The organism is Streptomyces sp. NPDC033165 (genome assembly GCF_055577965.1).
On record NZ_JBVIPK010000003.1, the window covers coordinates 56,199 to 169,252 of the forward strand.

Annotated in this window: 100 protein-coding genes, 1 tRNA gene and 1 pseudogene (2 of these 102 cut by a window edge); 36 read left to right on the forward strand and 66 right to left on the reverse strand. The window is 71.9% G+C overall.

The window, feature by feature from the left end:
• The 4 genes from ACZ5WC_RS08005 to ACZ5WC_RS08020 all read left to right on the forward strand — a co-directional run.
• Nucleotides 1–187: the 3' portion of a nuclear transport factor 2 family protein gene (locus ACZ5WC_RS08005; protein WP_468540017.1), read on the forward strand. 287 nt of this gene lie to the left of the window's left edge; the window shows 187 of its 474 coding nt (coding positions 288–474); its start codon lies beyond the left edge, outside the window; it ends in the stop codon at nucleotides 185–187.
• Nucleotides 188–372: 185 nt separating this feature from the next.
• Entirely contained in the window at nucleotides 373–732 is a 360-nt protein-coding gene (gene folB / locus ACZ5WC_RS08010) for a dihydroneopterin aldolase (RefSeq protein WP_010063731.1), read from the forward strand.
• Nucleotides 729–1,340 carry a 2-amino-4-hydroxy-6-hydroxymethyldihydropteridine diphosphokinase gene (gene folK / locus ACZ5WC_RS08015; protein WP_096631266.1) on the forward strand — a complete coding sequence of 204 codons (612 nt, stop codon included), beginning with the start codon at nucleotides 729–731 and terminating at the stop codon, nucleotides 1,338–1,340. Before folB ends, folK begins: the two co-directional genes overlap by 4 nt.
• A gap of 74 nt (nucleotides 1,341–1,414) precedes the next feature.
• The gene (locus ACZ5WC_RS08020; RefSeq protein ID WP_468540018.1) at nucleotides 1,415–1,906 is read left to right on the forward strand and encodes a DUF3180 domain-containing protein; all 492 of its coding nucleotides are present in this window, start codon (nucleotides 1,415–1,417) and stop codon (nucleotides 1,904–1,906) included.
• 98 nt (nucleotides 1,907–2,004) lie between these two features.
• On the opposite strand, the gene folE is transcribed toward ACZ5WC_RS08020, so the two are convergent.
• The 6 genes from folE to dacB all read right to left on the reverse strand — a co-directional run bounded on the left by folE (nucleotide 2,005) and on the right by dacB (nucleotide 9,655).
• Nucleotides 2,005–2,610: a GTP cyclohydrolase I FolE gene (gene folE / locus ACZ5WC_RS08025; RefSeq protein WP_096631269.1), complete on the reverse strand. Its 606-nt coding sequence runs from the start codon at nucleotides 2,608–2,610 to the stop codon at nucleotides 2,005–2,007.
• 167 nt (nucleotides 2,611–2,777) lie between these two features.
• Nucleotides 2,778–4,829: an ATP-dependent zinc metalloprotease FtsH gene (gene ftsH / locus ACZ5WC_RS08030; RefSeq protein ID WP_468540019.1), complete on the reverse strand. Its 2,052-nt coding sequence runs from the start codon at nucleotides 4,827–4,829 to the stop codon at nucleotides 2,778–2,780.
• Between the two features lie 194 nt (nucleotides 4,830–5,023).
• Nucleotides 5,024–5,563, reverse strand: a complete 540-nt coding sequence (gene hpt, locus ACZ5WC_RS08035; RefSeq protein ID WP_003968263.1) for a hypoxanthine phosphoribosyltransferase — start codon at nucleotides 5,561–5,563, stop codon at nucleotides 5,024–5,026.
• Between the two features lie 97 nt (nucleotides 5,564–5,660).
• Nucleotides 5,661–6,785, reverse strand: a complete 1,125-nt coding sequence (tilS, locus tag ACZ5WC_RS08040; RefSeq protein WP_468540020.1) for a tRNA lysidine(34) synthetase TilS — start codon at nucleotides 6,783–6,785, stop codon at nucleotides 5,661–5,663.
• A gap of 187 nt (nucleotides 6,786–6,972) precedes the next feature.
• Nucleotides 6,973–8,109 carry a zinc-dependent metalloprotease gene (locus ACZ5WC_RS08045; protein ID WP_468540021.1) on the reverse strand — a complete coding sequence of 379 codons (1,137 nt, stop codon included), beginning with the start codon at nucleotides 8,107–8,109 and terminating at the stop codon, nucleotides 6,973–6,975.
• A 70-nt stretch (nucleotides 8,110–8,179) separates the two neighbouring features.
• Nucleotides 8,180–9,655 (reverse strand): D-alanyl-D-alanine carboxypeptidase/D-alanyl-D-alanine endopeptidase, encoded by a 1,476-nt coding sequence (gene dacB / locus ACZ5WC_RS08050; protein WP_468540022.1) that lies wholly within the window; start codon nucleotides 9,653–9,655, stop codon nucleotides 8,180–8,182.
• Nucleotides 9,656–9,741: 86 nt separating this feature from the next.
• On the opposite strand from dacB, the gene ACZ5WC_RS08055 reads away from it, so the two are divergent.
• From ACZ5WC_RS08055 to ACZ5WC_RS08065, 3 genes are all read left to right on the forward strand, one after another.
• Nucleotides 9,742–10,236, forward strand: coding sequence for an inorganic diphosphatase (locus tag ACZ5WC_RS08055; RefSeq protein WP_003968257.1), 495 nt, complete (start codon nucleotides 9,742–9,744; stop codon nucleotides 10,234–10,236).
• Between the two features lie 176 nt (nucleotides 10,237–10,412).
• Nucleotides 10,413–12,116 (forward strand): threonine/serine exporter family protein, encoded by a 1,704-nt coding sequence (locus tag ACZ5WC_RS08060; protein ID WP_468540023.1) that lies wholly within the window; start codon nucleotides 10,413–10,415, stop codon nucleotides 12,114–12,116.
• Nucleotides 12,117–12,309: 193 nt separating this feature from the next.
• Nucleotides 12,310–13,275: a DUF368 domain-containing protein gene (locus tag ACZ5WC_RS08065; RefSeq protein ID WP_468540024.1), complete on the forward strand. Its 966-nt coding sequence runs from the start codon at nucleotides 12,310–12,312 to the stop codon at nucleotides 13,273–13,275.
• Between the two features lie 11 nt (nucleotides 13,276–13,286).
• Here the strand turns inward: ACZ5WC_RS08065 and ACZ5WC_RS08070 are convergent, their stop codons facing one another.
• A complete protein-coding gene (locus ACZ5WC_RS08070) occupies nucleotides 13,287–14,009 on the reverse strand; it encodes a DedA family protein (protein WP_468540025.1) in 723 nt (240 codons plus the stop codon).
• Nucleotides 14,010–14,160: 151 nt separating this feature from the next.
• Here ACZ5WC_RS08070 and ACZ5WC_RS08075 point away from each other — a divergent pair, with 151 nt between their 5' ends.
• From ACZ5WC_RS08075 to ACZ5WC_RS08085, 3 genes are all read left to right on the forward strand, one after another.
• Nucleotides 14,161–14,526, forward strand: coding sequence for a YbjQ family protein (locus ACZ5WC_RS08075; RefSeq protein ID WP_019762066.1), 366 nt, complete (start codon nucleotides 14,161–14,163; stop codon nucleotides 14,524–14,526).
• Between the two features lie 61 nt (nucleotides 14,527–14,587).
• Nucleotides 14,588–15,886: an ion channel protein gene (locus ACZ5WC_RS08080; protein ID WP_468540026.1), complete on the forward strand. Its 1,299-nt coding sequence runs from the start codon at nucleotides 14,588–14,590 to the stop codon at nucleotides 15,884–15,886.
• A gap of 245 nt (nucleotides 15,887–16,131) precedes the next feature.
• Nucleotides 16,132–17,559 (forward strand): glutamate decarboxylase, encoded by a 1,428-nt coding sequence (locus tag ACZ5WC_RS08085; RefSeq protein WP_468540027.1) that lies wholly within the window; start codon nucleotides 16,132–16,134, stop codon nucleotides 17,557–17,559.
• A gap of 53 nt (nucleotides 17,560–17,612) precedes the next feature.
• On the opposite strand, the gene ACZ5WC_RS08090 is transcribed toward ACZ5WC_RS08085, so the two are convergent.
• From ACZ5WC_RS08090 to ACZ5WC_RS08110, 5 genes are all read right to left on the reverse strand, one after another.
• Nucleotides 17,613–18,440: an ABC transporter permease gene (locus ACZ5WC_RS08090; protein WP_468540028.1), complete on the reverse strand. Its 828-nt coding sequence runs from the start codon at nucleotides 18,438–18,440 to the stop codon at nucleotides 17,613–17,615.
• A complete protein-coding gene (locus ACZ5WC_RS08095; RefSeq protein ID WP_468540029.1) occupies nucleotides 18,437–19,402 on the reverse strand; it encodes an ATP-binding cassette domain-containing protein in 966 nt (321 codons plus the stop codon). The genes ACZ5WC_RS08090 and ACZ5WC_RS08095 overlap by 4 nt, the downstream gene beginning before the upstream one ends.
• 86 nt (nucleotides 19,403–19,488) lie before the next feature.
• Nucleotides 19,489–20,130, reverse strand: a complete 642-nt coding sequence (locus ACZ5WC_RS08100) for a PadR family transcriptional regulator (protein WP_468540030.1) — start codon at nucleotides 20,128–20,130, stop codon at nucleotides 19,489–19,491.
• Between the two features lie 100 nt (nucleotides 20,131–20,230).
• On the reverse strand, nucleotides 20,231–21,688 hold the full coding sequence (locus ACZ5WC_RS08105) for an aldehyde dehydrogenase family protein (RefSeq protein ID WP_468540031.1): 1,458 nt from the start codon (nucleotides 21,686–21,688) through the stop codon (nucleotides 20,231–20,233).
• Between the two features lie 59 nt (nucleotides 21,689–21,747).
• Nucleotides 21,748–22,611 carry a helix-turn-helix domain-containing protein gene (locus ACZ5WC_RS08110; RefSeq protein WP_468540032.1) on the reverse strand — a complete coding sequence of 288 codons (864 nt, stop codon included), beginning with the start codon at nucleotides 22,609–22,611 and terminating at the stop codon, nucleotides 21,748–21,750.
• 356 nt (nucleotides 22,612–22,967) lie between these two features.
• On the opposite strand from ACZ5WC_RS08110, the gene ACZ5WC_RS08115 reads away from it, so the two are divergent.
• Complete coding sequence (locus ACZ5WC_RS08115) at nucleotides 22,968–23,474, forward strand: ATP-binding protein (protein WP_468540033.1); 507 nt, start codon at nucleotides 22,968–22,970, stop codon at nucleotides 23,472–23,474.
• A 127-nt stretch (nucleotides 23,475–23,601) separates the two neighbouring features.
• Here ACZ5WC_RS08115 and ACZ5WC_RS08120 read toward each other — a convergent pair whose 3' ends face one another.
• Entirely contained in the window at nucleotides 23,602–23,844 is a 243-nt protein-coding gene (locus ACZ5WC_RS08120) for a DUF397 domain-containing protein (RefSeq protein WP_056793446.1), read from the reverse strand.
• A 252-nt stretch (nucleotides 23,845–24,096) separates the two neighbouring features.
• Here ACZ5WC_RS08120 and ACZ5WC_RS08125 point away from each other — a divergent pair, with 252 nt between their 5' ends.
• A complete protein-coding gene (locus tag ACZ5WC_RS08125) occupies nucleotides 24,097–24,606 on the forward strand; it encodes a hypothetical protein (RefSeq protein ID WP_468540034.1) in 510 nt (169 codons plus the stop codon).
• Nucleotides 24,607–24,676: 70 nt separating this feature from the next.
• Here the strand turns inward: ACZ5WC_RS08125 and ACZ5WC_RS08130 are convergent, their stop codons facing one another.
• Complete coding sequence (locus tag ACZ5WC_RS08130; protein WP_468540035.1) at nucleotides 24,677–26,797, reverse strand: FUSC family protein; 2,121 nt, start codon at nucleotides 26,795–26,797, stop codon at nucleotides 24,677–24,679.
• A gap of 65 nt (nucleotides 26,798–26,862) precedes the next feature.
• Nucleotides 26,863–28,104: a DUF2786 domain-containing protein gene (locus tag ACZ5WC_RS08135; protein ID WP_468540036.1), complete on the reverse strand. Its 1,242-nt coding sequence runs from the start codon at nucleotides 28,102–28,104 to the stop codon at nucleotides 26,863–26,865.
• Between the two features lie 96 nt (nucleotides 28,105–28,200).
• On the opposite strand from ACZ5WC_RS08135, the gene ACZ5WC_RS08140 reads away from it, so the two are divergent.
• On the forward strand, nucleotides 28,201–29,910 hold the full coding sequence (locus tag ACZ5WC_RS08140; protein WP_468540037.1) for a bifunctional 3'-5' exonuclease/DNA polymerase: 1,710 nt from the start codon (nucleotides 28,201–28,203) through the stop codon (nucleotides 29,908–29,910).
• A gap of 44 nt (nucleotides 29,911–29,954) precedes the next feature.
• Here ACZ5WC_RS08140 and ACZ5WC_RS08145 read toward each other — a convergent pair whose 3' ends face one another.
• The 4 genes from ACZ5WC_RS08145 to ACZ5WC_RS08160 form a co-directional block, all read right to left on the reverse strand.
• On the reverse strand, nucleotides 29,955–30,830 hold the full coding sequence (locus tag ACZ5WC_RS08145) for a hypothetical protein (RefSeq protein ID WP_468540038.1): 876 nt from the start codon (nucleotides 30,828–30,830) through the stop codon (nucleotides 29,955–29,957).
• 100 nt (nucleotides 30,831–30,930) lie between these two features.
• Nucleotides 30,931–31,440, reverse strand: a complete 510-nt coding sequence (locus tag ACZ5WC_RS08150) for a SigE family RNA polymerase sigma factor (RefSeq protein ID WP_468540039.1) — start codon at nucleotides 31,438–31,440, stop codon at nucleotides 30,931–30,933.
• Between the two features lie 196 nt (nucleotides 31,441–31,636).
• Nucleotides 31,637–32,494, reverse strand: coding sequence for a dioxygenase family protein (locus ACZ5WC_RS08155; RefSeq protein ID WP_468540040.1), 858 nt, complete (start codon nucleotides 32,492–32,494; stop codon nucleotides 31,637–31,639).
• 87 nt (nucleotides 32,495–32,581) lie between these two features.
• Complete coding sequence (locus ACZ5WC_RS08160; RefSeq protein WP_468540041.1) at nucleotides 32,582–33,961, reverse strand: carbohydrate-binding protein; 1,380 nt, start codon at nucleotides 33,959–33,961, stop codon at nucleotides 32,582–32,584.
• Between the two features lie 266 nt (nucleotides 33,962–34,227).
• Here ACZ5WC_RS08160 and ACZ5WC_RS08165 point away from each other — a divergent pair.
• The 4 genes and pseudogenes from ACZ5WC_RS08165 to ACZ5WC_RS08180 form a co-directional block, all read left to right on the forward strand.
• A pseudogene (locus tag ACZ5WC_RS08165) lies at nucleotides 34,228–34,652 on the forward strand (phosphotransferase); the annotation flags it as partial.
• A 148-nt stretch (nucleotides 34,653–34,800) separates the two neighbouring features.
• The gene (locus tag ACZ5WC_RS08170; protein WP_468540042.1) at nucleotides 34,801–35,772 is read left to right on the forward strand and encodes an ABC transporter ATP-binding protein; all 972 of its coding nucleotides are present in this window, start codon (nucleotides 34,801–34,803) and stop codon (nucleotides 35,770–35,772) included.
• Nucleotides 35,769–36,749, forward strand: coding sequence for an ABC transporter permease (locus ACZ5WC_RS08175; protein ID WP_468540043.1), 981 nt, complete (start codon nucleotides 35,769–35,771; stop codon nucleotides 36,747–36,749). The genes ACZ5WC_RS08170 and ACZ5WC_RS08175 overlap by 4 nt, the downstream gene beginning before the upstream one ends.
• Before the next feature lie 61 nt (nucleotides 36,750–36,810).
• On the forward strand, nucleotides 36,811–37,215 hold the full coding sequence (locus tag ACZ5WC_RS08180) for a GntR family transcriptional regulator (protein ID WP_468540531.1): 405 nt from the start codon (nucleotides 36,811–36,813) through the stop codon (nucleotides 37,213–37,215).
• Between the two features lie 44 nt (nucleotides 37,216–37,259).
• Here the strand turns inward: ACZ5WC_RS08180 and ACZ5WC_RS08185 are convergent, their stop codons facing one another.
• Nucleotides 37,260–39,521, reverse strand: a complete 2,262-nt coding sequence (locus tag ACZ5WC_RS08185; protein WP_468540044.1) for a serine/threonine-protein kinase — start codon at nucleotides 39,519–39,521, stop codon at nucleotides 37,260–37,262.
• 472 nt (nucleotides 39,522–39,993) lie between these two features.
• Here ACZ5WC_RS08185 and ACZ5WC_RS08190 point away from each other — a divergent pair, with 472 nt between their 5' ends.
• From ACZ5WC_RS08190 to ACZ5WC_RS08200, 3 genes are read left to right on the forward strand one after another with little or no spacing between them, the layout of a single operon-like run.
• Nucleotides 39,994–40,188, forward strand: coding sequence for a hypothetical protein (locus tag ACZ5WC_RS08190; protein WP_468540045.1), 195 nt, complete (start codon nucleotides 39,994–39,996; stop codon nucleotides 40,186–40,188).
• Entirely contained in the window at nucleotides 40,185–41,408 is a 1,224-nt protein-coding gene (locus ACZ5WC_RS08195) for an MFS transporter (protein WP_468540046.1), read from the forward strand. Before ACZ5WC_RS08190 ends, ACZ5WC_RS08195 begins: the two co-directional genes overlap by 4 nt.
• Before the next feature lie 37 nt (nucleotides 41,409–41,445).
• Complete coding sequence (locus tag ACZ5WC_RS08200) at nucleotides 41,446–42,366, forward strand: LysR family transcriptional regulator (protein WP_468540047.1); 921 nt, start codon at nucleotides 41,446–41,448, stop codon at nucleotides 42,364–42,366.
• Between the two features lie 27 nt (nucleotides 42,367–42,393).
• Here ACZ5WC_RS08200 and ACZ5WC_RS08205 read toward each other — a convergent pair whose 3' ends face one another.
• Nucleotides 42,394–43,191, reverse strand: a complete 798-nt coding sequence (locus tag ACZ5WC_RS08205) for a helix-turn-helix transcriptional regulator (protein WP_468540048.1) — start codon at nucleotides 43,189–43,191, stop codon at nucleotides 42,394–42,396.
• 302 nt (nucleotides 43,192–43,493) lie between these two features.
• Here ACZ5WC_RS08205 and ACZ5WC_RS08210 point away from each other — a divergent pair, with 302 nt between their 5' ends.
• On the forward strand, nucleotides 43,494–44,402 hold the full coding sequence (locus ACZ5WC_RS08210; RefSeq protein WP_468540049.1) for an NADP-dependent oxidoreductase: 909 nt from the start codon (nucleotides 43,494–43,496) through the stop codon (nucleotides 44,400–44,402).
• Nucleotides 44,403–44,682: 280 nt separating this feature from the next.
• Nucleotides 44,683–46,569, forward strand: a complete 1,887-nt coding sequence (locus ACZ5WC_RS08215; protein WP_468540050.1) for an AMP-dependent synthetase/ligase — start codon at nucleotides 44,683–44,685, stop codon at nucleotides 46,567–46,569.
• Nucleotides 46,570–46,690: 121 nt separating this feature from the next.
• Here ACZ5WC_RS08215 and ACZ5WC_RS08220 read toward each other — a convergent pair whose 3' ends face one another.
• The 3 genes from ACZ5WC_RS08220 to ACZ5WC_RS08230 are packed head-to-tail and all read right to left on the reverse strand — an operon-like array spanning nucleotide 46,691 to nucleotide 50,390.
• Complete coding sequence (locus ACZ5WC_RS08220) at nucleotides 46,691–48,499, reverse strand: IucA/IucC family protein (protein ID WP_468540051.1); 1,809 nt, start codon at nucleotides 48,497–48,499, stop codon at nucleotides 46,691–46,693.
• On the reverse strand, nucleotides 48,496–49,077 hold the full coding sequence (locus ACZ5WC_RS08225) for a GNAT family N-acetyltransferase (RefSeq protein ID WP_468540052.1): 582 nt from the start codon (nucleotides 49,075–49,077) through the stop codon (nucleotides 48,496–48,498). Before ACZ5WC_RS08225 ends, ACZ5WC_RS08220 begins: the two co-directional genes overlap by 4 nt.
• The gene (locus ACZ5WC_RS08230; protein WP_468540053.1) at nucleotides 49,074–50,390 is read right to left on the reverse strand and encodes a lysine N(6)-hydroxylase/L-ornithine N(5)-oxygenase family protein; all 1,317 of its coding nucleotides are present in this window, start codon (nucleotides 50,388–50,390) and stop codon (nucleotides 49,074–49,076) included. The genes ACZ5WC_RS08225 and ACZ5WC_RS08230 overlap by 4 nt, the downstream gene beginning before the upstream one ends.
• 432 nt (nucleotides 50,391–50,822) lie before the next feature.
• Between ACZ5WC_RS08230 and ACZ5WC_RS08235 the strand changes: the two genes are divergently transcribed.
• Entirely contained in the window at nucleotides 50,823–53,546 is a 2,724-nt protein-coding gene (locus tag ACZ5WC_RS08235) for a GNAT family N-acetyltransferase (RefSeq protein ID WP_468540054.1), read from the forward strand.
• Between the two features lie 130 nt (nucleotides 53,547–53,676).
• Nucleotides 53,677–55,146: a class I adenylate-forming enzyme family protein gene (locus ACZ5WC_RS08240; RefSeq protein ID WP_468540055.1), complete on the forward strand. Its 1,470-nt coding sequence runs from the start codon at nucleotides 53,677–53,679 to the stop codon at nucleotides 55,144–55,146.
• On the opposite strand, the gene ACZ5WC_RS08245 is transcribed toward ACZ5WC_RS08240, so the two are convergent.
• From ACZ5WC_RS08245 to ACZ5WC_RS08275, 7 genes are all read right to left on the reverse strand, one after another.
• Nucleotides 55,135–56,082, reverse strand: a complete 948-nt coding sequence (locus ACZ5WC_RS08245) for an ABC transporter ATP-binding protein (protein ID WP_096628718.1) — start codon at nucleotides 56,080–56,082, stop codon at nucleotides 55,135–55,137. The genes ACZ5WC_RS08240 and ACZ5WC_RS08245 overlap by 12 nt on opposite strands.
• Nucleotides 56,083–56,084: 2 nt before the next feature.
• On the reverse strand, nucleotides 56,085–56,888 hold the full coding sequence (locus tag ACZ5WC_RS08250; protein WP_468540056.1) for an ABC transporter permease: 804 nt from the start codon (nucleotides 56,886–56,888) through the stop codon (nucleotides 56,085–56,087).
• Nucleotides 56,881–57,672, reverse strand: coding sequence for an ABC transporter permease (locus tag ACZ5WC_RS08255; RefSeq protein WP_468540057.1), 792 nt, complete (start codon nucleotides 57,670–57,672; stop codon nucleotides 56,881–56,883). Before ACZ5WC_RS08255 ends, ACZ5WC_RS08250 begins: the two co-directional genes overlap by 8 nt.
• A 203-nt stretch (nucleotides 57,673–57,875) precedes the next feature.
• Nucleotides 57,876–59,105 carry an acyl-CoA dehydrogenase family protein gene (locus ACZ5WC_RS08260; protein ID WP_468540058.1) on the reverse strand — a complete coding sequence of 410 codons (1,230 nt, stop codon included), beginning with the start codon at nucleotides 59,103–59,105 and terminating at the stop codon, nucleotides 57,876–57,878.
• Nucleotides 59,102–60,433, reverse strand: a complete 1,332-nt coding sequence (locus ACZ5WC_RS08265) for an alanine racemase (protein ID WP_468540059.1) — start codon at nucleotides 60,431–60,433, stop codon at nucleotides 59,102–59,104. The genes ACZ5WC_RS08260 and ACZ5WC_RS08265 overlap by 4 nt, the downstream gene beginning before the upstream one ends.
• The gene (locus ACZ5WC_RS08270; protein WP_468540060.1) at nucleotides 60,430–60,717 is read right to left on the reverse strand and encodes a phosphopantetheine-binding protein; all 288 of its coding nucleotides are present in this window, start codon (nucleotides 60,715–60,717) and stop codon (nucleotides 60,430–60,432) included. Before ACZ5WC_RS08270 ends, ACZ5WC_RS08265 begins: the two co-directional genes overlap by 4 nt.
• On the reverse strand, nucleotides 60,714–62,309 hold the full coding sequence (locus tag ACZ5WC_RS08275) for a class I adenylate-forming enzyme family protein (protein ID WP_468540061.1): 1,596 nt from the start codon (nucleotides 62,307–62,309) through the stop codon (nucleotides 60,714–60,716). Before ACZ5WC_RS08275 ends, ACZ5WC_RS08270 begins: the two co-directional genes overlap by 4 nt.
• A 261-nt stretch (nucleotides 62,310–62,570) precedes the next feature.
• On the opposite strand from ACZ5WC_RS08275, the gene ACZ5WC_RS08280 reads away from it, so the two are divergent.
• From ACZ5WC_RS08280 to surE, 3 genes are read left to right on the forward strand one after another with little or no spacing between them, the layout of a single operon-like run.
• Nucleotides 62,571–63,494, forward strand: coding sequence for a hypothetical protein (locus ACZ5WC_RS08280; protein ID WP_468540062.1), 924 nt, complete (start codon nucleotides 62,571–62,573; stop codon nucleotides 63,492–63,494).
• Nucleotides 63,495–63,550: 56 nt separating this feature from the next.
• Nucleotides 63,551–63,823 (forward strand): acyl carrier protein, encoded by a 273-nt coding sequence (locus ACZ5WC_RS08285; RefSeq protein WP_468540063.1) that lies wholly within the window; start codon nucleotides 63,551–63,553, stop codon nucleotides 63,821–63,823.
• A gap of 8 nt (nucleotides 63,824–63,831) precedes the next feature.
• A complete protein-coding gene (gene surE / locus ACZ5WC_RS08290) occupies nucleotides 63,832–64,596 on the forward strand; it encodes a 5'/3'-nucleotidase SurE (RefSeq protein WP_468540064.1) in 765 nt (254 codons plus the stop codon).
• A gap of 38 nt (nucleotides 64,597–64,634) precedes the next feature.
• Here the strand turns inward: surE and ACZ5WC_RS08295 are convergent, their stop codons facing one another.
• The gene (locus ACZ5WC_RS08295; RefSeq protein WP_468540065.1) at nucleotides 64,635–66,020 is read right to left on the reverse strand and encodes a hypothetical protein; all 1,386 of its coding nucleotides are present in this window, start codon (nucleotides 66,018–66,020) and stop codon (nucleotides 64,635–64,637) included.
• A gap of 172 nt (nucleotides 66,021–66,192) precedes the next feature.
• On the opposite strand from ACZ5WC_RS08295, the gene ACZ5WC_RS08300 reads away from it, so the two are divergent.
• Nucleotides 66,193–67,230, forward strand: a complete 1,038-nt coding sequence (locus ACZ5WC_RS08300) for an aminotransferase class I/II-fold pyridoxal phosphate-dependent enzyme (RefSeq protein WP_468540532.1) — start codon at nucleotides 66,193–66,195, stop codon at nucleotides 67,228–67,230.
• Nucleotides 67,227–68,450 carry an ATP-grasp domain-containing protein gene (locus tag ACZ5WC_RS08305; protein WP_468540066.1) on the forward strand — a complete coding sequence of 408 codons (1,224 nt, stop codon included), beginning with the start codon at nucleotides 67,227–67,229 and terminating at the stop codon, nucleotides 68,448–68,450. The genes ACZ5WC_RS08300 and ACZ5WC_RS08305 overlap by 4 nt, the downstream gene beginning before the upstream one ends.
• Nucleotides 68,451–68,480: 30 nt before the next feature.
• Here the strand turns inward: ACZ5WC_RS08305 and ACZ5WC_RS08310 are convergent, their stop codons facing one another.
• The 3 genes from ACZ5WC_RS08310 to ACZ5WC_RS08320 all read right to left on the reverse strand — a co-directional run bounded on the left by ACZ5WC_RS08310 (nucleotide 68,481) and on the right by ACZ5WC_RS08320 (nucleotide 70,963).
• Entirely contained in the window at nucleotides 68,481–69,146 is a 666-nt protein-coding gene (locus ACZ5WC_RS08310; protein WP_468540067.1) for a tyrosine-protein phosphatase, read from the reverse strand.
• 68 nt (nucleotides 69,147–69,214) lie between these two features.
• Nucleotides 69,215–69,958 carry an AAA family ATPase gene (locus ACZ5WC_RS08315; protein ID WP_468540068.1) on the reverse strand — a complete coding sequence of 248 codons (744 nt, stop codon included), beginning with the start codon at nucleotides 69,956–69,958 and terminating at the stop codon, nucleotides 69,215–69,217.
• Nucleotides 69,959–70,024: 66 nt separating this feature from the next.
• Nucleotides 70,025–70,963 (reverse strand): aldo/keto reductase, encoded by a 939-nt coding sequence (locus ACZ5WC_RS08320; protein ID WP_468540069.1) that lies wholly within the window; start codon nucleotides 70,961–70,963, stop codon nucleotides 70,025–70,027.
• A 231-nt stretch (nucleotides 70,964–71,194) separates the two neighbouring features.
• Between ACZ5WC_RS08320 and ACZ5WC_RS08325 the strand changes: the two genes are divergently transcribed.
• Nucleotides 71,195–72,556 carry a condensation domain-containing protein gene (locus ACZ5WC_RS08325; RefSeq protein WP_468540070.1) on the forward strand — a complete coding sequence of 454 codons (1,362 nt, stop codon included), beginning with the start codon at nucleotides 71,195–71,197 and terminating at the stop codon, nucleotides 72,554–72,556.
• Between the two features lie 112 nt (nucleotides 72,557–72,668).
• Here the strand turns inward: ACZ5WC_RS08325 and ACZ5WC_RS08330 are convergent, their stop codons facing one another.
• The 9 genes from ACZ5WC_RS08330 to ACZ5WC_RS08370 form a co-directional block, all read right to left on the reverse strand.
• Entirely contained in the window at nucleotides 72,669–72,929 is a 261-nt protein-coding gene (locus ACZ5WC_RS08330) for an acyl carrier protein (RefSeq protein WP_468540071.1), read from the reverse strand.
• Between the two features lie 53 nt (nucleotides 72,930–72,982).
• The gene (locus tag ACZ5WC_RS08335; RefSeq protein ID WP_468540072.1) at nucleotides 72,983–74,134 is read right to left on the reverse strand and encodes an acyl-CoA dehydrogenase family protein; all 1,152 of its coding nucleotides are present in this window, start codon (nucleotides 74,132–74,134) and stop codon (nucleotides 72,983–72,985) included.
• Between the two features lie 93 nt (nucleotides 74,135–74,227).
• The gene (locus ACZ5WC_RS08340) at nucleotides 74,228–75,568 is read right to left on the reverse strand and encodes a B12-binding domain-containing radical SAM protein (RefSeq protein ID WP_468540073.1); all 1,341 of its coding nucleotides are present in this window, start codon (nucleotides 75,566–75,568) and stop codon (nucleotides 74,228–74,230) included.
• A gap of 72 nt (nucleotides 75,569–75,640) precedes the next feature.
• Nucleotides 75,641–76,276 carry a 2OG-Fe(II) oxygenase family protein gene (locus ACZ5WC_RS08345; RefSeq protein ID WP_468540074.1) on the reverse strand — a complete coding sequence of 212 codons (636 nt, stop codon included), beginning with the start codon at nucleotides 76,274–76,276 and terminating at the stop codon, nucleotides 75,641–75,643.
• Nucleotides 76,273–77,019, reverse strand: a complete 747-nt coding sequence (locus ACZ5WC_RS08350) for an alpha/beta hydrolase (RefSeq protein WP_468540075.1) — start codon at nucleotides 77,017–77,019, stop codon at nucleotides 76,273–76,275. Before ACZ5WC_RS08350 ends, ACZ5WC_RS08345 begins: the two co-directional genes overlap by 4 nt.
• Complete coding sequence (locus ACZ5WC_RS08355) at nucleotides 76,938–77,867, reverse strand: alpha/beta hydrolase family protein (protein ID WP_468540076.1); 930 nt, start codon at nucleotides 77,865–77,867, stop codon at nucleotides 76,938–76,940. The genes ACZ5WC_RS08350 and ACZ5WC_RS08355 overlap by 82 nt, the downstream gene beginning before the upstream one ends.
• The gene (locus ACZ5WC_RS08360) at nucleotides 77,867–79,831 is read right to left on the reverse strand and encodes a hypothetical protein (RefSeq protein ID WP_468540077.1); all 1,965 of its coding nucleotides are present in this window, start codon (nucleotides 79,829–79,831) and stop codon (nucleotides 77,867–77,869) included. Before ACZ5WC_RS08360 ends, ACZ5WC_RS08355 begins: the two co-directional genes overlap by 1 nt.
• Nucleotides 79,828–80,493 (reverse strand): 2OG-Fe(II) oxygenase, encoded by a 666-nt coding sequence (locus tag ACZ5WC_RS08365; protein WP_468540078.1) that lies wholly within the window; start codon nucleotides 80,491–80,493, stop codon nucleotides 79,828–79,830. The genes ACZ5WC_RS08360 and ACZ5WC_RS08365 overlap by 4 nt, the downstream gene beginning before the upstream one ends.
• A gap of 37 nt (nucleotides 80,494–80,530) precedes the next feature.
• Nucleotides 80,531–80,740, reverse strand: coding sequence for a hypothetical protein (locus ACZ5WC_RS08370; RefSeq protein ID WP_096628750.1), 210 nt, complete (start codon nucleotides 80,738–80,740; stop codon nucleotides 80,531–80,533).
• 342 nt (nucleotides 80,741–81,082) lie between these two features.
• On the opposite strand from ACZ5WC_RS08370, the gene truD reads away from it, so the two are divergent.
• The 4 genes from truD (at nucleotide 81,083) to ACZ5WC_RS08390 (ending at nucleotide 86,079) form a co-directional block, all read left to right on the forward strand.
• Entirely contained in the window at nucleotides 81,083–82,168 is a 1,086-nt protein-coding gene (gene truD / locus ACZ5WC_RS08375; protein WP_468540079.1) for a tRNA pseudouridine(13) synthase TruD, read from the forward strand.
• Nucleotides 82,169–82,217: 49 nt separating this feature from the next.
• Nucleotides 82,218–82,958 carry a 2OG-Fe(II) oxygenase gene (locus tag ACZ5WC_RS08380; RefSeq protein ID WP_468540080.1) on the forward strand — a complete coding sequence of 247 codons (741 nt, stop codon included), beginning with the start codon at nucleotides 82,218–82,220 and terminating at the stop codon, nucleotides 82,956–82,958.
• Nucleotides 82,951–84,396 (forward strand): NAD(P)/FAD-dependent oxidoreductase, encoded by a 1,446-nt coding sequence (locus tag ACZ5WC_RS08385; RefSeq protein ID WP_096628755.1) that lies wholly within the window; start codon nucleotides 82,951–82,953, stop codon nucleotides 84,394–84,396. Before ACZ5WC_RS08380 ends, ACZ5WC_RS08385 begins: the two co-directional genes overlap by 8 nt.
• Before the next feature lie 111 nt (nucleotides 84,397–84,507).
• The gene (locus ACZ5WC_RS08390; RefSeq protein WP_468540081.1) at nucleotides 84,508–86,079 is read left to right on the forward strand and encodes an amino acid adenylation domain-containing protein; all 1,572 of its coding nucleotides are present in this window, start codon (nucleotides 84,508–84,510) and stop codon (nucleotides 86,077–86,079) included.
• Nucleotides 86,080–86,086: 7 nt separating this feature from the next.
• On the opposite strand, the gene ACZ5WC_RS08395 is transcribed toward ACZ5WC_RS08390, so the two are convergent.
• From ACZ5WC_RS08395 to ACZ5WC_RS08405, 3 genes are all read right to left on the reverse strand, one after another.
• On the reverse strand, nucleotides 86,087–86,698 hold the full coding sequence (locus tag ACZ5WC_RS08395; protein WP_468540082.1) for a methyltransferase domain-containing protein: 612 nt from the start codon (nucleotides 86,696–86,698) through the stop codon (nucleotides 86,087–86,089).
• The gene (locus tag ACZ5WC_RS08400) at nucleotides 86,695–87,975 is read right to left on the reverse strand and encodes an acyl-CoA dehydrogenase family protein (protein WP_468540083.1); all 1,281 of its coding nucleotides are present in this window, start codon (nucleotides 87,973–87,975) and stop codon (nucleotides 86,695–86,697) included. Before ACZ5WC_RS08400 ends, ACZ5WC_RS08395 begins: the two co-directional genes overlap by 4 nt.
• A 94-nt stretch (nucleotides 87,976–88,069) precedes the next feature.
• Nucleotides 88,070–89,164, reverse strand: a complete 1,095-nt coding sequence (locus ACZ5WC_RS08405) for a P-loop NTPase family protein (protein ID WP_468540084.1) — start codon at nucleotides 89,162–89,164, stop codon at nucleotides 88,070–88,072.
• Between the two features lie 143 nt (nucleotides 89,165–89,307).
• On the opposite strand from ACZ5WC_RS08405, the gene pdxR (ACZ5WC_RS08410) reads away from it, so the two are divergent.
• A complete protein-coding gene (gene pdxR / locus ACZ5WC_RS08410) occupies nucleotides 89,308–90,843 on the forward strand; it encodes a MocR-like pyridoxine biosynthesis transcription factor PdxR (RefSeq protein ID WP_468540085.1) in 1,536 nt (511 codons plus the stop codon).
• Here pdxR (ACZ5WC_RS08410) and ACZ5WC_RS08415 read toward each other — a convergent pair.
• The 16 genes from ACZ5WC_RS08415 to ACZ5WC_RS08490 form a co-directional block, all read right to left on the reverse strand.
• On the reverse strand, nucleotides 90,806–92,254 hold the full coding sequence (locus ACZ5WC_RS08415; protein ID WP_468540086.1) for a UbiD family decarboxylase: 1,449 nt from the start codon (nucleotides 92,252–92,254) through the stop codon (nucleotides 90,806–90,808). The two genes, pdxR (ACZ5WC_RS08410) and ACZ5WC_RS08415, sit on opposite strands and share 38 nt — an antisense overlap.
• The gene (locus tag ACZ5WC_RS08420; protein ID WP_468540087.1) at nucleotides 92,251–92,586 is read right to left on the reverse strand and encodes a chorismate mutase; all 336 of its coding nucleotides are present in this window, start codon (nucleotides 92,584–92,586) and stop codon (nucleotides 92,251–92,253) included. The genes ACZ5WC_RS08415 and ACZ5WC_RS08420 overlap by 4 nt, the downstream gene beginning before the upstream one ends.
• Nucleotides 92,583–92,930 (reverse strand): cupin domain-containing protein, encoded by a 348-nt coding sequence (locus tag ACZ5WC_RS08425; protein WP_468540088.1) that lies wholly within the window; start codon nucleotides 92,928–92,930, stop codon nucleotides 92,583–92,585. The genes ACZ5WC_RS08420 and ACZ5WC_RS08425 overlap by 4 nt, the downstream gene beginning before the upstream one ends.
• Before the next feature lie 65 nt (nucleotides 92,931–92,995).
• Nucleotides 92,996–93,667 (reverse strand): flavodoxin family protein, encoded by a 672-nt coding sequence (locus ACZ5WC_RS08430; RefSeq protein ID WP_468540089.1) that lies wholly within the window; start codon nucleotides 93,665–93,667, stop codon nucleotides 92,996–92,998.
• Between the two features lie 67 nt (nucleotides 93,668–93,734).
• Nucleotides 93,735–95,039: a TrpB-like pyridoxal phosphate-dependent enzyme gene (locus ACZ5WC_RS08435; RefSeq protein WP_468540090.1), complete on the reverse strand. Its 1,305-nt coding sequence runs from the start codon at nucleotides 95,037–95,039 to the stop codon at nucleotides 93,735–93,737.
• Between the two features lie 69 nt (nucleotides 95,040–95,108).
• Nucleotides 95,109–96,389: an MFS transporter gene (locus ACZ5WC_RS08440; protein ID WP_468540091.1), complete on the reverse strand. Its 1,281-nt coding sequence runs from the start codon at nucleotides 96,387–96,389 to the stop codon at nucleotides 95,109–95,111.
• Between the two features lie 4 nt (nucleotides 96,390–96,393).
• Nucleotides 96,394–97,614, reverse strand: coding sequence for an ATP-grasp domain-containing protein (locus ACZ5WC_RS08445; protein WP_468540092.1), 1,221 nt, complete (start codon nucleotides 97,612–97,614; stop codon nucleotides 96,394–96,396).
• A gap of 37 nt (nucleotides 97,615–97,651) precedes the next feature.
• Nucleotides 97,652–98,422: a B3/B4 domain-containing protein gene (locus ACZ5WC_RS08450; RefSeq protein ID WP_468540093.1), complete on the reverse strand. Its 771-nt coding sequence runs from the start codon at nucleotides 98,420–98,422 to the stop codon at nucleotides 97,652–97,654.
• A gap of 204 nt (nucleotides 98,423–98,626) precedes the next feature.
• Entirely contained in the window at nucleotides 98,627–99,874 is a 1,248-nt protein-coding gene (locus ACZ5WC_RS08455) for an MFS transporter (protein WP_468540094.1), read from the reverse strand.
• A complete protein-coding gene (locus tag ACZ5WC_RS08460) occupies nucleotides 99,874–101,163 on the reverse strand; it encodes an amidohydrolase family protein (protein ID WP_468540095.1) in 1,290 nt (429 codons plus the stop codon). Before ACZ5WC_RS08460 ends, ACZ5WC_RS08455 begins: the two co-directional genes overlap by 1 nt.
• Before the next feature lie 81 nt (nucleotides 101,164–101,244).
• The gene (locus ACZ5WC_RS08465) at nucleotides 101,245–102,462 is read right to left on the reverse strand and encodes an IS110 family RNA-guided transposase (protein ID WP_468540096.1); all 1,218 of its coding nucleotides are present in this window, start codon (nucleotides 102,460–102,462) and stop codon (nucleotides 101,245–101,247) included.
• A 237-nt stretch (nucleotides 102,463–102,699) separates the two neighbouring features.
• On the reverse strand, nucleotides 102,700–103,356 hold the full coding sequence (locus ACZ5WC_RS08470; protein ID WP_096632249.1) for a type 2 periplasmic-binding domain-containing protein: 657 nt from the start codon (nucleotides 103,354–103,356) through the stop codon (nucleotides 102,700–102,702).
• Nucleotides 103,346–104,767, reverse strand: coding sequence for a phenylacetate--CoA ligase family protein (locus ACZ5WC_RS08475; protein ID WP_468540097.1), 1,422 nt, complete (start codon nucleotides 104,765–104,767; stop codon nucleotides 103,346–103,348). The genes ACZ5WC_RS08470 and ACZ5WC_RS08475 overlap by 11 nt, the downstream gene beginning before the upstream one ends.
• A gap of 204 nt (nucleotides 104,768–104,971) precedes the next feature.
• The gene (locus ACZ5WC_RS08480) at nucleotides 104,972–105,682 is read right to left on the reverse strand and encodes an SDR family NAD(P)-dependent oxidoreductase (RefSeq protein ID WP_468540098.1); all 711 of its coding nucleotides are present in this window, start codon (nucleotides 105,680–105,682) and stop codon (nucleotides 104,972–104,974) included.
• 53 nt (nucleotides 105,683–105,735) lie between these two features.
• Nucleotides 105,736–106,338 carry an anthranilate synthase component II gene (locus ACZ5WC_RS08485; RefSeq protein ID WP_468540099.1) on the reverse strand — a complete coding sequence of 201 codons (603 nt, stop codon included), beginning with the start codon at nucleotides 106,336–106,338 and terminating at the stop codon, nucleotides 105,736–105,738.
• Nucleotides 106,335–107,885, reverse strand: coding sequence for an anthranilate synthase component I family protein (locus tag ACZ5WC_RS08490; RefSeq protein ID WP_468540533.1), 1,551 nt, complete (start codon nucleotides 107,883–107,885; stop codon nucleotides 106,335–106,337). Before ACZ5WC_RS08490 ends, ACZ5WC_RS08485 begins: the two co-directional genes overlap by 4 nt.
• Before the next feature lie 261 nt (nucleotides 107,886–108,146).
• On the opposite strand from ACZ5WC_RS08490, the gene pdxR (ACZ5WC_RS08495) reads away from it, so the two are divergent.
• Nucleotides 108,147–109,550 carry a MocR-like pyridoxine biosynthesis transcription factor PdxR gene (gene pdxR, locus ACZ5WC_RS08495; protein WP_468540100.1) on the forward strand — a complete coding sequence of 468 codons (1,404 nt, stop codon included), beginning with the start codon at nucleotides 108,147–108,149 and terminating at the stop codon, nucleotides 109,548–109,550.
• A 654-nt stretch (nucleotides 109,551–110,204) separates the two neighbouring features.
• Here the strand turns inward: pdxR (ACZ5WC_RS08495) and ACZ5WC_RS08500 are convergent.
• From ACZ5WC_RS08500 to ACZ5WC_RS08510, 3 genes are all read right to left on the reverse strand, one after another.
• Nucleotides 110,205–110,278, reverse strand: a tRNA-Thr gene (locus tag ACZ5WC_RS08500).
• Nucleotides 110,279–110,419: 141 nt separating this feature from the next.
• Nucleotides 110,420–111,949, reverse strand: coding sequence for an alpha/beta hydrolase (locus tag ACZ5WC_RS08505; RefSeq protein WP_468540101.1), 1,530 nt, complete (start codon nucleotides 111,947–111,949; stop codon nucleotides 110,420–110,422).
• An 81-nt stretch (nucleotides 111,950–112,030) separates the two neighbouring features.
• On the reverse strand, nucleotides 112,031–113,054 hold the 3' portion of the coding sequence (locus tag ACZ5WC_RS08510) for a DNA polymerase III subunit delta' (protein WP_468540102.1). 182 nt of this gene lie beyond the right edge of the window; only the last 1,024 of its 1,206 coding nucleotides appear in the window; its start codon lies off the right edge, out of view — the gene reads right to left on this strand; its stop codon occupies nucleotides 112,031–112,033.

Sequence of the window (113,054 nt, forward strand, 5' to 3'; positions counted from 1 at the left end):
CACCGAGAACATCCTCAGCGGCGGGCCCGCCGAGGACGGCAACGCGCTGGGCCCCCTCGTCGGCCAGCTGGTCGTCGCCACGAACGTGTTCCGGCGCACCCCGGGCGGCTGGAAACTCTGGTCCCACCACGGTTCACCCGTACTGACGGAAACCGACGAGGACGACGACGGGGAAACACCCTCCTGAGTGGGTACGGGACGGATAGGGGTTGGCATCCGGAACCCCGGGTAGGGCGGCTACCAGCCCCGTGGGCGCTCCCTGGGCCCCACGGGCGAGCACTGTCGGTGCCCGCAGGTAGATTCACAGGACGGCACCTCGCCGCCCGCACGCGGCCGGGTGCCCCTCGACCAACGACAGCAGGAGTGATTCGCGTGGATCGTGTCGCGCTGCGCGGCCTCAAGGCCCGTGGGCACCACGGCGTCTTCCCCCGGGAACGGGAAGAGGGCCAGACCTTCATCGTCGACCTGGTGCTCGGCCTCGACACCCGCCCCGCGGCCGCCGCCGACGACCTGGCCCGCACCGTGCACTACGGCGTGGTCGCCGAGGAGGTCGTCGACGTGGTGACCGGCGAACCGGTCGATCTGATCGAGACGCTCGCCGAGCGCATCGCCCAGCAGTGCCTGAAGCACGAGGGCGTCCAGGAGGTGGAGGTCGTCGTGCACAAGCCGGACGCGCCGATCACCGTCCCCTTCGACGACGTGACCATCACCATCACCCGGAGCCGAGCATGACTGCATTTTCCACCGAAGGGCAGAGCGACCCGACCGTACAGCCGGTCCCGACCGCCGTCGTCCGGCAGGTGGACGCCGCGGACGTCACGCTCTCCAACCCCAAAATGGCCGTGATCTCCCTCGGCTCGAACCTGGGCAACCGGCTGGAGACCCTCCAGGGCGCCATCGACGCCCTGGAGGACACCCCCGGTCTGCGGGTCAAGGCCGTGTCCCCGGTGTACGAGACGGAGCCCTGGGGCGTCGAGGCGGGCTCCCAGCCCGCCTACTTCAACGCGGTGATCGTCGTGAAGACGACGCTGCCCCCGGCCTCCCTGCTGGAGCGCGGCCAGGCCATCGAGGAGGCCTTCGACCGGGTCCGCGAGGAGCGCTGGGGCCCGCGCACCATCGACGTCGACATCGTGTCGTACGCGGACGTCCTCTCCGACGACCCGGTGCTCACGCTCCCCCACCCGCGCGCGCACGAGCGGGCCTTCGTCCTCGCCCCCTGGCACGACGTGGACCCCGAGGCCCAGCTGCCCGGCGCGGGCCCGGTCGCCGAGCTGCTCGCCGACGTCGGCCGCGACAGCGTCCTGCCCCGCGCCGACCTGGAACTGCGCCTGCCGGAGTAATCGTTAGGCTCGACGGACGACGGTCCGGCGCACGGCCGGGCCGGGCACAAGCGGCGCGAAGGGCGGCTCACTCGGTGAAGCAACTACGGCTCGGGGTACTGGCGGGCCTCTTCGCCGCCGCCGGTGTCCTCTCCTGGGGCGGGGCCCGCCTCTGGGACTCCCTCGGCACCCTGCCGAGCGTCCCGCTGGCCGCGTCGATCGTGCTCGCCGCGATCGCCGCGATCCTCCTGGCGACCGCCCTCTCCACCCGCGCCCGCCTCCGCGCCCAACGCGAACGCCGTCCCGGCGCCAAGGGCGTCGACCCGCTGTTCGCGGCCCGCGCGGTCGTCTTCGGCCAGGCGAGCGCCCTGGTCACCGCCCTGGTGGCCGGGATGTACGGCGGCGTCGGCGTCTTCCTCCTGGGCTACCTCGACATCCCGCCCCGCCGCGACCAGGCCATCTACGCGGCGGCCGCCGTGGTGGCCGGCATCGCGGTCATCGCCGCCGCCTTCTTCCTGGAACGCGTCTGCCGCCTCCCGGAGGACAGCGACGACGACCGCGACGGCACGGGCGCGGCGGCGGCGTAGCAGGGCGGGCCGGCCAGCGGTCAACCACGGTCGGATGCGACGCCGGTCCCCTTCCTCGCGGAAGGGGACCGGGCGGCCGAGGACTGTCCCGCCGTCCTTCAGCGCGCCAGTATCAGGCTCATGGCCTCAGCACGGGTGGAGGCGTCGCGCAGCTGCCCGCGGACAGCCGACGTCGTGGTCTTCGCGCCGGGCTTGCGGATGCCCCGGACCGACATGCACATGTGCTCGGCCTCGATCACCACGATCGCGCCCCGCGCTTCCAGGATGCGCATCAGGGAGTCCGCCACCTGCGTGGTGAGGCGCTCCTGCACCTGTGGCCTGCGGGCGAAGACGTCGACCAGCCGGGCCAGCTTCGACAGGCCGGTGATCTTGCCCGTGTCGGCCGGGATGTAGCCGACGTGCGCGACACCGTGGAAGGGCAGGAGGTGGTGCTCGCACAGGGACATGATCTCGATGTCCTTCACCAGCACCATTTCGTCGTGACCGAGGTCGAACGTCGTGGTGAGCACGTCCTCCGGCTCCTGGCGCAGGCCCGCAAGGATCTCCTTGTACGCCCGCGCCACCCTCCCCGGTGTCTCCCGCAGGCCCTCACGGTCCGGGTCCTCGCCGACGGCGATGAGCAGTTCGCGTACGGCCGCCTCGGCCCGCTTCTCGTCGAATTCGCCGATCGAACCCTGGCCGTACAGCGTCACCGGGTCGGTCATCTGTGCCTCGTTCCTCTGTGCTGTCCTGTGCGCGGGTTCGCGCTCAGACATCGCAGGCATACGGAAAAGCCGCGCCCCCACAGGCTAAAACCTGGGGGGCGCGGCATCCATTCCGGGCCCGGTCCGGCCCCTGTGACAGGGGTCTCACCGGATGTCGGGGTGGCGGTCTAGCTGTCCGGACGCTCCTCGGGGATCGCCTCGGTGGACGGGGCGATGTCCTTCGTCAGGTCCGTCGGGGCGATCTCCGGCGGAGTGGCCGAACCGTTGGCGGTGCCGTTGGTGAGAGCCAGCTCCTTGGGCGAGAGCACCGGGGGGCGCGTCGACGGGGTACGTCGGGCGGACCCGGTCCAGGCCGGGCGGGCGGGACGCTTCACGATCGGGGCGAAGATCTCCGCGATCTCGTCCTTGCCCAGCGTCTCCTTCTCCAGGAGTTCGAGCACGAGGGTGTCGAGGATGTCGCGGTTCTCGACGAGGATCTCCCACGCGTCGTTGTGGGCGGTCTCGATGAGCTTCTTGACCTCCTCGTCGACCAGTGCCGCGACCTCTTCGGAGTAGTCGCGCTGGTGGCCCATCTCGCGGCCCAGGAAGGGCTCCGAGTTGTCGCCGCCGAACTTGATCGCGCCGAGCCGCTCCGTCATGCCGTACTGCGTGACCATCGCGCGGGCCGTTGCCGTGGCCTTCTCGATGTCGTTGGCAGCGCCGGTGGTCGGGTCGTGGAAGACCAGCTCCTCGGCCGCACGCCCGCCCAGCATGTACGCCAGCTGGTCGAGCATCTCGTTGCGGGTCGTGGAGTACTTGTCCTCCTCCGGGAGCACCATCGTGTAACCGAGGGCGCGGCCGCGGGAGAGGATCGTGATCTTGTGGACCGGGTCCGACTGGGGGGAGGCCGCCGCGACCAGGGCGTGTCCGCCCTCGTGGTACGCGGTGATCTTCTTTTCCTTCTCGGACATGATCCGGGTCCGCTTCTGCGGGCCCGCCACGACACGGTCGATCGCCTCGTCGAGGCTCTCGTTGTCGATGAGCTTCTTGTCGCTGCGCGCCGTCAGGAGCGCGGCCTCGTTCAGCACGTTCGACAGGTCGGCACCGGTGAAGCCGGGCGTGCGGCGGGCGACGGCGCCGAGGTCGACGCCCTCCGCCACGGGCTTGCCCTTCTGGTGCACCTTGAGGATCTCCAGGCGGCCCTGCATGTCGGGGCGGTCGACCGCGATCTGCCGGTCGAAGCGTCCCGGGCGCAGCAGCGCCGGGTCGAGGATGTCCGGGCGGTTCGTGGCGGCGATCAGGATGACGCCGCCCTTCACGTCGAACCCGTCCATCTCGACGAGCAGCTGGTTGAGCGTCTGCTCGCGCTCGTCGTGACCGCCGCCCATGCCGGCGCCGCGGTGGCGGCCGACGGCGTCGATCTCGTCGACGAAGACGATCGCCGGGGCGTTCGCCTTGGCCTGCTCGAAGAGGTCACGGACCCGGGAGGCACCGACACCGACGAACATCTCGACGAAGTCGGAACCGGAGATCGAGTAGAACGGCACGCCCGCTTCGCCGGCGACGGCGCGCGCGAGCAGTGTCTTGCCCGTACCGGGCGGCCCGTAGAGCAGGACGCCCTTGGGGATCTTGGCGCCGACGGCCTGGAACTTCGCCGGCTCCTGGAGGAACTCCTTGATCTCGTGGAGCTCTTCGACCGCCTCGTCGGACCCCGCCACATCGGCGAAGGTCGTCTTGGGGGTGTCCTTGGTGATCAGTTTGGCCTTGGACTTGCCGAACTGCATGACCTTGGAGCCGCCGCCCTGCATCTGGTTCATCAGAAACAGGAAGACGACCACGATGAGGACGAAGGGCAGCAGCGAGAGGAGGATCGAGACGAACGGGGACTGCTTCGACGGCGAGACGGTGTAACCCTTCTCGATGTCACCGTTCTCGAACTTCTCCTGGAGCGTGTTGGCGAGCTCGACGCCCTGATTGCCGATGTAGCTCGCCTGGAACTTGCTCCCTGACTCACCTTCGAGCTTCTGGCCGTCCTTCAGCTCGATCTTGAGGATTTGTTCGTCACCGGTGGTCAGCTTGGCCTGCTCCACCTGGTCCTTGCTGATCGCCTGGATCACCTTGGCGGTGTCCACCGTCTTGTAGCCGCCCGACGAGCCGACGACCTGCATCAACACGACCACGGCGAGGACGGCCAGCACGATCCACATGACCGGCCCACGGAAGTATCGCTTCACGTCCATCCATACGGAGCGAAGACGCCCCGTCCCTCCTGCCCGTAGGTAAATGCTGCTGTGAGAAAAGACTGTTCTTCGGACGGTACCCCAGCATCGTCACCGACGACTGCCGGGTACGGCGGAGAATCCTGCTTTCGAAGCTTCAACGGTCCGGAGGCGGTGAGGGTTCCCCGCCGGGCCGGACTCGGGTCTGCCGCGGGTCAGCCGCCGTAGACGTGCGGCGCGAGCGTGCCGACGAAGGGCAGGTTGCGGTACTTCTCCGCGTAGTCGAGCCCGTAGCCGACGACGAACTCGTTGGGGATGTCGAAGCCGATCCACTTCACGTCGATCGCGACCTTCGCGGCGTCCGGCTTGCGCAGCAGGGTGCAGACCTCCAGGGAGGCCGGTTCCCGGGAGCCCAGGTTGGACAGCAGCCAGGACAGCGTCAGACCGGAGTCGATGATGTCCTCGACGATCAGGACGTGCTTGCCCTTGATGTCCGTGTCCAGGTCCTTGAGGATCCGGACCACACCGGAGGACTGGGTGCCCGCGCCGTACGAGGAGACGGCCATCCAGTCCATCGTGACGGGGGTGGACAGCGCGCGCGCCAGGTCCGCCATGACCATCACCGCGCCCTTGAGCACGCCGACGATCAGCAGGTCCTTGCCCGCGTACTCCGCGTCGATCTTCGCGGCCAGCTCGACGAGCTTCGCGTCGATCTCTTCCTTGGTGAGGAGCACCGACTGAAGGTCGGTACCCATGTCCTTCTCGTTCACCCACGTCTCTTTCTCTGCCTGCCGGTCCGGGGCGCGCCCCGGACCGGGCCGGCTGTTCGCCTGCACTTCAGCCGCTTGCGCGTCAGCTCTGCCGAATGACCAGTCTGCCACCCTGCCGCAGGGCCTCGACGCGGCCGGGCAGGTTGATGGCCCGCTGGCCGCGCCAGCCGGTGATCAGCCGGTCGACTTCTTCGAGGTGGCGGGCGAAGAGGGAACCGGCGGGCGCCCCGGCCTCGATCACGGCCCGGCGCAGCACCCGGCGGCGTACCGCGGGCGGCAGGGCGTAGAGCTTGGCGCACTCCAGGCGGCCGGTCTCGTCGCGCACGGACAGCTCGGCCTCGGCGGCCCAGGTGTCCAGGGCGTCGGCGTCGTCGCGGGAGAGCTGGGCGGTCCGGGCGAGGGCTTCGACGACGCCTTTGCCGAGCGCCTTCTCCAGGGCGGGCAGGCCTTCGTGGCGGAGCCGGGAGCGGGTGTAGGCGGGATCGATGTTGTGCGGGTCGTCCCAGACGGGGATCGACTGGACGAGGCAGGCCTTGCGGGCGGTCTGGCGGTCGAGCTGGAGGAAGGGGCGGCGGTAGCGGCCCGCCGGTCCGGAGGCGGCGGCCATGCCGGAGAGCGAGCGGATGCCGGAGCCGCGGGCGAGGCCGAGGAGGACGGTCTCGGCCTGGTCGTCACGGGTGTGGCCGAGCAGGACGGCGGCGGCGCCGTGGCGCTCGGCGGCGGCGTCCAGCGCGGCGTAGCGAGCGTCACGGGCCGCGGCTTCGGGGCCGCCCTCGCGCCCGACGTGCACGGCGACGGCCTCGACGGGGTCGAGGTCCATGGCGGTGAGCCGGGCGACGACCTCGGCGGCGCGGAGGTCGGATCCCGGCTGGAGGTTGTGGTCGACGGTGATGCCACCGGCCCGGACGGCGAGCTTGCGGGCCTCGAACGCGAGGGCGGAGGCGAGCGCCATGGAGTCGGCGCCGCCCGAACAGGCGACGAGGACGAGCGGGGTGTCGGGCCGTTCGGGGAGGGCGGGCCGCTCGGGGAGAGCCTGCCTGCCCGAGGCGCCGGCCTCGGCGTAGTGGGAACGGGCGGCGTGCGCGGGGCGCCGGGCCGCTTCGGCGGGCCGGCCGTGGCCGTCGTGCCGGTGGAATTCGGTGAGGACGTCGTGGAGTACGCGGCGGACCGCCAGGCGTATCGCCGCGACCGCAGGATGGGGACCCATGTCCGGTGCCCTTCGTGGAGTTTCGGGAGGAGCGTCGAGCGCCGGAACGCGTGAGTCCCGTCACTCAGAGTGCGTCGATGGTGACAGAGGCAAGCTGTTCATCGAGCATTGCACGCCTTCCCGTGCCCCTATGGTCCCTCGGATGGGTGATTGGAGGGCAGTTTCCCGGTCCCGGGCCGGAAAAGGGTCACGATTCCGCCTTGCGGTGCACCCGTGCGACCCAGTCGGCGGGCTTGGCGATCTCGGCCTTGGTCGGGAGGGTGTTGGGTGAGGTCCAGACGCGGTTGAAGCCGTCCATGCCGACCTCGTCGACGACCGATCGTACGAACTTCTCGCCGTCCTTGTACTGCCGGAGCTTGGCGTCCAGGCCGAGGAGCTTGCGCAGGGCCTGGTCGAGGCGGCCTGCGCCCCGGGCCCTGCGCTGCTGGAACTTCTCCCGGATCTCGGCGACGGAGCCGACGACCTCGGGGCCGACGCCGTCCATCACGTAGTCCGCGTGTCCTTCCAGGAGGGACATGACGGCGGTGAGCCGGCCGAGCACCTCGCGCTGGGCGGGGGTCTGGACGATGTCGACGAGGCTGCGGCCGCCGTCCTCGCCCTGTTCGCCCTCGGGGCGTCCGGCGCCGGAGAGGGACTGGGCGGCTTCGCGGAGCCGTTCCAGGAAGGTCATCGGGTCGACGTCGGTCTCGTCCAGAAACGTCTGGATCTCGCCCTGGAGGTGGTCGCGGAGCCAGGGCACGCCGGTGAACTGGGTGCGGTGGGTCTCCTCGTGGAGGGCGACCCAGAGCCGGAAGTCGTGCGGGGCGACATCCAGCTCGCGTTCGACGTGGACGATGTTGGGGGCGACCAGGAGCAGCCGTCCGCCGCCGTTCGCGGAGGCGGGGAGGTCGCGGGTGGCGGGGGCGAACGTCTCGTACTGGCCGAGCACCCGGGAGGCGAGGAACGAGAGCAGCATGCCCAGCTCGACGCCGGTCACCTTGCCGCCGACCGCACCGAGGACGGCGCCGCCCGGTCCGCCGGGGCGGCGGCTCTCCATCTTGGCGAGCAGGGGGCGCAGCAGCTCCCGGAAGCCCGCGACATTGGCCCTGATCCAGCCGGCCCGGTCGACGACGAGGACAGGGGTGTCCTCCGGTTCGGTCCCCTCGGGGATCATCCGGGTGAAGTGGCGGACGTGTTCCTCGGAGGCCCTGGCGTGCCGCCGGAGCTCCGCGACGACGGCGCGGGCCTCCTCGCGGCTGATCTCGGGCCCCGGCCGTACGAGTCGGGTCGCGGTCGCCACCGCGAGATTCCAGTCGACCATCTCGGCACCACCGATGCTCGTCATGCGTCAACCGTACGGGAGCGGATCGCCCGGTGGTGGGGTGTTGCACCGCTCTTCGGGTGCCGGGTGCGGCTCAGCGGGCCGGTCCGGCGACGGCCTCGGCCAGGGCGTCGAGGGCGGCTTCGGCCTCGGGGGCCGAGGCGGTGCCGGAGGCGAGGAAGGCGAAGGCGAGGAGGCGGCCCCGGTCGTCGACGACGGTTCCGGCGAGGGCGTTGACGCCCCGGAGGGTGCCGGTCTTGGCGCGGATCAGGCCGGTGGCGCCGGGGGCGTCCTGGTAGCGGGTGCTGAGGGTGCCGCTGAATCCGGCGACGGGGAGGCCGGTGAGGACGTGGCGCAGTCCGGGGCGGTCCGGGTCGGCGGCGCGGGCGAGGAGGGCGGTGAGGAGGGCGGTGGTGACCCGGTCGGCGCGGTCGAGCCCGCTGCCGTCGGCGAGGTGCGCGCCCGCCACCGGGACCTGGAGCTTCTTCAGTTCGTTGGTGACGGCGCGGCGGGCTCCGGCGAAGTCGGCGCTCTCGCCCTTGGCGATGGCGGTCTGCCGGGCGAGGGCCTCGGCGATGTCGTTGTCGCTGTTGGTGAGGGTGCGTTCGACGAGGGCGGACAGCGGCGCGGAGTGGTGGGTGGCGACCGTGCGGGCCTCGGCGGCCGCGCGGGCCTCGCGGGGTGTGCCGGTGACCTCGACGCCCGCCTTCTTCAGCTGGGCGGCGAAGGCGCGGGCCGCGTCGCCCGCGGGGTCCTCGCTGCGGGGGGCGGGGCCGCGGTCCGTGTCGTCGAGCCGGCCCTCGTCGACCATCAGCGCGGTGACGGGGGCGATGTTGGTGTTGGGGCTGATCGGGTGGAGCACGGGGCCGGTGTAGCGGGAGGTGTCGTAGGCGAGCCGTACGGAGTCCTTGCCGTCCTCGCGCAGGGCGTCGGCGGCCTCGGTGGCCATCGAACGCAGGGCGGCCCTGCTCAGGGTGGGGTCGCCGCCGCCGACGAGGGTGAGGGTGCGGGCGTCCTCGGAGAGCCGGGCGGTGGTGGCGATGCGGTGGTCGGGGCCGAGGGCGGAGAGCGCGGCGAGGGTGGTGGCGACCTTGATCGTGGAGGCCGGGGTCATCGGGGTGGTGGCGCCGTGCCCGTACAGCTGCTTGCCGGTGGCGGTGTCGATGACGGAGGCGGCGACCCGGGTGCCGAGTTCGGGCACGCCGATGAGCGGGGCCAGGGTGTCGCGGAGGCCCGCGGGGTCCTGGGGGGTGTCGCGGGTGACGGTCCCGAGGGCGGGAAGGACGGGCGGGGCGCTGGGGGCCGCCGGGGGCGTGTCGGGCGTGGGGCGGCCGTGATGTGCGCCACCTGTGGGGTCCGCGGCGGCTGCCACCTCCCGCTCGGCCTTACGCTGACCGTTGTCCCAGGGGCCGGCGGCGAGGACGGCGCCGGCAGCGACGACCAGGCCGAGCGTGGCGGAGCCTGCGATGACCTGCCAGGTGTGCGAGCCGTTGCGCCGATGCGTCAGGCTCTTCAGCCTGCCCCACGGGTCCGACGGACGGTTCGACGGTCTTTCCACCGGCTCGGCCACCGTTGACCAGCCCCTTTCGCGAGCACTCTTCTGCGTGGGGGACACTTAATCACCAGTCGTATGTGTTGATCATGGAGGAGCCACCCGTGGAGTTCGACGTCACCATCGAGATCCCGAAGGGTTCGCGGAACAAGTACGAGGTGGACCACGAGACCGGTCGGATCCGCCTGGACCGTCGACTCTTCACCTCGACCAGCTACCCGGCCGACTACGGCTTCGTCGAGAACACCCTCGGCGAGGACGGCGACCCGCTGGACGCGCTGGTCATCCTGGACGAGCCGACCTTCCCCGGTTGCCTCATCAAGTGCCGTGCCATCGGCATGTTCCGGATGACCGACGAGGCGGGCGGCGACGACAAGCTGCTCTGCGTCCCGGCGTCCGACCCGCGGGTGGAGCACCTGCGCGACATCCACCACGTGTCGGAGTTCGACCGCCTGGAGATCCAGCACTTCTTCGAGGTCTACAAGGACCTGGAGCCGGGCAAGTCCGTCGAGGGCGCCGACTGGGTCGGCCGCGCCGAGGCGGAGGCCGAGATCGAGGCCTCGTACAAGCGCCTTGAGGCGCAGGGCGGCGCGCACTGACGTCCCTCTCCCGGTTCCGTTTGTGAGCCGGACGGCCGTACGGGAACGGGCGGTACACCTTCGCGGGTGTGCCGCCCGTTTCGCTGTCCGCACTCCTGCGTGTGCGGGGCCCATGCCGGTGGCCATACTGGGCAGACGAGTGCCCGGGACATGCAGCCAAGGAGGAACGAGGTCGAGTGGTGGCGGAATCGGGCGGTCCAGAGGACCAGAAGCCCCAGTCCGACGAGGCACGGAGTGCTTTCGCTCCGCCTCCGGGGACAAGTCATCCGGCCTCACCGCCCGAGGAGGACCATCCGACGTCGGAGTTCGCGCTGCCGAGCGGGGTGCACCAGGACCCGGGCGGCCCGGCGTCCTCGGGCGGTGGCCCCGGAGGCGCTTCGCACTCCGACACGCTGAGTTCCGCTTTCACCCCGCCGAGCACGTACAAGGCTCAGCAGTCGCCGCCCGCGTTCACTCCGGCGCAGGGCATTCCGATGGTCAGGATGACCAAGGAGGCGCCCTGGCAGGACCGGATGCGCACGATGCTGCGGATGCCGGTGACCGAGCGGCCGGCCGCGGAGACCATTCAGCGCACCGACGACGAGACCGGCCCCGCCGTGCCGCGCGTGCTCGACCTGACGCTGCGTATCGGGGAGCTGCTGCTCGCGGGCGGTGAGGGCGCCGAGGACGTCGAGGCGGCGATGTTCGCGGTGACCCGCTCGTACGGTCTCGACCGCAGCGAGCCGACGGTCACGTTCACGCTGCTGTCCATCTCGCACCAGCCGTCGCTGGTCGACGATCCGGTCACGGCGAGCCGTACCGTACGCCGCCGGGGCACCGACTACACCCGGCTGGCGGCGGTCTTCCGGCTGGTGGACGACATCACCAGCGAGGACACCGACGTCTCCCTGGAGGAGGCCTACCGGCGGCTCGCGGAGATCCGCAGGAACCGGCACCCGTACCCGGGCTGGGTGCTGACGGCGGCCGCCGGGCTGCTGGCGGGCTCGGCCTCCGTGCTGGTCGGCGGTGGGGTGCTGGTGTTCATCGTGGCGGCGACGGGCGCGATGCTCGGCGACCGTCTCGCGTGGCTGTGCGCCGGGCGCGGACTGCCGGAGTTCTACCAGTTCACGGTGGCCGCGATGCCGCCCGCCGCGATGGGGGTGGCGCTGACGCTGACCCATTCCACGGACGTCCGCCCGTCCGCGGTGATCACCGGTGGGCTGTTCGCCCTGCTGCCGGGGCGGGCGCTGGTGGCGGGGGTGCAGGACGGCCTCACCGGCTACTACATCACCGCCTCGGCCCGGCTGCTGGAGGTCATGTACTTCTTCATCGGGATCGTGGCGGGCGTGCTGATCATCCTGTATCTCGGGGTGCAGCTGGGGGCGCAGCTCAATCCCGAGGCGCAGTTCGTGCCCAACGACCGGCCGGTGCTCCAGATCCTGGCGTCGATGGCGCTGAGTCTGGCCTTCGCGGTCCTGCTCCAGCAGGAGCGGTCGACCGTGCTGGCGGTCACCCTGAACGGCGGTGTCGCCTGGATCGTCTTCGGGGCGATGGCCCGCACCGGGGACATCTCGCCGGTCGCGGCGACGGCGGCGGCGGCCGGTCTGGTGGGCTTGTTCGGGCAGCTGTTCTCGCGCTACCGGTACACGTCCTCGCTGCCGTACATCACGGCGGCGATCGGGCCGCTGCTGCCCGGTTCGGCGACGTACTTCGGTCTGCTGGGCGTGGCCCAGAACGACGTGACCCAAGGGCTGACCTCGCTGTCGACGGCGGTCGCGACGGCGCTGGCCATCGCGATCGGGGTGAACCTGGGGAGCGAGATCTCCCGGCTGTTCATGGGGGTGCCGGGGGCGGTCGGCGGGGCGAGCCGCCGGGCGGCGAAGCGGACCCGAGGGTTCTGAGGGAGCGGCGGTCCCGTCCGTTCCGCCTGCCGACCCCTCCTCGTACGGCCACTGCGGCGCGGCGCCCGAGGGCTGTCCCGCAATCCTCGTGCGCCCGCCAGGGGTTACGGGACAGCCCGTAGGATGGTCGCCTGCTCCCCTCAAGGCCGAGAGCCGAACCATGGCCGAGAGCCGACAGTCGAAACAGGAGATCATGGCGAAGCCATCCGGCCACCACGTCTTCAACGCCTTCCGCGGCGCTCTCATCGGCACCGCGGAGGCCGTCCCCGGCGTCAGCGGCGGCACCGTCGCACTGATCACCGGCGTGTACGAGAAGCTGATCGACGGCGCCGGTCATATCACCAGCGCGCTGCGCATGGGCGCGTCCGACCTGCCCCGCGGCCGCGGGACCGCGCGCGCCAGGGCCGAGCTGCGGAACGTCGACTGGACGGTCCTGCTCCCGCTCCTGGCGGGCATGGCGGTGGCCCTGGTGCTCGCGGCCAAGCTGATCGCGCCCCTGGTCGAGGAGCACCCCCAGTCCGCCTACGCCCTGTTCTTCGGTCTGGTGCTGGCCTCCCTGTGGGTGCCGTACTCAGGCTCGGGAAAGCGCTGGACCGTCGGGAACTACGCGCTCTGCGTGGTCGTCGCGTTGGGCGCCTTCACTCTGACGGGGCTGCCGCCCGGCGACATGCCGACCCACCCCGTGGTGGTCGCGCTGGCCGGCTCGATCGCGATCTGCGCGCTGGTCCTTCCCGGTATCTCCGGCTCGTTCCTGCTGCTGACCATGGGCCTGTACGAGCCGACGATCGAAGCCGTCAACGAGCGTGACTTCGGCTATCTCGCAGCCTTCGCGCTGGGCTGTGCGGTGGGGCTCGCGCTCTTCGTCAAGCTGCTGAAGTGGCTGCTGGCGAACTACCACCACATGACGCTGGTCGTGATGACCGGTCTGATGGCTGGTTCACTGCGCGCGCTGTGGCCCTGGCAGGACGATGACCGCGGGCTGCTCGCCCCCAGCGGCTCGGTCGGCCTGAGCTGCGCCCTGTTCGCGCTCGGCGCCGCCGTGGTGATCGCTGTTCTGGTGGTGGAGCACCGGGCTCAGGGCAAGAAGGCGGAGCCGTCGGCCGCCGCACCGAAGCGCGGTCGGCACGCGCGCGTCAACTCGGGCTCCGGGCGGGACTGAGCCCGGTCACCTCAGGCTCCCGGCGGGGCTGAGCCCGGCCCGACGAGCCCCTGGGGCAGGGCACCCGCCGACGGGCCGTCGCCGCCCGCCGCCGCCTCCGCGGCAGCGGCCTTCTTGCCCTGGCTGCGGGCCCTGAGGACCTCGATCACGATCGGCACCACGGAGATGAGCACGATCAGGACGAGGATCTTCTCGATGTGCTCGTGCACGAAGTCGATCTTGCCGAGCATGGCGCCGAGCACGGTGACGCCGACGCCCCACAGGAGCGCGCCGACGACGTTGTAGATGACGAACAGACGGTAGTTCATCCGGCTGACGCCCGCGATGATCGGCGTGAACGTGCGGACGATGGGCACGAAGCGCGCCAGGACCAGGGACTTCGGGCCGTGCTTCTCGAAGAACTCGTGGGCCTTCTCCACGTTCTCCTGCTTGAAGAGACGGGAGTCCGGGCGCTTGAAGAGGGCCGGGCCGACCTTGCGGCCGAAGAGATAGCCCACCTGGTCGCCGAGGATCGCGGCGATGGCGATCAGGGTGCAGACGAGCCACAGCGGATACTTCAGCTGCCCCGTGGTCACCAGCAGCCCCGTGGTGAACAGCAGGGAGTCGCCGGGCAGGAAGAAGCCGATCAGGAGTCCGGACTCGGCGAACACGATGAGGAGGAGGCCGGGGAGGCCGAACGTGTTGAGCAGATAGTCCGGGTCCAGCCAGCTCGGGCCGAGGGCAAGCGTATTCAAGGGTCCAGGCTCCAGAGTGACGTGTGTGATGGGGGCCGCGCGGCAACCGAAGCTACCGACGCCCGGTGAACGCCCTTGGTTCCGGTGGCGCACAGCGGGAATGCGCATCCTGCGGAGTAGAACGAAGCTGATCGCAGGAGGTGCCACGAACATGGGCATTGAGGAATTCGGCGGCGGGCAGACCGCCCAGGCGGACGTGCTGGTCGTCACCACAAACGACGTACCGGGGTATCAGGTGACGCAGGTCATCGGTGAGGTCTTCGGGCTGACCGTGCGGTCGCGCCACCTCGGGAGCCAGATCGGCGCCGGGCTGAAGTCGATGATCGGCGGCGAGCTGAAAGGGCTGACCAAGACGCTGGTCGAGACCCGCAACCAGGCGATGGAGCGGCTGGTGGAGCAGGCGCGGGCCAGGGGCGCCAACGCGGTCCTGATGATGCGCTTCGACGTCACCGAGGCGGCGGACGTGGGGACGGAGGTCTGCGCGTACGGGACGGCGGCGGTGATCAGCAAGGTGTGACGCGGCACCACCGGATGGACGATGGGGCTTTTGGTCCGTTTTCTGACTCTATGGTGAACCGGTGGCCGCCTCCGAACCCCCCGCGCCCCCGTCGCCCGCTCCCCCGCGTCCCCCGGCCGCCCCGGCCCGGCGGCTGCTGGCGCTCGTCCTGCCCGCGATCGTCGTCGGGGTGGCCTGCGCGCTGATCCTGCTCGGGGTGAGCCTGCTGGCGGAACGGCTCCAGGACGTGCTGTGGGAGACCCTGCCCGACGCGCTCGGCGTGGGCCGGTTCTCCTCACTGTGGATGATCACGATGCTCACCGCGACCGGCCTCGCGGTGGGCCTGGTCCTGCGGGCGGTGCCCGGTCACGGCGGACCCGACCCCGCCACCACCGGACTGGTCGACGCCCCCATGCGGCCCGGCATCGTCCCCGGGCTGCTCCTGGTGACCGCGCTGGCGCTGGCGGGCGGGGTGAGCCTCGGGCCGGAGAACCCGATCACCGCCGCCAACATCGCGCTCGCCTTCTGGTTCGGCCGCCGCGTCGCGCCCGGCGCACCGGCCGGGCTGTGGGTGTCGCTCGCCGCGGCCGGGACGATCGGGGCCCTGTTCGGCACGCCGATCGCGGCCGCGCTGATCCTCTCCGAGACGCTGGCCTCGCAGCCGGGCCCCGGGGCGTTCTGGGACCGGCTGTTCGCCCCGCTCGCGGCCGGGACGGCGGGGGCGCTGACCATGTCGCTGATCGCGCACCCGAGCTTCGACCTGTCCCTCCCCGCGTACTCCGGACCGCACTGGGGCGACCTGCTCTCCGCCCTCGTGATCGCCTCGGCGGGCGCACTCCTCGGCATGCTCGCGGTGTACGTGTTCCCGGTCGCGCACCGGGCCTTCCGCGCACTGCGGTATCCGGTACTCGCCCTGACACTCGGTGGGCTGGCGCTGGGGCTGCTCGGGGCGCTGGGCGGCCATCTGACCCTCTTCAAGGGGCTGGAGGAGGTGAAGGGGATCGCAGGGGACCCGGACGGCTGGTCCGCCGGGGAGTTCGCCGTCATGGCGGTGGTGAAGATGGCCGCCCTCGTGACCGCGGCGACCTGCGGCTTCCGGGGCGGGCGGATCTTCCCGGCCGTCTTCGCGGGGGCGGCGCTCGGACTGTGCGCGCACGCCCTGGTCGACGCGGTCCCGGCCGCGCTCGCCGTGTCCTGCGCGGTGCTGGGCGTACTGCTCGCCGTCACCCGGCAGGGCTGGGTGAGCCTGTTCACGGCGGCGGTGCTGGTCGGCGACGCGTCGGTGCTGCCGCTGCTGTGCGCGGCGGTGCTGCCCGCGTGGCTGCTGGTCACCGGGCGGGCCCAGATGCAGCTGGACGGGGACGGCAAGTCGCTGCGGTGAGGGGTACGGGGGCGGGGAGCGTACGGGAGCGGGGCATACAGGGACGGGGGGCTACGGGGACGGGGGGTGGCCACGGGGGCGGGGACGGCTCGACCTGGCGCGCGGAGACGGCTCAACCCGGCGCGCCGGACACCGCAAGCATCCGTATCGTCGGCTTCATACGCTCACGTAACGCTTCATTCTGCTGCATACCGATTTGAAACGATACTGCCCCGACCGCGTCGGCCGAGAGAAGGGCTTCCCCCATGCCGCTGCACCGCGGTGCCCACCCGGAACAGGACGAACCCTCCGCGGAGCGGCGCAGGCTCGCCCTCAACCCCTTCTACGGCGAGGCCGATCCGACGGCCGCGATGACCGCCGCGCCGCCCCGGCACCGGCTGCCGGACGGCCCGCTGCCGCCGATGACGGCGTACCGGCTGGTCCATGACGAGCTGATGCTCGACGGCAACTCCCGGCTCAACCTGGCCACCTTCGTCACCACCTGGATGGAGCCGCAGGCCGGGGTGCTGATGGGTGAGTGCCGGGACAAGAACATGATCGACAAGGACGAGTACCCGCGCACCGCCGAACTGGAGCGGCGCTGCGTGGCGATGCTCGCCGACCTGTGGAACGCCCCCGATCCGGCGACCGCCGTGGGGTGTTCGACGACCGGGTCGAGCGAGGCGTGCATGCTGGCCGGGCTCGCCCTGAAGCGGCGCTGGGCGAAGCGGAACGCGGACCGTTATCCGGCGAGCGCCCGGCCCAATCTGGTGATGGGCGTCAATGTGCAGGTCTGCTGGGAGAAGTTCTGCACCTTCTGGGAGGTGGAGGCCCGGCAGGTCCCGATGGAGGGCGGCCGCTTCCACCTGGACCCGGAGGCAGCCGCCGAGCTCTGCGACGAGAACACCATCGGGGTCGTCGGCGTCCTCGGCTCCACCTTCGACGGGTCCTACGAGCCGATCGCCGAGCTGTGCGCGGCCCTGGACGCCCTCCAGGAACGCACCGGCCTCGACATCCCGGTCCACGTCGACGGGGCGTCCGGCGCGATGGTCGCGCCCTTCCTCGACCCGGACGTGGAGTGGGACTTCCGGCTGCCGCGGGTGGCCTCGATCAACACCTCCGGCCACAAGTACGGGCTGGTCTACCCGGGGGTCGGCTGGGCGCTGTGGCGCTCGTCCGACGAACTGCCGGAGGAACTGGTCTTCCGGGTCAACTACCTGGGCGGCGACATGCCGACCTTCGCGCTGAACTTCTCCCGGCCCGGGGCGCAGGTGGTCGCGCAGTACTACACGTTCCTGCGCCTCGGGCACGACGGCTACCGGGCGGTCCAGCAGGCCTCCCGGGACGTGGCCTGCTCACTGGCCCGCGCGGTGGCGGAGCTGGGCGACTTCCGGCTGCTCACCCGGGGCGACGAGCTGCCGGTGTTCGCCTTCACGACGAACAGCGACGTCCACGCGTACGACGTGTTCGACGTCTCGCGCCGGCTGCGGGAGCACGGCTGGCTGGTGCCCGCGTACACCTTCCCCGCCAACCGGCAGGACCTGTCGGTGCTGCGGGTGGTGTGCCGCAACGGGTTCTCCTCGGACCTGGCGGAGCTGCTGGTGGAGGACCTGAAGCTGTTGCTGCCCGAACTACGCTCGCAGAAGCACCCGTTGAGCCATGACCGGCCGACGCCGACGGCCTTCCACCACTAACCAGCTGCCCTGTGATCCCTGGCGGGCGCACAGGACCGATCCGCCGGCGTCCGCTACCGGCTCAGCCTCGCGAACTTCCTCACCGCCAGCGGGAAGAACACCGCGATGATCACCACTGGCCAGAGCACCGCCAGGAGTTGGGCGTGCTCGGCGGCCCAGGAGCCGGTCGCGCCCCCCGGGTTTCCGAACAGCTGCCGTACGGCGGTGGCCGTCGCGGACATGGGGTTCCACTCGACCACGGCCCCCAGCCAGCCGGGCATGGACGCGGGGGCGGCGAACACGTTGGAGAGGAAGCCGACCGGCCAGACCAGGATCTGGACGGCGGAGACCAGCTCGGGCCGCCCCGCCACCATGGCGAGCTGGATGCCCACCCAGAGCATCGCGAACCGCAGGAGAAGCAGCAGCCCCACCGCCCCCAGCGCGGCGGCGGCCCCGTTGTGCCAGCGCCAGCCGACCGCGCAGCCGACCCCGGTCATCACCCCGAGCGCGGCCACCGACTGGAGCATGTCCGCGGCGCTTCGGCCCACCAGCACCGCGCCCGGGACCATCGGCATCGAACGGAAGCGGTCGATGACACCCTTGCCGAGGTCCCGGGTGACCGCGAGCATCGTGCTCTCCAGGCCGAAGGCCATGGTCAGCGCGAGCATGCCGGGAACCAGGAACGCGGTCGGGTCGCCCTCCACGCCCCGGCCGCCGCCCACCAGATAGGTGAACATCACGAGCAGCATCACCGGGAAGGCCAGGTTGACGAGGACCGCGACCGGCTGCCGGGCCCAGTGCGCCAGTTCGCGGCGGGTCATCGTCCAGGAGTCGGCCAGCGCCCAGCCGAACCGGGAGCCGCCCCCCTGCTCGGGGACCACCGTCGTCGTCACCGCGCTCATGCCGCCGCCTCCGCCTTCTCCGTACGCTGCTCACCCGCGGGCTGTCCGGTCAGGGACAGGAACACCTCGTCCAGGGTCGGGCGGCGCACCGCGATGTCCTCCGCCTCGATGCCCGCCTCCTCCAGCGCCCGTACGGTCCGGGTCAGGGCCGCCATCCGGTCCGGGGCGGGCGCGCCGATCAGCCGCCGGTCGTGGTCGAGCGTCAGATCCGCGCCGCCGAGCAGCGCGGCCGCCTCCACCAGCCGGGACGCGTCGCGCAGCACCACGTCGATCCGGTCGCCGCCGACGCGGGCCTTCAGCTCCTCGGGGGTGCCCTCGGCGACGGCCCGGCCGCCGTCGATCAGCGAGATCCGGTCGGCCAGCTGGTCCGCCTCGTCCAGATACTGCGTGGTCAGCAGCACCGTGGTGCCGCCGCCGACCAAGGAGCGCACCGCTTCCCAGACCTCGGCCCGGCCGCGGGGGTCGAGCCCGGTCGTCGGCTCGTCCAGGAAGAGCACGTCCGGATCGGTGATCAGCGAGGCGGCCAGGTCGAGCCGCCTGCGCATCCCGCCGCTGTACTGCTTGACGGCCTTGCGGCCGGTGTCCGCGAGGCCGAACCGCTCCAGCAGTTCGTCGGCCCGGCTGCCCGCCCGGCGTGCGCCCAGGTGGTACAGCCGCCCGAACATCTCCAGGTTCTGCCGCCCGCCGAGCTGCTCGTCCACCGCCGCGTGCTGCCCGAGCAGCCCGATCCTGCGGCGCACCTCGCCCGCCCGCTCGCGGACGTCGAGCCCGGCCACGGAGACCCGGCCCGCGTCGTGGCGCAGCAGCGTCGACATGATCCGTACGGCGGTGGTCTTGCCCGCCCCGTTGGGGCCGAGCACCCCGTGCACGGTGCCGCCGCCGACGACCAGGTCCAGCCCGTCCAGGACGCGCTTCTCCCCGTACCTCTTGTGCACGCCGTCCATGACGATCGCTTCGGTCACGTTCACCGCCACCCTTCCAACCCCTTGTAGTCAAACTTGACTAGCGGCTCGACGGTAAACCCCGATCCAGCATTCGTCAAACTTGATTAGTCGTGGTCCCCGGGATCAGGGACACCGGTGGCGTACGGGTTCTCCTCGCCCTCGGCCAGCACCCCGACGAACGGGTCGCCCTCGCCCGCGAAGGTGTACGCACCGCCCTCGATGCGCTCGATCAGGCCCCGCGTCCACTCCGCGCCGGAGTCGGCCGAGTGCACCCACAGGTTCATGATCTCGCCGATATGGCCGAGGGATTCGGGACCGTCCTCGGGGGTGTAGTAGTCGGTGACCGCGTCCCGCCATTCCTTCATGCCCTCGATCCGCTCCTTGAGCAGCGCGACGGCCTCCTCGCGGGGCAGGTCGACGATGAACCCGATGGCCGCCGAGAGGACGTCCAGGTTCTGGTCGTAGGAGCGGATGGCGTTCCGCAGCAGGGTGCGGTACTCCTCCAGCCCCTGCTCCGTGACCTCGTACTCCGTGCGCGGCGGGCCGCCGACGGTGGAGGGCGCGGTCTCGTGCGCGAGCAGCAGCCCCTGCTTCGCCATCTGCTTCAGGGCGTGGTAAATCGACCCGGGCTTGGCGTTGGACCACTCGTGCGCGCCCCAGTACTCCAGGTCGTTGCGGACCTGATAGCCGTGTGCGCGGCCGTGCATGCGCACGGCACCGAGGACCAGCAGCCGGATCGCGGACATGACACCCATCCCTTCCCGGGGTTTCGCACGGGGTCCTATTCAACTTTGACTAGGGTATCCCGTGCGACCGGGGCGGCCCGCACCACGCCGTACGCGCCTGTCAGAACGGGAACACCGTGCGGCCGTGCTGGATCGACATCCACTTCTGCGTGGTGAACGCCTCCACCACGGCCTCGCCGTTCAGCCGCCCCACCCCGGACGTCTTCTCGCCACCGAACGCGACCAGCGGATCGTCCTGCACGGTGGAGTCGTTGACGTGGAACATCCCGCTGACGATCCGCTGCGCGAACCGCACCCCGCGCTCGGCGTCCCGCGTGTGGACGGCGCCGCTGAGTCCGTAGGGGCTGTCGTTGACGATCCGTACGGCCTCCTCCTCGCCGTCGAACGTCATCAGCAGGGCCACCGGGCCGAGGATCTCCTGTGTCAGCAGCGGGGAGTCCTCCGCGAGGCCGGTGAGGACGGTCGGCCCGACCACGTTGCCGACGGTCCGTCCGCGTACGAGCGCCCGCGCGCCGTCCGCGACCGCGCGGTCGACCAGGGCGCCGAGGGCGTCGGCCTGGAAGGCGTTGATGACCGGGCCGATCCGGGTCTCCGGATCCCTCGGGTCACCGGTCCTGAGAGCGGCCACCTCGGCGGTGAACCTCTCGGTGAACTCCGCCGCCACCGACCGGTCCACCAGAATCCGGTTGGCCGCCATGCTGACCTGCCCCTGATACAGGAAGCGGCTGAAGACGGCCGCCTGGACCGCGTAGTCGATGTCGGCGTCCGCCAGCACCACCAGGGCGCTGTTGCCGCTCAGTTCGAGGATGGTCCGCTTGAAGGCCCCGGCGGCGGTGGCGGCGATGTGCCGGCCGACCCGGTCGGAGCCGGTGAACGAGATCACCCTGGGCACGGGGTGCGCGATGAACGCGTCGCCTATCTCCGCGCTGTCGGTGATCACGACATTGAGCAGTCCGGCGGGCAGACCGGCGTCCTCGAATATCTTCGCGATCAGTCCGCCGCCCACGACGGGCGCATTCTGATGGGGCTTCACGACGACCGCGTTGCCGAGCGCCAGCGCGGGCGCGACCGACTTCATCGTCACGAGGAAGGGGAAGTTGAAGGCGCTGATCACGCCGACGACACCGACGGGCAGCCGGTAGAGCCGGTTCTCCCGGCCGTCCCCCACGGCGGGCAGCAGCCTGCCCGTGGGCCGCAGCGCCTGGCGGATCGCCTCGCGCAGGAACTCCGTCGCGCCGCGCACCTCGTACGCCGCGCGCAGCCGGGTGCCGCCCAGCTCGTCGGTGATCGCCTCGGCGATCTCCTCGGCGCGCTCCTCGGTGATGCGCAGGGCGCGTTCGAGGACGGCCCGCCGCTCGTACGGGTTGGTGGCGGCCCACTCCTGCTGGGCGCGTTCGGCGGCCCGGTAGGCCCGGTCGACCTCCGCCGCGGTGGCCACGGTGACGGCGGCGAGTTTCTCACCGTTGTAGGGATTGAAATCGATGATGTCCCACGAGCCGCTGCCGGTCAGCCACTCGCCGTCGATGTACTGGTGGGCCAGTTCATGGAAGAAGGACATGCAATCCCTTACTTGCAGGCGTTCGCAGACTCCTGATCTGACGTCATCGTACTGAGAAATCAGGTCAGTTGGAGTAGTCCACGCAGAAGATCCCGGCTCTCTTCCGGTGCCGGGCTGTCCTGGGCGAGGCCCGCCATGGCCTTTTCGTACTGCGCGACTTCTTCGGGCTTGTCCAGATAGAGCGCACTTGTCAGCTGCTCCAAATAGACAATGTCCGACAGATCGGATTCCGGGAAACGCAGCATCGTGAATGAGCCGCTCTCACCGGCATGACCGCCATGACTGAAGGGCATCACCTGAAGCGTGACGTTCGGCTGCTCCGACATGTCGATCAGATGCCGCAACTGAGCCCGCATGACCTCGCGGTCGCCGTACGGGCGACGCAGCGCCGCCTCGTCGAGGACGGCGTGGAACGTCGGGGCCCGCTCGGAGACGAGGGCCTTCTGGCGCTCCAGGCGCAGGGCCACCCTGCGGTCGATCTCGGCGGGCGAGGCCCCGCGCATGCCGCGCGAGACGACGGCGTGGGCGTACGCCTCGGTCTGCAACAGACCGTGCACGAACTGGACTTCATAGATACGGATGAGGGAGGCCGCACCCTCCAGGCCGATATACGTCTGGAACCAGCCGGGCAGCACATCTCCGTAACTGTGCCACCAACCGGCCACGTTGGCCTCGCGGGCCAGTCCGAGGAGGGAGTCGCGCTCCGCCTCCTCCGCGACACCGTAGAGCGTGAGCAGGTCCTCGACGTCCCTGGCCTTGAAGCTCACACGTCCCAACTCCATGCGGCTGATCTTCGATTCGGAGGCCCGGATGGAGTAGCCGGCCGCCTCACGGGTGATTCCGCGCGACTCCCGCAGCCTTCTGAGCTGAGAGCCCAGGAGGATGCGCCGCACCACCGATCCACTCGACTCGCCTGCCGACACTGGTCCGACCCTCCCCATCGCCTACCTGACACCGGCGCCCCCCGGAACCCCAGGTCCCGGATTCTGCCACCAAAACGCTTCAGCCCGTACTCATTCGATTACGGAAATGGGAAGACGTCCAGAAAGCTCCGAAACTACCCCCGGGAAGAAATGCCCCGCAACCACCACGGTATCGGGCAGGTCCGGCGCGTGCACGTGCATCTGCCCTTGCATCTGCCCTGCGCATTCGGAACCATGGTCCCCGCGCACCTGCGTGCTCGTGTTGTGCCGCTGTACCCCCCGCAGTACCGCTACAGGCAGTGCCGCTACAGCCGCGAATCCCGGGAGTGCCTCGTATGGGGACGAATGGATCGACGATGCTCGAGCCGTTACGGCAGGGGCTTCCCCCCACCGACCCCTCAGGGGTTGCCGGATCGGCGTCCTGCGCTCTGCCCGCCCGCTACGAAGCGGTCGGCGGGGCGCGTAAGTTCACCCGGTCCACCCTGGAGCGGTGGGAGCTGAGCGACCGCTTCGACGATGTCGCGCTGGTGGTGTCCGAGCTCGTCACCAACGCCCTGCGCCACGCGCTGCCCGACGAGCCGCCGCGCGAGTTCCAGGACCCGCCGGTGCGGCTGCATCTGATGCGCTGGACCTCGCGGCTGGTGTGCGCGGTGCGCGATCCCAGCCGGAGGAGTCCGGTGGCGGGCGAGGCCGCGGATTCGGCCGAATCCGGACGCGGCCTGTTCCTGGTGGAGTGCGTCAGCGACAGCTGGGGCTGGCACCCTTCCCCCGTACCGGTGGGGGAACTCCCCTCCGGCCCGCTGTACGGCAAGGTCGTCTGGGCCCTTTTCCGGCTTCCGGAAAACCCGAAGACACAGGCCTGAAGACACACGCGTAGCGACCCCGGGCAGGCCGACCGCCCGGGGTCCTGCCCGTTCGGCCGCCGGCCGCCGTTCATCCGTCGGCTGCCGTTCAGTCGCCGGCTACCGTTCATCCGCCGCCGGTCATCGTTCAGCCACCGGTCGCCAGGTGGTCGAACTCGCCGTCCTTGACGCCGAGCAGCAACGCCTCGATCTCGGCCGGCGTATAGACCAGGGCGGGCCCGTCGGGATGGCGGGAGTTCCGCATCGCCACATTCCCTCCGGGCAGTTTCGCGAACTCCACACAGGACCCCTGGGAGTTGCTGTGCCTGCTCTTCTGCCAGACGACTCCGCGAAGCTCTGTGGCCGCCATGCCGTTGTACACGTGGTGCACAGGACGCTCCCCGAGTTGCAAGGTGCAAGTGTCAACTAGCTCGGATCATAGCTGTGTTCATATGCCAATGCATGAGCAGATGCACGTGCACGCGGGGTGTTCCTTCGATTACAGGCTTTCCGTGTACGCGCGCCCACCGGGAAGAGAGACGAACGGCACGTCCAATTCGCTCCCGCTTAACGGAGTTGGCGGCAGGACCCTTGGTAGCGTGGCGCGGTCTTTCGCCCGGAAAACAGCAAGGGGGAACTCCACGTGACCAGGTTCGTACGCACCGGTGCCGTCGTGGTCGCCGGTCTCGCCGCCTCACTGGCCCTGACCGCATGCGGCAGCGACGACGAGCCGGGCAAGGGCTCCGGCGCGGACGCGTCGGCGAGCGCGACGCCCGGCGCCGACGGGAGCAAGGACTCCGGGAGCGGCGGCACGGACGCCGCAGCGCTGGAGGGCACCTGGGCGGGGCTGACGGACGGCAAGAACGTCACCGTGTCGATCGCCGCGCGCAAGGTCGCCCTCGTCGCCGACCAGTCCGTCTGCCAGGGCGAGGTGAAGGACATGGGCGGCGAGCCGATGCTGGCCCTGACCTGCCCCGACGGCGGCAAGGAGCGCACGATGGGCGCCATCGACTCCGTCGACGGCACGAAGCTGGTCGTCTCCTGGGACGGCGGCGCCAAGGACTCCCTGACCAAGGTCGACCCGGGCAAGCTGCCCACCGATCTGCCGTCGCTCCCCGAACTCCCGGACCTGCCGGAAGTGCCCGCGCCCTGACCGCCCGTCCGCCGACAGCCCGCTCCCTGTCTGCCTGCCCCCTCGCCCGTCCTCCCCGCCGAGGCCGGGCTCAGCCCTCGGCGAGGGTGCTGCTGACGCGGGTGCTGCCGCCGCGTTCGTCCAGAGCGCGGGTGAACTCCTCCAGCGCGTCCTGGAGCAGCGCCGCGCCCCGGTGCACCACCGGGTCGCCGCCGGACGGGGCGGCCTGCTCGTTCGGTACGTCCCAGTGGGCCACCGCGTCCGCGACCATCCGCCAGTCCGGCAGGCGGCGTTCGCGTACCGCCTTGGCGCCCTTCTCCGTGGCCCGGCGCAGCGCGTCGGCCAGTTCGGCCGCACCGGGCACCGGGGCCGCCGACGCCGAGGGCAGGTGGGCCTCCAGGACCATCGCGGACCGGCCCAGCTGGGCGAGCGCGTGCTGGGCGTCGGTGGCGGCGGCCCGGGAGATGCCCCGGTGGCGTACGGGTTCGTGCTGGGCGGTCGCCAGGGCCTCCTGCCAGGCGACACGGGCCTCCCGGGTGGCGATCAGGGCGTCCCGGACGTCCTCGACGTTCCGGGAGGCGGGGTCGGCGTACTGGTCGATCACCGTGGCCGCGTACCGCCCGTCCGCCGCCAGCCACTCGGCCAGCCGGTTGCGCAGGCGCGGGGTCTCCCAGGCCGGATAGACGGCGTACGAGATCATCGCGAGGAGCCCGCCGACCAGCGTCAGCACGATGCGTTCGGTGACGGTCTGGGACCAGTCGTCACCGGCCATGCCGAGCAGGAAGACGACGTACGCGGCGACGCAGACCTGGCCGACCGCGTAGCCGGTGCGCATCAGCAGGTACATCAGCCCGGCGCAGACCACGGCGAGCAGGGCGGAGAGCCGGGCGTCGGGGTGGGCGGTCTGCACGACGGCGGTGGCCAGCCCGACGCCGACCAGGGTGCCGCCGAAGCGGCCCGCGGAACGGGCGTACGTCTGCGAGAACTCGGGCCGCATGACCATGACGGCGGTCATCGGGGCCCAGTAGCCGTGGCCGAGCGGCACGGCCTCGCCCACGAAGTACCCGCAGACGGCGACCACCGCGACCCGGATGGCATGGCGCATGACCGACGAGCCGTGGTGCAGCTCGCGGCGCATCGAGGTCAGCACCACGGGGATCAGCTTCACCAGGGTGGGCCGGTGCCGGGTGTCCGGGGCGAGGTCGGAGGGGATACCACTGTCGGTGCCGGTGCCCTCCGCGATCTCCAGGACGTCGTCGAGCAGGGCCGCGAGCCGGTCGGCGGCGCGGCGGGCGGGGCCGACGAGGATCACGTCGTTGTCGGGGGTCTTCAGGACGCCCAGGTCGGTGGCGGAGAGGTGGACCGGTTCGCCGTGCCGCACGGCCCGCGCGGCGGCGTCCAGGACCGAGCCCGCCGCACCCAGCAGCTCGTTCACCCAGAGCCGCTCAAGTCCGTCGCCGGGCACCCCCATCGCCGGGTCCGCGAGCGAGGCCAGCACCGGGCGCAGCCGTTCGGCGACGCCCCGGGCCCCGTGCAGTTCGGCGGGGCGGCGGCGGGCCTGGCGGGGAGTGACGGCGGCGGCGCTGCGGGCGGTCATCAGGGGCAGCGGGTCGAAGGGGGCGACCGGGTCGTACCGCAGCCGCCGGGCATAGTCGGCCTCGGCGGCCAGGGCGTCGGCGAGCGCGTCGCGCTGGGCGCCCCATCTGCGGACCGGGAAGAGGACGATGAGCGCTGCCTGCACGAAGCCGCCGGCGGCGATCATCCCCGCGTGAGCGGCCGCGTCGACGACCGAGGTGGGCAGGGTGATCGTCACCAGCATGATCGCGACGTTGGAGGAGGCGATGATGCCGCCCGTCGGGCCCGCCGCCCAGGCTAGCCCGGAGAGGAAGGTCCAGACGCCGAGCAGACAGAGGAACAGCACGACGTGCGTGCCGCTGACATAGCCGACGAACGTCGAGACGGCGAGGCTGGCTCCGGAGACCAGGGCGAGGACCGGGCGCGGGCGCCAGCTGCGCTGGAAGGTGGCGATGGCCGCCTGGAACGCCCCGAACGCGGAGCTCGCGGCGATCTCCGGCCCGAACAGGACGAGGCTGGTGCCGACGACGAGGGCGAGCCCGGCCGCGCCGCGGAGGGCGACGAGGGGTTCCAGTCTCTGCCGCTCGATCTCCAGCCCCGAGCGGGCGGTCTCCTTCAGCGCCCGGAGCCAGCTCATGGGCCGAGCTTAACCGGAATAGCCGATCTTAACCGGAATAACGGACAAGCCGGACTATGGGCAGGTCAGTTCTCCGTCATGATCTCGCCGGGTCCCTGTGAGGTCCCGCTCCGGGAGCCGCCCATACGGGCGCGGTCGGCGGCATCGGTTCCGTGCGTCCAGCCGTCCGGGTCGGAGACGCCACGCACCCGGGCGGTCGTGGTCCTCGGGAACATCCGGTCGGCGGTCTCGGTGACGGCGACGTCCCGGGCGGCGAGGACGGGCAGCAGCCCGGCACTCGCACCCGTGTCGGCGGCCGTGGTGACCCGCTCGGCGTCGGCCGCGAGCCTGCTGCCGAGCCGCTGGGCGTACGCCATCAGGAATGACTGCCGGAAGGTCTTGGTCCGCTTACGGCCTCCGGCGCGCTGCCCGGCCTCGGCCCGGGTCATCGCGGCCGTCCCCTGGACGAGCAGCGAGGTGAACAGCAGCTCGACGGCCTCCAGGTCCGGCTCGAAGCCGACGACCGTGCTGAAGCCGAGGTCGTCGTTCCACACGGCCCGGCAGCGGTTGGCGGAGGCGACGGCGTCGAGCAGGATCGCCTTGGCGCTCTCGTACGGGGGCTCCACCCCGATCCGGCAGGCGCCGGGCGTCTCGCGGCTGTGCGTACGGGCGGCGAGGAGGGCCTCGTCGATGCTGTGCCGGGCCATCAGCTCCTGCGCCTTGCCGGTCAGCGCCTCGGCCTCCTCCGGGAAGCCGGTCGCCTCCGCCTTCGCCAGCAGCGCCCGGATGCGGGTGAGCATGCGGGGCTCGTCGGCGGCGGGCGGCCGGTGGAGGTGGTCGGCGGCGGTGCCGGGCGGAGGGCCGACGGGCTCGACGGCGGGCAGCCGCAGCAGCAGCCGGTACAGCTCCAGCAGGTCGGCGGCGTACGAGAACCGGTCGGGTCGGTTGCGCGGTACGGGCTCCGGAAGCTCGGCGAGCTGCTGCCGCCAGCGGGGCGGCAGCTCCGCGTACCGGGCGGTCTCGGCGGCGATCAGCGTCCCGGCCAGCGCCGCCCGCCGCTCGTCCAGCTCGCGGCGGACGAACCGGACCAGGTCGGCGGGGTGCCAGCCCCGCTCCCAGGCCCGCCGCAGGAACTCCTCGCCGCGCCGGTGCGCAGCCGCGTCGGCGTCCGGCGCGGCGGCGAGCAGGGAGGCTCCGGTGTCCAGGGCGGCGTCGCCGTCCACGTAGAGCGCCGCCGCGCACGCCCGGTCGATGACCGAGTCCGCCGATCCTGCCGACCCCGCTGATCCCGCTGATCCCGCTGATCCCGCTGATCCCGCTGATCTCATCGGACCAGGGTAGGCGGGGGGGCTCGCGGTGGAGGGCGGGGCATTGTCGATGTCGGTGCCGGGGCGTTGTCAGTGGGGGGTGCCAGACTCGTATCCATGACCGAACGGTGGGCGCTGGGTGTGGCGGAGGGGGGCGGCGCGCTGCTCGTGCCGCTGGCCCGGGACGGCACGCCCGCCGGCCCCGTCGTGGCCGAACCCGATCTCGTCGAGGCGGTCCGCTCCCGCCCCGCGGTGGGGCGCTGGGTGTGGCGGTCGACCGCCGAGGTCTACCCCCGGCTGCTCGCCGCCGGGGTCCGCGTCGAGCGGTGTTACGACATCGAGTGCGCCGAGCTGCTGCTGCTCGGGCACGCCGGACGGCTCGGCGAGCCCCGGTCCGCCGCCGCCGCGCTGGCCCGGCTGGACAGCGCCCCGGTGCCGCCGGACCCTCCCGCCCGATCCGCCGAACCGGGCGCGCAGTCCTCCCTGTTCGAGCCGTCGTCGGGCCCCGGGGTGCCGTTCGAGGGGCTCCTCCGGGTCTACGCGGACCAGGTGCGCCGCCATGACGCGGCCCTGCACCCCGACCGGATGCGGCTGCTCACCGCGTCGGAGTCGGCGGGGATGCTCGTCGCGGCCGAGATGCACCGGGCCGGGATTCCCTGGCGGGCCGACGTCCACCGGCAGGTCCTGCACGACCTGCTGGGCGAGCGGTACGCGGGCGGCGGCGAGCCCCGCAGACTGGCCGAGCTGGCCGACGAGGTGTCGGCGGCGTTCGACGACGGGGCCTCCCCCGACTCCTCAAGAGCCAGGGGAAGGGTCCGCCCCGATCTGCCCGCCGATGTGGTGAAGGCGTTCGCCCAGGCCGGGATCGCGGTGAAGTCGACCCGCCGGTGGGAGCTGGAGGAGCTGGACCACCCGGCGGTCAAACCGCTGATCCAGTACAAGAAGCTGTATCGGATCTGGACCGCGCACGGCTGGTCCTGGCTCCAGGACTGGGTACGTGAGGGCCGCTTCCGCCCGGAGTACCAACCGGGCGGCACGGTCAGCGGCCGCTGGACGACCAACGGCGGCGGGGCCCTCCAGATCCCCAAGGTCATCCGGCAGGCCGTCGTCGCCGACGAGGGGTGGCGCCTGGTCGTCGCGGACGCCGACCAGATGGAGCCACGCGTGCTGGCCGCGATCTCCCGCGACCGCGGCCTGATGGAGGTGGCCGGTCACGACGGCGATCTCTACAAGGCCCTGTCCGACCGGGCGTTCCACGGCGACCGCGAGCACGCCAAGCTGGCGCTGCTCGGGGCGATCTACGGTCAGACCTCCGGGGACGGGCTGAAGAATCTGGCCGCGCTGCGCCGCCGCTTCCCGACCGCCGTCGCGTACGTCGACGACGCGGCGCGGGCGGGCGAGGAGGGGCGCGTGGTGCGGACCTGGCTGGGCAGGACCAGCCCGCCGGTCGTGGTGGCGGGCCAGGACGAGGAGGCGGGCATCCCCCAGGAGGGCCCCGAGAGCACCGGGACCGCGTCCGACGGCGGCCTGGCCCGGGCCCGGGGGCGCTTCACCCGTAACTTCGTGGTGCAGGGCAGCGCCGCCGACTGGGCGCTACTGCTCCTGGCCGCGCTGCGCCGGTCGCTCCACGAGCAGGGGCTGCGAGCGGAGCTGGTGTTCTTCCAGCACGACGAGGTGATCGTGCACTGCCCGGCCGAGGAGACGGCCGCCGTCACCGAGGCGATCCGCGCGGCCGGTGAGCTGGCCGGGCGGACCGCCTTCGGGGAGACGCCGGTGCGTTTTCCGTTCACCACGGCGGTGGTGGAGCGGTACGCGGACGCCAAGTGACACGGTGAGGCGGGTGGAGGGCGGTGTGCGGCGGTGTGAGGCGGCTACCGCTGCTGGAGCTTCAGCCATTCCGGGCTGGTCGCCAGGGCGACGAGCTGGTTCATGGTGAGCGCGGGCTCCGGGCGGGTGGCGGGCGTCGACTGGGCACCGGAGTTGAAGGCCGAGACAACGACCCGCATTCCGTCCTGACGCATCGTGTCGGCCGTCCACCAGACGACCCCTTGGCCGCCCTTCTCACCGGGCACCTTCGAGGTCGCGAGCAGGGTGCCGTCGGGCAGGGTGGTCGCATCCCTGTAGAGGTGGTCGGCGACGTCTCTCATATCGGGCTGCACATTGATCTGTACGAGGGTGCTGCCCTTGCCGTCGTCGACGACGACGGAGGCGAACTCGCCCCCGTCGTTCGTCTTCTCCCCCACCGAGAGGCCCTCGGGCAGCAGCTTGAGGAAGGTGGGCATCAGCAGCGTGTAGTCCAGCTCGGGCGCCGGCTCCCCGTCGTCCTCCGAACCGGGCGCCGGCGGCTGCGGTGAGCCCTCACCCTCGCGAGGGCCGTCCGTGGGGGCGGTCGTCGGCTCGTCCGTGGGCGTGGGCGTGTCCGAGGGTGTGGCCGTGGGTGCGTCGGTGGGCTCGGAGGTCGGCGTGGGCGAGACGGCGTCCGTGGCCGGGGCCGTCGGCGTGGCCGGACCGCTGCTCGCGACGTTCGCCACGGCATCGGGCCCGTCCAGCATCCCGGCGGCGACCGCACCACCTCCCCCGACGAGAGCCAGGGCCAGCACACTGCCCGCCACGGCGGCGACGCGACGGCGGCGGAGCGCACGGCGCCCGTCCTCCAGCGCGCCGTCCACCACCGCGGTGCGGCCGGTCAGGTCGAAGGCCGCGCCCGTACGGCGAAGCTCCTCGCTGAGTTCGTCTTCAAAAGGCATGGGGAACCACCACTTCTCGTTGTGGGTGCACAACAGGTTTCAACGGGCTGGCAGGTCAGCCGGGGACGCGGGGCCTGCGGGGCCTGCGGGATCAGCGGGGTCAGCGGGTGGCGAACTCCGCGACGCTGCCGCCCAGATGTTCACGCAGCCGCCCGAGCGCCCGCACACAGCGGGTCCGTACGGCCGCCGGGCTGACCTGGAGCGCGGCGGCGGTCTCCTCGATGCTCCGGTCCTCCCAGTACCGGAGCACCACGACCGCGCGGTCCTTGGGGGCCAGCTGGGAGAGCGCCCCGAGCAGCGTCATCCGCAGCGCCGGGTCGTCGTCGGCGGCCGAGGCGCCCTCGGGCAGTTCGGCCAGGGGGCGTTCGCTCGCGGAGCGCCTTCGCCGGTGGGTCAGAAAGGTCCGGACGAGCACGGTCTGTGCGTATGCCGCCGGGTTGTCGATCCGGCGGGCGCGGCCCCACGACACGTACATCCGGCTCAGGGTCTCCTGCACCAGGTCCTCGGCAAGGTGCGCATCGCCGCTGGTCAGCAAGCAGGCCGAGCGGAACAGATGGCCGGCCCGACCGGCCGCGAACTCTTTGAACTCCTCGGCGCGCGACGACTTCATACTCTCCCCCGTCTGTCCGTCCACTCCGCCCTTCCCCCCTTACGACGCGACGGGAACACGGAAATGTTTCAGTCCCCGACGAAAACCTCTTCCGAGCTTCCCGGGGGCTTCTGCGACGGCATGCGAAAGCGCCCCGTTCACGCGCCGGACGGCGTGAACGGGGCGCGGGCGGTGGTGCGCGCTCGCTGTTCCCGGTCTACCCACGTTCCCACAACGCGGGGACCTGCGGCGGTTCCCAGCCCGGCATGGCCAGGTGCGCCTGTAGGCAGCGGTAGGCGACCCCGCCGTATGTGACGCGGTCTCCCGCGCGGTAGGAGGTTCCGGACTCCCAGCTGGTGCCCGGCTCGGTGGGTGGATCGGTGGGTGGGTCGCTCGGCCCGGGCGTCTGGGCGACGTCCAGGACGAAGTCGAAGGTGCCCTGGCGCCCGTTCCCGACGTTGCGGACGGTCATCAGCAGCTCCGGGTCGAACAGCGCGTCGGTGTTGTTGCGCGGCTCGCCCGGGAAGTACAGCTGCGTGGTGAGGATGCGGCCCCCGGGGGCCTGGGCCTTCACATGGAGGTGCCGGGTACGGCCCGGGTAGAGGCCCGGCACGACGGTGGTGAGGCTGAAGCCCCCGTCAGGCCCGGTGAACTGGTGTCCCCGGAAGGCGTATCGGGCCATGTCGTACGACCCGTTGGTGTCGGCCTGCCAGAAGTCGAGCAGGGCTCCGGGGATGGGCCGGCAGGCCCGGCCGAAGACGTAGCCGCTCACGGTGAGCGGTACGCCCGGGGTGCCCGGGGTGACCAGGCTGGTGCGGCGCGGGGAGTTGGGCTTGAAGTACGGCCCCTCCATCTGCGGCGGTGTCGTGTCGTCGCCGTCGTCGCACTGCGGGGTGGGGGCCAGGGGCCCGTTCCCGGCGGAAGCGGCGTCCCGGGCGAGCGCGACGCCCCCTCCGGCGAGGAGGGGTGCCGCGCTCGCCACGATCGCGGCCTTCAGGAGACCTTTGCGGCTGATGGGCCGCCCTCCCGATGTCTCATCAGGCTCGCTCGACGCATGGGGGGTTGGGTTATCCATTTGTGAGGTCATGACGGAGTCCTCGGAGTCCTCGGTGCGGGGAGGCGGAGAGGTTCGGGGAGGCAACCGTGCCTGGAGGCCCGGAGGTCAGACCCGCTGCCAGAGGGCGGGTACGACGGGCGGGGTCCAGCCGGGCTGGGCCGTGTGCCCCTGGAGGCAGCGGTAGGTCGCTCCGCCGTACGTCACCGTGGCGCCGGTGGCGTATGTGGTGCCGGCCGCCCAGGTGCCGCCCGGCGGGTCGGTGGGCGGGTCGGTCGGCGGCGTGGTGGGCGGGTCGGTCGGGGTCCCGCTGGTGACCAGCGTCAGCCCGTACGCCTGGAGCGCCGGCAGGAGCGGCTGGAAGTACGTCGTACCGCCGCTCCGGCAGTTGCCGGAGCCGCCGGAGGTGACGCCCTGGGCCTGGCTGCCGGAGATGTACGAGCCGCCGGAGTCGCCCGGTTCAGCGCAGACGCTGGTGCGGGTCACGCCGGAGATGGTGCCCTCCGGGTAGGTGACGCTGGTGTTGAGCTGCTGGATGGTGCCGCAGTGCCAGCCCGTGGTGGAGCCGGAGCGGCAGACGGAGGCGCCGACGACGGACGGGGTGGAGCCAGTGACGGTGACGTCGCCGCGCCCGTAGCCGTTGACCAGGGGCTTCGCCACCCAGTTGGCGTTGGTGGCGACCCAGGCGTAGTCCCGGCCGGGGAAGGTCGAGCCCTGGAAGGTGCCCTGGGCCTGCTGGTTGACGCCGTTGGTCGTCGTGCCGGCGCGGCCGCAGTGACCGGCGGTGACGAAGCCGTTCTGGGTGCCGCGCTTGACCGAGAAGCCGACGGAACAACGGCCGGAGGGGTTCATGTAGTACGCGTCGCCGCCCCGGATGTCCGCGAGGGCGCGGGGCTGCTCGGCGGACCGGACGACGGTGACGAGGTCCGTGCCGACCCCGGCCTCCTTCAGGAACACCCGGGCCGCCGAGTCGCTGGCGGCGTTCACGACGACCTTGTTGGCCTCGACGTCGACGTACCAGACGGGTACGTCCTTCGGCGCCTTGCGCAGCGCGGCCTTGTCGAGGGTCTCCTTGACGCCTTCGAGCCGGTCGAGGCTGTGTCCGACGACCTCGGCCCTCGCCCCGGCATCGGTGATGCGGGCGGTCTGGGAGGCGTCGGTGGTGGCGACGGTCAGAGCCGCCTCGTCGCCGCTGACCCGGGCCCCGGCGAAGCTGGCGCCGAGGGACTTCTCCAGCCCGGTGGCGACGGCGGCGGCGCGGTACTCGTTCGCTATCCGGGCCCTGGCGGCCTCCGCGTCGAGCCCGAGGTCGCGCTCCATGGCGGCCAGCAGTCCGGGCGACAGGCTGTCGGCGGAGACCGGCGGGGCGGCGGGTCCCGCGGAGCCGGCCGACGCCACTCCGGTCAGCCCGGCGAGGGCGAGTGCGCCCAGGGCCACCGTGGCGGTGCCGGCGGCGAAGGCACGTCTGCGGAGCGTGGTTCTCTCCACGTAACTCTCCTTGGTTCAGGGGGTGTCCAGATCCGGCGGGGGTTGGTCCGGACCAGGGAATTGCCGAAACCGTAGCGGCGGCGCCGCCGGTCGCAGGAGATCCCGTTCACCCCCCTCCCTCGGCGTTATGGGGCGCTCTCGGGGCCATGGAGGCCTCCCTGCGCCCGGCTCCGCCCGGTCAGCGCCCCCGGACACCACCCCCTGAGCACCGGCCGGGGCCGGAACGCGTCTCCCCTTCCCTCCTGCGCCCGGCCAGCTTCGGCCCCATACACACAGGGCAACTGCCGGGCTCGGGACGCACCGCCGACGTGTACGCACTCGACGGCTCCTGGGGCCTTCGCCGCTACCGCGACCACACGGGCAGCACCGAGGAGCTGGCGGTGATGGCGTACGTGGGCGCCTTCGGCTTCCCGGTGCCGCGCATCGGCGTGCCCATCGAGGGGGTCCGCCCCACGGAACTGGTGCTCCAGCGGCTGTCCGGCCCCACCATGGCCGAGGCCCTGCCGGCCGGGACGCTCGGTGCGGCCGAGGCGGGTGCCCTGCCGGCCCGGCTGCTGCGCGAGCTCCACGCGATTCCGCCCCGGGCGTCGGTGAACCCGGAGGACCGCGTGCTCCACCTGGACCTGCATCCGGAGAACGTGATGCTGACGGACGAGCGGTGGTGATCGACTGGTCCACCGCGGCGGAGGGTCACCGGTAGCGCTCTCTCCCGACCCCTGGCTGTGCCCCCATCTCCGGCGGCGGCCCCCCACCTCGCGCGCGGCGGCCCCGCGCTTGACAGCCATCCGCCCTCAACACCATGATTCCATTAATTGACTAGTGGAATCGAGGCGAGGCGCGTGGCGTACACGAGCACTCCGAACGGGACTTCGGGGACCCCGGAGACTCCGGGGTCACCGGGCAACTGGGCACTGGAGGCCCGCGGCCTGGGCAAGCGCTACCGGCGCGGCTGGGCGCTGCGCGACTGTTCCTTCCGGATTCCGGCCGGACGCATCTGCGGCCTGGTCGGCCCGAACGGGGCGGGCAAGAGCACTCTGCTCGGGCTTGCGACCCGCCAGGTGCAGCCGACGGCCGGCGAACTGCGGATCTTCGGCGTACCGGTCCACGACCCGGCCGTCATGCCGAGATTCGCCTTTCTGGGCCAGGAGAAGCCGCTGTTCAAGCGGTTCACCGTGGCGGACACCCTGCGGATGGGCGCCGAGCTGAACCCCGGCTGGGACGCGGCGGCCGCCGACCGGATCGTCCGCTCGGGCAATGTCCCGCCGCACGCGAGGGTCGGCACGCTCTCCGGCGGCCAGCGCACCCGCCTGGCCTTCGCGCTCGCCTTCGGCAAGCGGCCCGAGCTGTTGCTCCTGGACGAGCCGATGGCGGACCTCGATCCGCTGGCCCGCGACGAGATGACCACCCTGCTGATGGCGGAGGCCGTCGAGCGCGGGACCACGGTCGTGATGTCCTCGCACCTGCTGACCGAGCTGGAGGACATGTGCGACTACCTGCTGGTCGTCGCTGACGGCCGAATCCGGATGGCCGGTGACGCCGACGCGCTGGTCCCGGCCCACGCGCTGGTCACCGGGGTGGCCCGGGACGGCGCCCTGCCGACGGAGCTCGACCACCACACCGTGGTCGAAACCCGCCTCCAGGGGCGGCAGTTCCGGGCGATGATCCGGCCGAAGGGCCCCCTTCCGGCCGACTGGGAGCGGGTCGAACCCTCCCTGGAGGAGGTTCTCCTCGCCCATCTCCGTTCCCCGGACGCGCCCTCGCTCTACACCCAGGGCGCCCGCGTCGAGACCGAAGGGGCCCAGGCCGCATGAGCAGCACCACCACCCTCACCGGGACGAAGCCCACCGGACTCGGCACCGGGCGACGCCTGTTGCGCGGATTGCCGTGGCTCGTCGTACGCCAGCACCGGACCGCGCTGCTCTGCGTCCTCGGCCTCACCCTGCTGGGCGCGCTCTGGATCGTGTACGAGCGCCACGAGCTGATCCAGGTGCTCGACGCGGCCGGCTGGCCCGAAAAGGACGCCGGCGACCCGCTCCAGGGCGACCGGGGCTACGGCTACATCACCACCATCCTCGGCGGCCTCCCGCTGATCCTCGCCGTCTTCGTCGGCGCCCCGCTGATCGCGGGCGACCAGGAGAACGGCACCGCGCAGCTGGTCACCACCCAGTCCGTGACCCGCCGCCAGTGGCTGATCGCCAAGCTGGGCCTGGCCTACACCCTCGCCCTGGTCTCCGGTCTGGTGCTCTCGGCGCTGTTCACCTGGTGGTGGGAGCCGTACCGCTCCCTGTTCCCCAGCCAGTGGATCGAGGGCACGATCTTCGACAACACGGGCCCGGTCCTGCCCGCGTTCCTGCTCTTCCTCACCGCCGCGGGCATCACCATCGGCTGCCTGGCGCGCCGGGTGCTCCCGGCGATGGTGGTCACGTTCCTCTTCACGGTCGTCGCACAGTTCGCCTGGGACGAGGTACGCGTACGCCTCGGCTCCACGCAGATGTTCACGTACCCGATGGACAGCGAACTCCCGGCCCGCTTCAGCGAGTCGTACGAGGTGGACCGCTGGGTCGGCAACGCCGACGGGGAGCTCTTCGGCTGGGGCACCTGTGCCGAGGCGACCGATAAGGCGCAGAACGCGTGCATCGAGGAACACGGCATCGTCAACGACGTCATCGAGTACCTCGACTACAGCCAGATGGCGGCGATGCAGTGGACCGCTGCGGGCCTGCTGCTCGCCGGAACGGCCCTGCTCACCGCGTTCACCCTGTGGCGGGTCTCGCGCCGCCCGCTGTAGGTACGCCCCCGTCCCCCCGGGTCCCGTCCCCCTACGTAAAGTGTCGGCAATCGAGCGGAAGGTGAAGTCCGTGGTCGTGTTCCGCATCGACCGGCGCAGCGGAGTGGCGACGTATCTCCAGATCGTCCGCCAGGTCGAACAGGCGCTGCGCATGGGGGCGCTGGAGGAGGGCGACCGCCTCCCCACCGCCGCCCAGGTCGCCGCGACCACCAAGGTCAACCCGAACACGACCCTCAAGGCCTACCGCGAGCTGGAACGCGCGGGCCTCGCCGAGGTGCGCCAGGGCGCGGGCACCTTCATCACCCGCTCCCTCGCCCAGCCCCAGTCCGGCCCCGATTCCCCCCTGCGTGCCGCCCTCACCGACTGGATGACCCAGGCCCGTACGGAGGGCCTCACCGGCCAGGACGTCACGGCCCTGTTCCGTTCGGCGTTCGAGACGGCCTACCCGGGGGAGTCGGCGGACTGACCGGGCGGGGCTCCACTCCCGTACGGCCAAGGCCGCCGCCTCCCTCAGCTGCGGTTGTAGCGGTATCCGCTGCCGTGGGCGGGGCCGACGTTGTGGAGGATGCCGGAGCCGTCGACGGCGAAGAACGAGGGGTCGTTGTCCTGACACATGCCGGTGGAGCGCGCCGTGTCGACGACGGCGGTACCGACGTTGATGCGCTTCCCGCCGCTCGCCACGGAGGTCAGCTTCGCGGTGTACTCGCAGTGCCCCGGGCCCTGTACGTCGGAGATGAGGGTGACCGCGCTCTGCCCCGGGGACACCCTCCGGATGACCACCGTGTGGGGCTGGAGGGCGTTGTACTGCGACGCGATGGACCAGGTGCCGACGAAGTGCTGGGGCACCCGGTTGTCCGGGGCCGGGGTGCCCGGGTCGGGAGCGGGCGGCTTCGGAGCGGCGCCGGAACCCCCGTCACCGGAAGCACCGCCCCCACTCTGCGTACCGCCCCCGCCGGAGGCCCCTGAGCTCCCGGAACCGGACCCGGACCCGGAACCGGAGCCGGACCCGGAACCGGAGCCGGAGCCGGACGAACCGCCACCCGAGGCGGCGGAACCGCCGCCGCCCGAGCCCTGCCCGCTGTCGGCGCCCCCGCCCGAGGAATCCTCGTCGTCGCCGTTGTCCTTGCCCTTGTCCTTCTCTTCGTCCTTCTCCTTGTCGCCCTTCTTGTCGTCCTTCTCGTCGTCCTCGTCGCCGGGCTCTCCGGAAGGCGAGGCCGGAGGGCCGGAGGGGGCATCACTGGCGCCGGGAGGGACGGTCGCCCCACCACCCCGGGCATCGGCGCCGCCGCCGGGGTCCCTGTTGAGGAAGGCCATGCTGCCGCCTGCCACCAGGACGGCGACGACCGCGGCAGCCACGACCCACGTACGCCGACGCGGCCGACGGGACGGCTCCGCGGCAGTCACGATGCCGGTCGAGGGGGAGGGCGTGGAGGTGGGCGAGGGTGCGGGGGCGGGGTCGGGGGCGGGCCCTTCCTTCGGCTCCGGCTCTGGCTCCGGCTCTGGCTCCGGCTCCGGGTCTGAAACCGGCTTCGGCTTGGGTTCCGGCTTCGGTTCTGGCTTCGGCTTCGGTTCCGGCCCCGCCTCTGACGCCGACTCACGCTCCGGGTCCGGGGTCGGGGTCGGGGTCGATTCAGCTTTCGGCCCGGGGTCAGCCGCCGAATCCGGCCGTAAATCGACTGTGCCGATGTCGGGCCGGGAGGGCGCGAGGGGAGCGCCGGCAGCAGCAGCCTGAGGCTTCTCCTCCGGCCCAGGCCCCTCCGCCTCGGCCCCCTCCGGCACCTCCGCATCCAGCAACAAAGCCGCCTGCTGAGCCAGGCGGGCCAGGAGCTGCGGCGGCAGCCAAGCGCCACGCAGCACTCCCGAGGAACCGGAGGAACCGGAGGCGCCCGAACCCGGCCCGTCCAAGCCCTGCGACGGCACCAGGCTCTCCAACAGCAGGTCCACACCCGGCCGTTCCGCGGGCTTCTTGATCAGGCAGCGCCCGATCAGTTCACGCAGAGGGGCGTCCGTCACCGCCGCGAGGTCCGGAGCTCCCTCGACGATCCGGTACATCACGGCGTGCTGGTTGCTGGCGCCGTTCCCGAACGGCAGGGTTCCGGTGGCCGCGTACATCAGCACACAGCCGAGGGCGAACACATCCGCACCGGCCCCGGTCTCCTCACCGAGGATCTGCTCGGGCGCCATGAATCCGGGTGAGCCGATGACCATGCCGGTGCTGGTCAGCAAGGACTCGACGGAGACCTGGAGCGCACGGGCGATGCCGAAGTCGATGACGCGGGGGCCGTCGACGGTGAGCAGGACGTTGGACGGCTTCAGGTCACGGTGGACGATCCCGGCGGCGTGGATGCCGCGCAAGGCCCTCAACAGCCCCTCGGCCAGAGCGCGTACCGACTCGGCGGGAAGCGGCCCGTGCTCGCGGACGGCTTGTTCCAGGGAGGGGCCGGGAACGTAACCGGTGGCCACCCACGGCCGCGCGGCGTCGGGGTCCGCGTCCAGTACGGGGGCGGTGTAGCGCCCACCGACCCGGCGGGCGGCCTCGATCTCCCGGCGGAAGCGCGCCCGGAACTCGCCGTTCGCGATGTGCTCCTCGTGCACCACCTTCACGGCCACGGTACGCCCGCCCCCGGACCGGGCCAGATAGACGCGCCCCATGCCTCCCGCACCGAGGCGGCCGAGCAGTGGATAGGGCCCGATCCGGGACGGATCACCCGCCACGAGCGGCTGTATGCCCTCCATGGCCGTGTACCGCTCGCTGTCCTTGCCCTTGCCCATACTGACCCGATCCCCCCATGGCCGGTCCCCCGCGGTCGTTCGCGCCCGCCCAGAATAGGAGCCCGGCACACCGACCACGAGGCGGGCACCTCCTTCCGGCCGCCAACGGGCCTGCCCACCGCCCCATTTCGCCGCCTCACGTGAGCCCCGAGCCCGCATCCACGAGCAACGGCACCCGGGCGCCTGCCTCTTGGTCCGAGGCCCGAACGGTGCTCGGCTGGGACTTCCGACATCCAGGCGCCCCATGCCCGCCCACATGCCTGACCGAATGCCTGGCCGAATGCCCGCCCGCGTACCAGCTCGCATGCCCGGCCGCGTGCGCCCGCGTGATCCCGCCCTCATTCCCCACCGCCACCGCCACCGCCGCGATATCCGCGCATTATCCGCGCATTCACTTTCGACCGTGTGACCGGCATCTCATGAATCGCCGCCCGCCTCAGCGACCTGGGGGCATACGGAGAAGACATGGAAGATGCAGGCCATGGGCTTGTATCCAGAGCGTGCGCTGTATGTAATTTCCCCGCTTGCAGGTCACGTGCAATCAGGAACGCACATCACTTGCAAGGCAGAGAAACGCGCGACCCGCCCGCTTCGCGAACTGCCCGACGCCTCGGCAACGTCGAATGAATTGACCACCACCGAAATGAAGATGGATTGCCTCGAATGAGCGTCACGGAAAAGACAGCCGCGCCGCAGGGACAGGACGGCCGCGGCAGGTTCATCCCGCTCCTCGCGCTGGGCACGTTCGCCCTGGGAGTGGACGCCTACGTGATGGCAGGGCTGCTGCCCCACGTCTCGTCGGACCTGCACGTCCCGGCGTCGTCGGCCGGGCAGATGGTCACCGTCTTCACGCTCTGCTACGCACTGGGAGGGCCCGTCTTCGCCACCCTCCTGGCCAGACGGCCGGCGAAGGTGGTGCTCGGCGTGGCCCTGGTCGTCTTCACGATCGGCAACGCCATGACCGCCCTCGCCCCCACCCTGGCGGTCCTCCTGATCGCCCGCGCGGTGGCGGGCATCGGCGCGGGCGTGTACTCCCCCATAGCCGCCGCCACGGCGGCGGGCCTCACCACTCCGGAACGCCGTGGCCGCGCCCTCGCCACCGTCATGGGCGGGTTGAGCATCGGTACGGTCATCGGTGTCCCGGCCGGCATGCTCCTCGCCTCGCACATGGGGTGGCGCGGCACGCTGTGGCTGATCACCGCGCTGGGCGCGGCCGCCCTCATCGGCATCGTACGGCTGCCGAAGATCGAGGTGAGTCCGCCGCCTCCGCTGGGCCGACGGCTGCGCGCCCTCGCCGGCGGCCGGATCGCCGGTATCGTCTGCGTCTCGCTGCTCGGCGGCATCGCCAGCCTCGGCCTGTACACCTACCTCGCCGAGTTCCTCCTCGACGCCGCCCACACCGACCGGACAGTCTGGGCCATGTGGGCCTGGGGCGCGGGAGGCATCGTCGGGAGCCTCCTCATCGGCCCCGTCGTGGACCGGACCCGCCGCCCCTTCGCCGCGGTCACCTGCATCCTGGTCCTCATCGTGGCGAGCCAACTCGTCCTGCCCGCCGCCGCGCACGCCGCCGCAGCCTGGGCCGTCGTCCCGCTGGTGATCTGGGGCGCGGCAGGCTGGGCCGTACAGGTCCCGCAGCAGCACCAGCTGATCGCCGCCCAGCCCCGACAGGCCACCGTCGCCGTCTCGCTGAACAGCTCCGCCGTCTACCTCGGCAGCGGTGTCGGGTCCGCGCTCGGCGGCGTGGCGCTGGGCCTCGGTGCGGCCCCGGCCTCGCTGCCGTACTACACGGGAGCTCTCACCGCGGTCGCCCTCGTCCTGCACCTGACGGTGGTACGTGGCGCCGTCCGGCGCGGGGAAAGGGCCACCGAGGCCACCCCAACCCCCTGACCTGGGCAAACACCCACCCCTGGCTAGCATTGTCCCCATGGATATCGGACTGCGTCATTTGCGGTGCTTTCTCGCGCTGGCGGAGGAACAGCACTTCACCTGGGCCGCGGACCGTCTCGGGATCTCCCAGCCCACCCTCAGCCGCCACGTCCAGCGCCTGGAGGGAGCCCTGGGCCGCGCCCTGGTGGACCGCAGCACCCGCCACCCCACCCTCACCGCGGAGGGACACCGTCTTCGGGCCGACCTCCAGGTTCTGCTGCCCCAACTGGAATCAGCGCTCCGGCCCGCCGAGCCGCAGTCCTCACTGCGACTCGGCTACGCCTGGGGTTTCCCCCTCCGGCGCGGCCGCCAGGCGCAGGCCACGCTGGAGGAACGCGACCTCGTCCTCGTGCAGACCGTACGCCGGGACGACCGCACCGCCGGACTGCGCGAGGGCGCCGTCGATGCCGCCCTGCTCTGGGGGGCCGTCCACGACCCCCGCCTGGTCACCACCGAGATCCTGCGCGAGCCGCGCATCGCGGCGGTCTCCCGGGCCTCCACCCTGGCGGTGCGCGAGCACGTCACCTGGCGCGATCTCGGGCGCCGCTGCATCGTCGTCAACACCGTCAGCGGCACACTCACCCCGCAGGACTGGCCGGCCGACGCCACCCCCGAAATCGGCGCGGAAGCCTCCAACATCGAGGAGTACCTCCACGCCGTCGCCGGCCGCCGCGGCGTCGGCGTACTGCCGGTGTCGGTGGCCGCACAGCACCCGGACCCGGACATCCTCTACCTGCCGCTCTCGGGCGCCCCGCCCGCCGTCCTCACCTACGCCTACCCGCGCACCAACCCCCACCCCCACGCCGCCGCCTTCGGCCGCGCCCTGCAAGATCCCCACCCCGGCCGCACCGCGCGCACAACCGCCTCCCCCCTCCCCGCCGCCGGACGAAGGCGGGCCGACAACCGCGCCCGGCAGTAGGGCCGTACCGTGCCGGGTGACTCCGCCCTACTGTCGTGCGCTTGTCACTGCCCAGCTTCCCAGCAGCTTCAGCGCGGCCTCCGCGGTGCCGCAGGGAGCGGTGAAGACGACGAGCGACTGGCCCTCGTCGCCGGGCAGGGCGAGGGTCTCGTAGGCGAGGTCGAAGCGACCGACCACCGGGTGGTCGAAGGTCTTGGCGCCATGCGTCTTCTCCCGGACTTCCTGCTCCGCCCACAAGACCCGGAACTCAAGGCTGTGGTCGCTGAGTTCCGCGACGAGGTGCCCCAGACGCGCCTGGTGCGCATGGCGCGCGGCTGAGAAGCGCAGGAACCCGACGGTCTGGCGGGCGACCTGCTCCCAATGCGGGTACAGGCTGCGGGCCGCGGTGTCCAGGAAGATGTAACGGGCGATGTTCCAGGTGCCCGCCGGGACATCGGTGGAGCCGGGGATCAGGGCCAGGGCGAGGTCATTGGCGGCGAGTACGTCCATGTCGAGGTCGAGGACGTACGCGGGCACGTCGCCCACGGCGTCCAGAAGCCGGCGGACCTCCGGACGCACCCGCTGCGTCTCGGGGGACAGGGACTCGCCCGCCCGGTGCTGCGGCGGGCGGGCGAGAGCGTACAGATGGGCCCGCTCGGTCGCGTCCAGGCGCAGCACACGGGCCAGTGCGTCCAGGACGGAATCCGAGGGATTGGTGGCGCGGCCCTGCTCCAGACGCGTGTAGTAGACAGCGCTCACCCCGGCGAGTTCCGCCACCTCCTCGCGGCGCAGCCCCGGCACCCGCCGTCGGCCCAGCACGGGAACGCCCGCGACCTGAGGCGTCACGTGCGACCGCCGTGAATGGAGAAATCTGCCCAGCTCACGCGCCTGCTTCACGGCCCCCCTGGTTCGTCCTCGTCGGAGCGGGCCGGTCCTTCCCACCACACCACCGACGTCAGTATGCCCTCGGCGGAAGGCGCCGTCCGGTCCCCGTCAGTACCACCCTCCATCGTCTGGAGGGTGGTACTGACGGGGTAATGGCTGGCAGGGCTTCTCCGGTCCACGGTTGAGAACAGTGCGTACCGCACAGCCGTCGCCCCTGAGGCCGACGGCTCGTTTCAGACTTTCAGACTTTAGGAGCACCGGTCATGCGTGCAGTGGTCTTCTCCCGTTACGGCGACGAGAGCGTCCTGGAACTGACCGAGCAGCCGGTACCGGCCGTCGCGGACGGGGAGATGCTGGTCAGGGTCCGGGCGGCCGGGGTCAACCCCGTCGACTGGAAGTTCCGTGAAGGCGCGGTCGGTACGGACCGGCCCTTCCCGCTGGGGATGGGCTGGGACGTGGCAGGGACGGTCGTCACGACGACGACGGCTGACGGCCCGGCCGCTGGTGACGAGGTCTTCGGCATGCTGCCCCTGCCGTACGGCGGCGCCTACCAGGAATACGCCGTGCTGCCTGCCTCAGCGGTGGCGCCCAAGCCTGTCAGCCTGTCGTTCGCGCAGGCCGCGGCCGTCCCTCTGGCGGCCCTGACCGCCTGGCAGTCCCTCGACACCGCGCAGGTGACCGCTGGGCAGCGGGTTCTGGTGCACGCCGGCGCGGGCGGCGTCGGCCACTTCGCCGTACAGCTCGCCAAGTACCTCGGGGCGCACGTCTCGGCCACCGCGTCGCCGCGCAACCTCGACTTCCTGCGCCGGCTCGGCGTCGACGAACCCGTGGACCGCACCTCGGACAGCCTGCACACCATCGAACCGGTCGACGTCGTCATCGACACCGTCGGCGGCCGGACCCAGCGGGAGTCGTGGCCGCTGCTGCGTCCGGGCGGGATGCTCGTCACACTGCCGGAACCGATCGACGAGGCCTACCGCGTACCGGGGATCACAGGGCGGCGCGTCATCGTCGCCCCTGACGGCCAGGCGCTGCACCACATCGGCAAGCTCATCGACACCGGGGCCGTTCACGTCGAAGTCCAGGACGTTCTGCCCCTGGAGAAGGCGGCCGAGGCACAGCTGACCAGCAAGACCGGTCAGGTCCGCGGCAAGCTCGTGCTCAGTCTGTGACCGGACCCACGGCCTGGGCGGGCTGACCGGCCGGTCGTCGACGCGCCGCGAGCGGACCCCGACCGCGTACGAGACGGCGGCCGGGTATGAACCGGCAGCGGGAAGCGCGGCCTGGCGCAGGCGGCTCCTTGTGCACCCGCCCAGGGTTCGGCAGGGCCGCCGGTGAAACGCCTTCTTCCCTTACGCATCGGCGGGCGCGCACCTTACTGTGACCCTTGCTTGCGAGTTACCTGTCAGTTAACAAGTCGTTTGATGGGCGCACCCGGGCCCGGAGGTCAACATGAGTTCCGCGCAGTCCCCCTGTGAAAGACGCCCGGATTCCGTGGCGCACATCCTTCTCTCCAGAGTCGAGGCCACACCCGACCGGGAGGCCTACCGCTACCCCGCGCCGGCCGACGACGGCGTGCCCGGCACCGAGCAGTGGCGCTCGCTGACATGGGCGCAGACCGCGGAGCGGGTCAGGGCGATCGCGGCCGGCCTGCTCGACCTCGGAGTCCGGTCCGAGGAGCGGGTGGCGATCTCCTCCTCCACCCGGGTGGAGTGGATCCTGGCCGACCTGGGCGTCATGTGCGCGGGCGCTGCGGCCACCGCCGTCTACCCCAGCACGAACGCCGATGAGACGGTGTACATCCTCTCCGACTCCGGCAGCCGGGCGATCTTCGTCGAGAACGCCGCCCAGCTGGCCAAGGTCGTCCCCCACGTCGAGCGCCTGCCCGAGCTGGGCCACGCGATCCTCTTCGACGCCGAGGCGGACGTCCCTCAGGTGGAGGGGCTCACGGTGCTGTCCCTCGCTGAGCTGGAGAGGCGGGGCACGGAGTACCTGGCAGAGCACCCCGACGCGATCGAGAAGACGGTCCGGGCCATCGAGCCGGAGCAACTCGCCACCCTGATCTACACCTCCGGCACCACCGGCCGGCCGAAGGGCGTGCGCCTGGTCCACGACTGCTGGTCCTACCAGGCCGTGGCACAGGAGTCCTGCGGGCTGCTGCGCTCCGACGATGTGCAGTTCCTGTGGCTGCCGCTGTCCCACGTCTTCGGCAAGGCCCTGATCTCCGGCCAGATCAGGACCGGCCACGTGATGGCGGTGGACGGGCGGGTCGACCGCATCATCACCAACCTGCCCGCCGTGCGTCCCACCCTGATGGCGTCCGCCCCGCGGATCTTCGAGAAGGTCTACAACGGCATCGCGGGGAGGGCGAGAGCCGAGGGGGGCGTCAAGTACAGGATCTTCCTCTGGGCGGCGAAGGTCGCCCGCGACTGCGCCAGGGCCGGACAGGAGAGCATGGCGGAATCCGGAAGACGCCGCGTGCCCCTGTCACTCGCGTTGCAGCACTCCATCGCCGACCGGCTGGTGTACGGCAGGATACGCGCGGCCTTCGGAGGCAATCTGCGCGCCAGCGTTTCGGGCAGTGCCGCACTCGCCCCCGATATCGGCTACTTCTTCGCCGGCGCCGGCGTGCGCATCCTCGAAGGCTACGGTCTGACCGAGACCAGCGCGGGCTGTGTCGTCAACCCCTCCGAGGACAACCGGGTCGGCACGGTCGGCACGGCGCTGCCCGGCACCGAGGTCCGCATCGCCGAGGACGGCGAGATCCTGTTGCGGGGCCCTGGCATCATGCGCGGCTACCACAACCTCCCCGAGAAGACCGCGGAGGTGCTGGACAGCGACGGCTGGTTGCACACCGGCGACATCGGCAACAGGGACCAGGACGGCTTCGTCCGGATCACCGACCGCAAGAAGGACCTGTTCAAGACCTCGGGCGGCAAGTACGTGGCGCCCACCGAGATCGAAGGCCGCTTCAAGGCCGTCTGCCCGTTCGTCAGCAACATCCTGGTCATCGGCGACGGCCGCAACTTCTGCACCGCCCTGATCACCCTGGACGAGACCGTGATCATGCCGTGGGCGGCGGCCCACGGCCTCGGCGGCCGCAGCTACGCCGAGGTCGTCTCCTCACCGCAGGTCCGCGAGTTGATCGATGGCTTCGTCCAGCGGGTCAACGACGACCTCCAACGGTGGCAGACCATCAAGAAGTTCTCGGTGCTCTCGCGCGACCTCGACATCGAGCACGGTGAACTCACCCCGAGTCTCAAGGTCAAGCGGCCTGTCGTCGAGCGCGAATACGCCGAGGTCATCGAGGAGATGTACGAGGGTTCCCGCGAGGCCTGACCGCCGTCCCGTCCCGTCGTCCCGGGCCAGTCGGCAACCGGGGGTGAAAGGGGCCTGCCTCGGCCCCCTTCACCCCCGGCCCTGCGAGCCCGGTGCCGGGTCCCGCCCGTCGGCGGGCAGGTCACCCGCCGGGGCGGAACCGGGCCAGCGGATTGGAGAGTTCGCCGACCAGTTGCAGGGCGGCGGACGGGTCGGCGAGGTCGACCATCTGCCGGTTGTCGCGCAACTGGAGGCGGTTGAGGCACGACAGGGCGAAGGTAGCGGCGAACGGGTCGAACCGTACGAACCTCTGCGCGAGGTCCGGCACCGACTCCTGGTAGTCGGCCACGCAGTGGGCGACGGTGCGCCAGAACTCCCGCTCCTCCATGGCACCGGACTCGTCCAGGATCGCCGCGAGATGGCGGAAGAAGCCGTCGAAGACATCGGCGAAGATCGACAGCAGCCGCATGTCCTCGGGCACGTCGGCCCGCACGCGCTCCACCGCGGCCGGCAGGGCGGTACGGGAGTCCATGACGACGATCTCCTCGGCGATGTCCTTGAACACCGCGCGCACCACGGCGCCGTTCTCGTCGAGGACGAGGATCACGTTCTCGCCGTGCGGCATGAACGCGAGGTCGTAGGCGTAGAAGCTGTGCAGCAACGGCGTGAGGTACGCGTCGAGATACCGGCGCAACCACTCCTGCGCGCCGAGCCCGGACGAGGCGATCAGAGCCGCCGCCAACGACTCGCCGTCGCGGTCCTGGTGGAGGAGCGCGGCCATCGTGGCCAGGCGCTCTCCCGGGGCCAGTCCGGGCACAGGGCTCTCCCGCCACAGCCCGGCCAGCATCTTCCGGTAGGGCGAGTAGCGGTCGGTGGCGGCCTCGTACTGCGGGCTGCGATAGCCGATCGCGGCGTACTCACGGATGATCGTCAGTCCGGTGGCCGACAGCACCGGGTCCTTGGCGATCAGCTGTGCGAGCCAGTCGTTGATCGCTGGGGTCGCCTCCATGTAGGCCGCCGAGAGTCCGCGCATGAAGCCCATGTTGAGCACGGAGATGGCGGTCTTGACATAGGAACGCTCGGGGTGAGTGGCGTTGAAGAAGGTGCGCACGGACTGCTGCGGGAGGTAGAGGTCCTCGCCCTCGCCGAGGTGGACGAGGGCGCGGGTGGCCACCTCGCCCGCGAAGGCCACGCTGAGCTTGTTCGCCCACTGCCAGGGATGGACCGGGAGGAAGAAGTAGTCACCGGGCTCCAGGCCGAGACCGGTCAGGACATCCTCGAACCGCGCTCGCTGTCCCTCGCCGAGTTCCCGCTCGACCAGCGTGTCGTAGTCGAGGCCCGCGCACGAGGTGAAGGTCGTGCGGTCACGGCGGGCAGCCAGCCACACCAGCCGTACGGGGGTGCCGGCCTCCGGCGCGTACCGGTGGAACTCCTCGCTGTCGAAACCTATCCGCCCGCTGTTGGCGACGAAGCCGGGGTGGCCCTCGGTCATGCCTGCTTCGAGCGCCTGGAAACCCCGGAGGGCGAGTGCGGCGGCGGACACGGGGGGCAGCGAGAGCTTGTAGGCCATCGAGGAGAGGGTCGCGTTCAGCTCCTCCACGTACACGGGGAGCACCTCGTCGCTCAGGCCCAGGGTCCCGCGCAGTTCGAGGACGAGGTCGACAAGGTCCGGCGGCAGGGCGAGAGGGCCCCGGTGGCGGGTGAGAGTCGCCGGGTCGATGTACCAGTGATCGAGCTCCAAGCGGCGTGCGGAGAAGCGGTACTCCACCGTCCGGTCGTCGGAGCGCACTACGTACCGGCCCTCCCCCACGGCTTCGGGTACGAGCAGCCGCTCGTGCGAGAACTCGGCGAGGGCCTTGCGGACCAGGGCGAGGTTGGCGGCGGCCCACAGGTCCGGGCGCAGATGCGCCGTCAGGTCGCTCGGCCCGCGAGGGCCGGGAGCGGCGGTCATTCGGTGACTCCTTCGGTAGCGGCCCGGAATCGCTCCCGGGTGCAGAAGCTCAGCAGGGCCTCCTTCTCGGGCTTGGTCAGGGTCGTCTCCGGCACGAAGCCGACGGCGGTGTTGAGAGCGTGCACGGCCGTGTTGCGCACATCGGGCTCGACGACGACGCGCCGCACCCCGGGGTCCTCGAAGAGGGAGGCGACCACCGTGGTGATGACGGCACGGGTGAAACCGTGCACGGGCTCACCGGCCGGTGCGCAGAGGAAGTGCATACCGATGTCGCCGGGCCGGTCCTCGTACAGCCCCGCCAGCTCGACCTTCGCGGGGTCGTAGCGCTCCATCAGGAAGCAGGGCTCGCCGTCGAGCGTTCCCACGAAGGCGTCGTGGTGCGGATGCGCGGCGATCTCCTCGTAGGCTCGCCGTACTTCCCCGGGGTTCAGGTCACCCATCATCCAGTACGTGGCCTTCGGGTGGGTCACCCAGGCGTGCAGGAACCCGCCGTCCTCGTCCGGGACCAGGGGGTGGAGGGCGAGGACGCCCAGGGGTGTCGTGCGGGAGAACAGCACCCGCCGGTCGAGACGCGTCACGAGATGTCCCCGTCCGGCGCGCCGAACTCCTGGAAGGTGATGCTCTTCTCGATCGGGTAGACATCGCGGCCGGTCAGCTCGCGGATGATCCACGAGTTGCGGTACGGGCCCATGCCCAGGTCCGGCGAGGTGACGCTGTGCGCGTGGTCCGCTCCGTTCTGGAGGAACACCTCCCGCCCGGTGACGTCGACGCTGTAGTTGCGGGCGACGTCCAGGCCGCCGTGCCCGTCCCACCGGAGCCTCTCCCGGACGGGGTCGAGAAAGGCGGGCGGGGCGTAGGAATAGCCGGTGGCCAGCACCAGTCCGTGCGTGTGCAGGGCGAAGTCCCGATCCTGCTCGACGTGGTGGAGGCCCAGGGTGTACCGGCGGCTGGTCTCGTCGTACCGGGCCGTGTCCAGGGACGTGTTGGTGAGGAGCCGCGCCGGGACGGGGCCGGCGGTGCTCTTCTGGTAGAGCAGGTCGAAGACGGCGTTGATCAGTTCCGCGTCGATGCCCTTCGAGAGGCCCTTCTGCTCCCCCACCAGTCGGTAGCGGGTGTCCTCGGGGAGCGCGTGGTAGTAGTCCACGTAGTCGGGGGAGGTCATCTCCAGCGTGAGCTTGGTGTACTCCAGCGGGAAGAAGCGGGCCGAGCGGGTCACCCAGTTGAGGCGGTACCCGTGCACGTCGATGTCGGAGAGGAGGTCGTGGAAGATCTCCGCCGCGCTCTGGCCGGAACCGACGATGGTGATCGACTCCTTCTTCTGGAGCCCCGCCTTGTCCGCCACGTACGTCGAGTTGTGGATGAGGTCGCCGCCGAGGCCCCGGCAGGCCGGGGGCAGATGGGGCGGCGTCCCGGTGCCCAGCACGAGGTGGCGCCCCCGGTGACGCACCACATCGCCCGTGCCGACCCGCGTGGCGCTGACGACGTAGACACCTGCCGCCTCGTCGTACTCCACCCGGTCCACGCGCTGTCCGAAGCGGACGGAGGGGAGCCGGCCCGCCGCCCACCGGCAGTAGTCGTTGTACTCGGCGCGCAGCGGGTAGAAGCTCTCGCGTATGTAGAAGGGGTAGAGGCGTCCCTTGTCCTTGAGGTACTTGAGGAAGGAGAAGGGCGAGGTGGGGTCGGCGAGCGTCACCAGGTCGGCCATGAAAGGGGTCTGGAGGGTCGCGGAGTCGAGCAGCATGCCGGGATGCCAGTCGAACTGCTCACGGGCCTCCAGGAAGACGCCGTCGAGGTCCTCGACCGGGGCGCTCAGGCAGGCGAGCCCGAGGTTGTACGGACCCAGGCCGACGGCGACGAAGTCGTGCACCGCTTCGGTGTCGGGGTGGGGCATGCGGTTCTCCGGTGGTTCGGCGTGCGGATGGAACAGACGGGTGGGCGAAGCCGGTACCCGGGCCGGCTCGGCGCGTGGCGGGTGTCTCACGTGCGGAAGGCGGACATCGCCTCGACGTGGGGCACGCGACGCGACGCGTCCGGACCGGCAGTCGCCGCGACACCGCGGCCGCCATCATGCCCCGCCTGATCCGCGGCGGGGCCGGCCAGGGTGCACCGTCGCCGCACCTCCTCGCCGCAGCACAAACGAGCAGGTGGGGGGGCGCGCGAGTCGCGCGACGTTAGGGTAACCTCGCAAACCGGATTCCGGTCTCCCGGCAGGAAGCGGCCGCGCGCGGCGGACCGCCGGCCCGGCGGGCAGCTCCTCACCGGAGCCCGCGCGACCAGGGGTTCGTCCCCTCCACCTCAGGCACACCGCGCGAGGAGTCCCGGATTGACCGCCCGCATCTACCGAGACGCCTACGGCATTCCGCATCTGCGGGCGACGGACGCATCGGCCCTGGCGCATGCCCAGGGTGCGGTCACCGCGCGGGACCGTGCCTGGCAGATCGAGGTCGAACGCCACCGCGCGCTGGGCACCTCCGCCGCCTTCCTCGGTGAGGAGCACGTGCACTGGGACGCCCTCGTCCGGCGCGCGGGCCTGGCGGACACCGCGCGCAGGTGCTTCGAAAGCCTCTCGCCGGACACGAAGGCCTGGGTGAGCGCCTACACCGAGGGCGTCAACTCGGCCCTGCCCGAAGCCCGGCGTCTGGCACCCGAGTTCGCCCGTACGGAGCTCGCCGCGGCGGCATGGGAGCCGTGGACGCCGCTGGCCCTGTGGCTCTCGCACCACCTGCTCTTCGCGGGCTTCCCCTCCAAGCTCTGGCGCGACCGTGTCATCGAGGTCCTGGGCGCCGATGCCGTGCGCGGTTTCGCCTCGGACGGCCCGGGCTCCTCGGGAAGCAACGGATGGCTGCTCGGTCCCGAACGCACCACGTCCGGGTTCCCGCTGCTCGGCGGTGATCCGCACCGGTTCATCGAGGCACCGGGCGTGTACCAGCAGATACGTCTCTCCTGCCCCGAGTTCGACGTACTGGGACTCGCCGTCCCGGGTGTGCCGGGAATCGCTCACTTCGGTCACGCCGGAAGCGTCGCCTGGGCCATCACCAACTCCATGGCCGACTATCAGGACCTCTACCGCGAGCGGCTGCGGCGCACACCCGGAGCCGGGGCCGGGGTGGAGGCGTGGGGGCCGGACGGCTGGGAACAGGCGCGGTCGGGCACGGAGACCATCGACGTGGCCCGGCGGGAACCGGTGGTGGTGGAGACGGTGGAGACCGCGCGCGGCCCGGTCGTGCTCGGTGGCGTGCCCGCACAGGAAGAGCCCGGTGACGCGGGCGATCCGGGCGCGCGGGGCCGGTGGACGGCGGTCAGCCTGCGGTGGCCCGCCCGGGTGCGCGGTTCGCTCGGCTTCGACGCCCTCCCCGCGCTTCTGCGGTCCCGGTCCGTCGCGGACGTGGACCGGGCCCTGGACCACTGGGTGGAGCCGGTGAACGTGGTGATGGCGGCCGACACGTCCGGGGGACTGCTGCACCGCGTGGCAGGGACGGTGCCGGTCCGGGCCGCCGCCAACCGGGTGCGTGTCGTCGACGCCTGGGACGAGGCCGCCGCCTGGACCGGCGCCTGGGAGCCCATGCCGCGGGCCGGGCTCAGCGAGGGGCGCGCGGTGATGGCCAACGCCCGGGGCCTGGCTTCGCCTCTCGGCGTCGAGTTCGCCGCCCCGCACCGCGCCCGCCGGATAGCCGCCTTGCTCGACTCCCGTCCGCGCTGGTCGGCCGGGGAGATGGCCGCCGTGCACACGGACACCCTGCTGGTCCCGGCCTCCGTACTGCTGGAGCGCCTGGTCCTCCCCCTGACCGGGCTGTCGCCCGCGGCGAACGCACTGCGCGAGGAGCTCGCCTCCTGGGACCGGCGCATGGCGGCCGACTCACGGGGCGCCGCCGTCTTCGCCGCCTGGCGCGGCGCGCTCACCCGGCGGCTGACCGCCGACCCGGCCCTCGCCGGCCTCACCCCGCGCGCCGACGACCCGCCCCTCTTCCTGCCGTGGCTGTCCCCGTTGGGCCGTGTCGGCCATGCCCTGGAGGGGTTGACGGCGCCCGGAGTGCTGCCCGGCTCCGTGGACGTCGCCACGCACACCAGGGAGGCGCTGGAGGAGGTGGCCGCCGCGGGAGTGGCGGCGGCCTGGGGCGACACCCACCGCCTCGCTCCCTGGGAGGCGGTGCCCTCGCAGGACACCGAGTGGCCCGCCGTCCACGGGGACCACGACTGCGTCATGTCCTCCTCCAGCGTGCCCGGCCTCACCGACCTCAGCGCGCGCGCCTCCGCGGCGCGCTACGTCTGGGACCTCGCCGACCGCGACAACAGCGGGTGGGTGGTGCCGCTGGGCGCCTCGGGGCGGCCGTCCAGTCCCCATCACCACGATCAGCTCGGCCTGTGGGCGCGCGGCGAGCTCGCACCCGTCGTGACCGACTGGCGGCTGCTCACGGAGGAGGTACCCGTGACCGTCCGCGAGCGGCCCGGCCCCGACGTGCCGGCCCCCCGCCCCGGCGGAGCAGCCCCGCCCGTGCTCCACACCTGCGAGGTGCCCGGCATCGGCTCCTTCACGGTGCGGGCCCTGGACCCCGGCGAGGACGCGGCCGTCGTCCACTCCTGGGTCGACAGCGACCGTGCCCGCTACTGGGGAATGGTCGGCCGTACCGTGGAACAGGTGCGTGAGGTGTACGCCTACGTCGACGGCCTGGAGACCCACCACGCCTACCTCCTGGAGCACCAGGGACGTCCCGTCGGGCTGCTCCAGACCTACGAGCCGGAACACGACCCGCTGGGCGAGCACTATCCGGTCAGGCCCGGGGACGTCGGCATGCACCTGCTGTTCGCCCCCGCCGAGGGCGCGCCCCGGAAGGGCTTCGGCGGGGCGCTGCTGACGGCCATGCTTGATTTCGTCTGGGCCGACCCGGCGTGTCTACGAGTCGTCGCCGAGCCCGACGTACGCAACGAGAAGTCGCACCGCCGGTTGGCACGCGGCGGTTTCACCGCCGGCCAGGAGGTCCGGCTGGAGCACAAGACGGCCCGGCTGTTCTTCCTCGCACGCGACACGGGCGCACCCCGGACGGGCTGAGCGGGACGGGGCCGATGGCCGGCGGGCACCATCCGGTCGGCCCGGTGGTTCGTAGAATCTTCGCTCGGCCGGAGGTCACCGGCCGGAGGTCACCGGCCGGTGTGAACCGGAAACACAAGGAGGTCGCGCCATGCGGCGCATGACGGTCTGCCAACTCGTGGCCGGGACGGCGGCGAGCCGCCCGCAGGATGCGGCGCTGGTGGTGCTGGACCGGCGCGGGCGCGCGACCACGGTCGGCTGGGCGGAGCTCGACGAGCGGGCGAACCACTGCGCGGCCGTGCTGCGCGCGCACGGTGTGCGTGGCCGCGACCCGGTCATGATCGCCCTGCCCAACGGCCTCGATCACGTCGTCGCCACCCTCGGGGCCTGGAAGCTCGGCGCCACCGTGGTGCCCCTGGATCCGAGGCTGCGCGCCGAGGAGGCGGAGGCGCTGACGGCCGCCGTCCGGCCGCGCGTCCTGGTGGGCGTCCCGGCGGACGCCCCGGCCGACGGCCGGCTCACCCCGGCCGCCTGGGGCGACGGCCGCAGCACGCGGTCTCCCGGGCAGCCGGACGCGGAGCCGCGCAGTGCCTCGGCGACCGGGGGGACCACCGGGCGGCCGAGGATCATCCACCGGCGCCGGGGGTGGGTCTTCGACGCCGACGACCTGCCGAGCCCGCACGAACGGGCGGTCGGCCTGGACACGGGCCAGGTGCAGCTGGTGGCGGCGCCCCTTCACCACAGCGGGTTCGGCGCCCTGCACCATGGACTCGCGCTCGGGCACACCGTGGTGCTCCTGCCACGGTTCATGCCGTCCTTGGCGGTCGAGGCCGTCGAGCGGTACCGGGTCAACGTGATGCGGCTGGTGCCGACCATGATGCGGATGCTCCTCGATCCCCGGGTGGGCCTGCGCGACCGGGACCTCTCCTCGGTGACCGCCCTGCATCACGGCTCGGCCCCGTGCCCTCCCGAGGTGAAGCGGGCCTGGATCGGGCTTCTCGGGGCGGAGCGGGTCTTCGAGAGCTACTCCTCGCAGGAGCAGCTCGGCTTCGTGTACATCCGCGGCGACGACTGGCTGGCCAGGCCCGGAAGCGTGGGACGGCCCGCGCCGGGGGCGATCGCCGTGGTGGGCGAGGACGACGAGCCGTGCGCACCCGGTGAGCCCGGCCGGCTGTTCTTCCGGTGTGCGGGCGAGGGCCCCGACTATCTCAGCGCGCCCGTGGAACTGCCGGTGTGGCGGGACACGTACCGCAGCGTCGGCGATCTGGGCTACCTGGACGAGGACGGCTACTTGTACGTCCTGGGCAGGGCCGGGGAGATGATCAACGTGGGCGGGGCCAACGTCTACCCGGCTGAGATCGAGGGGGTCCTGGCCTCCGCGCCCGGGGTCGCCGACTCCTGTGTCGTGCCCCGCCCGCACGCCCTGCTGGGGGAGGTGCCGCACGCGCTGGTGGTGTCCGCCGGGGCCCGGGGCCCGGACCTCGCGGTGCTCGACGCGCACTGCCGTGGCCGTCTGTCTCCCGCGAAGGTGCCGGCCTCGTACGAGGTGGTGCCCTCGCTGCCGCGCGACGAGAGCGGCAAGCTCCGCCGCAGGGACCTGCCGGTACCGTCAGCCCGCTGACACAACCTGCTGGACGATGTCCGCGATGTCCGGCTCACGCAGCGAGAGGTCCACGATGTCGGCCTGCGAGGCCACCTGAGCGATGACGGCGGAGGCGCTCGTCGTGGTGGGGAAGGCGAGCCACTGGCGGGGGCCTTCGACCCGCGTGACCCGGACGCCCGGCAGGGTCAGCGCCTCCACCGGGTCCTTCAGGTCGACGACCAGGGTGCGGTCGGCGTTCATCCGGGAGCGCAGTCCTTCGAGGGACCCGTCGAAGCCGATGCGCCCGTCGTCCACGACGACGATGCGCCCGCACAGTCGCTCGATGTCCTCAAGGTCGTGCGTCGTCAGGATGATGGTGGTGCCCCGGCTGGTGTTCAGTTCCTCCAGGAAACCGCGCACCGTGCTCTTGCTGACCGCGTCGAGCCCGATGGTGGGCTCGTCCAGGAAGAGGATCTCCGGGTCGTGCAGCAGCGCCGCGGTCAGTTCGCCGCGCATCCGCTGCCCGAGGGAGAGCTGACGCACCGGCGTCCGCAGGAACCCCTCCATGTCGAGCAGTTCGACGTACCGGTCGAAGTTCTCCCGGAACCGCTCGTCGGGGATGCGGTAGAGGTGGTGGATGAGCCGGAAGCTGTCCTCCAGCGGGAGGTCCCACCACAGGGTGCTGCGCTGGCCGAAGACGACGCCGATACGCCGCGCCAGAGCGACCCGTTCGCGGCTGGGTACGAGACCGGCGACCTGCACCGTGCCGGACGTGGGGGTGAGGATTCCCGTCAGCATCTTGATCATCGTCGACTTGCCGGCGCCGTTGGGACCTATGTACCCCACGGTCTCGCCCTGCTCCACACGCAGCGAGATGCCGTGCACGGCGTCCACGGTGGTGCGCTTGCCTCGCAGCATCCCCCCTTTGCGAACGCTGAACGACTTACGGACGTCGGTGACTTCGATGAGGCTCATGGTCAGTTCCCAGTGGATCGGTAGCGGCGGACCCCGCCCTGCCAGGCCGCCCGGGCCAGCAGGACGAGGATCAGGGCCACGACGGGCGAGGCGAACTGCACCGCCGGTGGCAGACCCAGCGGGTCGGGGCGGTCCAGCACGTACAGGGCCGGATACCAGTTCACGAAACCGAGCGGCACCACCCAGGTGAGCACGCGCAGCGCCTGCTGCCCGTACACGGCCAGCGGGTACTGGGTCAGCATGTTCCCCCCGTAGGTGAACGCGCTGATCACCTCGGCCACGTCGTTGATGAGGAAGAGCAGGGCCGCGCTGATGACCCGGATGGCGCCGAAGATGACGGCCCCGGAGAGGACCATGCCGACGAGGACCAGCACCCGGGTCCCGTCCCAGTCCACCGGCACCATCGGCAGGGACACTCCGAGCACCACCAGGCCCTGGAGCAGTACCGCCACCCTGCGTGGGCTGAAGTCCTCGGCCGCCACCTGCACCAGCGTGCTCGCCGGTCGGACCAGCATCGAGTCGAAGGTGCCCATACGGATGCGGTATCCGAGCAGGTCCACATTGCCGACGGCGAGGTCGGCGAGCCCGAAGGCCAGGTAGGCGGTGCCGTAGAGGAACAGCACCTCCCGCAGGCCGAACCCGGCCAGGGCGTCCACCTGCGAGAAGAGGACCCCGACCATGGCCAGATCCATCAGTGTGATCAGCGCCTGGGAGACCGTCATCAGGATCAGCGAGGCAGGGTACTGCCAGGCGGCCCTGGTCCACATGCGCACGAGCAGGCCGTAGGCCCGCAGAGCCTCAACCACCCTGCACCACCATCGAGGTCCGCACACGGTGCGTCATCAGGGCCCCGACCGCCAGGATCGCGACCGCCCAGAGAGCCTGGAAACCCAGGGCTCCGAACGCCTCCGCCCCTTGATGGGTGCCGAGGAACACATCCGCCGGGACCTGGAGCATCGCCGACCACGGAAGCGCGGACGCGAGGGTGCCGAACCACCCGGGCAGCATGACGAGAGGCACGACCATGCCCGAGAAGAACAGGGTGAGGAGTGTCATCAGGGTCTCCAGGCCGCGTGAGTCCATGACCCACCACACGGCCAGCGCGACGACGTAGCGAAGGGCGAAGCTGACCGCGAAGGCCAGGAGCAACGAGACGAGGAAGAGGCCCCACTGCCCCGGGCCGCCGGGGAGACGGACCTCGAAGAAGACGATGCCCGCCAGGAACGGGAAGGCGCGGAAGAGAAGTTGGAACGTCGAGCGCCCCATGTCGGTGGCGAACCACCACAACTGGAAGTGGGCGGGGCGCAGCAGGTCGACGACGACGTCCCCGGTGCGGATGCGCTGGGGCAGGTCCATGCCGAGGCCGAACATGGAGAGCGGGGCCGCCAGCGCCTGGCACAGAAACGCGAACGTCACGGCGTCCACGGCGTCGTACCCGCCGATGTCACCCCGTGCGTCCCACACCGCGAGGAAGATGTAGGCCTTGACGAAAGCCCACACGGTGTTGGTGAAAACCCCCGCGGCTGTCGCCGCCCGATAGGTGCTGTAGCGACGGAACTCGCTTTTGGCGACTTCCAGATAGATCCGCACTCGTGTTCCGTTTCTCGCGCCGAGGCCGGCGATCGTGCCTGCTGTGAGGGTTTCAGCAGCGTGCCGCGCACAACCGCCTGATCGTTCGTGAGGCCGGAGAGGGCTGAGCCTGTCCGACGGGCCACTCCCCGTACCCGAGGTGGCGGGGCCGGGAGGCCGAAACACGACATTGATACGACATTATGACATGCAGCGATCAACGATCACCCGGGTCCGGGTCCGGCCCCGGGCTCGCCGAAACGGGGGGTACGCGGCGTGTGGTCCAGCACACTGTGCAGGCCGACGGTCGTCCAGAGCCGGTCATTGGAGTAGTTGAGTGCCGCCGACCGCAGATCCCGGAAGACGCGCTCCAGGGGCACGGGCGAGTCCTGCCGGTAGCCGACGGAGAGGCCCGACAGCTGAACCAGCCGGTCCACCGCGCGGAAACTCAGCTCCGAGGCGGCCAGTTTGAGCGTGTTGAGCCGGATCTGGGTGGCTGGTCGCGACAGCGTCCCCGCCGCGGCGCGGACCGCCTCCACCTCCATCCGGGTCTGCTCCAGGTAGGCGCCGACCAGTTCCAGGTCCACCCGGATCCGTCCGATCCTCTCCTGGACCAGCTCCGACCGGATGTCCACCCGGATCAGTTCGTCCCGGGCCCGCAGGCGCTTCGTCACCTCGCTGAAGGCGCCTCGCGCCGCACCGAGCCAGCAGGCGCTCCACCCGAGGTGTCCCAGGGGGATCAGGCTCTCGGTGGCGACCTCGCGGAACCGGCCCGGCGGCCCGATGACACCCCACTCCGGCACACGGCCGGTAAGACGCAGGCCCACACTGCGGGTGCCCCGCATGCCCATGGCCTTCCAGCTTCCGACCTCGTCGATGTTCAGAAGCGAACGGTCGGCGTAGACCAGGGAGCTCTCCGTGGGGGCCGCGTCGGGGGAGACACGCGCGGTGACGAGGAAGGCGTCGGCCTGGTTGCCGCCGGTCACCACCGGGGCGTCCCGGTCGAGGAGGATGCCGGTCTCGTCCTGTCGCAGCGCGGAACGCGCGGTGAGGAGGTCCCCGCCCTTGCCCCGCTCCGTGGTGACGGAGGCGAGGTACAGCTCTCCGGCCGCCACCCGGGGCAGCACCTCACGGCGCAGGCGCTCGGATCCGTACCGGACCACGGCATCCACCTGCTGGCCGTGCATCGCCCAGATCAGCGCGGTGGACAGGCAACCGGCCGCGAGCTGTCCCGCCGCCGTGGTGAACGCGCCGAGCCCGAGACCGAGACCGCCGTACTCCCTGGGCACCAGCAGACCCATGAGGCCGAGCTCCCGCAGAGCGGCCAGGCTCTCGGAGGGAAAGACGCCGTCCCCGTCCACCCGAGCGGCATGCTCGGCCAGCACCGAGGCGGCCGTCGCCACCGCGTCCTCCCACTCCGCTTCCGGTGCCCCGGCGTTCTCGTCGCCGTTCACTCCCCGGTCCCTTCGGCCTGGCGGTCGGGCAGCGGCCGGGCCACCAGCTCCAGCCTGCTGGCGGACACGACGTCCTCCCCGTCGAGCACGACACAGCCCGGCAGGGGGCGGCTGAGGAAACCGAGCAGGCTCGCATGAAGTCCGTACGCGCCGGTGTTGGGCACCGCGAGCAGCGAGTCCACGGCAGGGGGCCTCATGACGCTACGTCTCGCGAGCACGTCCAGCGGCGTGCACAGCGGACCCACCAGCACGGTCGGCCGCTCCTCGCTGGACGGCTCCGCGTCGTCGAGCGGCTCGGCCCGCACCCCGGCCGTCATGAGACGCCCGAGCCCTGCCATGCCGCCCAGCACGTTCGTACCGGCGTCGAGCACCACGTAGACGGTGTCGTGGCTGGTCTTGACGTCGGTGACGGAGCTGAGGAGCGTGCCGCTGTCGCCCGTCAGTGCCCGGCCGGACTCGAAGGCGACGGCCGGGGAACCCTCGCGCCAGCCCGGGAGCGTACGGTCGAGGACCTTCTCCAGCTCCACGCGCAGCGACGGATATCCGGCCGGGGAGCCCGGCCGGGCGTAGGGTGCGGCGAAGCCGCCGCCCAGGTCGGCGATGCCGCCGGTGAGGCCGAGTCGTTTCCGGGCCGACGCGGTCGCCTCGGCTGCGGCGGCGAACTCCGCCAGGAGTGCGGCCTCCCCCTCGATGTTGGTGCCCGCGAACAGATGGGTGCCCACGATCTCCAGGTGGTCACTCCGGGCGGCGAGCAGCTCTCCGAGCTCTCGCTCGTCCATGCCGAACTGCGAGGGCTTGCCCGTCATCCGCAGACCGGCACCCGAGGCACCGCCCGCGTTCAGTCGCACCAGGCACCGCGCTGTCGTGCCGGCTCCGGCCGACAACCGTGCGACGCGCCGGTAGTCGGCCACCGACTCCACGGAGAACAGCCGCACACCCGCGCCGAGGGCGGCCGTAATCTCCGCCGCTGTCTTCCCCGGACCGGTGTAGAGGAAGTCCTCGGGCGCGAACCCGGCGCGCAGCGCGACATCGAGTTCACCGGTGGAGCTGACCTCTGCGGCCAGCCCGGCCCGGGCCAGGACAGCAACGACGTGGGGGTCGGGGTTCGCCTTGAGCGAGTAGTAGAGCCGGGATTCCTCCGGCAGGGCGGCACGCAGCCGCGCCGCGGCGTCCCGCACCCGGTCGAGCCGCAGGACGTACAGCGGGGTGCCGAAGCGCGCGCCGAGGTCGAGCAGGGCTCGCCGCTCACGCGGGTCGAGCCCGGCCGGTTCCGCGTCCGCCGTACCGGAAGCGCCCGCGTCGGGCGGGCCCGCAGACGGCGACGTCATGAACAGCTCCGCCCGTCCGCGCGCGAGCGCAGGGTCCTCACCGCGTCCCAGAGCGCCGAGGGCGTGCTGAACAGCTCGAAGGTCAGCATCTCCTCGGGGATCTCGATGCCGAAGTGGTCCTCGACGCCGGTGAGCAGCTCCACCGTGCCGAGCGAGTCGAGCCCGGCCGCCTGGAGGTCGAGGTCGGGCCGGATCGGCTCGGTGGGAGGAAGCAACGGCAGCAAGGGGCGCAGAAGTTCCTCCAGCTCTTCCGGGTGCGCGGTGTCTGGGGATGAGTGGGTCATCGCTTACCTCTGTGCGGTGCTTCCGGCCGGGGACGGCCGTCGTACGGAGCGGTGGGTTGGTCGTCGCAGGGGGCGGGGCCGCCGGGGAGCGTCGCCAGCCGACTGCGGTCGGTCTTCCCGTGGCGGGTCCGGGGCAGCTCCTCCAGCCGGTACGCGCGGTCCGGGCGGCGGGCGGGATCGAGCCGTTCGGCCAGTGCCGGGGGCAGCAGTTCGGGCGCGGCCTTCCCCGTGTACCAGAGGACGAGTCCCGCGCCCGGCACGTCGGGAACCGCGGCCGCCTCCTCGACACCCGGGACCGTCAGCGCCGCCGCCTCGATCTCGGCGACGGACATGCGCACGCCCCGCCGTTTGAAGATGTCGTCCCGGCGGCCCTCCAGCCACAGCCTGCCCGCGCTGTCCATCCGGCCGTGGTCCCCGGTGTGGAGCACCGTCTCCCCGTCGGCCCCGGCCCGGAAGCGCTCGGCCGTCGGCCCGGGCGCCGCGTGGTAACCCGCCATCACGTGGGGCCCGCGCACGACGATCTCGCCGGTCGTCCCCGCACGCACCGGTCTGCCCGCGTCATCGACGACGGTCACCTCGGTCCCGGGCAGGGCGGTGCCGACGGTGCCCGGGTGGCGCAGATCGTCGTCCGGCTCGGAGACGGTGATGCGCTTGCACTCCGTCATCCCGTACATGGAGAGGATGTCGGCCCCCGGGAACGCCTCGCGCAGGCGGCGGCAGTGCTCGGCTGTGAGGTGGGCACCGGTGTTGGTGAAGCGGCGCACCGAGGTCGGGCGGGGATCACGTGTCGCCAGGCGGGCGAGGAGGGCCGCCAAGGTGGGCACGACCGGCACCACCGTGACACCGAGGTCCCTGAGGACGCGGAGCGTCTCGACCTCGGTGCGCTGCCGGGGCACGGCGAGACACGCACCCGCGAGGGCGGCCAGGAGGATCTGGTAGAGGCCGTAGTCGAAGGAGAAGGGCAGCCGGCAGGAGACGACGTCGGTGGACCGCAGGCCGAGGCGGGCGGAGATCGCCGTCGCCGCGAACACGACGCGTTCGTGGGGACAGAGGACACCCTTGGGGGCGGCGGTACTTCCGGAGGTGTAGATCAGGAGGGCTGTGTCGCCGGACCCGCAACCGGTGGGCGCCGGTTCGCGGACCCGGTCGTCGGCCTGCGCGGCCAGAGCCTCCCGCACGACGTCGATGCCGAGCGTCGCGGAGGCGGGTGCCCGCCCCGGGGCGTCCGAGGCGGTGACCCACAGCGTCGCGGAACAGTCGCGCCCCAGGTGTTCCAGTTGGCGGGGCGTCATTTCCGGTGCGGCGGGGACCACGACCGCGCCCAGCCGCAGGACGGCCCAGAAGAGGGCGACGAACTCGGGTCCGTTCGGAAGGACGAGGACGACCCGGTCGCCTCGACGGACCCCGCGTTCGTGCAGCAACGACGCGAGGCGAAGGCTGTGTCGGTGCAGATCCGCATAGCTCCACCGCGCGCGGCCGTCCGTGACCGCGGGCCGGTCGGGGTATCGGGAGACGGCGGCCCGGAGGATGCCGGTGACGAGACCCGAGGGCGGGAATTCGACGGCTGTCGGCACGCCTGTCGTACCCGTCACCCCTGCCCTCCCCGCACCGCTGGAGCGATAATTTTACCGTACCGTACCATTGGTCCCCGGCCGGGATTGCGCGCATCCTCCCAGGTGGGACGCGCATTGTGCGCCTCCTCCTCGGCAGCGCGCCCGGGTACGGACCAAGGGCCGCAAGGCGCTCGTACGGTCGGTCGGACCGGTGTCCTCACAGTGGCGCCCGCCCCCGGCGGAGGGCGGCCCCGGGAACCCGACGCGGCTCGATCCGCGCACGAGACGGAAGGCCGGTCCATGAGCGACGGCACAGACACGGTGTACCTGTCCGGGTTCGCCCATGCGGCCGGGGAACGCGTGCCGTTGGCGGAACTCGACGACGCGACGGTCGCCGACCACGCCGAACGGCTGCGGGAGCAAGGACTGCGGCACGTACGGGTGTCCGCCTCGCCGGTACCCGAGTTGGCGACCGCGAGTGCCCGTGCGACCCTCGCGGCCGCGGGCGACGCCTCCGTCGACTCGGCCGTGCTCTGCACCGACACACCCGCCGCCGTCTCTCCCACCATGGACCTGTGGGACTTCCTGGCCGGTACCGGCCGCTCCGACCTGCCGGGGGTGATCGTGGGCGGTTCCGGCTGCGGGAACCTGGGCCCGGGACTGGCCGCGGCCCGTGATGCGGTACGTGCCGGTACGGCGTCCTCCGTCCTCCTGGTGACCGCGGACCGGGTGAGCACGGGGACGCGGTATCTCCCCAGCGGGACAACGGTCCTCAGTGACGGTGCGGCCTCCTGTCTGGTGAGCCGTGAACCGGTCGGGGACGGGCCCGCCGTCCGGCTGCGGTCCCTCTCCCTCGGCGTCCGGTTGGACACCGAGTCCTCGGCCAGGGAACTGGCCGTCGCGCGGGCCACGACCCGGGCTGTGGGCGGGATCGTCCGCCGGGCGCTGGAACCGCTCGGGCTGGAACGCCGGGACGTCGGCAAGATCCTCATGGGCAACTACGGGGACGCGTCACGGTCCTTCCTCGCCCTGGCCGCGGGGGTCGATCCGCGACGTGCCCACTGCCCGACCCAGGCCGACCTCGGGCACTGCTTCTCCGCGGACATCCTGGTGAACCTGGCCGAACTCGCCCGGCGCGGGGAGGCCGTCCCCGGGGAACCCGTCCTTCTGCTCGCCTCCAGTCCGCGCTCGTGGGCGGCCGCCCTCGTCGAGTACGTCCGTTGACCGGCCGCCATACGCCCGCCGCACCCGCCCGGTACGCGCCGTCCGAAGGGAAAGCCATGGACCGGACCATCCACGCCCAGGTGCTCGACATCGTCCGGGAAGCACTGCGCCTCGACGATTTCGACCCGGCCTGGGACTTCTTCGACCTCGGCGCCGACTCACTGACAGTGGTGCGCATCGTGGAGCTGGTGCGTGACAGGTGCGGCGCGGACGTGTGGATCACCGACGCGTTCGACGCGCCCGACGTGGACTCCTTCGCGGAGCTGGCGGCCACACGGGGCCCCGCCGCGGACGGGAACCCGGCCCCGGACCCGGTGAACGCGCCATGAGAATCCTCGTGACGAACGACGACGGCGTGCACTCCCCCGGCATCCGCGCGCTCGCCGCGGCCGTCGCCGCCACGGGGCACGAGCCCGACGTCGTCGCGCCGCTGACGGACCGTAGCGGCGCGGGCTCCGCGATGGACCACGGCTCGGGCCGGGTGCTCTCCACCGAGACGCTCACGCTGCCCGGCCTGCCGGGGATTCCGGTCCGGGGCATCGACGGCACACCCGCTCTCGCGGTCCTGGTGGCCCGCCTCGCTCCCCCGGGCGCCAGGCCGTGGTGCGTGGTGTCGGGGATCAACGCCGGTGCCAACGTGGGGCGTGCGGTCCTGCACTCGGGAACCGTGTGCGCCGCGCTCACCGCGGCGACGCTCGGAATGTCCGGGCTGGCGGTGAGCGTGGACTCCGCCGCCCCTGAGCACCTCGACACCGCCGCCAGAGTGGCCGGTCTGGCCACCGAATGGATCGTGGCGGCCCGCAAGCGCACCGTCCTCAACGTCAACGTGCCCGATGTGCCCTTCGAGGACCTGCGCGGCGTCCGCTGGGGGCGGCTGGCGGCCGGCGGCCGCGCACGGCTCAGCGCACACCCCGGGGCGGCGGGCGAAGTCCGCCTGGAGGCCGATGCCTCCGCGGCCGTCGTGGACCCGAGGACCGATGCGGGGCTGCTCGCGGCCGGATATGTGACGGTCACCCCGCTCACCGGCATCGAGGCGGTCGAGGACGAGACCGCCGCCTCGGCGCTGGAGGAGTCCCTGGCACGGGCGGCGGGACTCCGCTGAGCCCGCCGCACCTCCGCGAGACGTCGCTCCGGCTGCGGTCAGAGCCGCTCGATACGGGCGCCGAGCGCGCCCAGGGAGCCCACCAGGTCCGGGTATCCCCGGGCGAGGTGGTGGGTGCCGGTGATCTCGGTGGTGCCCGGCACTCCGAGAGCGGCGAGGAGCAGCATCGCCGCGCTGCGCAGCTCGGGGGCGTGCACCGATCGTCCCGGCAGCCGGGGCGGGCGCAGGCCTTCCACGGTGACGGACGCCCCGTCACGCCGCACCTCGGCCCCCATCGCGGTCAGCCCCTCCACATACCCGAAGCGGGAGTTCCACACGGTCTCGCGGATGGTGGAGGCGCCCCGGGCGTGGGTGGCGAGCAGAGCGAGGAAGGGCTGGCTGTCGCTGAACACGCCGTGCGAGGCGATGGTGACGTCCGTCCCCCGCAGTTCGCGGGCCGGGTGGACCACCACCTCGGCGTCCCCCTGGTCGAGGCGTACGCCGAACCGCTCCAGCACCTCCGTCTCGGGCCTGAGCGCGCGCAGCGCCGCTCCCATCTGTTCTCCGCGCACCCGGATCGGCTCCTCGCCGAGCAGGGCACCGGCACACATCCACGTCACCACCTCGATGAGGTCGGGCAGCAGCGTGTGCGTCGCGGGACGGTCCAGGGACTCCGGCCCGCGGCCCCGCACGATCAGGGAGCCTTCGCCGAAGGTCTCGATATCTGCGCCGAGGGCCCGCAGGACGTTCACCAGGTCGGTCACGTCGGGCTTCGGGTACAAGTGGTGCAGCACACTGGTGCCGTGTGCGACGGCGGCACAGAGCACAGCCGTCTTGCAGGCACCGGAGTAGAGCGGGCCGGAGCGCAGGGACCGGTCCGCGGTGTAGTCCAGCAGGTCGATCTCGCAGCCGGTCAGCCGGTCGGCCTCGATGACCACGCGCTCCTCGGTGCGGACGGTGAGACGGGCCCCGAAGCGCCGGAACACGTCCACGTACTGCTCGATGGGCCGGTGGCCTCCCGGGCCGTCACCCAGGCGGCAGCCCCCGCTGTTCACCATCACCGCCGCGCCGTGGCGGGCCAGCAGCGCGGGCGCCAGGTACACCGAACCGTGGATGCTGCCCGCCGTCTCCTCGTCGATGGCGTGGCCCTGGAGGTCGCTCGCGTCCACGGTGAGGGTTCCCGGGCCGCGTGTGACCCGGCCGCCCAGCCCGGACACCAGCCCGGCGAGCGCCTCGGTCTCCGCGAGGTCGGGGCAGTTGGCCACGCGCACCTCGGCCCGGGCCGCGGCCGCGGCGGCGACCACGGTGACGAGGGAGTGCTTGAAGCCCGCGGTGTCCACCGCACCGCGCAGCCGTCGACCGCCGTGGACCAGGAGGGTGTCCGACGCTCCCGTCCCCCGGGCTCGCCCCTCGGCCGGTGTTCGAGGCGCGACAGCCCTGCTCACATGCTCTCCCTGGCGGGTCGGTGTACGCGGGGTGCCCCCCACCCATAACAGGGCGATTTTACCCCAGGCATGGGCACACCAGTTCGCCTGGACAAGTAGTGTGCGCGCGTAGACACCATGGAGAGAGGACGAGACGATCACCAGTCGGCGCACCCACGATGCCCGGACCAATCTGAGCAGCAACGAGTTGACGCATCCCGATGTCGGCGCCGTCCTCGCGGACGCGCTGTCCCGCGTCGCCCCGGAGGATCTGCGCAGGTATCCCGTGTCCGGCCCCCCCGTCGTCGAGGTGGGGGAACGCCTCGGGCTCGCACCCGAGGAGTTCGTGCTGACTCCCGGCTCGGACGTGGCGCTGCGCGCCGTCTGCTCGTACTACGCGGCCACCCGCGAAGGCCCCGGCACCCTGCTGCTCCAGTATCCGAACTACGACGCGTGGGAGCGCCAGGCGGCGCTCAGCGGCGTCCCGGTACAGCGGGTCGTCACCGAGCGCGGTGACCCTGCGGAGCAGGGCGAGGCGCTGTGCGCCGCCGCCGAGCGGACCACGGGCGCGTTGATCGCGGTCAGCGTCCCGAACGGCCCGGTGGGCTGGGTCCTGCCGGACGAGACGCTCGACCGCCTCGCGGCCCTGGCCCGGGAGCGCGGGCACCTGCTCGTCATCGACGCCTGCTACCAGGCCTTCGACGGCCCGGTGGACGCCCTGCTGCGCAGGCGCGGCGAAGGAGTCCTCGTCGTGCAGACGCTCTCCAAGTCCCACGGGCTCGCGGGCGCACGCGTGGCCGTCACCTGCGGTGAGCCGGATCTCGTCGCCCGGCTCGCGGTCGGCGGACTGGAGGAGACCGTCTCCGGTCCCTCCCTCGCCGTAGCGCGCGCCGCCCTCGCGGACGGCGCGCGCTACGAGCCGATCTGGCGGGAAGTACGCGAGAACAGGGAGGCGACGGCACGGACGTTGCGCGAGTGGGGGCTCGAACCCCTGCCGTCGGGCGGCAACTTCATCACGGTCAGGGTGGGCGGCCCGGATCGTGCGGCCGCGGTCGTCGCGCGCCTCTCGGAGGAGGGCTATCGCGTCCGCGACCTGTCGGGTGTCTCCACCCTGGAGGGCTGCGTACGTTTCACCGTGGCGGGCAAGGACGTCTGCGAGGACTTCCTGACGGCTCTGCGGGCGGCGCTCGCCGCCTCGCCCGCCGAAGCCGCGGCGGGAGCGCCCTCGTGAGCCTCCTCGTCCTCAACCGCCGGCCGCTCGTGGACCGGATTCCCGGCTGGCTCGCCGACGCGGACGCGGAGCTGGTCCTCGTGACGGCGTCCTCGGCGCTGGCGGGCAGGGACCGGGCCGAGGTCACCGGCCGCTTCGCGGAGATCGTGTCCGTCGAGGACTACGACGGGCCGGAGGTCGAGCGCCGCGCGCTCGACCTCGCCGGGCGCCACGCGTTCGACAGGGTGCTCAGCACCACGGAGGTGGACCTGCTGCGCGCCGCCCGGCTGCGCGAGCGGCTGGGTCTTCCCGGCCAGACGACGCACAGCGCGCGGGCGTACCGCGACAAGTACCTGATGAAGAGCCTGGTCTCGGCCGCCGGGCTGCCTGTCGCGCCGATGCGGCGCGTCGACTCCGCCGAGTCGCTGCGCCGCTTCGCCGGGGAGACCGGCTTCCCGCTGGTCGTCAAGCCGCTGGACGGCGGGGGGTCGGTGGGCGTCCGGGTGCTGGCGGACGGGGCCGCCCTCGACCGCTACCTGGACACCACCCCGTTCCGGGGCGGGCTCCCGCTGCTCGCCGAGGCGTGGGTGCGGGGGGACTGCTATGTGGTCGACGGGCTCATGGCGGACGGCGAGGTGGTGCAGAGCCGCCCTCTGCGGATGGGACATTCCAATCTCTCGGTCGTCACCGAATCCCGGCACATGACGGGCTGGATGCTCCCCCGGGGCGATCATGTCGGCGAGCGCGTGCGGGAGTTCGCCGCACGGGTGGTCGCCGCTCTCCCCGGCCCCCGTGAGGTCACCGCCTTCCACGCCGAGGTGTTCCACACACCGCAGGACGAACTGGTCCTCTGCGAGATCGCCGCCAGGCCGGGCGGCAGCGGCCACGCCCCGTGCTACGAGCGGGCGAACGGCGTCAGCCTCTACGGGGCCGGCCTGCGCGGGCAGGCCGGACTCCCCCCGGACCCCCGGTCGCTCACACCCGAGCCCGAACGGCTCACGGGCTTCTGCTGGTTCACGCCCCGCAGGGGGACGTTGCGTGCGCTGCCCGAGCACTGTCCGCTGGAGGGCGCGGACCACTACGTGACGACGGCCGCACCGGGCAGCGTCCACGACGGGGCCCGCTCGGTGGCCGATCACGTGGCGCGGCTCCTGGTCTCAGCCCCGCTGGGGACCGACCTCGCACCGCGGATGAGAGCCGCCGAGGCATGGTGGGAGAGCCACTGCCGCTGGGACGACTGACGGCCATCGGTCCGCCGGCCGCCCCCGCGCTCACCTCAGGAGGGCGCTGCGCAGGGCGGCGTGCTCCTCGCCGACGCCGGGGCGGGGCGGGGCCGCGAGGTCGACGGCCGCCAGGCAGTCGGCGCCCCGCACCCGGCCGATCTCGCCCCCGTCCCGCCAGCGCTGGGGCAGCAGAGCACGGTCCCGCGCCAGACACTCGTTGCTCAGCTCGTGATCCGAAGCGATGTGCTCCGGGGAGACCCCCAGCCACCGCAGCAGCAGAGCGACGACCGTTCCGGTCCGGTCCTTGCCGAGCGAGCACGCCACGACGACGGGCCCGCCCACCAGTTCGGCGGCGACGGACTCGGCGGCCCGCAGGCAGGCGGGCATGGACCGCCGGTACCGGTCCGCGGCCGTCTCGCGCCGCGTACGGTCGTCCGGCAGATCCTGTACGGGGATGCGGAGCCACCGCCAGCCGCGCTCCACCAGCGCTTCCGGCGCCCCGTCCCGGTCGATCTCCCGGTCCGTGCGCAGGTCCGCGTAGACGGCGGGGCCGAGCAGCGAGACGAGCGCGTCGGCGGTGTGCGGGGCGGGCGCGACGAGGGCGGAAGAGCGCAGCAGGCGGTGCGGACGGACGGTACGGCCCCCCGCCGCCGGTGTACCGGCCAGGTCCCTGAAGTTGGCCACGTCGCCCGGGAGCAGGGGCGCGTTCCTCACGGCCGGCCCGTCCTGTGCGCGCCGGCCCCGCGGCCCCCCGCCCCGGCCACCGGCCGCCGTGCCTGTCCTCATGACCGGCTTTCTCCTTCTGTGCCGAGGTGTCCTGCGGCCTGCCCGGCGGGACCGGGGGACGTCAGGCGTACGAGTTCCGCCGGGGCGGTGCCCAGGGGGACGACATCGGCGGGTACTCCACGGCGTGCGAGCCGTCGGCGTATCCGTGCCGTGCGGGTGCCCAGGAGGCCGGGCGCCGCCACGACCACGGTCCGTGCGCCGGACGTCTCCTGGACCAGCTCGATGCCCCGCCACCAGTCCCGCCGCCGGAAGCGGAGCACCATGCGCAGCAGGGGCAGGAAGTCCTTGGTGGCCCTGACCCGGTGCCCGGCCTCGGCCTCCTCGCGCACGCGGCGCGGCAGGGCCTCGTAGGCGCCGCCCCGGATGCGGGCGGCACGCAGCAGCACCCGGCGTACACACACACGTGTGGGCACGTCGAGAAGGACCACCAGATCCGCGTGCGGGGCGCGCTGCCCCAGCGTCCTGAGGTGGTTGCCGTCGATGATCCACCGGTCCGCCCCGGTGAGGGCGTCCAGCCGCGCGCGCCACTCCTCGTGCGACGGCCGGGTCCACCCGGCACCCCAGTACTCGTCGTCGAGGTGACGCACGGGCAGACCGGTGGCCGCACCGAGCGTGCGCGCCAGGGTCGTCTTGCCGGAGCCCGGTGAGCCGAGGAGGAGGACTCTGCGCGGCGCCGGGGCCGCGCCGCCCCCAGTGCCGTCGGCAAGGGGTGTGCGCCGACGGCCGGTCGCGGTGGTCATCCGTCCTCCTCGGGTCCTGTCTGGGCGGTGCGCACGGCGCCGTGCGGGGCGGTCGGCACCGGCGGGTCAGCGCCGGTCGCTCTGCCCGAAGAGGTAGCGGACATCGGAGTCCGCCAGGACGGCGGGGTCGGCCCCGGCGGCGTCGACGACCTGTGCGGCCGAGGAGCCTCCGATGAGTGCCACGGCGCCCTCCGCCCGCGCGAGCAGGGCGCCCAACGCGGTACGCGCGGGCGACTGCCCCAGGGCCGCGGCGACTTCCCGGACCCGCTCCAGCGTGTCGAGGCCGCTCGTGCCCCAGTACCCCACCCCCTTGCGGGTAAGGAGGGGGTGGGCGCGTGGTGGCGGGGTGTCCCGGTCGTAGGAACCGCCGAGGAGCCCCCGGGCGAGCGGGGACGCGGCCAACAGCCCCACACCGTAACGCTTCGCGACCTGGCCGAGGTCGTCCAGGCGTGCCCGCTCCACGAGGTTGAGCTGCGCCTGGACGGCGGTGAGGGGCGGCCCGCCCATGGCCCTGGCCAGGAGTTGCGCCTCGACGACCTGCCAGGAGCGGACGTTGCACAGGCCGTAGTAGAGGATCTTCCCCTGCCGCACCAGTTCCTGGAGGGCGTCGAGGGTTTCCTCCACCGGCGTGGCCGGGTCGGGGGCGTGCACCTGGTAGAGGTCGATGTACTCACGACCGAGGCGGCGCAGGCTGTTGTCCACAGCGACACGGATGCTCTTGCGTCCGGCGCCGGGCACGGGCCCCGCGTGCCGGAACTTGGTGGCGACGACGCTCTCGTCGCGACGGCCGGCCAGGGCTCTGCCGAGAACGCGCTCGCTCGCGCCCCCGCCGTACGAGTCGGCGGTGTCGAAGAAGGTGATCCCGGCGTCGAAGGCCGCGTCGGTGATCGCCCTCGCGTCGTCCTCGGAAAGGTCCGTGCCGAACCGCGAGCAGCCCACGCCGATGCGGGAGACGCGGAGACCCGAGGCCCCGACGGTGGTGACGGGGACATAGGAAGAGGTCATCAGGAGGCGCTCGACCCGTGGCACATCCGAAACCTGCCTCATCTGGGTGAAAAACGGCACTGTTGAGAGCCCGGGAGATGCTATTCGTACGGATTATCGACTGTCAAAACACGCCGCACGGGGCCGCTGCCCGCACCCGCGCGGAGCCGCCCCCCGTCTTCCCCGTACCCTTCATCGCGATCATTCGGGGCGCCGAGAGCCTCGTCGTGCACACCGAGGAGAGCGAGAAGTATGCCTGGGACAGCAGCGCCGGATGCCGGGCTCATTCCCTTGTCCTCCCGGCAGGACTGGTGCTGGGAGTGGACCCGCTGCTACGCCCCGGACTCCTACTCCATGGAGCTGACGGAGACCGTCCACCTGCGCGGCCCCCTGGACGTCGGCGCCCTCCGGGAGGCGGTCGCCGAGGTCACGTCCCTGCACGACGCACTGCGGCTCTCGCTCGTTCCCGCCACCGCGCGGCCGCTGGACGACCCGCGGCCCCTGCAACGGGTGGCCCCCGGCCATCTTCCGCTCCACGTCATCGACATGACCGGGCGTTCACCGCAGGACGCGGTCGGCGAGATCACCTCGCGCCCCTTCGACCTCGCGGGCCCGCTGGCCGTGTTCACCCTGCTGGCCTTCTCTCCCGACGAGCACGTCCTCGTCCTCGCGTTCCATCACCTGGTCTTCGACGGGGCCAGCGGCAAGCTTCTGATACGCCACCTCACCGAGGCCTACAACCGCCGTGCGGGCAACGACCGCACGCCTGCGGCGCCGACGGAGTTCTCGTACGCCGCGTTCATCCGGCGCGAGCGGGACCCGGCCGTCCTCGCCGCGAAGGAGCACCGTACGGCCGAGCTGGTGCGGGTACTCCGCGAGCACGGAGCCGCCGAACCGCTGGAGGGCGACGGGATGGGCGAGCCGCCCCTCGCCGGGGACTACGTCCTCGTGCCGATGGCCTTCGGCCCCGACGGCGTCGCGAGCCTCCGGCGGGCCGCCCGGACCGCGCGCGTGACCCCGTACTCCCTGCTGCTCGCCGCCCTCACGCGCGCGGTCGGAGAGGTCTACGACAGGGAACGCCTGGTGGGCACCACGATCGCGCACGGCCGTGACGAACCTTCCAGCACCACCGCTCTCGGGCTGTTCAGCGCTCCCGTGGAGATCCCCTTCGACCTCGGCGTCCGGGACCCGGCCGAGTTCCTGCGGCAGGTGCACACGGGCGTGCGCGCCGCGGCGGGCACCGCCGATCTCCCGTACGGAGCGAGGGTCGCCCCGGTGCTCGGCCGTGAGGGCGACGACGCCTTCTTCCGGTCCTGCCTCGCGCACGTGGAGTTCCGTCTCAACGGCATCACCGGGCTGGTCCTGGACCCGCCCGTGGAACGCGTCCCGTTCGACGGCCTCGATGCCCGGCTGCACGAGTACCCGCGCACCTTCCCCCCGTTGGCCTACGCCTCGCGACAGGCGGCGCGAGGAAGCGCCCGGACGCTCTTCCTCGACCTGCGTATGGAAGAAGGCTCGCTCACCGGTGGCCTGTGGTACGAGTCCACGTATCACCACGCCGAGCGCGTGAAGGCCGCCGCCGACCGCTTCCGGCAGCTGACCGGGTGCCCCTGACCGGCCTGAAACGGGTGCCGCGGGCTCCGGGCCCGGCACCCTTCGGACGCGCGGACGCCGGGCGCCCCGCCGCGGAAGTGCGGCGGGGCGCCCGGCGTTGCGGCGGGGGGCGTCAGGCGGCAGCGCCCTGCTTGCCCGTGACGTACTGCTCGATGCCGCCCAGCGTGCCGAAGTGCACCGGCCCGATCTCCATGTCGTCGACCACGATGCCGTACCTCGACTCCAGGTGCGCGACGACCGTCAGGAGCCCGAGGGAGTCCAGGACTCCGGCGTCGATGAGCGGATAGTCGTCGGTCAGTTCCGCCGCGTCCCCCTCCCAGCCGACTTCCTTGACGATGAACTGCGCCGTCTCGCGCGCTATGTTGCCGGACAAGAGGCTCCTCCGCCTTTCTCGATCTTCTCGATCGCTTCCACGAGTGAACGGGCTCACATGCCGAGCATTCCGGCGATGATGTTGTGCTGGATGTCCGTGGTCCCGGAGTAGATCTTTCCGGCGAGCGCATCCCGCAGGTCCCGCTCCTGTGGACTGCCCGTCATGTAGCCGGACGCCCCGAAGGTTTCGAGCGCGGCCATGCCGGACTGTACGAAGGACTCACTGACGAAGAGTTTTACCATGGCCGACTCCGACGTGGTGCGTCTGCCCTGGTCCTTGAGCCAGGCCAGCCGGTACAGCAGCAGCCGGGCCGCCTCCAGGCGCACGGACATGTCGGCGATGCGGTGCGACACCGCCTGGTTGCGGCCGATCGGCTGCCCGAACCTCTGGTGCGTACGCGCGTGCTCGACGCACTCCTCGACCTGACGGCGCATGGTGCCGAGAGCCGGGGCGAGGATGAACGACCGCTCCCACTCGATGGTCGTGGTGAACACCGACATGCCGCTGCCCCGCACTCCGAGCATCGCCTCGGCGGGGACCCGGCAGCCGTCGAAGGAGACCTCGCTGAGCGGCGAGGTGCGCAGGCCCATCTTCCCGAACGGCGCGGCGACATGCACTCCGGGTGTGTCCCGCTCGACGAGAAAGGCGCACAGGCCCGACTTCTGCGGCGTGCCGGGGACGGCGGCCAGGACGATGAAGAGGTCGGCGACGGGAGCGTTGGTGATGAACGTCTTCACGCCGTCGAGCACGTAGTGGCCGTCCGGTGTGGGCGTCGCCGTGGTCCGCACGGCCAGCGCGTCGGAACCGGAGGACGTCTCCGTGACGGCCTGGACGCCGATCCGCGAGCCGTCGCACAACGAGGGCAGGTAGCGCTCCTTCTGCTCCGGCGTGCCGAAGCGCAGGAGAGGAAGCACGCAGGACCACAGGTGCGCTCCCACCGAGAAGAGCAGACCGTTGTCCCGGCATCCGTACCCGAGTGCTTCGAGGACCACCACCGTGTCGAGCAGGGAGGCGCCCTGGCCGCCCAGTTCGGGGGGCACAGGAAGGCCGAGCACGCCGAACTCGGCGCAGCTCCGCCACGCTTCGGGGCTGAGGCGCTCCTCCCGCTCCCGTTCGGACAGATCGTCTCCGTCGAGTCGCTCCCGGGCGAACCGCTCGGCGGAGGCGCGCAGTTCCAGCTGCTCCGCGGTCCAGGAGAAGTCCAAGGTCGTCGCTCCGTTCGTCACACCACGCCGGGTGCGGCGTGCGGGTTCGGCGGGCAGGCAGCTACCGCCGGGCTGGGGGGTGCGTCCGGCGGGTCACGGACGTACCGGGGCCGGTTCGGCTCGCGGGATGCGCTCAGTGACGGGCGTGGTGTACCCGTCGCCGCCGAAGACCACGTCGAGGAACTCCAGCGGGTCCTGCCGCGGGTCGGCGGCCGGGTCGCCGGGGATGAAGGTGTGCCGGTTGAAGCCGCTCAACTCACGCTCGGTCATGTCCGGTCGCATCAGGTGGTACGGCGTGTAGAGCGTGGGCCTGGCCCGCGCCCCGGCTTCGTTGATCAGCTCGATGGTGTGCCGGGCGCCGTCCGGGGTGGTGCCCGGCAGCCCGACGATGACGAAACAGTTCAGTTCGACACCGGCCTGGTGACACCACCTGACCAGATCGTCGAAGCGCCGCCGCGCGTCGCGCTTGATCCGGGGCAGGCCGGTCTCGGCCTCCGGCTGGAAGGTCTCCACGCCGACGCTGATACGTACGCAGCCCGAGCGCCCCATCCTCGCGATCAGTTCCTCGTCGAGGTGGTGCATGGTGGTCGCGCACTTCCACTGGTACTCGCGCGGTTCGGCGGCCATCGCCTCGCACAGCTCGACGATCCACGGGCGCCGGAGTGTGAAGGTCGGCGCGTAGAAGGCCACGTACTCGAAGGGGTGCTCCTCGAAGCTCCGCCGTATGTAGTCCATGACCCGCGCCACCGGCATCCGCCGCTCGCTCAGGCCCTGCATGGCGGGCACGTCGCAGAAGTCGCAGCCGACCGGGCAGCCGCGCGCGACCGGCACCACCAGCTCGCGCCGCTGCGGGATGCCGCAGAACTTGTTCTGGTCGTTGCTGTACAGGTTCTCGTAGTGCGTGTACGGGATCTCGCGTACGTCCGGCAGCACCCACTCCTCGACCGGGAGCCTGGTGCCGGGCCTCTTCGGGGCGACCCAGCCGTCGGCCGTGCGCACCGCGACGCCCGCCAGGTCGGGGTCCTCGGGGCGCCCCCGGGCCATCCATTCCAGCGCCTCGGTGACCGCCGGTTCGTAGTCGCCGCCGACCGCGACGGCGTCGAGATCGAGCGACTGGAAGAAGCCGCTGTTCTGGTGGCTGAGCCGCCCGACCGTCACCAGTCCGGCGGCCGGTGCCAGGGCACGCGCGTAGTCGGCTGCTCGCCGGACGCCCTCGACCACGTCGAAGTCGTTCACCAGGACGACCGCCTCGTAGGCGCCCTGGTAAAGGGTGTCGGCGAACTCCTTCCAGGTGTGGTTGAGCGCACCGGCGTCCAGCGCGTCCACCTCGTGGCCCGCGGCGCGCAGGTAGGCGGCAAGGGAGAAGACCGGCAAGTGGTGGCCGGCGTTGAAGTAGCTGGGGACGTGCGGTGGCCAGCAGACCAGGACCTTCACGCGGGGTGTTCCTTCCATGGGGATCGAGCGGGCGCCGGGCCCGGGGGGGGGCGTCGCCGGTGGACCGTGCGCTCAGCGCAGACCGTGGACGAGCAGGGACCGCCGTTCACGCTCCGCCCCGGGGGCCACCGCCGTGACCTGGTGCCAGGAGTTCGGTGCCGGGCACAGGAGCGCCGAGGCGCCGAGGCACGGCACGACGCGCGCGACGGCCGGGTCGTGCTCGCCGGGGAGGATCTCCAGACAGCCGCCCCACTCCGCACGCCACCCGGGATTGAAGTACACGATGTGGCTGAACAGCTTGTCCGCCCGGTCGGTGTGCGGTCCCAGCCAGTCTCCGCCGCTGTGCCGCACCAGACGGATCTCCAGGCCGCTCGCGGGCTCCTGGCCCAGGACCCGGGCCACCTGCGTCCGGTAGTCGCCGGTCCTCAGCTCGTCGACGAGTCTGCGCCACGGCTCGGGGAGTCCGGCGTCGTCGCCGTCCTGCGGGGAGGAGGCGACGGCTCGCGAACGGTTGCGGTAACGCTTGCCGCTCTCGCGATCGCTGGTGTCCAGGCGGACGTAGCCGTCCTCGGGGAAGCACGCCGCCAGGTCCTCGGCGACGCCGGGCGCGAACAGGTCGCCCGGCTCGGTGGCCAGCCAGCGGTAGGGCTCGTGGTGCGCCTCGCGGCGCGCCCAGGAAGGGCTCAGCAAGGTGGTCGCGGCGGTCATCGCGCGGCTCCGGCGGGTATCGCGGTCAGGAAGTCGAGGGCGGCCGCCACGAAGGCGTCCTGCGTCGCCACCCGTTGCAGGCCGTGCATCTGCCCGGGCAGCACCCGCACGCTCAGGGACGAGCCCTCGGCGAGCAGCGGCCGCAACGGCCCGCTCGCGCAGGCGGCGAAGTCCGCGTAGTAGGGGTCCTGTTCGCCGTAGACGAACAGCGTCGGGACGGCGCGGTTCCGGAGCGTCGTGACTCTGTCGAGGAAGACCGGTCCTACGTCGCCGGGCCGGGCGACGGCGCCCCGCCCGGTGTCACCGACCGGTGGGGCGAGCAGGACGGTGGCGTACAGGGAAGGGTCGGCGGCGGCCTCGTGCATCGCGGCGCGTGCGCCGTAGCAGGAACCGACCACCGCGATCCGCCGAGCGCCCGCCGCCAGGAGCGCGTCGATCCCCGCACGCACGTCCTGTGGGCTGGGGTCGTCGAGGGCGTAGTCGCCGATCATGCCGGTGCTCTCGCCGACGCCGCGGTAGTCGAGGCGCAGCACGCGGGCCCCGCGCGCGGTCAGGGCGCGGGAGAGCCGGACGTACATGCGGTTCTTGTTCGTGTTGAGCACATAGACCCCGCCGGAGAGCAGCAGCACGCCGGTGCCGTCGGGGGCGGGCGGCGAGGAGATCACGCCGAAGAGCGATTGGTCCCCGGCCGGGAGGAAGAGGGGTGCCTCGTGCTCGGTGCCGGTAGTTCCGAGAGCAGCCATTGCAACGTCTCCTCGATCAGGCCGATGACGGAGTCCCGCCGCTCGTCCGCCGTCCAGTCCTTGTCGTGCAGCCACCAGTTCTGCTGCGCGGGTACGGTGCCGATCTCCACGCGCACCTCGTGAGCGGCCAGCCGCGCCGCGACATCGGCCAGTGCCGCTCTCGGCTCGCCGATCTCGAACAGGCGCGCGACGCGGGGAGCGGCGGCCAGTTCCCGTTCCAGCGAGCGGGTCAGCGCGGAGTCGTAGAAGGCCGGCTCGACGGTGTAGCCCAGCAGGTCGGCGGGGAGTCCGCGTTCCAGGGACTCGCGCGGGCCGAGTGCCTCGCCGTCCAGTCGCGAGCCCGCGGCCGCGACCCGGCCGACCCGCTCGACGCGGAACAGCTCGCGGAAGTACGAGGCACCGTCGAGCGCGGCTCCCCAGGCGGCGAGCGGCGCCCCGGGGCGCCGGGCCGCCGCCGCAGCAGCGACCAGAGCACCGAACTTCGCGCCGAAGTAGGCGACCGGGACCGTGCCGCACCGCTCCAGCGCCCACCGCTCCGTGAGCGCGGCGTCGAGCACCATCCGGTCGAAGTCGGCAGTCCCGTCGTCGCTGTTGCCCACACCGGTGTAGTGGAAGCGCACGGTCGCGACGCCGACGCGGGCGAGGGCACGCCCGAGCAGGACCTCACGGCGGTAGTTGTGCTTCCACTCGGCCCCGATCGAGGAGCACACCACGACGAGGGCCGTAGGCGGTCCGCTGGGCTCGTGGAGGCAGGCGAACACGGCCTCGCCGGGGGCGCCGAGGAACGCCGCCGTCTCCCGGGTGCCGTCGCCGACGCTGCGCGTCGCCTCGTTGGTCGTGGTACTCATCAGGACTTCCTGGCGGGGAGCACGGCGAAGCGGACTCGGGCGTAGGCGAAGTCGAGGCCGCCGGTCACCGCGAACCGCGCGCTGTGCAGGTCCATGCCGCAGCCCTCGGGCACGGTGAACGCCACCTCGACATCGGTGGTGCGGGCCGGAAGGCTCTCGGCGCGCTCGAACAGGCACAGGTCGTTGGCCTTGTCGAAGATCCGGGTGTAGAGCTGGACGGCCGGCACGACGCGCCGGGTCTGCTCCGGCACCCGCAGGTGCACCCGCAGTTCGACCCGCTCCCCCACGCGGACGCGGGGGTCCATCGCGTAGGCCGTCAGCTCCGGTGCGCCGAGCCGGCTCGCCGAGAGCGGCCCGCAGACGAGGCAGGAGTGCGCGCGGTGCCGGTCACCGCCCGCGCCGGCGCCCGCGAAGGTCTGCACCTCGGTGGGGCTCCCGCAGCGAGAGCAGTCGGGGCCCTGTGCGGTGCCGGTCAGCCTGAGGTCGTAGTAGCCGAGGTCGAAGGGGTCCACCGAGGCCCGGGCGTCCAGAAGCAGGCGCACCAGGGTCCGGTCGGTCTGCCCGAGCGAGAGCCGTACGAGCGCGACGCTGCGCAGCAGCGCCTCGCGCGAGGGCCCGGTGGGTCTCGACTGGGCCCACTTCAGGGCGTTGAGGGCGTGGCGCTCCAGGCTGTCGAGCCGACGGGTCACCCGGGCGGCCTCCTCGGCGTCCTCGGGGCGCCCGGAGAGCCAGGAGCCGAGAGCACGGCGCAGCCTGCCCGCGCGTTCGAGGCGGCGCAGCAGGCGCACGAGCCAGTCCTCGGCGGCGGCGAGGTCGTCGTCCGCCGCGGCCGGGGTCGCCGCTGGGCCGCCGGTCACCGTGATCCTGTCGGGGGCCGGTGCGGGCCCGGAGTCGGCGGGGAGCGGGACGGTGCCCGGCTCGCCCGTCACCGTCAGGTGCGGATCGCCGTGCAGGACGAAGGCGTCCGGCTGCCCGAGTTCGGCGCAGACCTGGTTGAGGCGGGCCGTCAGCGCACCGAGCGGCTCACCGTGGGCGAGGCCGTCGCGCAGGGGCTCCACCACCGCGTCCGGCGCGATCAGCGGGCGGATCGGGGCGATCACCGCGCCCGCCCATCCGTCCACAAGACCGAGCGCGACCGACACGTCCGAGGGGTACAGCTCACCCGCGACGTTGAAACCGTTGCAGCAGACGAAGGCCACGACCGGCGAGGCGATCTCGTCCGCTCCCACCACCAGGCGCCCGCCGGCCCGCTTGCAGCGACGGGGCTCCCTGCCGCACCCGAGGTCCGGGTGCTCGGGGAACTCGGCGTCATCGAGCACACCGCACACCACCGCGCCGGGCAGTTTCGCGTGGCCGCCCTCGCCATGGGTGCGCAGCAGCTTGACCAGCGCCGGGCGCACCAGCTCGCGCACCAGCGTCGGCGGCGGGGCGGTGGTGTTCTCGTCCGCGTGGTGCGAGGGGGCGTCGAAGCGGTCCAGGCCGCCCAGCGAAGCGCGGGGGGCGAGCAGCGCCTTGGCCACGGAGAAGGAGAGGCCCGCGGGGTCACGGCCGGTGAGCAGACCGAGGGGGCGGCCCGCCTCGCGCGCGGCGGCGACGAGGCGCGCGAGCGCGCCGACGCGCATGGCCGCGGCGGTGCCGAGGACGACGAGCGCGGGGCCCGGGCGCCGTGCCTCGCGCACGATGCCGTCGAGGCCGGTGTCCTCCAGGAGCACCGATCCGGTGGCCGAGGCGTAGAGCCGTGCCGGGGCCGACGCCTCGGCGCCCATCGCCGCCACGACCCTGCCGGGTGCGGTGGCGGCGGGCCCGTCGTACTGCTCGTCGAGGACACGGCGCCAGAGCGCGGCCCTGCGCGCCTCGCGCGGCAGGAGGACCGGGAGCGGTCCGCCCGCCGGGCCGGCCGCCGCGGCCTCGTACACGTGCGGCTCCGCGCACCAGACGGCGCGCGAGGGTTTCTCGGTGATCACTGGTTGTCGTCCCAGAACCACACCTGGAGGAGGGTGCGCGAGCGGCCGCTGCCGCGCGGGACCGGCGAGACGGAGTGCCACGCGTTGTCGGTCCGCCGCAGGACGATCGAGTTGTTCGGGACGGGAGGTATCTCGGCGCGTACGTCTTCGGGGTCGTTCGACCCGAGCACGCGGAAGCAGCCGCCCATGTCCTTGGACCACTGGTCCGTCAGGTAGAAGAGCTGCGTCACCATCTTGTGCGGCTTGTCCACGTGCGGCTGGAAGAAGGCGCCCTCGTCGAACCGCCAGAAGTGCGCCTGCATCTTGAGCTTTCGCACGTCGTGGCCGGTCAGCTCGGTCAGCCGCTCCCGGTACTCCGCCGAGGTCAGGTCCTCCGCGACGGCCGACCAGATGTCGTCAAGGCCCTCGGGGCGGTAGGGCCGTTCCTCGCCGAGTTCCAGCAGGGCGCGCGTCGCGACGCTGTGCTGGTACCAGGCATCACTGCCCCGCTTGCCGAGGGTCTCCAGGATGCGGCGCTGCGAGTGCCACGCGAAGCCGTCGGTGGGAAACCCCTCGATCAGCGGGCGGGTGTCGTGGAACGCCTCGTCGTACAGCGCATAGGGAAACGGCTCGTCGCTCATGCGGGCGGCCGATATCGCATCCATGTTGATCGCGTTGCTCATCCGGGCCCTTCCCCGATCGACAGCGAGAGAGGGCGGGTCACCAGCTCACACGCATCTGCTGCACATGGCGTTCAGCGAGGCCCTCACCGATGAGGGCGTCGACGTCCCCGTCCAGCAGGGCGTCCAGCTGACGCGGCGTGAGGTCGTAGTCGCCCGCGACCTGTCGCGGATTCAACTCCCACTGCTTCTGCAACTCCTGGTCGCTCATCAGTGCGTCCAGCAGTGCGTTGACATCAGGCTTCGACATCGCCCCTCCTCGCTGCGGTCCGGGTCAGGCTGGGCCAGCGCGCCCCCGGGGCGTCACCGTGCGCCCCGCGACACCCTATATTCCCCGCACAACCGCTCTGACCAGCGCTTCGCTTCCACGCGATCGCACCGGTGCACCCTACGGCGAGGGCGGCTCCGGCCCACACCCGGGGTTCTCCGCGGCCTGGCCGACCCGGCTCGGAGAGGGCTCGGGCACTTTGACAGAATCCGAGAGTGCGTGCGAGCGTTGCCACCGCTCAAGCGCAGGTCAGGGCGATGACGTACCGGAAAACCGCCCGTCGGCACATGGACGAGCACCGCACTCACGGAGGACACACAGGCAATGGCTGAACTTGAGCCTGTGGTCAAGCACCTCCCCACCGACTTCCTCGTGCGCGAGTCGCTGGTCGTCCGGCTCGGGGAGCCCGCGACCGCCTCCTGGCGCTACCTGATGCTGCGCAAGTGCGGCTACACGACCATGGAGGCGTCGCGCCTCGTCGCCGCGGCGCTCGGGCTGAGCAGCCGCGAGGTCACCTACGGCGGGCTGAAGGACGAGGACGCCGTCACCGAGCAGCTGATCGGCATACCCGCGAACACTGATGTGCCGTCCCTCACCGAAGAAGGCTGGACCGTTGCCGCCGAGGCCGACCGCTGGCTCACCCTGCACCCCTACGGGCACGGTCCCGAGCCGCTGGGCGTCGGAGACCTCGAAGGCAACGCCTTCCGCCTGATCGTGCGCAATCTCGACGCCGACACGGCGGAGCAGCTGACCAGCCGTCGCAAGCTGACCGCACTGGTCCTCAACTACTACGACATCCAGCGCTTCGGCGTCCCCGGCGGTCCCCGGCGTACGCATCTGGTCGGCGCGGCGATGCTCGACGGACGCTGGGACGAGGCGCTGCGAGAGCTGGCCGGACTGGGGGCGCCCGAGAGCCCCGCCGCCGAGCGGTGGGAGGGCCCGGCCGCCGAGTTCTTCACCGGCCTCGACCCGCGCACCTCCGCCTTCTACCTCGCGGCGCACTCCTCACACCTGTGGAACGCCGAACTGGCCTCGGCAGTCGAGGACGTCTGCGGTGCCGCCACGGTGCCCGTACGCGTCGAGGGCGTCCCGTTCAGCTACGCGCCGAGCCCCGAGGACGCCGCGAGGGTCCTGGGCCGTAACGTCATGCTCCCGTACACCAAGTACGAGTTCGCCGCGGACGGCCCGGTGACCCACGCCTCGCGACGGGCCACCGTCGTACAGACCAGCGTGCTGGTGAGCGGCCCGGAACCGGACGAGGAGTTCCCCGGGCGTCTGCGTGCGGAACTGCGCTTCTTCCTTCCCTCCGGAAGCTACGCCACGGCCGCGATCCGTCAGATCCTCGGCTATCTCGGTGTGCCGCCGGGCGAGCGCACGCGGCAGGCCGTCGCGGCGCGGCCCGCCTCCTGAGAACCTTCCGTGGTTTCCTCGTGCCCGGACCGACACCCAAAGGCTCCCGATGACGGCCACCCAACCCGAAAACCGCCCCGGTGAGCACCTGCTCGACGCCTTGGCCGCCGCGCGGCTGAACAGCTCACCGTGGCCGCACGCGTATCTGGAGCAGACCCTCACCCCCTCCTTCGCCGCCGGCCTCGCCCGGAGCTTCCACGGCTTCCGCCTGGAGCGCTGCGCCGAGAACGAGCGTGAGAAGACCTACCGGTTCGGCACCGGCAGGCTCGACGCGCTGCCCCCGGAGGAGCTGCCCGACGCACGGTGGGCGGAGCTGGTCTCCGTACTGGGTGGCCGGGAGTACCGCGACGCGCTCGCGAGACTCAGCCGCACCCCGCTCGACGGGGCGGAGTTCACGCTGAGCGTGTGGGAGTACCAGGACGGCGACTGGCTGGCGCCGCACGTGGACAAGGCGGACAAGCTCGTCACCCAGATCTTCTACCTCACCGAGGAGTGGGAGCCGGGCGACGGCGGGAGGTTGCTGATCCTCGACGAGCCGCGCGGTCCGGCGCTGGCCGCCTACGCGCCGCGTGCGGGCGCCAGTGCCGTCCTGCCGCGCTCCGAACGCTCGTGGCACGCCGTGGAGCGGCCGGCGCAGGGCTCGGCACCACGCCTGTCGGTCACCGCGACCTACTGGCGGCCCGACGCCACCGGCCCCGGCGGACACGGCGCGGGGAACGCGGCGGCCGCCACGGGGACGGAGACGGCAACGAGCATGAAAGCAAGAGAGACGGAGACCTACGGTGGCTGAGCCCCACTTCTACGACGTGGCGATAGTGGGCGGCGGCCCGGCGGGCTCCACCGCCGCGTCCCTCCTGGCCAGGGCCGGTCTCTCGGTGCTGCTGCTGGAGAAGGAGGCCTTCCCGCGCGAGCACGTCGGCGAATCACTGCTGCCGTTCTGCTACACGCTGTTCGACGAACTCGGTGTGCGGGACGAGATGGCGGCCCGCTTCGTGCGCAAGCCGGGGGTGCGCTTCGTCGACAAGGAGGGCAACGCCTCGACCACGTGGTGCTTCAGCCACGTCATCGAGGACGAGAGCTACCTCTCGTTCCAGGTGGACCGGTCCGCCTTCGACAAGATCCTGCTCGACAACGCCCGGCGCCTCGGCGCCCATGTCCTCGAACGCACACGGGTGAGCGAGGTCCGGCTCGACGACCCGAGTCGGGTCGACCTCACCGCCGTGGCCGAGGACGGGACGAAGCACACCCACTCCGCCCGGTTCCTCATCGACGCCAGTGGCCGGGACGCGCTGGTCGGCTCCCGCATGGGCTGGCGCACGCCTCGCGAGGCCCTCGACCGTACCGCCCTGTGGTCGCACTGGACCGGGGTGAAGATGACCGGTGGCCTGGAGGAGGGCAACTCCGTCATCGTGTACATCGGCAAGGAGAAGAAGGGCTGGATCTGGGTCTTCCCACTGTCCGGGGACCGCGTCACCGCCGGTGTGGTGATGCAGAACTCGTACCTGCGCGACGCCCGCAAGCGCTACAGCGGCAGCGGTGAGGACTTCACCACCGCTCTCTACCACGACGAACTGCGCGAGTCGCCCTTCGTCGCCGGTCTCATCGACGGTGCGCAGCAGGCGATGGGAACGCTCGTCGCGGGTGACTACTCCTACGAGGTCCGCAACCACTACGGCGTGAACTACGCGATGATCGGCGACGCCCGCGGATTCATCGACCCCATCTTCTCCAGCGGGGTGTTCCTGTCGATGAAGACCGCTTCGCTGGTCAGCGAGGCGCTGCTGGCGCGCTTCGCCGAACCCGGCGAGAACCCGGCCGAACACCCGGCACTGGTGAACGCCTACGGCCTCGTCAACGGCGCGTACGACCTGGTGCACCGGATGATCCGGCTCTTCTACGACCCGCACGCCGCCAGTTGGGCCGACCTCGGCGCGGACGGCCAGGCTCACAAGGCGCACGAGAGCGCGATGGCCGCCGGTCACTACATGCTCGCCGGTGACTTCTTCGAGAACCACGCGCGGTACAGCAAGTTCTTCGACCTGCTGGAGAATCCGGGGAACTTCGAGCACTACCGCAAGTACGTCATCGAACGGGACAGCTTCCAGGAGCTGTCCTGCCACACGCCGTGGGAGATCGCCTTCGGCGGTCGGCTGGAACGCTTCGGGCCGGCCGGGGCGGCCGAGGTCGCACGCCTGGCCGCTGCCGCGCCCGGCGGCGGCCAGGACTGACACCCGGCCCGTCGCGGGGGCGGCCCAGTGGGCTTCGAGCGGGCTCAACGGCCCCTTCCTGGCTGCCATGACGAGCCGCCGCGCCGCCTTTCGCACCACACCGGAGGAGCCTTGACCACCGCCCACCACCTCGCCGGTCTGCTCGACGCCGCGGCGGACCGCGCGCCGTCGGCCCTCGCGGTCGTCGACGGCGAGGTGCGGCTCGACTACGGGACTCTGGAGCGCCGGGCCAATCAGGTGGCCCGGCTGCTGAGCGCCCGGGGCGTGCGGCGGGGCGAGCGGGTCGGTCTCTGCCTGGAGAAATCCGCCGACGCGCTCGTGGGTCTGTACGGCATCCTCAAGGCGGGCGCGGCGTACGTTCCCCTGGACCCTCGCGCCCCGGCTGCCCGGTCGGCACTGATCTGCGACGACGCCGACGTCCGCACGGTGCTCACCAGCACCTCGATGAGCGCCTGGTGGCCCACGCTGCGCGACGGCGCCCCCGGGGTGGACACCTTTCTGTGCCTGGACGCGGAACCGGCGGCAGCCGACCGGCCGCACGGGGTCGAGGTGATCGGGGAGGAAACGCTCGCCCTGGCAGGATCGAGTCGTCCGGAGTACCAGATCGGCGGGGACGACCTGGCCTATGTGCTGTACACCTCCGGGTCGACCGGAACCCCCAAGGGCGTGATGCTCACCCACCGCAACGCGCTGGCGTTCGTGGAGTGGGCGGTGGAGACGTACGAGCTGACCGCCGATGACCGGCTCTCGGGGCACGCGCCCCTCCAGTTCGACCTGTCCGTCCTCGATCTCTTCGGCGCGGCCATGGCCGGGGCGGCGCTGGTGCTCGTGCCGTACCCGGCCACGGTGTACCCCGCGCAGGCGGCGGCGCTGATCCGGCAACACCGTGTCACCGTCTGGTACTCGGTGCCGTCCGCGCTGGTGCTTCTGGCCCTGCGCGGCGGACTGGTGGCAGAGGACCTGCCGAGCCTGCGCACCGTGCTGTTCGCGGGCGAGGTCTTCCCCCTCCCGCACCTGCGCCGCCTGACGGAGCTGCTGCCGCACGTCCGCTTCGCCAATCTCTTCGGCCCCACGGAGACCAACGTCTGCCTGGCGTACGACGTGCCCTCCCCGCTCCCGGACAGCGACCGCCCGCTGCCGATCGGCCGGCCCATCAGGGGCGTACGCGTCTTCGTGGTCACCGACGACGGCCGGATCGCGCGCCCGGGCGAGCAGGGCGAGCTGTGGGTGAGCGGCCCCACGGTCACGCTCGGCTACCTGGGCGACGAGGCCCGTACCCGCGCGTCGTTCGGGTACGCCCCCGAGGACGGTCCGGGCGCCCCGGCCTACCGCACCGGAGACCTCGTCGTACGGGGCGCCGACGGGCTGCACCACTTCGTCGGGCGTGCCGACGCGCAGCTCAAGAGCCGGGGCTACCGGATCGAGCCGGGCGAGATCGAGGCCGTGCTCGGACGGCACCCCGCCGTCGTGGAGTGCGCGGTGGTGGCGGTGCCTCAGCCGCCGATCGGGCACCGCATCGTCGCCCATGTGAGCGCGCCAGGTGCCAGTGCCCAGGAACTCCTCGCGCACTGCCGCGCACATCTGCCCGCGTACATGGTCCCCAGTGGCGTGTCGCTCCACGACGCACTGCCCCGGACCTCGCGGGGCAAGCTCGACCGGCGTGCGCTCTCGCCCGAGCGGTGAGACCCGGTCAGCCGGGCGCGGTCGTACGGGAGTAGAGGACGAGTTTGCGCATGCGCCGCTTCTCCTGGAAACCCGCGGCGATCAGGCGGGAGTGCATGACCGGATTCGCGTAGACGATCCGCAGGGTGCGGGGGGTGGCGCGCTGCGAGGCGGTCAGCTGCTCCACGAAGGCGTCGAAGACCTCGCCCACGAAGGGGTTGAAGAGGTAGAACACCGTGGCGTCCGCGGGAATGTCCCAGGTGCGCACGTCGGTGCAGTGGATCGGGATGTCCGGCCGCCCCGCGGCGGCCAGGTTGTTCCGACCGGCCTGCGCCATCTCCGGAGAGATCTCCACCCCGAGCACCCGGCGAAAGGGATATCTGCGCGCGGCCACCAGCAGCACACGGCCCTTGCCCGCGCCGATGTCGACGAACACGTCCTCCGGCGTCACCTCGCTCGGCCGGAGCACACGGGTGAGGCGCCAGCTCTCGGACGGCTCGTAGCGCCGCGCGTCGCCGTGGTGGTCGGGTCCGGTGAATTCCTCCGTGGTCCGCACGTGGTGCGTGCGGTCGAACCAGGCCCCGTAGACCTTCCGGCGCAGATTGCGTCCGCGCCGTGTGAGGAGGTCGGCGCCCTTCACCGGAGGGCCGTCTGCGCTTCGCGAGGTGCCGCGGCGGTGTGCCCGGTGGCCGCGGCCACGTCCGGCGCGCTGAACTCGGCGACGGCGGTGCGGCCTATGAGGTCAAGGGCTTCGAGCGGCGCATGCGGCTGCATGAACGTTCCGGCGCGCACATCCCGGGAGATGCGTGCCAGCGGATGCGCGGCGAGGTACGCGGACCCGCCCACGAGTGTCATGGCGTCGTGCACGATCTCCTGCGCGACCCGCGTCACATGGGTCTTGGCGGCCTGGAAGGCCACCATGAGCTCCAGGCCCTGGTCGTGCGGGACGTCTGCGGTGGCACGGCCGGCGAGAGCCTCGTCCGTCGCCGTGAGCGCACAGTCGAGGACGGAACGCGCCGTGGCGAGCTTGACCTCCATCTCACCGACGGCGTGTACGGTTCCGGGCGCGGCGGCATCCCTGCCGAGCGCCTTGGAGGCATGGCGGACCGCCAGGTCCCGTGCCGCCTCGGCACAGCCCAGGTAGGCGCCTTGGAGTGCGAGGTTGCTCACCGTGCGCCCGATCATGGCCGAGGGCTGCCGCACCCCCCACGGTCCGCGCGGTGACACCGCCGACGTGGGCACGAAGACGTCCTCCAGGACGACGTCGTTGCTGCCGGAGGTCCGCATGCCGAGCGCGTCCCATTCGGCGACCACGGTCAGCCCCGGGGTGTCACGTGGCACATGGGCGGACGCCATCCGGTACCCGCCGGAGGGGTCCGGAACGCGCAGCCTGAGGTAGAAGTCGGTGGCCGCGGCGGAGAGGGTGACGAAGATCTTCTTGCCGTTGATCCGGTACCCGCCGGGAACGGGGGTGGCCTCGGTCCGCACGTGATCGTGGTCGGCGCCCGCCTCGGAGGTCGCCCCGCAGGCGATCAGGCTGCCGTCGGCCATCGCCCGCAGCGTCGCGGACAGGTGCTCGCGCTCCTCCGCACTTCGGCTCTCCCGCAGCCGTCGGGCGAAGTACCACTCCCGGGCCAGTTGCATGTGCAGCCCGATCGCGGTGCCGGCGTCCCCGTGGGCGAGCCGATTGACGACGACGGTCAGGTCCCGCATGAGCTCGACACCGAGCCCACCGAGTTCCTTCGGGACGCACGCTCCCAACAAGCCGCTGTCACGGGCGTCGTCCAGATTCTCCGTCGGGAAGGCCGCCTCGCGGTCGTACCGGGCGGCACGCTCGGCCAGGAGCGGGGCTATGCGCTCGGCTATGACCGCCGCGCGTTCGCCCTCCGGTGTGTGTGCTGCGAGCCTCGTCGCCATGACGCCCCTCCGTGACCGCCGCCGGTCGGCAGCAGGCAAAACATATCCCTACCTGCACAATTATCACTCACAGCCGGTGACCGGCCCCCGCCGGTCAGCCGCTCCGCGCGTACGCGACCGTGAGGACGCCGTGCCCACTGCCGGAGACGAAGCGGAGCCGCAGCGACGCCCCGTCCGCCGGGACAGCCTCCTCCGCGACCGACTGCCGGGCGGTACGCGCTCCGGGCTCCGCTCCGTCACCGGTCTCCGAGTGGCCGCTCTCCCAACGGGTGGAGGCCCGGATCACGGCTTCACCACCACCGGTCGCGAGGAGACCGTCCACCGCGGCCCGCCACACCGGCGCCACCGCCCCGGCCCCGGCCCCGGTCGCCGCCCCGCCCCGCTCGACCAAGTCCATCTGAGGACTGTCGGGAAAGGTGGCCGCGAGACAGTCCGCGCAGTCCTTCGGCAGCACGTCCGCGGCGTCGAGCACCGTCCCGGATTCCCCGGAAGGCGCTGCCACCCGCGTGAAAGCCTCCGTCACACGAGCCCGCACACGCTCGTCCATGGCGCGAGACCAGGCGCGGGCAGCGGCACCGGAGCGCAGCCGTACGACCTCGACACCCTGCGCTTCAAGCTCCGCGAGCCTGCCCGGCAGTTCCTCGACATGCCGCCGGTTGGACCGTACGGCCCACCGCAGGACCGAGTTACGGCTGAAGAGCGCACCCCAGCCCTCGCGGTTTCCACCCCACAACTCGGTACGCAGAACGATCCGCTTCAGGCTGCGGACGAACAACCGCCGCAGGATCACCGGCAACGGCGGGTTGAGCCAGACGATCAGGTCGGCGCGCGGCCACACATCGGCGGCGACGCGGTCGATGTAGTTGCCGTCGAACAGCCAGCGCGGGCTCTCGGCCTCCGCCAGGACCTTCTTCCGGAACTCCTCGGGCGTCGCCTGCGTCCAGTTGGGCCCGTGCTGGAACCGGTCGAGCTCGCTGTGGGCGGCACCGATCAGGGCCGCGAGGGGCGCGCCGAGAGTGGACTTTCCCGCCCCGCTCGTCCCGAGCACCACCACCCGCCCGGGAACCCGCTCCGCCGGACCGTCCCCGGCCACGACTCCGTCCGCCACCGGCACCTCACCGGGAACACCCTCCCGGTCACGCCCGCCCATCGCCCGACTCTGTCCTTCGCCGCCATTCATCACACGCATTCGCGCCACACTAGCCCGGCCCCCGGCACGACGATTCGCCACCATGCCGCTCAGCCCAAGCGTGCCGACATGGCCTCGATGGCCGCCTCCCGCGGCATCGTGGCAGACTCGTCAGCGCTGACGGGGGGACTGAGGGGGACAACGTGGGGTCGTCGGAGCTGCTCATCGTCCTGGATCGGGAGAGTGGCGCGTCCTTGCAGCAGCAGGTGTGCGATCAGGTGACGGTGCTGGTGCGGTCGGGGCAGCTGCGGCCCGGGGACGCCGTGCCCGCGTCCCGGGAGCTCGCCCTTCAGCTCGGGGTCTCGCGGACCGTGGTCACTCGGGCCTATGAACTGCTGCGGGCCCACGGCATTCTCACCGCCCGGCGCGGGTCCGGAACCCGGGTCGCCGGGCTGGCGGGCGGGGCGAAGGCCGGTGTCCGGCGGACGGTGCCCGCGGCGCTCGCCCCGCAGCCGCCGAGGTCGACGGACGAGGGCCACTCCCTGTGGCAGCCGTGGGAGCCCGCGCCCACCTACCGTCCGGGCACCGCCCTCGACTTCCGGCACGGCACGCCCGCGCTCGCCGACTTCCCCGTGGCGCGCTGGCTCCAGTCGCTCCAGGAGGCGTACGGCAGGGCCGATGCCGCCGCGCTCGGCTATGGACCGGCCGAGGGCTCTCCCAGGCTGCGTACGGAGATCGCCACGCTGGTGCGGCAGAGCCGCGCCCTGGACGCGTCCGCCGACCGGATCATGGTCACCGGCGGCGCCACCCAGGCCATGGACATCCTCGTCAGGATGCTGGTGAAGCCGGGTGACGTGGTCGTCATCGAGGACCCGAGCCACACCGTGCTGCGGCAGGTCTTCGGCTGCTCCGAGGCCACCGTGGTGCCCGTACCGGTGGACGAGCAGGGGCTGCGGGTCGGTGACATCGACGCGTGTGTGCGGGCGCAGGGGCACGACCCGGCGCGGGTCAGGCTGGTGTACGTCACGCCGTCGCACCAGTTCCCGACCGGTTTCATCATGTCCGAGGAGCGTCGGCGCGCCCTGCTCGATTGGGCCTACGAACGCGGCGCGACGATCCTGGAGGACGACTACCACAACGAGTTCACCTTCACCGCCGAGCGCCTGCCCGCCCTGGCCGCCGCCCGGCACCGGGACACCGTCGTCTACGTCGGCAGTTTCAGCAAGACGCTCTTCCCCGCGCTGCGGATCGGGTACGCGATCCTCCCGCCGCACCTCGTGCAGCCCTTCCTCGGCATCAAGTGGATCACCGACCGGCTGACGCCCACCGTCGAGCAGGACGCGCTCGCCCACTTCATCGCGACCGGCGCCTACACCCGCCACATCAGCCGGATGACCCGGCTGTACCGGCAGCGCAGGAGCCGCCTCATCGAGGTACTGCTCGAACACTTCGGCTCCGAGGTGCGCATCTCCGGCGAGGCGGCGGGCCTGCACATCCTGGTCACGCTCACCGGCACGCGCGGCGCGACGGAGGCCGAGATCGCCCGGCGCGCGGCCGGACGCGGGGTGCGGATCTACCCCGCGTCCGGCTACTTCGTACGGGAGTTGCCGGACGAGCCAACGTTCCTGGTCGGGTACGCGGCCCTGACCACCGCCCGCATCACCGAAGGCGTCGCGCTGCTGGCCGCCGTCGTGCGGGAGGTCAGGGACGCGTCGGCCGCGCGGAATCCGCCGGGGTGAAGCGGGGGCGGCGGAAACGGTCCCGCTGAGCGTGCGGCACGGTGCAGTCGAAGACCACCTTGGCCGTGCGGCCGTCCGCCGAGAGGGCCGGGGAGTAGGCGGTGGACTGCGTCGGGTCGAGCGGAAAACCCTCCCTGTCCGGCAGCACCACGACATCCCGGTCCGCCTGCATCCGGGTGGTCATCGCCCACCACAGGTCCTCGTCGGACTCCAGGTCGACGTCCTCGTCGACCGAGACAACCATCTTGGCCATCCGGAACTCCTCAAGGACCGACTCCGAGGCCTTGCGCACCACTTCGTCGTCGGCCGCCGAGCGCTTGTGGAACCACTGGAGCACCACCATGAGCTGGCCGCCGCCCGCCGTGTGGCAGTGCACGGACTTCACCGGGGCGTCCCACTCCCGCAGCCGCCCCAGCACCGCCGCCTCCATCCCGAAGCCGAGCAGCACCGACTGTTCGTGACCGGGCCCCGAGACGGCTTGGAGGATGGCGCCGTCGCGTGCGGTGATCCCGGTGATTCGGACGGTCGGCAGCGCGGGGTGCGCCCGGCCCTGGTAGCCGAGGAACTCCGGGGTGGCGGCGGTCCCGCGCAGATTCTCCGGCGCCAGGTCGGGCAGGAGCTCGCCTTCAAGGACGTACTCGGCGTCCGCGACGTACTCCGCGTCCACGGTGCGGCACCGCGCGAGCTCCACCGGCGCTCCGCCCAGCGCACCCGCCACCGCGAGCTCGTCGAGCCCGGTGGGAACGAGGGAGGTCGGGCAGCAGGAGGAGAGCAGCACGGCGGGGCCGAGACCCAGGTGGATGGCGACGGGCAGTGGACAGCCCGCCCGCAGCGCCGACCGGTACGCCGCCTCCAGGTCGCGCCCCGGCACCATCCAGAGGGTGAGCAGGTCGGGGCCCTGCACGCACATCCGGTGGATGGAGAGGTTGCGTACGCCGGTCTCCGGGTCGGTCGCGAGGACCGCGCCGAGTGTCAGGTACGGGCCCGCGTCCTCGTCGGTGAGGACCGGCACCGGGAGCGCGGTGAGGTCCGGCGGGAGCACGACCCGGGCGGGCTCCCTGCCCTCCCCGGCCCGGACCGGCGGCACCGGCGCGGCGACCGCGTCCAGCAGCTGGTGCGGCAGCCGCGCCGGGGTGGTGCCGAGGAGGGCGGCGGCCCGGCGGCGGGTGCCGTACAGGCCCATGAGCACGGCCCGCGCTTCGGCGCCCGCACCGCTGGGTGTGACCCGCTCGTACATGACGGCGGGGCCGGGGCCCGTGGGCGGGGGCGCCGGGGCACCCGCCCACTTCGCGTAGTGCCCGGAAACCCCGAACCTGGCCGGGACCTCCTCCCGCACCCGGACCAGCTGGCCGGGCATCAGGTCGAGTCCGGCCAGCGCGGTGCGCAGGTCGGCGGGGCTGCGGCGCGTCACGCGGCACCCTCCGCCGAGGCCGGGCCCGATGCCGCGTGCCGCTCGGCGAGCCGCAGCATCTGGAGTTCGGTCAGCTCGGCGATGAGCGTGCGGTAGGCGGCCTCGGCGATGCCCGGGGGCATGCCCTCCTCCTCGGCGAGGCGGCGCACCTTGGCGATGACCTGTTCCACCCGCCCCGGCGAACGCACGGTCTCCTCGTCGCGCTTGAACTCCGTCAGCTCCCGCACCACGGCGGTGCGCCGCGCGAGCAGTCCGACGATCTGCCGGTCCAGCGCGTCGATGGACTCGCGCAGCTCCTCGATGCGCGCGGCGCCCGTCGTCTCCTCGGTCATGCCGCGGGCACCTCGTCGACGACGTACACGACGGTCGGCTCGCTGTCGGAACCCTGCGAGCGGTGCCGCTCGTCGCCGGGAATCACGAAGCCCATGCCGGGGCGGCAGGGCACCGACCGGTTGTCGAAGTGGATCGTGAACTCGCCCTGGAGCACATAGCCCTGGTGGCCGCGCTCGCACCAGTGCTCCTCGTTGAAGCCCGCGGGCAGTTCGAGCAGGCGTACGCGCAGGCCGCCGGTGTACGCGAGCTTCACGCGTCCCTCAGCGCCGGGCTTGTCCCACTTCTCCCAGGGAATGTCGTCGAAGTCGATCCCGACGACGGCAGGGGCGGTCGTTGCGGTCATGGGCGTATCCATCCTTAGATTGCGGCCAGGGCAGGCCCAGCCGGTCGGGCCGGTTGAGGTGGTGGTCAGGTCAGCGAGTGGGCCCGCGCGACCCGTTCGTTGCGGTCGTCCGGCTGGAGCACCGGTTCGCCGGTCTCCGCCTGGTACCTGCGCAGCAGCAGCGTCATGTCGATCATGCGGTGGACCATCCGCTCCAGGGCGTCCAGGCCCTCGGCGTCGGTGAGGCCCGGGTCCCCGGCGGCGTTGCGCAGCATGGCGGGGAACCCGCTGCCCACCAGGATCATCCGGTTGAGCAGCAGATTGTCGACGAGCTGGGCGTGCACGGAGGCGTCGCTGTAGCGGCGGCTCGTGACGATGATCCCGCCGACCTTGTTGGCCAGCGGACGGTCGAAGCGCAGGAATCCGACGCCCGCCCGCTCGATGAAGATCTGCATGAGATGGGCCAGGCCGAAGCCGTGCACGGGCACGGCGTAGACGATGCCGTCGGCCCGCTTCATCTCCTCGACGATGCCGGGCATGTCGTCCCGCAGCCCGCACGGAACGGTCCGCGCGTTGCAGTTGCCGCACGGGCTGCACGGCGAGATGCGGTGGTCGCGCAGGTGGATCGTGCGGAACTCGACCCCACGCTTCTCCGCAAGCTCGCCCGCGTAGTCGAGTGCGAGATCGGTGTTGCCGCCGGCTCTCTCGGACCCCGATATCCCGAGAATGACCGGCCGTCTGCCTTGCGTGTCCAGCATGAACTTCCCCCCCAGAACTCATGTTGTCCAGAGGAGGGGCCTCCGACGACCCCGCCCCCCGTGCGGCTCAGTCCTTGAGCTTGCCTGCGAAGTAGTCGATGTAGGCCTGCATGTCGAAGTGGCCGTGGCCCGAGAGCGAGAACACGATGCTCTTCGACTCGCCGGACTCCTTGCAGGCCAGCGCCTCGTCGATGGCGACGCGCACCGCGTGCGTCGACTCCGGCGCGGGCACGATGCCCTCGTGGCGGGCGAAGGTGACGCCGGCCTCGAAGCAGGCGGTCTGCGGTACGGAGCGTGCCTCCAGGTAGTCGAGGTCCTTGAGCGCGCTGATGATCGGCGACATGCCGTGGTAGCGGAGGCCGCCCGCGTGGATGCTCGGTGGCACGAAGTCGTGGCCGAGGGTGTGCATCTTGGTGAGCGGGGTCAGCCCGGCGGTGTCGCCGAAGTCGTATTCGAGCTTGCCCTGGGTCAGCGTCGCACAGGAGGCGGGCTCGACGGCGATGGCGCGGACCGGGCGCCCGCCGCGCAGCTGCTCGCCGAGGAAGGGCAGGGCGAGGCCGCCGAAGTTGGAGCCGCCGCCCACGGCGCCGATCAAGATGTCCGGGTAGTCCTCGGCCAGCTCCATCTGGAGCTGGGCCTCCTGGCCGATGATGGTCTGGTGCATCAGCACGTGGTTGAGCACCGAGCCGAGCGCGTACTTGGCGGTGCCGTTGCTGCTGACCGCCGCCTCCACCGCCTCGGAGATGGCGAGGCCGAGGCTGCCGGGCGAGTCCGGGTCGGCGGCGAGCGCGGCGCGCCCAGCCGCTGTGCGGTCGCTGGGGCTCGCGGTGACGCTCGCCCCGAACGTCTCCATCAGACCCCGGCGGTAGGGCTTCTGCTGGTAGCTCACCTTGACCATGTAGACCTCGCAGACGAGGCCGAAGTACTGGCAGGCGAGCGAGAGGGAGCTGCCCCACTGGCCCGCGCCGGTCTCCGTGGTGAGCCGCTCCACTCCGGCGCGCTTGTTGTAGTACGCCTGCGCAATCGCCGTGTTGAGCTTGTGGCTGCCCGCCGGGCTGACGCCCTCGTTCTTGAAGTAGATGCGGGCCGGGGTGTCCAGCGCCTTCTCCAGGCGGCGGGCGCGGACCAGCGGGCTCGGGCGCCACTGCTTGTAGACGTCGAGCACGGCGCCGGGGATGTCCACGCTCGCGTCCGTGGAGAACTCCTGGGCTATCAGCTCCGCGGGGAACAGCGGATCGAGGTCCGCCGGGGTGATCGGCTCGCGGGTACCGGGATGCAGCATCGGATCCAGCGGCTTGGGCAGGTCCGCGACCGCGTTGTACCAGGTGGTGGGGAGGCGGTCTTCGGACAGCAGGAACTTCGTCTGGGACATGAACACTCTCTGTTCGGACTCGGTGCGGCGGAAAGCTTCCGTGTGCGGTGAACGTGGGGACGTAAGTGGCTAGTTGGTTCCTCGTGGGGCGTCGAGCGGCTCCACGGGAAGGGCCTGGGGCTCCGGTGCGGGCGGTGCCGCGGGTGCGGCGGCCGACGGCCTGATGCGCAGCAGCGCGAACACGGCCATGCCGAGCAGCGGGGCGGCGAGCAGGGTGAGGAAGACGGGCCCGTGACCGTGGGCCGTCCAGATGACGCCGAGGCCGACCGGCACGACGAGCCGGGCGAGGCCGAGGACGAGGCCGTTGAGCGCCATGAAGCTGCCGACGCGGCGCTCGTCGACGTGGTCGGCGATGTACGTGGGCACGACGACGGAGACGATGATCTCGCCGAGTGTCCACACGACGGTGGAGAGCAGGATGGCGGGCAGCGAGAACGCGAAGGCGATCATGGCCAGGCCCAGCGACCACAGCAGCCCCGCGGCGAGCAGCAGCGGCTTGGTGCCGTAGGCGCTGATGCGCTTCTCCATGAGGAGGCCGAGGCTGACCACGACGACGCTGTTGATGGTGTAGACGGCGCCGACCAGGCCCGCGGACTCGTCCAGGACCGTGGTGACCGCGAGCGGCAGCGCGTATTCGAGGCCGATCAGCGGGGCGACGTAGAAGAAGGAGACCAGGACGATCAGCAGCACATGACCGTGGCCCAGGGAGATCGAACGGTCCTTGGTCCGGGGTCCGCCGGTGGGGGTGCGGCGGTCGTGCGGGACCCAGATCACGATCATCGCCGCACACGCGAGGCCGGCGAGGATGTTGCCCGCGAACATGACGTGGTACGAGTAGGCCGCCGCGACGCCGCCGAGCAGCGGGCCGACACCCATGCCGAGGTTGTTGCCGACATAGCTGAGGGTGTACGCGAAGGGCCGCTGTTCGGGTGTGGTGAGATCGGCGACCAGGGTGTTGGACGCCGGGCTGAACATCCCCATGCCGACCAGGGCGATGAACAGCAGTCCCGCGTACGTCCACGGTGGCCCGTCGAGGACGGCGAGGCCGAGATAGCCCGCCGCGTTCAGGAGCAGCGCCGTGAGCAGCGCGGTGCGCCTGCCGCGCAGATCGCAGAGCGGTCCGCTGAGCAGGCTGCCGACCAGCAGGCCCGTACTGCCGATGGAGATCAGCAGTCCGGCCTCGCCGGGGCTCAGGCCCTCGCCGCGCACCAGATAGACGGCGAGCAGCGGGAAGACGAACATGCCCGCGCGGTTGACGAAGGACGCGAGGAAGAGCACGCGCAGGGCGAGCGGCAGTTCTCTGAACCGGGTCAGCCACATGGCCCGACCCACCCCTCCGGAACTCGGCATCCCGTCAGCTCCGTTCGGTCTCGACACGGAACGCGTCCCGTACGGTCTTGAAGCGGGCCCGGACGTCCTCGAAGTCGGTGCCCTCGCACACGTACCAGCCGAGGACGTCGTTGGATGCGGTCGGCGGGGCCAGCACGTCGCCCACGCTCTTCCACACATCGGCGTCGAGGACCGTGTCGAGCGCGGTCAGCTCCTCGGGTGTGGTGATGGCGGTGATGCGCCCGTACTTCGGGGAGCCGAGGTACTCGGTGCCGATCTCCGGGCCGAGCCGGGCGGCGGGCCGGTGGTCCGGGTCGAGTTCGAGGCGGCACCACTCGCCCGCCAGGTTGATGCCGCGCCCCGCCTCGATGGCCGGGACGATCGAGCCGCCGCCCGCGCGTGCGCCCGCCTCGCCGAAGACGGGGTCGCCGCCGTCGTCGGGCAGGAAGAACTCCGCGTGCACCACACCGGTGGACAGCCCGAACCCGCGCAGCACCACGGCGTTCAGATCGAGGATGCGCTGTTCGCGCTCGCTCAGGCCGTGCTTGCGGGAGATGGTGCCGCCCGGCTCGTCGAGGTACTCCAGGACGGAGTACGTGTACTGGGAGAGCTGCTCGAAGACCACCTCGCCGTTCTGGAACAGCGAGTCGACGTGGTACTCGGTGCCGCGGATGAACTCCTCGACCCGGTACTCGTGCCGGTCGTCGCCCATCGCCTCCCAGACCCGGTCCAGGTCATCGCGGCTGTCCACCCGGTAGGTGTCGCCGCAGGCCCAGCCCGCGTACGGCTTGATCACGACCGGGTAGCCCGCCTCCTCGGCGAACTCCGCGACCGCCGTCACCGTGTCGGGGCGGCAGGAGCGGGCCACCCGCACACCCAGCTCCTCGGCTCTGCGGTGCATGACGTTCTTGTCGCGGAAGTTGAGCGCCTGGTCCGGGGTGAGACCCGGGATGCCGTGGTCGCGGCGGCTGCGGCTCGCGGGCAGCACGTCGCCCTCGAAGAGCGGGAAGATCCGCTCGATGGTGTGCTCGGCGTGGATGCCGTCGACCGCGGCCCGTACGGCGGCCGTGTCGTCCAGATCGGCGTGGTAGCAGGCCAGCCCCTTGGTCTCGGGCGCCTCCCAGCCGGTCGGCAGCAGCACCACGGTCGCCACGCCGAGTTCGGCGGCGGCCTCGACGACACTGCGGAACTGCGCCGTGTAGCGGCCGGCGGCCGGGCGGTACACCACCAGGATCGAACGGCTCATGCGGATCTCCTCGTACGGGTCGGGTTCAGGTGCGGGCTCAGCGGACCGGTGCGGCCGAGGGGGCACCGAACAGCTCCCCGGACGGCGTGGACCGGTCGAGCACCAGCGGTCGCCCGACGCTCCCGGTGAGACCGGTGAGCGCTTCCGTGATCCGGCCGAGCACCTCCTCGACGTCGTCCCTGCCGCCCTCGTGCGCGGACTCGACGGTGAGGAGGAGCTTGTGCCGGCCGAGGCCGGTCTTGACCACGTCGCCCTGCCGCCAGTTCCACCGGCGCGAGTGCGCCCGGCCCCGCCCGTCGGCGTACACGACCTCGCCGGGCTCGGGGTGCTCCGGCGCGTCGGGGGCGCCGAGCGGCAGATAGGTCTCGTCGCCGTCGGCGAGCCGCACAGACAGTTCCCCCTCGATGTCCCCCACGTCGCAGGAGGCGACAGGCAGTCCGCTGGCCAGCGACACCGCGTTGCACAGGTCGACGGCGGAGTTGATCCGCGGCAGCCGGTCCCCCTTGGCCACCCGGCGCAGTACCGACTCGGCGGCGCAGGGAAAGCGGTTGGGGTTCACCTCGACGGCCCGGTAGGCGTCGCGCCAGGCTGCGATGGTGGGCAGCGCGGAGACGTCCGCCTTGCTGAGCGTCCTGGCGTGCAGCGCGTCCTCGGCCGCGGTGAGCAGGCCGTCCACGGCGGCCGCGGCCCTGACGACCTCGATGTCCGGTACGGCGATCAGGCCGAGCACATAGCCGGGCACACGCGCGGTCAGCCGCGCGTCGACCGTGACGGTCAGGGTGTCCGTGCCGGGGGTGGTGCTGTCCATGGAGAGGGGTCCTTCTTGTCCGTCGGCCTGGGGCACTGGGGCTCTGCGGCCGGGGGCGTGGTGGCCGTGGGTTTCGTCGGTCCGTGATCCGGGGGCCGCTGATGACGCGTCCGACAGTAGGAAGACCGGGGGTGTCCGGCTGTGGCCAATTCCCGGCAATTCCGGGAGGCCACTTGGCGGGTGCCGGAGAGCCGGTCCGCCCGGTCAGCCCCGCTTGCCCGCGGGTTCGGCGGCCGGGGCACCGGTCCCTGCGGCCGGTTCGGCGTCTTCCCCGGCACCCGGGCCGCGCTGCCCCACCCGTACGCCGATGACCGCCGTGACCAGGGCGAGGACCGCGAGGCCCGCGCCGAGCGGGCCCAGCAGGTCCACCTCGTCCGCGCCGCCGTCGGCGATCACCCGGCCGCCGATGAAGCCGCCGAGCGAGATCCCCGTGAAGGTTGCCGATGAGTTCAGGGAGAGCAGCAGCGGCCCCGAGGCGGGCGCGACGGCGAAGAGCCGGTACTGCTGCGGGGGCTGGGTCATCATCGCGGTGACGCCCCAGGCCGCCATGGCCAGCGCGGCGGACAGGGTCCGGTCGCGGGTCAGCGGCAGCGTGCCGAGGACCACGGCGAGCCCAGCGACCGACGCGAGCAGGACTGGGGTCGCGCCCCAGCGGTCGGTGGCCCGGCCGCCGAGGGTGGTACCGGCCACGGCGAGGACCCCGAAGACGAGCAGGAGCAGCGCGAGTTCGCCCCCGTCACCGCCGGTCACCGGGGCGAGGACGGCACCGATGTAGGTGAGCGCCAGATAGCCGCCGGTCATGAAGAGCAGCGTGGTGAGCACGGTGAACAGCACCCGCGGGTCCCGCGCCGGGGCAAGGCGCGCGGCGAGGCCCGGCGCGGCGGGCAGCCGAACCTCGGGCAGGCCCCCGGCCACGGCGGCGGCGCACAGCACCCCGAGCCCTGCGAGCAGCCAGAAGGTGGACCGCCAGCCCAGGTCGGCGGCGAGCCAGGTGCCGAAGGGCACGCCCGCGACCGTCGCGGCGGACAGCCCGCCGAGGACCACGGCCATGGCGCGCCCGCGCCGCTCGGGCGCCGAGAGCGCGGCGGCGGACGCCGAGGCGGCCGGGATGTAGAGGGCGGCGCCCGCGGCGGTGGCGACCCGGGCCGCGAGCAGCGCGCCGAGGCCGGGGGCGAGCGCGGACGCGGCGTTGCCGAGGGCGAAGACGAGCAGCGAGATCACCAGGACGGTACGGCGTTCCAGGCGTCCGGTGAGCGCGCCGAGCACCGGCGCGAGGACGGCGTAGGTGAGGGCGAAGAGGGTGCTCACCCAGCCGGCGTCGGTGAGGGTCGCCGACAGGTCTCCGGCCACCTCGGGCAGCACTCCGGCCACCACGAAGGTGTCGGTGCCGATGGCGAAGGCGCCGACGGCAAGGACGGACAGCACGGGCAGCGAGGGCTTCGTGCGGGACATCACGCGGCTCCTGAGGTGACGGAGGAGAGGAAGGAGGCGGTGCCGCCCGCGACGGCAACGCCGCCGAGCAGCACCAGTTCGATGGCGCCGGGACGGCTGAGCACGGTGATGTCCTCGGCGGGGTCGCCGTCGGTCACCACCAGGTCGGCGAGGCGGCCCGGCTGTACGGTCCCGGCCGTCCCGCCACGGCCCGCGAGGCGCGCGCCGTTGGCCGTGGCCCAGGTCAGGACGGTGGGAGCGGGGATGCCCGCCATCGTCACGTACAGCTCCAACTCCTTGGCGTAGGTGCCGTGCGGGGTCCAGGCGAAGCCGAAGTCGTCGCCCGCCACGACCGGGATGCCCATCTCCGCCATGAGCGGCAGGATGCGCAGCGTGTTCTCCACCTCCGCCTCGAACTCCAGCGTCTCCAGGTACTCGGGGGTCTTGCCGTGCTCGGTGCCGGTGGTGAGCAGCATGTGCGGCTGGTAGAGGCTCGGCACGACGAAGATCCCGCGTTCGGCGATGGCGTCGAGCGCCGCGTCGTCGGCGTAGGTCGCGTGGTCGATGACGTCGACCCCGGCGGCGATGGCGTTGCGGATGCCTCCGAGGCCGCGCGAGTGGGCCCGCACCTTGGCGCCGTGTTCGTGCGCCGTACGGGCGGCGACGACCAGTTCCTCGGCGGTGAAGAGGAGTTCGTGGGACCGGCCGTTGGGGAAGGTGTCGTCGCCGGAGGAGAAGACCTTCACGATCTCCGCGCCCTGGGCGATCTCCCCGGCGACGTACTCGGCCATCTCCTCGGGGGTGTCGGCAAGCCGCATCAGATCGGACGGGATGCGCTTCTTGACATCGGAGTTGCGGCGCTCGGGCGGCCCCGACACCATCAGGTCCCGGCTGCACGGAGTGATCCGGGGGCCTCGCAGCCGCCCGGAGTCGACGGCCCTGCGCAGGGCCATGTCGATGCCGGAGACCGAGCCCGCGCCGACGAAGCCGGTGTAGCCGAGGCCCAGGAGGTTGGCGGTGTTCGCTGCGGCGCCGAGGGTGACCTCGGGAATGGAGTACTTGAAGAGCATCTCGCGGCCGTCGAGGACGTCGAGGTAGGCGATGTGGGTGTGCCCGAGCGTCATGCCGGGCATGACGGTGCGGCCCGCCAGGTCGAGGACGTCGACGTCCGGCGCGTGGACGGGGGCCAGGCCCTCGGGCATGACCGCCTCGATGCGGTCGCCGTCGATCAGCACGCTGTGGTGCGGCAGGGAGGCCTTGCCCAGGCCCTCCTGGACGGTGGCACGGTGGAGCAGGGTCTTGCGGGACACGTCGGGAATCTCCAGTTCGGACGGAGTGGTTCGAAGTCGTGGGACGTACGCGGCCGGTCAGACACCCCATGCCGTTCGAGGTCAGGCGGCAGGGGTGTGGGTGTGGTGCTGCCAGGCGGTCGCTTCGTCGTAGAGGGTGCGGGTCTTGAGGCATCCGTGGAGGACGCCGACGAGGCGGTTGCCGAGCTGGCGCAGGGAGGGGTTGTAGCCGGCCTCGCGGGCGCGTTGCTGGTCGTAGTAGCGGCGGGTGCCGGGTGAGGCCCGCAGGGCGGAGAACGCCTGGGTCTGCGGGGCGTCGGCGATCCGGTTGTTGCGCACGAAGCGGGCCTGGACGGTGTGGCTCCTGCCGGAGGCTCGGGTGATGGGGCTGGTGCCGGCGTAGTTCTTGTGCGCCTTGGCGGACGCGTAGCAGGTGGGGTCGCCTCCGAACTCGGCGAGCACCCGGGCGCCGGTGATCTCCGCGATGCCGGGCAGCGAGAGGTAGATCTCAGCGTCCGGGTGCGCTCGAAAATAGGCCTTCACCTGCCCTTCCAACTCGGCTGTCTGTTCGTTCAGGGCGATGAGCACTCTGGCGTGTGCGGTCGCGGTGGCCGCGTAGGCGGCGGTGACCGGCTCGGGCAGGCCCAGGTGCCGCTCGCGCAGCGCGGCCTGGATCGTGGTCGCTCTCGCGCTCCTGTTGTGCCGGCGGTGCCGGGCCAGGACGGCAGTGATCTGCGGGCGGGTCGGCTTCGCCGCCGCAGCCGGCGTGGGCTCCTTGACCAGCAGCTCCAGTGCGTCCGTAGCGGTCAGCGTCAGGTCGGCGTGGGCCGTCAGGGCGGCGGGGAAGTACTCGCGCAGTGTGGTGCGCAGCCGCTGGAAGGTGCGGGTGCGTTCCCAGACCAGCGCCTGGTGGGCGCGGGCGACGACCCGGACGGCCTGGGCCTGTTCGCTGTCCCCGGCCACCGGTCGGAGCTGGTCGCGGTCGATACGCACCATGTCGGCCAGCGCGTGCGCGTCGCTCTTGGCGCCGGAGGTGCCGTACCGCTCCTTGAAGCGGGCGACCTGCCGGGGGTTGATGGCGTAGACCTGGCAGCCGACGGCGATCAGGGCCTGCACCCAAGGGCCGCGGTCGGTCTCGATCCCCACGATCACGTCGGCCGGCTCAAGGTCCTCGCCACCGTGCTTCGCAACCAGCTCATGGAGCTTGGCGACGCCGTCCACGCCCTCGGGCAGCCGCGCAGCGGCCAGCTTCCGGCCGGTCGCGTCCTGGGCCTCGACGTCGTGGTGGTCCTCGGCCCGGTCATCACCGATCAGTAGCAATGCACTCTCCTGGTCAGGTACTTCACATCTCGCGCAACCTGCGGAAGACACGGCGCACGGCCTCATGGATCCAGGGCTCACGCCCCACTCGGCAGACACGCCACCCCATCAGCGGTCTGGCCTCCCGGCCGACCAGCAGGGGCACGGTCCGACCTCAGAACTCACGTGCTTCAGGCGATGTAAGTGCTCACCTGCTGGCGGCTACGGCACCAGGTTTCTACGACCCGGCAAGTCCCATCAGGCGGTGAGGGGCACCTCGGCGGCGTCCGCGTGCCCGAAGAGGGTCCAGAGGATCTCCGCACCCGGCCGGGTGGCCACCCAGCGCAGGCCGTGGGCCCGTACCCCCGGGGCGTTGGTGACCGCGAGCCGGGCGCCGCCCGCGGCCGCGATCTCGGCGGCGTGCTGCGTGGACGCCGCGTCGACCCAGCGCACCTCGCGGTCGCCCAGCGCCGCGGGCACCAGCTCGGCGTAGATGCGGCGGACCTCCCACATGGCGGCGACCGTGACGGGACCCTCGCCGTCGGCCGGCGGTTCCTGGCCCGCGGGCGCGGCGATCCCGTACTCCGGGGTGGCCTGCGGGAAGAAGGCCTGGAGCCGCAGGTCGCGGTGCCAGTGGAAGCGGGTGAGTCCCTGGTAGGCACTGGGGACGAGGGCGAAGTCGACCTCGCGGGCCACGATCCTGGCGAGCACCTCGTCGAAGGTGGCGAAGAGCTCGACGGAGAGACCGTGCTGCCGGGCGAGGAACTCGGCGACCAGCTGGCTCGACGTGCCGTCCGGGCCGAGGGTGCCGAGGACGGTGCCGGGCCGCGCGGCCCAGCGCCCGGTCAGCTCGCTCCAGCGTGCGGTGTACTCCTCGGTGAGCGGCCCGGGCAGGGCCACGGCGTCAGCGCTCATAGCCACGGTTCGCCGCCATCTTCCGGGCCACCCGGGACTCGTGGTCGGGCGTGCTGCGCCGGTCCACGATGCGGGCGGCCTTCCAGCTCACGAAGGCGCCGGTGCTGACGATGGGGTCGAGCCCGTCGCTGAGCTCGACGGTCACGGGCACCCCGAGCGCCTCGGCGGCCCGCGCCCGTACGGCATCGGCGAGCGCGGCGGCGTCCTCGACGAGGCCTTTGAGCAGTTCGAGCCGGACGGTCAGCCGGTCCTGTCCCGCGTCGTCGCGCTCGATCACCACCTGGTATCCGGCGGACCCCGTGACCCCGGTCATGACGGCCGTCTCGATCTGCCCGGCGGTGAAGCGCCTGCCGCCCAGTTCGAGGCGGTCCAGGGTGCGGCCGACGATCCGTACGAGATCGCCCGGCATCTCGCAGTCGCAGTCCGGCTCCTCGATCACCACGGCGTCCCCAGTGCGGTATCGGACCAGCGGCTTCACGCCGTCGATCAGCATCGTCACGGTCAGCTCGCCGCTGCCGCGCGGCCCGTGGGACTCGCCGGTCTCGGGGTCCACCACCTCGATGAGGTAGTTGGTCTGCGAGAGGTGCATGCGCTTGTTACGGCAGGCCGTCGCCATGACGAAGGCCTCCTGCGATCCGTACAGGATGTTGTAGACGTCGGCGCCCCAGACCGTCTCCAGGTTGTGCGCCAGCGCCGGGGTGCACATCTCGCCGGTGACGAGCAGCAGCTGCACGGAGAAGTCGCGGCGCAGGTCGTAGCCGTAGTGCTCGGCGGCCTTGGCGAGGGTGAGGGCGACGCCCGGGGTGCAGCAGACGACTTCGAGCTCCAGGTCCTTCATGAGCTGGAGGGCCTTGGGGAAGCCGATGACCGGGGAGTAGGGCCAGATCTTGGCGTTGAGCGAGCCGACGTTGCGGGCGATGTCCCCGAGCGTGTCGCCGAAGGAGTGCACCTCGGTCGGGCCCATCAGGCCGATGCGGGGGGCATGGTCGCCGAAGTGGTGCCGGAAGATGGACGACCAGGACTCGCTGATGTGGGCGTTGCTCGCGACGATCTCGCGCCCGTCGCGGGGACAGGGGGTCGCCGCGCCGGTGGTGCCGGTGGTCTCGTAGAAAAAGAGGGCGTCGGTGAGCGGCCTGCTGAGGACGTCGAGCATCTCCTCGCGCAACTGGGCCTTGGTGGTGAAGGGCAGCGCCTCAAGATTGCCGGGCGTGACCGAGCCGAGGTCGACGTCCTTCAGGAGAGCCGCGTAGAACGGCGAGCCGGTACTGACCTGTTCGAGCACGGTACGGAGCTGGCGGGCGCGCCAGTCGTCGAGGTCGCGCTCGCTCAGCGTGCGGGCGTAGAAGGCCTGGTGGAGTGCGAGGTAGCGGGCGGTGAAGTCGGCCGCGGGGCCGTTCGTGGGCAGCCACATGGGCGATGGGTCCTCTCGGAAGGAAGGAAGGAAGGAAGAGCGCGCAGGCCGGAAGGAGGCGGCGTGCGGCCGCTCCGGCGCGTGGACGCGCGTGAAGGCGTGGTGGTGGGCCGGGGGTGCCGCTCCCGGCGGTCGTGCCGTTGCGGGCAGGGGTGCCGTTGCGGGCAGGGTGCCGCTACGGGCGGTGGTGCCGTGCCGCCTGCCTCAGTGCAGGCCGCCGTTGACGTCGAGCACGCTCCCGGTGACATATCCGGCTGCGGGACCCGCGAGCCAGCACACGGCGGCGGCCACCTCGGCCGGGTCGCCGAACCGCCCCTGCGGGATGCGCGCGCGGTAGTCGGCCACCCGGTCGGCCGGGATACGGGCCGCCATCGGGGTGTCGATCAGGCCGGGCGCGACGGCGTTGACGCGGATGCGGTGCGGGGCGAGCGACTGCCCGAGCCCGCGGGTCAGTGCGATCACGGCGCCCTTGGACGCGCCGTACGCCGCGTCGGGGCTGCCGCTCTGGCCGCTGATGGAGGCGACGTTGACGATGCTGCCCGGACGCCCGGCGGCGATGAGGCGGCGGGTCAGCGACTGGGTGCAGAAGAAGGCGGCACCGGCGTTGACGTCGAAGACCCGGCGGTAGCTCGCCGCGTCGTAGTCCAGGAAGTCCCTGGCCTCGTAGATCCCCGCGTTGTTGATCAGGACCCCGGGCAGTCCGTACCGGTCCTCGATCCCCCGGAACACCTCCTCGGCCGCTTCCGGCGCACCGAGGTCGGCGGTGAGCGTCGCGTGCGCGGCCGGGTCGGCGTCGTCGGTGACGTCGACGGCGAGCACGCGGTGCCCGGTTCTCGCCAGTTCCGCCGTGATGGCCCGGCCGATGCCTCCCGCGGCACCGGTCACCACCGCCAACGGCTCCTCGTGATGCTGCATTTCATCCCCCGAATTCATGCTCTGCTGCCCCCTCCCCGTGCCGTGCCGCCCGGTCAGCGGGCGAGCACCGCGGGCGTGGGGCGCACGTCGCGGGCCTCCGCAAGGAAGTTCTCGAAGAGCCGAAGACCGTCGTGGGTCGTCACGCTCTCCGGGTGGAACTGCACCCCTTCGACGGCGAGCGTCCGGTGCCGCAGCCCCATGACATAGCCGTCGTCGAGCGAGGTCGCGGTAACCGCCAGCTCCGGCGGCGGCGGCGGCGAGACGATCAGTGAGTGGTACCTGGTGACGTCCAGCGGCGTCGCGGCGCCCGCGAACACCCCGCGTCCGTCGTGCTCGACCGGGCTCGTCTTGCCGTGCATCAGATGCCTGGCGACGGCGATCTCGGCCCCGTACGCCAGGCCGATCGCCTGGTGGCCCAGGCAGACGCCGAGCAGCGGCACCCGCCCGGCGAAGGCGTGCACCAGCTCGACGTGCCCGGAGTCGGCCGGATGCCCGGGGCCGGGGCCCAGGACCACGGCGTCGGGCGCCGAGCCGACCAGTTCGCCGACGGTACGGGTGCGGGAGCGCACCACCTCCGTCTCGGCCCCCAGCGTGCGGAGGTACTGGTCGATGATGTGGCTGAAGCTGTCGAACGCGTCGACCAGCAGGACCCTCACTTCAACAGTTCCTCTCCGGTCAGCGCCCAGTACGTGGCGCTCATCTTGGCCAGCGTCTCGCGCCACTCGGCGGCGGGCTCCGAGTCGGCGACCACCCCGGCCGACGCCTGCGTGCTGTAGTGCTCCCCGTCGTGGACGGCGGTCCTGATGCACAGCGCGAGCACCGTGAAACCGCGCACGTCGACCAGGCCGAGCGCCCCGGCGTAGATGCCCCTGGGGCTGCCCTCGATCTCGCTGATGATCTCCATGGCACGCAGTTTCGGCGCCCCGGTCATGGTCCCGGCGGGGAACGTCGCGCAGATCGACGCCCACACGTCCGTACCCTCCCTGACCCGGCCCGACACGGTCGAGACCAGGTGGTGGACGTAGGCGAAGGGCTCGACCTCCATCATCGAGTCCACGCTCAGGGTGCCGGGCACGCAGACCCGGCCAATGTCGTTGCGGCACAGGTCGACGAGCATCACGTGCTCGGCCTGCTCCTTGGCGCTCTCCCGCAGCCCGGCCACCAGACGGGCGTCCTCGGCCGGATCGGCGGCGCGCGGCGCGGTGCCCGCGATGGGCCGCATGGAGATGTCGCCGTCCTGCACGCGCACGAACAACTCGGGGCTCGCGCCGATCACCGTCCGGCCCGCCCACGGCACCAGGTACATGTACGGCGACGGGTTGCGGTGCCGCAGCCGCTGATAGACCTGGAGCGGCGTCAGCTCCGTACCGACGTCGATGCGGTGGCCGATCTGGATCTGATAGCTGTCGCCCACGCCGATGTGGCCGAGGCACCGCTCGGCGCGCGCGAGAAACGTCTCCCGGTCCACGCTGTCCCGCACGAACAGGGGCGCGGGCGCCTCGGGCACCGGGGCGGCCACCGGCTCCTCGCCCGCCACCTCGGTCAGCGCCTCCCACAGCGGGCGTCCGGTGTCCGGGGGCAACTGCGCGCCGTGCGCGGTCAGATGGACGGCCCCGCCAGTACGCACGTCGTACCAGACCGTGTTGCGGAACAGAGTGAGCGTGCAGCGCGGCTGATCTGCCGCCGCCCGCTGCTCGGGTAGCTCCTCCATGAGCCAGGCCGCCTCGTACGACAGCGTGGTCAGGAAGCCGAAGGCGAAGGTGCCGGTGGGTACCTCGGTGTCCAGCACGAAGGCGCCCTGTAGCGCGCGCAGCATGCGCCACACGTCCTCGGAACCGCGCGCCGCCCACTGCCGCAGGTCGCCGTGCTCGCTCCGCACGGCGCCGACGGCCCTGGTGAGAGCCGAGGCCAGCGCCACCCCCAGCTCCCCGGCCGCCTCGAACTCGACCCGGTCGGCGTGGACCCGCAGCTCCGCGAGGCGTCCATAGCCCACGGCGGCGTAGTGCCGGTCCTGGTCGGGCCCGTCCAGAGACTCGAAGAGATAGGCGTCGTCCTGTTCACGGGTACGGAGCAGGGCCTCGTACAGCCGGAGCGGATCGGTGGCGGGCAGCTCGGTGGAGATCACCCGGACCCGTACGCCCCCCGCATGCGCGGGCTCCCCGGCCCGCCGCTCCGGATCCGGCACACCGCCGGATCCGGGCACGGTCAATTCTGACAACAAAGACACAGCAAGAGCCTTTCTGGTCCGACGGACCATCGGGGCTCGGAGGATGCAACGCTTACGTGCGCAGCGAGCAGTCGGGCTGGATGTCGCATGTCCCGCATGACCGGCTCGCACCGGTCCCCCCGTGCCACCACTGACCGCCCCAGTTCCCCCCGGAGCGGCGAATGTTGTGTGCGGAACGACTTCATCAGATGTCAGAATGCCTGGCCATACCACTTCGACCGTCAGAGAGAAGACCACTTGTCGTGGCAGCTCGCACTCAGCCTGGACCGGACGTCGCGGCTCCCGCTGGCCGTACAAGTACGTGACTCACTCCGCCGTTCGGTGGAGAACGGCACCCTGCGCCCTGGCACCCGCATCCCCTCGACGCGCCAGTTGGCCCAGGATCTCGGGGTCTCCCGCAGCATCATCGTGGAGGCGTACGAGCAGCTCACCGCCGAGGGGTACCTCCTGGCGAAGCGCGGCTCCGGTACCACCGTCGCGGAGCCGCCCACTTCCCAGGCGGTCCCCACGCTCGTGTCGCCCGACCGCGACAGCGACGCCGCCGGATCGATGTGGGACCTGCGCACCGGCACCTCGGACATCGCGGCCTTCCCCCGCCAGGACTGGATCCGCTGCGTCACCGCCGTGGTCAACAACGCGGGCCGCCAGGAGCTGAGCTACGCGCCACCGTCCGGCGTGCCGCTGACCAGGCACGTCCTGACCGGCTACCTCGGACGGGTCCGGGGCGTGCGGACGCGCCCCGAGGACCTCATGCTGACCGCGGGCTTCGCCCAGGGCCTCGCCCTCATCTGCAACGTGCTCATCAACCGGGGCCACGGGGTGCTGGGCGTGGAGGACCCCGGGCACCCGGGCGAGCGCGAGTTCGTCACCAGCTCGGGGCTGCGTCCGGTGGGCATACCGGTCGACAAGGACGGCCTGCGCGTGGACCTCCTGGAGCGCAGCGGCGTACGCGCCGTGCTCATGACGCCCGCCAACCACTTCCCGACCGGCTCCCGGCTCAGCGAGGCCCGCCGCCGACGGCTCATCGACTGGGCGCGCCGGGTGGACGGCTACATCCTGGAGGACGACTTCGACAGCGCCTTCCTGCACCGCTCCGACCGCGTGCCCGCGCTCCAGAGCCTGGCCCCCGAGCGGGTGGTCTACGCGGGCAGCGCGAGCAAGATCCTCGCTCCCGCCCTGCGCCTCGGCTGGCTGGCCGCCCCCTCGGAGCTGATGGCGTCGGTCGAGCACGTCAGGGCGGGCTGGGACATCGGCTGTTCCGGCATCGAACAGCTCGCCCTCGCCCGGTTCGTGGACACCGGCGCCCTCGACCGTCACCAGCGCAAGATGCGCACGGAGTTCCACAAACGCAGAGGAGTCATCCGGCGCTATGTCGCGGCCCACCTGCCCGGCGCCCACCTCCTCGGCCGGGACAGCGGCCTCCAGGCATATCTCCAGCTCCCGCCGCACGTGGACGAACAGGCCCTGGTCCGCGCGGCCCGCGCCCGCTCGGTCCTGGTCCGCGGCGGCGGCTTCTACACCCTGGCGGACACCACCCGCCCCCCGGCCCTCGTGGTCAGCTACGCCTCGGTGAACTGCGCCGACCTGGGCCGGAGCCTGGTGGCGCTCGGAGCGGCCTACCGGGAGGCGGGCGGCGCGTGACCGTCGTGGGAGGGTTCGGCGCGGCCGTCCCCGACGGTCTGCGGGCCGGGCGGGTCTGGTTACGCGGCCTACGGCTCCAGTACACCTCGGCCCGATTCCACGCTCGAATACGACAGTTGGGTCTTCGGCAGGGCTCCGGGCGCACCGGATCTTGTTCCGACAACGCCGCCGCAGGGAGTTTCTGGGCCCCGCTCAAAGAAGAGATCGGCACCCGTGTCCGGCCCGACCGGGCCACCGCACGAGCCGGCGCCTTCGACTTCATCGAGACGTTCCACAACCGCCGCCGCCTACGCGGACACAAGGTCTTCGGCTACCTCACCCCGGCCGAAACCCGGCAGCGGCACCAGCACACCCTCGCGGCACAACGATTACGTGTCCGAGATCACGGGGAACTTCACTTGTGGGACCCCCCCCCAACCACCACGCCGTCGGTGACTCAAAGCGCACCGTCATCCAGCCCTACCTTCACCGGCTCGATGGCCCGCTTCCCGCACGCTCGCCCGTCCACCGTCCAGCACACCCACTGCACGCGTGTCCACCGATTGTCCACCGGCGACCCTCAGCAACGGTTCTCGTACTGAGCCGCCACTGCTCACATGGCAAAGGAAAAGAAAAAACCCCAGGTCACGGCGAGTGAGTCCTGGGGTCAATCCGAGCCGCCTTCGGGATTCGAACCCGAGACCTACGCATTACGAGTGCGTTGCTCTGGCCAACTGAGCTAAGGCGGCGCGCCCCGTCGCACCATGGTGCGATCAGCAGCGGAGCCAAGTCTACACAGTTTCCGGGGGTGCTCCGCACCGGGCACCCCCGGAGGTGTTTACGCAGGTCAGGATGGGGCGGGACGGGACGGGGCCGGACCCGTCAGGGGGTCAGGTGCACTTCTTGCCGTCCGTGGGCGGGGTGCCGTCCAGGAGGTACGTGTTGATCGCCGTGTCGATGCAGTCGCTGCCCCGGCCGTACGCGGTGTGGCCGTCGCCGTCGTAGGTGAGCAGGGTGCCGGAGGAGAGCTGGTCGGCGAGGGATTCGGACCACTTGTACGGGGTGGCCGGGTCGCGGGTGGTGCCGACGACGACGATCGGGTCGGCGCCCTTCGCCTCGGTGCGGTGAGGGGTGCCGGTGGCCTTCGTCGGCCAGTAGGCGCAGTTCAGGGAGGCCCAGGCGAAGCCTCGGCCGAAGACCGGGGAGGCCTTCTCGAAGCCCGGGACGGCCTTCTCCACGGCGTCGGGGCCGTCAAAGGCGGGCGGGAGGTCGAGGCAGTTCACGGCGGCGTTGGCGAACATCAGGTTCGCGTACTTCCCGTCCGGCTCGCGCTCGTAATAGCTGTCGGCCAGCGAGAGGAGGCCCGAGCCGTCGCTGCGCTGTGCGCCTTCCAGGGCCTCGCGGAGCTGGGGCCAGGCCGCCTCGTCGTACATGGCGGCGATCACCCCGGTCGTCGCCAGGGACTCGCCGAGCTCGCGGTCGTCGCCGGTCGGGATCGGCTTGGCGTCCAGGTCCGTGAAGAGCTGCTTCAGCGCGGTCGCCGCGTCGGCCGTCGTCGTGGTGCCCAGCGGGCAGTCCGGCTGCTTGACACAGTCGGCGGCGAAGGACTGGAAGGCCCCCTCGAAGCCCGCGGTCTGGTCGCGGTTCATGTCGATGGCCTTGAGGGACGGGTCCATCGCCCCGTCCAGGACGAGCCGCCCGGCCCGGTCCGGGAAGAGTTCCGCGTACGTGGCGCCCAGGAAGGTCCCGTACGAGGCGCCGACGTAGTGCAGCTTCTCGTCCCCGAGCAGGCCCCGCAGGATGTCCATGTCCCGGGCCGTGTCGACGGTGGAGACGTACGGGAGGATCTCGCCGCTCCGCTTCTCGCAGCCCGCCGCGAACGTCTCGAAGGCCCCCTTGAGCTCCTGGACCTCCGCCTCGTCGTCCGGTGTCTGGTCCACCTGGGTGTAGGCGTCCATCTCCTTGCCCGTCAGGCACTCCACCGGTTCGCTGCGGGCCACGCCGCGCGGGTCGATGGCCACCATGTCGTAGCGGGCCCGGACCGGAGCCGGGTAGCCGAGTGCCGCGTACCCCTGGAGATAGCCGATCGCGGAGCCGCCGGGGCCGCCCGGGTTCACCAGCAGGGAGCCGATCCGCTCGCCGGGGCCGGTGGCCTTCTTACGGGAGACGGCGAGGCCGATGTCGCCGTCGTCCGGCTTCTCGTAGTCCCTCGGCGCTTTCATCGTCGTGCACTCGAACCCCTCCACCCCGCAGTCGCGCCAGCTCAGCTTCTGCGTGTAGTACGACGACAGCTCCTCGGGGGCCGCGGTGCCGGTGGCCGATGCGCTGGGCGACGAGCCTCCGCCGCTACAGCCGGAGAGGAGGAGGCCGGCAGTGCCGATCCCGATGGCGAAGGTGCGGAGCAGGCGCCTGGTTTCCATCCTGGGAGCGTATCCGGCAGGTGACGAGTCGTCCGATTCCCTGCTCATTCGGGTGAACAGGGACCCGTCCTGATCGTCGTCTCAGCCCGCCCGCAGCGCCATCGTCATCGCCTCCACCGCCAGCAGCGGCGCCACATTGCGGTCCATCGCCTCCCGGCAGGCGGTCACCGCCTCGATCCTGCGCAGCGTCTGCGCGGGCGTGGAGGACTCCGCGATCCGTTCCAGGGAGTCCTGCACATCCGCGTTGGCGATCGCCAGCCTCGAACCGAACTGGAGCGCCAGCACATCGCGGTAGAACCCGGTGAGCTCGGTGAGGGCCAGGTCGAGGCTGTCGCGCTGCGTACGCGTCTTGCGGCGCTTCTGCTTGTCCTCCAGCTCCTTCATCGCCCCCGCCGTACCGCGCGGCATCCGCCCCCCGGCCACCCCGCCGAGCGCCGCCTTCAGGTCCTCGGCCTCCTTGCCGTCCACCTCCTCAGCCAGCTGCTTGGCGTCGTCGGTGGCCGTGTCGATCAGCTCCTGGGCCGCCTTGAGGCAGCCGCCCACGTCGGCGATCCGCAGCGGGACCTTGAGCACCGCGGCCCGCCGCGCCCGCGCCCGCTCGTCCGTGGCCAGTCGGCGGGCCCGGCCGATGTGCCCCTGGGTGGCCCGGGCCGCGGAGTGGGCCCGGGCCGGATCGACGCCGTCGCGGCGGATCAGGACGTCGGCCACGGCCTCCACCGGCGGGGTGCTCAGGGTCAGATGACGGCAGCGGGAACGGATCGTGGGCAGGACGTCTTCGAGGGAAGGGGCACACAGCATCCAGACCGTGCGCGGCGCGGGCTCCTCGACCGCCTTCAGCAGGACGTTGCCCGCGCCCTCGGTGAGGCGGTCGGCGTCCTCCATGACGATGACCTGCCACCGGCCGACCGCCGGGGAGAGCTGGGCCCGGCGGACCAGGTCGCGGGTCTCCTTCACTCCGATCGAGAGCAGGTCCGTACGGATCACCTGGACGTCGGCGTGCGTACCGATCAGGCTCGTGTGGCAGCCGTCGCAGAACCCGCAGCCGGGCTCTCCGCCCAGCGCCCGGTCCGGGCTGGTGCACTGGAGCGCGGCGGCGAAGGCCCGG

Bases quoted from the DNA above. Each gene is read 5' to 3' on its own strand.
- ACZ5WC_RS08400 (WP_468540083.1), bottom strand. From the start codon at position 87,975: ATGGCGACGAGGCTCGCAGCACACACACCGGAGGGCGAACGCGCGGCG.
- ACZ5WC_RS08085 (WP_468540027.1), top strand. From the start codon at position 16,132: ATGCCGCTGCACCGCGGTGCCCACCCGGAACAGGACGAACCCTCCGCG.
- ACZ5WC_RS08505 (WP_468540101.1), bottom strand. From the start codon at position 111,949: ATGGAAACCAGGCGCCTGCTCCGCACCTTCGCCATCGGGATCGGCACT.
- ACZ5WC_RS08105 (WP_468540031.1), bottom strand. From the start codon at position 21,688: ATGTCCTTCTTCCATGAACTGGCCCACCAGTACATCGACGGCGAGTGG.
- ACZ5WC_RS08230 (WP_468540053.1), bottom strand. From the start codon at position 50,390: ATGCCCCACCCCGACACCGAAGCGGTGCACGACTTCGTCGCCGTCGGC.
- tilS (WP_468540020.1), bottom strand. From the start codon at position 6,785: ATGGGTCCCCATCCTGCGGTCGCGGCGATACGCCTGGCGGTCCGCCGC.
- ACZ5WC_RS08155 (WP_468540040.1), bottom strand. From the start codon at position 32,494: ATGGATAACCCAACCCCCCATGCGTCGAGCGAGCCTGATGAGACATCG.
- ACZ5WC_RS08440 (WP_468540091.1), bottom strand. From the start codon at position 96,389: ATGCCGAGTTCCGGAGGGGTGGGTCGGGCCATGTGGCTGACCCGGTTC.
- ACZ5WC_RS08065 (WP_468540024.1), top strand. From the start codon at position 12,310: ATGGCGAAGCCATCCGGCCACCACGTCTTCAACGCCTTCCGCGGCGCT.
- ACZ5WC_RS08420 (WP_468540087.1), bottom strand. From the start codon at position 92,586: ATGACCGAGGAGACGACGGGCGCCGCGCGCATCGAGGAGCTGCGCGAG.
- ACZ5WC_RS08090 (WP_468540028.1), bottom strand. From the start codon at position 18,440: ATGAGCGCGGTGACGACGACGGTGGTCCCCGAGCAGGGGGGCGGCTCC.
- ACZ5WC_RS08175 (WP_468540043.1), top strand. From the start codon at position 35,769: ATGAGCAGCACCACCACCCTCACCGGGACGAAGCCCACCGGACTCGGC.
- ACZ5WC_RS08350 (WP_468540075.1), bottom strand. From the start codon at position 77,019: ATGGCTGCTCTCGGAACTACCGGCACCGAGCACGAGGCACCCCTCTTC.
- folK (WP_096631266.1), top strand. From the start codon at position 729: ATGACTGCATTTTCCACCGAAGGGCAGAGCGACCCGACCGTACAGCCG.
- ACZ5WC_RS08045 (WP_468540021.1), bottom strand. From the start codon at position 8,109: ATGACGAGCATCGGTGGTGCCGAGATGGTCGACTGGAATCTCGCGGTG.
- ACZ5WC_RS08185 (WP_468540044.1), bottom strand. From the start codon at position 39,521: ATGGGCAAGGGCAAGGACAGCGAGCGGTACACGGCCATGGAGGGCATA.
- ACZ5WC_RS08075 (WP_019762066.1), top strand. From the start codon at position 14,161: ATGGGCATTGAGGAATTCGGCGGCGGGCAGACCGCCCAGGCGGACGTG.
- ACZ5WC_RS08430 (WP_468540089.1), bottom strand. From the start codon at position 93,667: ATGCTGGACACGCAAGGCAGACGGCCGGTCATTCTCGGGATATCGGGG.
- ACZ5WC_RS08345 (WP_468540074.1), bottom strand. From the start codon at position 76,276: ATGACCGCCGCGACCACCTTGCTGAGCCCTTCCTGGGCGCGCCGCGAG.
- ACZ5WC_RS08130 (WP_468540035.1), bottom strand. From the start codon at position 26,797: ATGAGCTGGCTCCGGGCGCTGAAGGAGACCGCCCGCTCGGGGCTGGAG.
- ACZ5WC_RS08435 (WP_468540090.1), bottom strand. From the start codon at position 95,039: ATGTCCCAGACGAAGTTCCTGCTGTCCGAAGACCGCCTCCCCACCACC.
- ACZ5WC_RS08365 (WP_468540078.1), bottom strand. From the start codon at position 80,493: ATGAGCAACGCGATCAACATGGATGCGATATCGGCCGCCCGCATGAGC.
- ACZ5WC_RS08285 (WP_468540063.1), top strand. From the start codon at position 63,551: ATGGACCGGACCATCCACGCCCAGGTGCTCGACATCGTCCGGGAAGCA.
- ACZ5WC_RS08445 (WP_468540092.1), bottom strand. From the start codon at position 97,614: ATGAGCCGTTCGATCCTGGTGGTGTACCGCCCGGCCGCCGGCCGCTAC.
- ACZ5WC_RS08135 (WP_468540036.1), bottom strand. From the start codon at position 28,104: ATGAGATCAGCGGGATCAGCGGGATCAGCGGGATCAGCGGGATCAGCG.
- truD (WP_468540079.1), top strand. From the start codon at position 81,083: ATGGCTGAACTTGAGCCTGTGGTCAAGCACCTCCCCACCGACTTCCTC.
- ACZ5WC_RS08455 (WP_468540094.1), bottom strand. From the start codon at position 99,874: ATGTCCCGCACGAAGCCCTCGCTGCCCGTGCTGTCCGTCCTTGCCGTC.
- ACZ5WC_RS08405 (WP_468540084.1), bottom strand. From the start codon at position 89,164: ATGCGTGTGATGAATGGCGGCGAAGGACAGAGTCGGGCGATGGGCGGG.
- ACZ5WC_RS08325 (WP_468540070.1), top strand. From the start codon at position 71,195: ATGCCTGGGACAGCAGCGCCGGATGCCGGGCTCATTCCCTTGTCCTCC.
- ACZ5WC_RS08150 (WP_468540039.1), bottom strand. From the start codon at position 31,440: ATGAAGTCGTCGCGCGCCGAGGAGTTCAAAGAGTTCGCGGCCGGTCGG.
- ACZ5WC_RS08240 (WP_468540055.1), top strand. From the start codon at position 53,677: ATGCGGCGCATGACGGTCTGCCAACTCGTGGCCGGGACGGCGGCGAGC.
- ACZ5WC_RS08280 (WP_468540062.1), top strand. From the start codon at position 62,571: ATGAGCGACGGCACAGACACGGTGTACCTGTCCGGGTTCGCCCATGCG.
- ACZ5WC_RS08475 (WP_468540097.1), bottom strand. From the start codon at position 104,767: ATGTGGCTGCCCACGAACGGCCCCGCGGCCGACTTCACCGCCCGCTAC.
- ACZ5WC_RS08115 (WP_468540033.1), top strand. From the start codon at position 22,968: ATGCTCGAGCCGTTACGGCAGGGGCTTCCCCCCACCGACCCCTCAGGG.
- ACZ5WC_RS08145 (WP_468540038.1), bottom strand. From the start codon at position 30,830: ATGCCTTTTGAAGACGAACTCAGCGAGGAGCTTCGCCGTACGGGCGCG.
- folE (WP_096631269.1), bottom strand. From the start codon at position 2,610: ATGACCGACCCGGTGACGCTGTACGGCCAGGGTTCGATCGGCGAATTC.
- ACZ5WC_RS08195 (WP_468540046.1), top strand. From the start codon at position 40,185: ATGAGCGTCACGGAAAAGACAGCCGCGCCGCAGGGACAGGACGGCCGC.
- ACZ5WC_RS08100 (WP_468540030.1), bottom strand. From the start codon at position 20,130: ATGTCCGCGATCCGGCTGCTGGTCCTCGGTGCCGTGCGCATGCACGGC.
- ftsH (WP_468540019.1), bottom strand. From the start codon at position 4,829: ATGGACGTGAAGCGATACTTCCGTGGGCCGGTCATGTGGATCGTGCTG.
- ACZ5WC_RS08450 (WP_468540093.1), bottom strand. From the start codon at position 98,422: ATGGACAGCACCACCCCCGGCACGGACACCCTGACCGTCACGGTCGAC.
- ACZ5WC_RS08315 (WP_468540068.1), bottom strand. From the start codon at position 69,958: ATGACCACCGCGACCGGCCGTCGGCGCACACCCCTTGCCGACGGCACT.
- ACZ5WC_RS08470 (WP_096632249.1), bottom strand. From the start codon at position 103,356: ATGAGCGCTGACGCCGTGGCCCTGCCCGGGCCGCTCACCGAGGAGTAC.
- ACZ5WC_RS08200 (WP_468540047.1), top strand. From the start codon at position 41,446: ATGGATATCGGACTGCGTCATTTGCGGTGCTTTCTCGCGCTGGCGGAG.
- ACZ5WC_RS08355 (WP_468540076.1), bottom strand. From the start codon at position 77,867: ATGAGTACCACGACCAACGAGGCGACGCGCAGCGTCGGCGACGGCACC.
- ACZ5WC_RS08320 (WP_468540069.1), bottom strand. From the start codon at position 70,963: ATGACCTCTTCCTATGTCCCCGTCACCACCGTCGGGGCCTCGGGTCTC.
- ACZ5WC_RS08245 (WP_096628718.1), bottom strand. From the start codon at position 56,082: ATGAGCCTCATCGAAGTCACCGACGTCCGTAAGTCGTTCAGCGTTCGC.
- ACZ5WC_RS08220 (WP_468540051.1), bottom strand. From the start codon at position 48,499: ATGACCGCCGCTCCCGGCCCTCGCGGGCCGAGCGACCTGACGGCGCAT.
- ACZ5WC_RS08380 (WP_468540080.1), top strand. From the start codon at position 82,218: ATGACGGCCACCCAACCCGAAAACCGCCCCGGTGAGCACCTGCTCGAC.
- ACZ5WC_RS08270 (WP_468540060.1), bottom strand. From the start codon at position 60,717: ATGACCCACTCATCCCCAGACACCGCGCACCCGGAAGAGCTGGAGGAA.
- ACZ5WC_RS08140 (WP_468540037.1), top strand. From the start codon at position 28,201: ATGACCGAACGGTGGGCGCTGGGTGTGGCGGAGGGGGGCGGCGCGCTG.
- ACZ5WC_RS08425 (WP_468540088.1), bottom strand. From the start codon at position 92,930: ATGACCGCAACGACCGCCCCTGCCGTCGTCGGGATCGACTTCGACGAC.
- ACZ5WC_RS08190 (WP_468540045.1), top strand. From the start codon at position 39,994: ATGCAGGCCATGGGCTTGTATCCAGAGCGTGCGCTGTATGTAATTTCC.
- ACZ5WC_RS08210 (WP_468540049.1), top strand. From the start codon at position 43,494: ATGCGTGCAGTGGTCTTCTCCCGTTACGGCGACGAGAGCGTCCTGGAA.
- hpt (WP_003968263.1), bottom strand. From the start codon at position 5,563: ATGGGTACCGACCTTCAGTCGGTGCTCCTCACCAAGGAAGAGATCGAC.
- ACZ5WC_RS08370 (WP_096628750.1), bottom strand. From the start codon at position 80,740: ATGTCGAAGCCTGATGTCAACGCACTGCTGGACGCACTGATGAGCGAC.
- ACZ5WC_RS08480 (WP_468540098.1), bottom strand. From the start codon at position 105,682: ATGCAGCATCACGAGGAGCCGTTGGCGGTGGTGACCGGTGCCGCGGGA.
- ACZ5WC_RS08265 (WP_468540059.1), bottom strand. From the start codon at position 60,433: ATGACGTCGCCGTCTGCGGGCCCGCCCGACGCGGGCGCTTCCGGTACG.
- ACZ5WC_RS08215 (WP_468540050.1), top strand. From the start codon at position 44,683: ATGAGTTCCGCGCAGTCCCCCTGTGAAAGACGCCCGGATTCCGTGGCG.